The organism is Mycolicibacterium sp. CBM1, assembly GCF_054073305.1.
Genome location: NZ_JBSXPP010000010.1, coordinates 112,955 through 206,380, shown reverse-complemented (window position 1 = coordinate 206,380; position 93,426 = coordinate 112,955). Strand labels below are relative to the sequence as shown.

The window sequence follows — 93,426 nt, the reverse complement described above, 5'->3', positions numbered from 1 at the left end:
GACTGGAAACACGGCGGCAACACCAACATCGACGACCTCACCCTGGCCTGCGGGCCCGACAACCAACTCGTCGACACCGGCGGCTGGACCACCCGCAAACAACCCGACGGCACCACCGCATGGATCCCACCACCAGAACTACCCATGCTGCACGGCGGCACCAACACCTACCACCACCCCGAACGACTACTCGGCGGCGCCTCGCCACCCGACGACGGCGGCGGCGAAGCCGCCTGAGGTTCTCGACGGCGGGTGGGTCAGCGCTTGCCGGGCGGGCGCGCGCCCTTGGCGATTCCGAGTCCCTTCACCGGCGGAGCGTCAGCCTTGGGCTCTTCGGCTTTGGGTTCGGCCGGTGCCGCTGGTGCTGCTTCCGCTTGTGGCGCAGTGGCTTCAGCAGGTGCCTCGGCGGCTGACTCGGTCTTGGGGGCTGACTCGGCCTTGGCGGCGGCGGGTGCGGCGGGAGCCTTCTTGGCACCGGGACGACGGGCGCCGGCCGCAATGCCGAGGCCCTTGACCGGCTGCTGTGCCGGCGTGACCGTCTCGGCCTTGTCCGGATCGACGTTGGCCGGCTGGCTGACCGTCGCGGCTTCGGCCTTGGGCGTCTCTGCGGGAGCGGCGGCAGCCGGGGCGGCTGCCGTCTTCTTGGCGCCGGGGCGCTTGGCGCCGCCCGCGATGCCCAGACCCTTGACCGGAGCCGCGGCCGTCTTCGCTTCGGCGGCAGGTGCTTCGGCGGGTGCTTCGGCGGTGGAAGCCTCAGCTGCCGGGGACCCAGCAGCCGGCGCAGCGGTCTTCTTGGCGCCGGGGCGCTTAGCGCCACCGGCGATGCCAAGGCCCTTGACCGGTGCGGCCTCTTTGGTCTCGGCCGGGGTCTCGACCGGTGCCGCAGCAGGAGCCGCCTGTGCGGCGTGAGCGGGCTCCGGCTCGGCGGTGGGCGCCGGCGGCGCCTCCGCGGGAGCCGCCGCGGCAGCAGCCTCAGCCGCGGCCTCGGCAGCCTTGGCGGCCGCACCCTTCTCCGGCAGCGTCACGCTGCTCAAGTCCAGTGAACCCAGCAGCAGCTGGGCGACGTCGAGCACCTCGACCTCGTCGGCCTTGTCGCGATCGCCGACACCGTCGGTGATCATCACACGGCAGAAGGGGCAGCCGGTGGCGATCTTGGCGGGATCCAGGGCCAGTGCCTCGTCGACGCGCTCGTGGTTCACGCGCTTGCCGATGTGCTCTTCCATCCACATCCGCGCGCCGCCCGCGCCGCAGCAGAGGCCGCGGTCAGCGTGCCGGGGCATTTCGGTCAGCGTCACACCGGACGCCCCGATCAGCTCACGCGGTGCGTCGTAGACCTTGTTGTGTCGGCCCAGGTAGCAGGGGTCGTGGTAGGTGATGTTGGCCCCACCGTCGACCGCCTTGACCGGGACCAGCTTCTTGTCGCGGACGAGTCGGTTCAGCAGCTGGGTGTGGTGCACGACCGTGTAGCTGCCGCCCACCTGTGGGTATTCGCGGCCCAGCGTGTTGAAGCAGTGCGGGCAGGTCACGACGATCTTGCGGTCGACGCGTTCCACTCCCTCGAATAGGTCGTTGAGGGTCTCGACGTTCTGCGCGGCCAGCTGCTGGAACAGGAACTCGTTGCCCGAGCGGCGAGCCGAGTCGCCGTTGCAGGTCTCCCCGTCGCCCAGGACCAGGAACTTGACCCCGGCCGCGGCCAGCAGTTCGGCGACCGCCTTGGTGGTCTTCTTGGCGCGGTCTTCGTAGGCGCCGGCGCAGCCGACCCAGAACAGGTACTCGAAGCCAGCGAAGGAATCGACGTCCTTGCCGTAGACCGGGATGTCGAACTCGACCTCGTCGATCCAGGTGAGACGTTCCTTCGCGTTCTGGCCCCAGGGGTTGCCCTTGGATTCCAGGTTCTTGTAGAGCACGCCGAGCTCACCGGGGAACTCCGACTCCATCATCACCTGGTAGCGGCGCATGTCGACGATGTGGTCGATGTGCTCGATATCCACCGGGCACTGCTCGACGCAGGCACCACAGGTGGTGCATGACCACAGCACGTCGGGGTCGATCACGCCGAGCTGCTCAGCGGTGCCCACCAAGGGTCGGGTCGCCTGCGCCGGGCCGGAGCCCAGCACGCGCTCGAAGCCGGACTCCGGCACGTGGTCGTGGGCGTCGTGCTTGGTCTCGACGAAGCCGCCTTCGGCTGAAGCGAACTGTTCGGCTTCGTTCTCAGCGTTGGGGATCGGCTTGCCGCCGATGATGTAGGGCGCCTTGGCAAACAGGTGGTCGCGCAGGTTCATGATCACGAGCTTGGGAGACAACGGCTTTCCGGTGTTCCACGCCGGACACTGCGACTGGCAGCGACCACACTCAGTGCAGGTCGTGAAGTCGAGGTAGCCCTTCCAAGTGAAGTCCTCGATCTTGCCGCGGCCCAGCACCGCGTCCTCGGCAGGGTCCTCGAAATTGATCGGCTCGCCCTTGTACTCGACCGGCAGGAGCGGGCCGAGGCCGTTCGGCAGCCGCTTGAAGGTGACGTTGATCGGGGCCAGGCCGATGTGTAGGTGCTTGGAGTGCAGCACGATCAGCAGGAAAGCCAGCATGACGCCGATGTGGCCCATCAGCGCGATGGTCTCGATCCACACGTTGGCGGTATATCCCAGCGGCGCCAGCAATGCGGCCATGCCGTGCGAGAAGAACGCGCCCCAGCCGTAGGGGAAGTCTTCGCCGAGCGCGTTGACCGAGGCGCCGCGGAAGAACGCATACGTCAGGATGACCAGGAAGATCATCAGCAGGATCAGCCAGGCGCCCCCGGTGTGCGATCCGTAGAAGCGCGACGAACGGCCGTATTCCTTGGGCTCCGACCGCAGCCGGATGATGCTGAAGACGATGATGCCCAGCACAACCGCCACAGCGAAGAAGTCCTGGAGGAAGCCGAGCGCGTCCCAACGGCCGACCAGCGGAATGTGGAACTCCGGGTTGAACAGCACGCCGTAGGCCTCGAGGTACACGGTGGCCAGAATGAAGAAGCCCCACATGGTGAAGAAGTGGGCGATACCGGGGATCGACCACTTCAGGAGCTTTTTCTGTCCGAAGACTTCGGTGAACTGCGCCTTGATGCGGGCTGGGATGTCGTCTTTGCGACCGGCCTCGTCTCCGACGGGCTGGCCCGACCGGATGAGCTTGGCCAAGAACTGCACACGCCGTGCGGCGAAGAACAACACGACGGCGGTGGCCAGCAGGCCGAGAATCAGCCTGCCCCAGTCAAGAGCGGTCACGGACTGCCTCCCTGTTGTAAGTTACTCTAGGGTAACTTAATGTAAGTTACTGGTCGGTAACTTAACCCCGGTCCAGCTCATAGTTGCATCTCGCGGATAACTGCCGCTACAGAGGCTGCCCTAACTTCGGGGCGGGCGGCTGTTCGTCTCAGCCTTGCGGTGTCAATATCGCCCGCAGCATCGACAGCATTTCCGAGCGCGACTCGGCGCCGAGCCGGCGTCGAATGCGCGCGACGTGATGCTCGACGGTCTTGGCGGAGATGAACAACTGGCTGCCGATGTCGCGGTACGGCATGCCCAGCAACAGCAACTCGGCCACCTCCCGTTCGCGGTCCGACAGCGGTGACGACGGGCGCGTACTGGCAAACGCGGAACCTGCCGGCTCCGGCACGGACTCCGCCCCCTCATCGCCCGAACCGTCACCGGCGGACAGTTTGAGGTCGCGTGCGATCTGCAGCATGACCCCGGAAACCTTGGGGTCGGACGCCTGCAGCGCCGCCTGTCCGGCCAGCCGGGTGGCGTCGGCGGTGAGGCCGAACTGAGCCAGCGCCCGCGAGCCCGCACCGACTTCCTCTGGCTCCACCTGGCCGGCGAGCACCCGCAGCCAGGTCCGCCCAGCAGCGGCCAACGCCCTGGCGAACGGGCTGTGCGCGGCCGCGGTGGCCAGCGCCTGGCCGTGGGGAGCCACCGCTGCGGGATCGTTAGCCAAGATCCCCGCGTGCACGCCCGCCCACCGCAGGGGCACCGACCAGGTCGGAGGATTTCCCAGGGACTCCAGGATTCCGAAGGCCTGCGTCAGCGCAGGCTCGATCCGATCCTGCTGTCCCAGCCGGGCCGCCGCCATCCATAACTCGCCCAACGGCAGCAGCGAGAACAGGTCGACGGAATACTCGGCCAGCACCTCCATGGCGGCATACCAGTGCTTGTTCACCGCGCCGCTGTCTCCGCCTCGGCGGGCGAGGGCGGTCCGCAACGCCGCGGCCCACAACGCGTCCCTGCGATGCAGGCCCGCAGAGTCGACGCCGGCGGTCTCGGCCGTCGCGGCGGTCAGCTGGCCGTCCTGCATCCGGGTCCAGGCCAGCAGCAGCCGGTGCCGCTGTCCGTACAGCGCGTCCGGGTTGTCGTGGTCGGCCCGCACCGCGCGGGCGACGACACTGCGCGCGCGAACCGGGTCACCACCGTGCAGGGCGGCCAGGGTGACCAGCGCCGCGGGACTGTCCGGGAGCACGTGGACCGCCGAGTATTCCGCAGCCATCGCCGCGCCGAGCTTGGGCGCCGCGGTCGCGTAGGGCGCGGTGACGGTCGTGAACAACCCATCGGCCAGGCTGCGGGCGGCCCGCGACGCGGCTGTCGGAGGCCCGGCGCTGTCGGCAGTGAGGGCACGCTCGGCGCCGGGCAGGTCACCCGTCGCGATGAGAACGATCGCACCCGCGGCGCTCACCGCCGCGTCCGGAAAGGGGCCTAGCCAGGTGAACAGTTCGGCGGCCTGTGCCGCGTTGCCGTTGTGCGTCGCCATGCTGGCCGCCACCCGAACCGCTGCGGCGCGCTCAACCGGATCGAGAGAGCCCAACAAGTCGTCCGCCTCGCCAGCGGCGGCGGAACATTCACCGGCGAGGGCGAGCGCGTCGGCCAGTTGCGGCCGCAGTTCGATTGCCCCGGCGTCGACCGCGGCGCGGTAGAGCGCGGCGGCGGAGGCGGGCTCGGACCGGCCGGCGCCGGCCTGCCGGCGCAGAACGTCGGCCAGCTGCTCGTCGCGCACGCCGTGCTCGGCCAGCCGCAGGGCTAGCGCGGGCGACAGCGTCGACATCGCGATCTGGGAGCGCAACAGCGCGGTCTCGACGTCGTGATGGCGGGCGGCGCCGAGGATCTGGCTCACCGCGCGGTGTACCGAACGCAGGAAGTGCGGGCTGTGCGCGGGCTCGACCAGCCCCGTGGCGCGGGCTCGGTCGATCAACACCCTCGCTCGCTCTGCCGAAACGTCCAGCGCGGCAGCGATGTCCGCAGCGCCGAGGTCGCGGCTCAGCGATGCGATCAGCAGTGCGTCGAGCTCCGGTTCGTCGACACGGCGAAGGCGGTCGATGAGCGCGAACAGCGCTGCCTGGGCGATCGTTGCGGCCGAGTAGGGCCGCGCCGACGTCAGCGCCGCCGTGACCAGGAACGGGATGCCCGCGGTGGCAACCAGCATGTTGGTCACGAGCTCGGTGCGCGGCGGATGACCGGACGGATCGGTGAGCAAGCGGGATATCTCACCGGATGTCAACGGCTCCAGGCTGATTCGCGGACGCTCGCGTTCGATGGCGGTGCTCAGGGCGCGCAGGGCGTCGTCGTGCTCACGCGACTGCGTCGCGACCACGATCGTCGAGGACGGTTCACCGGCCATCTGGGCGAGTCGGATCAGATCAGCTTCGTCGAGGAGGTGAGCATCGTCGACGACGATGGCGACCTCGTCGCCGTTGGTCGGTGGGCGGGTGGCGACCGGGATCCCGGCGCCGCGCAGCGCGTCGCGGACAGCGGTCAGGACCGTGCTCTTGCCGGCGCCGACACCCCCGGTCACCAACAACTTGACCGGTGCCGAGCCCAGCGCGCCGACCGCGGCCTGTACTGCTGGCGGCAGGGTCACCGGCGTCGAATCAGCCACTGGCCGGCTAACTTTCCGGTGCCGTCGCGCCGGTGAGGATCGGTTGCGTGGTCGGCGGCGGCGCGACGGTGGTGGTCGGCGGCGGCGCTGCCGTGGTGGTCGGCGGGGCCACGGTGGTGGTGGGCGGCGCGACGGTCGTGGTGGTCGTCGGCGGCGGTGTGGTGGTGGTCGTGCGGGTCGTGGTGGTTGTCGTCGGCGGTGTGGTCGTGGTCGTGGTCGTGGTGGTGGTGCTGGTTGTGGTTGTCGTCGTGGTGGTGGTTGGCGACGTCGTGGTGGTCGTCGTCGGCGACGTGGTCGTCGTTGCGGCAGTCGTCGTGGTCGCCGGCGGAACGGTTGACACCGTTGCGTTTCCGTCCGATCCGGTGATCGTCACCGTCTCTGGCGGGGCGACGTTGGTGGCCGGGGTGTCGCTGGGTTGCTCGCCGGGCTTGGTGACGCGGGTGGTTGTCGTGGTCGGTGTGCTGTCGCTGCTGGTCAAGGTGATTGCCAAGCCGCCGACGGCCACCGCGGCCAGCGCGGCCGCGATGCCGAACAGCAGCGGGGGACGGCGGTACCACGGCACCGGCGCGTCGACCAGCGCGGTCTCGTCGTCGGTCGGTTCAAACTCGACCATCGGCCGGGCGCCGGTGCCGCCCTGGGCCTGCTGGGCATAGTCGAAGGTGTAGTCCTCACCCGAATACGGCACCGGCTCGGAACCGGGAGCGTCGTCCTGCGACCAGGCCAGTGCCCGGAACGTCGCCGACGGTGAGCCGTCGGTGGCCGACTCGGTGGCGGCCGCGCCGGCGGTGCCAGCCGCCCACGCTGCCGGGGCCAGTCCGGTCGGTGCGTCCGCGGCTGCCACTGCCATTCCGGTAGGGGCGTCCGGTGCGCCGCCGCGCGCGGCGATTACCGCCGCGCCGATCGCCGCATTGAGGCCTGGGCGCGCCGTGGTGATCACCGGAACGCGCAACTCTTCGGAAAGACGTTGGGTGAGAATCGGTATCGCCGCTCCGCCGCCAACCGTGGCGACAGCGGCTAAGTTCGCTGCGGGAATCCGATTGCGCTCCAACGCATCGCCGAGCGCATCGAGGAAGCCCGCCAGCGGCTCGGCGAGCAAGCTCTCCAATTCGGCTCGGGTGAGCCGGATGTCGGTCCGTACGCCAGGTAGCTCGGCGGGCACCACGGTGGCGGTCTCCGCTGACAACCGCTCCTTGGCCAGCCGGCATTCTTCGCGCAGTCGCGTCAAAGCGCCGACAGCCACCGTGCTGGCCGGATCGGGGTTGGCGCCGTCGCGCAGGCCTGCGAGGACGTGACCCAGCAGGGCCTGGTCGATCTGTTCGCCGGAGAAGTCGGTGAATCGGACGGTCTCACCGATCTGCTGGAGCCCGGTGCCGGCATCGGCGAGGGTGATGTTGGTGCCGCTGCCGCCGAAGTCGCACAGTGCCACCACACCCGACGTGGGCAGACCCGGGTCGGCCTGCAGGGCGGCCAGCGCGGCGGTGGCGTCGGAGATCAGCATCGGCGGCACGCCGTTGGGGGCGAGGGTGGGTTTGGCTCGCAGTGCGCCGCGCAACGCGCCCACTGTGGCCGGACCCCAGTAGGCCGGCACGGCGATGACGACGGTCGACGGCGGCTGGCCGTCGTCCACGGTGCGTGAGATGGCTTCGAGCGCTTCGGCGGCGAGCTCCTCGCCGCGGTGCGGCGATCCGTCCGCGGCCACCAACGGAACGGGGTCGCCCACCCGCTCGACGAAGCCGCGGAACACCTGACCCGCCTCGGTGAGGTTGGGGCTCGTCAGTTCGGCGTTCTCGGAGGGGACGCCGACCTCGGCGGGCCGGTTTGCCCACAACGTCAGCACCGACCTGCGCGTCACCGGCTGCCGGCCGGGGCGAGCCGCCATCAGGTTGGTCGCGCCGATCGACAAGCCCAGTGACTCGCTCACTTCGCACATCCCTTCACCGTCGCGGCCGGCGGCCGTGTTCACCTTAAGCGCTGCCCACCCCAAACCCTGGCAGCCATCCCCTAATGTCGGAAGAACCCCTAAGGTCATAGCCCCTAATGCTGCTGCGGATCGGGTGGCCTTGACACCGATCCCGGAAGCGACACAGGTCGATAACATTCTGGACAGCAGCTGGGATTCCACTGTGACTATCGGCCGTAGGGGAGAATCTGTGACATGGCAAACTCGCTGCTCGACTTCGTGATGTCGCTGGTGCGGGATCCCGATGCCGCCGCGCGCTATGCCGCCGACCCGAGCGGGGCCATCGCCGACGCGCACCTGACCAATGTGACCAGCGCCGACGTCAACAATCTCATCCCAATGGTGGCCGACTCGCTGTCCGGTCCGATGTCGGGGGTGCTGCCCGGCTTCGACTCGGTCGACGCCGGGAATAGCAACGTGTGGGCGAGCGGCGCAGCGACCGCGGCCTTCGATGCTTTCGACGCCCATCTGCCGGCCGCGTCCCTGTCCGACGCGCACCCCGTCATCACCGACGTCGTCACCCATGCAGCCGCCGATCCGGCGGTGATCACCGATCCGGGGACGGCTCCCTCGGCAACGGAGTCCACGCTGCCGGACTCGTCTGAGCAGCTCATCGACACCCTCGTCGACCACGCGCCGGCACTGGACTCGGCGACAGACTGGGCCGCGCACACCACCTGGGAGCACGCCGACACCGACGACTCCCACGGCGCGAACGATCACCAGGGCTTCGAGCTGTTCTGAGCTGTTCTGAGTTCGTCGGACACTCTCGGCCGACCCCCACGTCGAAGATGACGTGGGGGTTTTGTCGTTTCAGCGGCGTTCCCTAGGGACTCCCTAATCCCCTAATGCGCACCCCGGATCCGCCCTAGCGGCTGGTCGCCGACGAGGGGTTGCAGCCCCGTTTCCGGGGGGTGTCGGCGTCCATAACGTGGTCTCCAGATCGCCGGAGGCACCGGCGCGCACCACCTGAGAAAGGTCCGACCATGCTTCCTCTCATCGACTGGATCCTCGACCTGTTCCGCAACGAGAACGCCGCCCGCGCGTTCGTCGCCGCGCCCGAGCAGGCGATGCGCGACGCGGGACTGGCCGGGGTGTCGGCTGCCCAGGTGTCCGCTGTGGCGGCCACGGCCGTCCCCGGGCTGGTGCTCGGCGGTGGTGACCCGATCGTGGGCCTGCAACGCGCGGTGTCCAACCAGTACGGGTTCGCGCCGGCCTACCAGCCGGTCTATGCGCCGTCGCCGACGTTCGCCCCGCAGACCGACCTGGCCAGCCACAACGACACCGCCCTACTCAGCCCCAACCAGGATGCGGGCGCCAATGCCCAGCAGGGTGCCTTCAACCTCGGTTTCGGCGACATCACCTTCGGCAACAAGACCACGAACACCGCCACCAACGGCGGCGTGGTGGTCGACGGCCCCAACCACGGCGACATCGTCAGCGGCGACGGTGCGGTGCTGGGCAACGGCAACGAGGTCAACAACGGTCACGTGATCGCGGGAACCGGCTCGAACGTCGCTATCGGACATGGTCAGGTCGACGACGACGGCACCACCGCCACCGGCGGCAGCACTGTGATCAAGGACAACGGCGGACCCGTCTTCAACGACGTCGACGCCAGCGGAGGCAACGGCGGCGGGGCCGCCGGTGGCAGCAGCCTGATCGGCATCGGCGGCGGCCACACCTCCGGCGGGAATGGCGGGGGCGGTGGAATCACCGTCATCGACGGTCACACCTCGACCGCCACGTCGACCAACTCCTCGACCGGCAGCGGCAACTCGGTCAGTGCACCCAGCCACACCACGACCACGGTGTCGGATCACTCGGACGACTCGGTGCACCAGACCACGGTCAGCGACAGCTCGACGCACGACTCGTCCAGCCACTCGCTGTTCGACACCAGCCACGACACCACGCTGGTGAACAGCCACCTCGACGCGAGCCACGACACCTCGCTGGCGTCGGGCAACCACCTGCTGGGTATCTAGCGAATCCGGCGACGGCGGGGACCTCCCAGGATGCCTGGAGGTCCCCGCCGGTTCGTGCGCATACCGTGTTAGAGCGAGCACCGGGAGGACATGTGACGCAACCGCAGGACCCGCGCCGGGTCAACGTGATCGTCGAACTGATCGATCACACCAGTGCGATCGCCGGTCTCTACGACCGCGGTGACCTGGTGGCCCGGCTGGCGGTCGCCAAGGAACGCATCACCGACCCCCAGATCCGGGTGGTCATCGCCGGTCAACTCAAACAGGGCAAGAGCCAGCTGCTGAACTCGCTGCTCAACCTGCCAGTCGCCCGCGTCGGGGACGACGAGACCACCGCGGTGGTCACCGTCGTCAGCTACGCCGACGAGCCCACGGCGCACTTGGTGGTCGCCACCGGCGAGGGCAGCGCACCCCAGCTCATCGCGATCCCGATGGCCGACATCGGCAACGACCTGCGCCGCGCACCCCAGGCGCAGGGCCGGGAAGTGCTGCGCGTCGAGGTGGGTGCGCCCAGCCCGCTGCTCAAGGGCGGCTTGGCGTTCATCGACACCCCGGGGGTGGGTGGCCACGGTCAGCCGCATCTGTCGTCGACGCTCGGGCTGCTGCCCGACGCCGACGCGATGCTCATGGTCAGCGACACCAGCCAGGAGTTCACCGAACCCGAGATGCGGTTCATCCGCCAGGCCACCGAGGTCTGCCCGGTCGGAGCGATCGTGGCCACCAAGACCGACCTCTACCCGTTCTGGCGCCAGATCGTCGAGACGAACGGCGCCCACCTGCAGCGCGCCGGCGTGGACCTGCCGGTGATCCCGGCGTCGGCCCTGCTGCGCAGCCACGCGATCAGCCTCAACGACAAAGAACTCAACGAGGAATCGAACTTCCCGGCCATCGTCCAGTTTCTCTCCGAGAAGGTGCTCTCCCGCGAGAACGATCGGGTTCGCGATCATGTGGTCAGCGAGATCCGCGCCGCCGCAGAGCATCTGAGCCTCGCCGTGAACGCCGAACTCGCCGCGCTCGGCGACCCGGACCAGGTCCGCAGGCTCACCGAGGATCTCGAGCGGCGCAAGCAGGAGGCCCAGGACGCCCTACAGCAGACCGCGCTGTGGCAACAGGTACTCAACGACGGCATCGCCGACCTGACCGCCGACGTGGACCACGACCTGCGCGCCCGGTTCCGGGCGATCACCGGGCACATCGAGCAGGTCATCGACACCTGCGACCCGACCCAGCACTGGGCCGAGATCGGCGCCGAGGTCGAAGACGCCGTCGCCAATGCCGTCGGGGACAACTTCGTCTGGGCCTACCAGCGGGCCGAGGCGCTGGCCGCCGAAGTCGCGCGCACCTTCGTCGAAGCCGGGCTGGATGCCATCAAGATGCCCGAGGTCAGCGCCGCGGAGATGGGCGCTGGAGTCGGCCGCCTCAAGTCGCTGGCCCGGCTGGAGTCCAAGCCGATCGGCAAGGGGCACAAGGCGATCACCAGCATGCGTGGTTCCTACGGCGGTGTGCTGATGTTCGGCATGCTCACCTCGGTCGCAGGCCTGGGCATGTTCAATCCGCTCTCGCTGGGCGCGGGCCTTCTGCTGGGACGTAAGGCCTACAAGGAGGACATGGAGAACCGCATGCTGCGGGTGCGCGGCGAGGCGAAGACCAACCTGCGCCGCTTCGTCGACGACGTGATGTTCGTGGTGGCCAAGGAATCCCGCGACCGGCTCAAGAACGTCCAGCGCCAGCTGCGGGACCACTACCGCGACATCGCCAACCAGACCACCCGGTCGCTCAACGAGTCGCTGCAGTCCACCATCGCCGCCGCCCGGCTGGAGGAGTCCGAACGCAACGCGCGGATCACCGAGCTCGAGCGCCAGCTCAACATTTTGACCCAGGTCATCGACAACGCCGAAAAGCTCGTTCCAGCAATCGCTTCCGCTACGGTGACGCCGTCCTCGTCACATTGAGCCGCGGACCCGGCCGCGTGGTGCGTGCCCCGGGCGGGTTGGTCACCCGGGTTGGGAAGCTGCCCGGGAAGGTCGGCGCCACACCGTCGGTCGGCAGCGCGCTCGGGGTGGGGGAGGCGCTGTCGGAGGTGGTGCTGGTCGAACTCTCGCCGGGCAGCCCGATGTCGGTCGTGGACAGCCGCACACTGGGGTAGGACGTGGTGGTCGACGACGACGTGGTGGCCGCGAAGTGCGGCGGTTCGGGCAGATGCGTGCCGGGCGGCAGGACCGTCTCGGTCTCGGGCGAACTCCACTTGCCCGACATGGTGATCACGGTCATAACCAGAATCGCGATCAGCGCCAACCCCAGCACGCCCGCGGCAGATGTGGCCGCGGCCGAGCGGTACCACGGCGTCTTGTCCGGGGCCATGGCGGCTGATCCTAGCCGCCGCGCGGGCGGCGCGCCGAACCGTAGACTCGTCACTCGATGAGCACCAGCGATCAGGTCCGCGCCATCCTGGGTGGCACCCGTCGCGCCTACCAGGGCGAGCCCGCCTATCGCGAGCGGCCCGACGTCTTCAACGAACTCGACCGGATCGCCGGGCGGCTGAACCAGCCGATCCGCATCGCCCTGGCAGGCACTCTCAAGGCGGGCAAGTCGACGCTGGTCAATGCGCTGGTCGGCGACACCATCGCGCCGACCGACGCCACCGAGGCCACGCGGATCGTCACCTGGTTCCGGCACGGGCCCATCCCCAAGGTCACCGCCAACCACGTGGGCGGGCGGCGGTCCAACATCCCGATCTCGCGAGGCTCGTCCGCCGGGGCGGGCCTGAGCTTCGACTTCGGCGCCCTGGACCCAAACGACGTCGTCGACCTCGACGTGGAGTGGCCGGCGGCGGAACTGATCGACGCCACCATCATCGACACACCCGGCACGTCGTCGCTGTCGCGGGACGTCTCCGAGCGCACCCTGCGTCTGTTGGTGCCCGAAGACGGGGTGCCCCGGGTCGACGCCGTCGTCTTCCTGCTGCGCACTCTCAACGCCGCGGACACCGCACTGCTCAAGCAGATCGGAGAACTGGTCGGTGGAGCCTCGGGCGCGTTGGGCGTGATCGGGGTGGCCTCGCGGGCCGACGAGATCGGCGCTGGGCGACTTGACGCGATGCTGTCCGCCAAAGACGTCGCCGCGCGGTTCACCGGTGAACTGGACCGCACCGGCATCTGCCAGGCAGTCGTTCCGGTGTCGGGTCTGCTGGCCTTGACCGCCCGCACGTTGCGCCAGAGCGAGTTCGCGGCGCTGCACAAACTGGCCAGCGTGGACGGCACCGAGTTGAACAAGGCGATGCTGAGCGTGGACCGGTTCGTCCGGGAGGACAGCGCGCTGCCCGTCGATGCCCGTACCCGGGCGCAGCTGCTTGACCGGTTCGGCATGTTCGGGGTCCGGATCTCGATCGCGGTATTACGTTCCGGGGTGACGGATTCGGTCGCATTGGCCGACGAGCTGCTTGAGCGCAGTGGGTTGGTGGCTCTGCGTGACGTCATCGACCAGCAGTTCGCGCAGCGCTCCGAGCTACTGAAGGCCCATACCGCGCTGCTGTCGCTGCGCCGCTTCGTCGAGTTGCACCCGATCACGGCGACGCCCTACATCCTCGCCGACATCGACCCGTTGCTGGCGGACACCCACGCGTTCGAGGAACTTCGGCTCCTCAGTCAATTGCGTTCCCGATCAACCACATTCACCGATGACGAGATGGTGTCGCTGCGGCGCATCATCGGCGGCTCAGGCACCGACCCCGCCAGCCGGCTCGGTCTGACACCCGAGGTTCCCTACGACGGACCCCGCGCGGCGTTCGCGGCGGCTCAGCGCTGGCGCCGCCGCGCCGAACATCCGCTCAACGACCCCTTCACCACCAGGGCATGCCGCGCAGCGGTCCGCAGCGCCGAGGCGCTGGTCGCGATGTACGCCGCCGCCGAGCGCTACTGACCGCCGGGGCGGGGGAACAGGTTCGGCAACGTCGGCAGTACCCGCTGGGTAGTGGTGATGGTTTCGGTGACCGTGCTCGTCGACGTCGCCACCGACGTGCTGGTGCTCGTCGAGGGCGCCTCGGTGGTCGTCGTGGTGGTCGGTGACTCGGTCGTCGTGGTCGGGGTCTCCGACGTGGTGGCCGTCTCGGACGGCGACTGGGTGACCGTCTGCGTCGTACCCCCCGGCTCGGTGACGACCGAGGCCGTCCCGCCGTCGCTGCCCGCCGTCGAGGAGGTCGCCGAGGTCGTCGACGACGTCGAGGTGCCCGCCGGACTGGAGCCGCCGCTGCCGGTGAACTTCACCACCGCGTACACCAGGAACGCCAACACGATCGCGGTGAGTACGCCGAGACCGACCAGCGCCGCGGGTTTGCGGTACCACGGGGTGGGTTCGGGAGGCGGGTACTGGCCGTAACTGGTCGGCTGCCCGTAATCGGGCTGCTGGTAGTCGCTGTATGCCTCGCCGCCGGCGCCACCCAGATTCGCGTACTGAGTGGGGTCGCTATCGGAGTAGTTGCTCGGGTCGGGAGTACCGTCACGCGCCACGGGTTCCGATAGTAACCGTCAACCGCCGCCGGGCTGGTTGGGGAACGCCGGGCGGTGCGTCGGGCGGACGCTGATCTGCGGTGGCCTGGTCTGCGGCGTGGTCACGTTGGGCCGGTCCCCGCCGTTCTGCCGGGGGTATTGCGGGTACTGCGGCACCCAGGTCTGGGTTTGCGCGGACGGCGGAGTCTCCGGCGGCGGGGGCGGAGGTGGCGGCGGCTCGGGCGCCTGCGAGCTGGTCAACGCGGTGGTGCTGGGTGCGGTGGTGCGGGTCGTAGACGGCGTGGTGGCGTCGTCGGAGTCATCGGAGTTCAACGCCACCAGCAGAACCACGGCGATCAGGATGGCCACCACGGCGGCGCCGATGGCGCCCAACGCCAGCGTCGCCTGCTTCTTGCGGTACCACGGCCGTTCGGGGAACCAGAACGCGTCGGGGGCGAAGGGATCGAAGCCCTCCTCGACGGCGACGACCGGCAGGGCGGGGTCGGTGGGCGGCTCGGAATCGTCATTCGGGCCCGCCGTCGAAGCGTTCGCCGCGGACACCGGGGAATCGGCGGACGGCGCCAAACCGGGATAGGGCTGTTGCGGGTACGGGCCGAACGGGTCACCGAATGCAACGGCGTCGCCGACATCCCCGGCGGGGTCGTACTTCGCCACAGCTACTCATGCTAAACGCCGTACCCCCGCTTCCCGAGGTCACCGGCGCGAATCGCGCCGGATGTCGGCCAAATGTGTCGCCGCGCCGTTACGTGGCGAGTTGGCGAACCACCTCGGTGGCGAACAACTCGACGTGGTCGAGGTCGGCCAGATCGAGCACCTGGAGGTACACCCGCTGCACGCCGGCTTCGATGAACGGGCCCAGCCGGTCGACGATCTCGGCGGGCGTCCCGACCAGCGGCGTATTGGCGCGCAACTCGTCGACCTCCCGTGCGATCGCGCCGGCGCGGCGGCTGATCTCAGCGTCGTTGCGCCCGGCGCACACGACGAACGCCGCCGAGTAGACGAGGTCGTCGGGCGAGCGGCCGGCCGCCTCCATTGCGGCGCGGACTCGGCCGTACTGCGGGGTGACGAAGTCGAGCGCCGGGAACGCGAGGTTGAACTCCGCGGCGAACTTGGCGGCCAGGGCGGGGGTCCGCTTGGCGCCGCCGCCGCCGATGATGATCGGCGGGTGCGGACTCTGCACCGGCTTGGGCAGCGCGGGTGAATCCTGCACCGTGTAATAGGTGCCGTCGTAGTCGAAGGTTTCTTCGGTCGGTGTGGTCCACAAGCCGGTGATGATGTCGAGCTGCTCCTCGAGCCGGTCGAACCGCTCACCCAGTGCGGGGAATGGGATGGCGTAGGCCAGGTGCTCGGCCTCGAACCAGCCCGCCCCGATCCCGAAGTCGACACGTCCGGAACTCATGGCGTCGACCTGAGCCACCGATATCGCCAGCGGTCCCGGATAGCGGAACGTGGCCGAGGTCACCAGTGTGCCGAGCCGGATGGTGGTGGTTTCCCGGGCAATGCCGGCGAGTGTCACCCACGAGTCGGTGGGTCCCGGCAGCCCGTCACCGCTCATCGCTACGTAGTGGTCGGACCGGAAAAACGCTGAGTAGCCTAGGGATTCGGCGGCTTTGGCCACGGCGAGCTGGTCGTCATAGCTGGCGCCCTGCTGAGGTTCGACGAACACGCGGAAGTCCATGAGGCCAGCTTAGAAGCCAGTCCCTGGAAGCGACTGTCAGAAGACCTCGACGCCTTGTGTGCTGATGAACATCCCGTGGCCGGAGCCGTCGTTGGTGAACCGGGTGCCGTTCTCGGTGGCGGCGATCGTCCAGCCGACGGCGTGGTAGGTGGCGTAGTCGATCGGGGTGGTGGGGATGGCTCCGAGGTTGCCGGCGATCCAGCGCACGCTGCCGCTGGCGGAGACCTCCACACCGTTGGCCGGCTCGCCGTTGACCACTGGTGGATTCTCGAAGTCCGATTCGCAGCCGACCGTCGCGGCATTGATCTGGCAGCGGGTCTTACCCGATTTGGTCTCGATGTAGACGTAGCCGGTATCGCTGGCCGGCAGCGTCTGGTCGCCCGGCGCGGGCGACGGGGCGGGCGTCGATGGGGCCGGTGAGGGGGTGGGCGGTGAGACCGTGGGTCGGGTGGTGGGGAAGGACGGTTCGCCGCCTGGGCCGCAGCCTGGGCAGATGGCCGCACCGTCGATGGTCGAACTGCAACCGGCCGCGGTGGCACCGGCAGCAACCAGCCACATCGCCACTGCCGCGGCCCTTATGCCCCTGGCTACTCGCACACCACACTCCCGCCGTCGTATGTCAGGGTACGCATGGGGTGACGGATGTGACTGAAGTGACTCGGCGCGTGGCCGGCGACGAAGCATCCCGCGAACCCCGGTCGGCGGCCGGTAGCCGCGCTAGATTCGACTTCATCGACGAAAGGGCACGCCATGGCCGACACCGGCGGGCTGCTGTTCAATCCCAACAGCTACGACCCACGACAGTTCGACCCCGGCACCCGTCGGCAGCTGAAAGCTGTGATCGGCTGGTTCGAGGAGCGGGGCAAGGCGCGACTGCTGCAGGACGACCTAGACGCGGTCTGGGTGTCGGACTTCCTGGAGTTCGTCAGGCGCGAACGCATCTTCGCCACGTTCCTGACCCCGTCGGAATTCGGCCTGGACGACGCCGACAAGCGCTGGGACACCTCGCGAAATGCCGCGCTCAGCGAGATCCTCGGCTTCTACGGACTGGCCTACTGGTACACCGAGCAGGTCACCATCCTCGGGCTCGGGCCGATCTGGCAGAGCGACAACATCAAAGCCAAGCAGCGCGCCGCCGCGCAGCTCGAGGCCGGTGGAGTGATGGCGTTCGCCCTGTCCGAGCGTGAGCACGGCGCCGACATCTACAACACCGACATGGTGCTGACCCCCGCCGGAGCCGACGACGAGGGGGTGGCCTTCCGCGCGACCGGCGAGAAGTACTACATCGGCAACGGGAACGTGGCCGGCATGGTGTCGGTGTTCTCCCGGCGGTCCGACATCGACGGACCCGATGGGTACGTGTGGTTCGTTGCCGACAGCACGCATCCGGCCTACCGGCTGATCGGTAACGTGGTGCGCGGGCAGATGTTCGTCAGCAACTTTGCGCTGCACGACTATCCGGTGCGCGAAGAGGACATCCTGTCCACTGGCCCCGAGGCTTTCTCCGCGGCGCTCAACACCGTCAACGTGGGCAAGTTCAACCTCTGCACCGCGTCGATCGGGATGTGTGAGCACGCGTTCTACGAGGCGATCACCCACGCCGACAACCGGATCCTGTATGGCAATCCGGTCACCGAATTCCCGCACGTGCGGGCCGGTTTCGTCGACGCCTATGCTCGGCTGGTCGCGATGAAGCTGTTCAGTGATCGCGCGGTCGACTATTTCCGCAGCGCCAGTCTCGAGGATCGGCGCTATCTGCTGTTCAACCCGGCAACCAAGGCGAAGGTGACCTCCGAGGGTGAGACGGTGGTGACGTTGCTGTGGGACATCATGGCCGCCAAGGGTTTCGAGCGGGACACCTACTTCGCTCAGGTCACCCGGCTGATCGGCGCGCTGCCGCGGCTGGAAGGTACCGTGCACGTCAACGTCACCCAGATCCTGAAGTTCATGCCCAACTATCTGCTGAACCCCACGAGTTACCCCGAGATCGGCACCAGGGACGACCCAGCCGACGATGTGTTCTTCTGGGCGCAAGGCCCGGCGAGGGGCGCCTCCAAGGTTCAGTTCGCCGACTGGCTGCCGGTCTACGAAAAGGCATCGGCGATACCGAACGTGGCTCGGTTCCTCGAGCAGGTGCGGGCACTGCAGCAGTTGGTACTGGCCGCAGCGCCGGACGCCGAGCAGCAACGAGACCTCGACTTCATGCTCGTGGTAGGGCACCTGTTCACGCTGGTGGTGTACGGCCAGCTGATTCTGGAGCAGGCCGAGTTGCGCGGTATCGACGCCGACCTGGTGGACCAGATATTCGACGTGCAGGTCCGAGATTTCTCCACCTACGCGGTCGCGCTGCACGGCAAGGCTAGCTCGACTGCGGCACAACAGGAGTGGGCGCTGGGTGCGGTGCGCAAACCGGTGAGCGACGCCAGCCGTGCCGACCGGGTGTGGCAGCAGGTCAAGGCCTACGGCGGAGCGTACGCGATGCGCCCCTAGCGGACCGCCGCGGACGTCCACGTCGTGGTCGCCGCCGTCACGAGAGCGATCCGGCCGATCACGGATTCTCGCCGAACGGTTTGAACCTCTTGAACTTCCACAGGTAGGGCAGCAGCCGCCGAGCGGGGAGCGGCCCGGGCCAGTCGTCGGCCCGGAAGTAGGCGTCCGAACCGCCGTCGACGAAAACGACGCTACCGCAGAGGAAGTCAGCTGCGTCGGAGAGCATGAACAGCACCCAGTCGGCGAGCCGGCCGGCGTCGCCGAACCCGCCGATCGGTACCGGAAAGGCGCGGATGGTTTTGGCCTCGGCCGGCGTGGACAGCTGTTTCTCCAGCAGCGGGGTCAAGATCGCGCCGGGAGCGATGGCGTTGAGTCGGATGCCCGCGCCAGCCCAGGGGCGCGTCACCGCGTTGCGGCGTACCCATCGGGTCACCGCAACCTTCGACGCTCCGTAGGCCATCGATGGGGCGGCCTTGCCGAACAGGCGAAGGGCACGCACCGCCTTGTCCCCGTCACCGGACAACATGGCCCCGATCGCCCGGGCGGGTATCGCCGGGATGGTGGTCGTCGAGTTGCTGGAGAACACCACGACCTTCGCCCGCTGCCCGGCGGCCAGGGCCGGGCGCCAGGCCTGCAGCAGCTCGACCACCCCGAAGTAGTTGACCTGCGTGATCAACCGGGGGCTCTCGGGGCCGGGCGTCGGCCCCAGCCCGGCGGCCAGCACCGCACCGTCGAGCCTGCCGCCGCACTCGGCGCGCACGGCGTCGGCGGCCGCGCGCCGCCCGGCCGGAGTGGACAGGTCGGCCACCACCTCGGCCGCTTTGACGTCCACCCCGATCACGGTGTGGCCGGCGGCGCGCAGCTTGGCGACGACGGCCTGCCCCATGCCCGACGCCGAACCGGTGACTGCGTAGGTACCCATGCGCGGAGTATGGCCTACCGGCCGGTCCGATCGGAGCCGGTCAGGCAACCAGAATCGAGGGCTGGGTCGCCGCCGGTGCGGGTTCGATCGGATATCCCTGCGAGAAGATGTCGACCCCGGTCATCCACGCGACCAGCTGCGCGAGGGCGTCGGTAGCGGCGTAGACCACCCCGCCGATGACTCGGACGACGGCCTTGGCGACCTCGGCCAAGGGACTGATCAGGAAGATGTTCTGCTCGACGATGTCCTGCAGCTGCGAGGTGAGCGTGGTGATGGTGCCGTCGACGAAGTAGGGGATGGTGGCGAAGATGGTGCGTGCGCTGAGCGCCACGTTGGTCTGGATGTCGGGCCAGCCCTGAGTGGCGATCGCATCCTTGATCGCCTGCGTCAGGTTCACGGGAGTGATCTGGCTCTGGCCGAGGGTCGTCAGCGACACCCCGTTCGTACCCGCCGGAGCAGGACCGCCGAACAGGTCCATCACCGTGGGCGTGACGTCGACGATCGAGTACGCCAGGTTCAGCTGGCCGGCGCCGAAGTCGTCGCCGTTGGCGATGACCCAGGTGGACGTCTCGTCCGGCGACTGGAATCCGTGTCCGAAGCCGAGTTGCGGCTGATGTCCGTGGTCGGTGACGACGATGACCGTCCAGTCCTCCCCGGCCGCTTCGCGCGCGGCGACCGCGTCCATGATCTCGCCGATGTTGGTGTCGGTGCGGTGAATCGCCTCGGCGTATTGCGGTGAGGCGCCGCCGTGTTGGTGACCGGCCTCGTCGACCTGCACCAGGTAGGAGAACAGGAAATTGGGTGCCTCGGTGCCCTGCAACGCGGCAACGGTCTGGGCCGTCACCTCGGCGTCGGTCTGCGACCAGTTGCCGTCACCGGTCACCTGCGGGACGAAGGTGACCGTGTCGGCGGGAATCACACCAGCCCCGGCGATGTCGGTGATGACGCTCCAGTCGGCGATCGCCATGGTCGAGATCTGCGGGTTGTAGGCCTCGAGCTGAGTGAACACCGTCGGCCACTTGTCGTAGGTGTCGGGCGTGAAGACGTTGTTGATGACGCCGGTCTGGTTGTCCCAGGCGCCGGTCAGGATGGCCGTCCACGACGGGTTGGAGATCGTGGTGTGGCCGACGATGCTGGCGATCCCGGTGGTGCTCTCACCCATCAGGTTGAGGAAGTTGACGTTGGTGGGGTCGGCGAGGATGCGGCGCATATTCGTGCCGTCGACGCCGATGACCAGCACGTGGACGTTGGTGGGGTCGACGGCGTTCTGGGTGGTGACCAGGGCTGCGGCCGTGCTGGCGGTGCGCGACCGATAGGAGTAGCCCGTGCTGGCGGCGCTGGCCGTGCTGGCTGGTGCGAACGGTAGGACGGGAACAGGTAGCGGCACCACCGGCAGCCGCACCGGCTGGGGCAGGGCGGAGAACAGCTGCACCGAGGCGGGCAGTGCGGTGGCGGCCGGGATCGCGGCGGTGCGGGCCACCGTCCGCTGTGTCGTCGTGGCTTCCGATGCCGCCGCGGTACTGGCGGTGTCCGGCTCGGATGATGGCGGTGTGCTTGTGGCTGCCACGGCGGGGCGCTTCGGCCCGGCAGCCGCCTGCTGCGCGCGTTTGGCGGATCGAGCCGGCGAGGCCTTGCCGGTCGCCTTGCCGGGCGCCTTGCCGGTCGCCTTGCCGGGCGAGGCGGCAGCGCCGGTGGAGTCCGACGAGGCCGGCTCCGCGTATGCCACGGCGGTGGCCACTGCCGAACCCGTGCCGGCGACCACTCCGGCCACCGCGATTCCCAGACATACCTGCTTGACCGTCACCGTCAGCCTCCCGATCCCGCGTGCACAGTCGTTGTACAGCTGTCGCACAGACTAGATCGCGGACGCGGTCGCCCCGTGGTGTTTCCCACTCGCCGTTACCATTCGTCCGGTGCACGTCGACGTGATGACCTCCGCCATGCCGCTCGACCGGATCGGGGTCCTTGCCCGGCGCGCGCTGGACGGCGGGTTCTCCGGCATGTTGTTCACCGAGACCGGTCGCACGCCATACCTCAACGCGGCGGTCGCCTCCCAGGCCGCGCCGGGCCTGGAGCTGTCGACGGGCGTCGCCGTCGCCTTCCCCCGCAGCCCGTTCGTCACGGCGGCGACCGCATGGGAGCTGCAGGAGGGCACCGGTGGCCGGTTCCGGCTCGGTCTGGGCACCCAGGTGCGCACCCATGTGGTCCGTCGCTACGGCGTGCCGTTCGAGCGGCCCGGTCCACGGCTGCGCGACTACGTGCTGGCGGTCAAGGCCTGCTTCGCGGCGTTCCGGACCGGCCGGCTCGACCACCACGGCGAGTTCTACGAGCTCGACTTCATCACCCCGCAGTGGAGTGCCGGTCCGATCGACGCGCCCGACCCCAAGGTCGACGTGGCGGCGGTGAATCCGTGGATGCTGCGGATGGCCGGCGAGGTGGCCGATGGTGTGCACGTACACCCGATCGGCGAACCTGGCTACCTGGCCCGCCATGTCATTCCGAAAGTTGCTGAGGGCGCCGCGAACTCCGGCCGTTCGCCATCCGAGATCGACGTGATCGTGCCGGTGATGACCATCGTCGGGGACACCGATGCCGAGCGCGATGCCGAACGTGAGCGGGTGCGGGCAGCGCTGAGTTTCTACGGAAGCACCCCCAACTACGCATTCATCTGGGACGAGGCGGGATTCGAGGGCACCACGGCCCGGATCCGCGAACGGCAGAAAGCCGGCGACGTCGCCGGGATGGCGGCCCAGATCAGTGACGACCACCTCGCCACGTTCGCCACCGAGTCGACGTGGGACGGGCTCGCCGACGCTCTGGCGCAGAAGTACCGCAATGTCGCCACCCGCATCGTGCTCTACAACGCACTCGGTGACGAGGAACGGTTCGAGCGCTACGGTGCGGTGGCGCAGCGCCTCTCGGCGGACGATCTGGCGGAGTAGTCTGCCCGCCATGCGTACCGTGGATGTCTTCGCCGATGTGCTCTGCCCGTTTGCCCATGCCGGACTGCACACCCTGATAGACCGGCGCGCTGAACTCGGTCGTACCGAGCCGCGGCTTCATATCCACGCTTGGCCGCTCGAACTGATCAACGGCAAGCCTCTGGATGCCCACCACATCGGTATGGAGGTTGCCGCACTGCGGGCATCCGTGCGCCCGGACCTGTTCGGCGGTTTCTCCGTCGACACTTTTCCCGCCACCTCTATGACGGCGTTCGCCCTGACGGCCGCGGCGGACCGCACCGGCGACGCCGGGCTGGCCGAGGAGGTCGGGATGGCACTGCGTGACGCGGTGTTCGAACAAGGACTCGACATCGGAGCCACCGATGTCGTCGCCAGGTTGGCGGCTCACTTCGGCGTCGAACCGCTCGATGCTGACGCGACATCGGCTGCGGTGCAGGCCGACTGGGACGAGGGGCGCCGCCGCGGTGTCGTCGGTTCGCCGCATTTCTTCGCCGGCGAGGGACCCGGTATGTTCTGCCCGGTCCTCGACATCAGCCGCGACGACGTCGGCAACTTCGTCATCGCGTGGAAGCAAGGCACCGAGTCGTTTGTCGACAGCCTTCTGGACTGAGCGATGGTCGAGCATCTGACCGTCCTCGCCACGCTGGCGCTGGCGATCCTCTTCAGCCCGGAGACGCTGATCGTGGGCCTGATCATCGCCAGCGACAAGAAGGTGCCCAGGCAGGCGTCGGTGGTGTTCGGCCTCGGTGCCGTCGTCGGTATCGCTTTCGCCACCGCCGTCGGCATGTGGATCGCGGCTCTGACCGGCATGACGGCGGCGCCGCACCACACCTCCTGGCCCGGGTTCATCGTCCGAGTGGTGATCGCGTTGGCACTGTTGGTGATCGGTCTCTACCGAGGGGTGGCGGCGCTGCGTCACCAGCCGATCAACGACCCCACCGAATCCGGCTACACTCCCAGCCGGTTGCGGACCGCGGTGGTCCAGCGCTTCCCGGGGCTGGCGCGCTGCCTGGACCCCGACGTCGATCTGCCGGTACGGCAACGCATCACCCGCGCCGGCCTGATCGGATTCGTCGTCGGTGGGCTGCACCCCAAGGTGTTCCCGATCGCCATCGCAGCCGGTCACCAGCTGTTGCAGATCCCCGACCGGTCCGATCGCGTGCTCGGCGTCATCGTGTTCGCGGCGATCGCCGTGGTCCCCGCGGTAGCCCCCGCCGTCATCGAATTGGTTAGTCCGGGCGCGGCCGGGCGCATCAAGGACGGTTACGAGCGCCTGATGAAAGTGCATGGGCGCTGGCTCATCGCGGTGTTGCTGATCGCGGCCGCAGTGTTCGTCGGCAATAATGCGCTCGACCACATGCCGAGGACCTGAACACGTGAGCCTGTCCAGTTCCGAGACGGATTCGGTACGGCTGGGCGGGCTGATGAGTGGCGTGCTGGTCACCCAGATCGTCAACAGCGCTGTACATCTGGCGCAGCCGCTGTTGGTTGCCGACCTCTCCGGGTCGTTGGGCAGCGCGGCGTTCTTCACCGCCTTCGGCACCGGAGTGCACATGCTGGGCACTTACCTGGCGGGCTGGCCGACCGATCGGTTCGGCGCGCGTCTGGTCCTGGTGGTCTCGACGCTGCTGCGGGGCGTCGTGCTCGCCGGCATTCCTCTCGCGATGGCGTTCGGCGTAGCGAGCCTGCCGTGGGTGATGGGCTGCTATACGCTCGAGGCACTCATCCGTGGATACGTCGACACCTCGGTGCACACCGTTCCGCTGGATCTGGTCGGGCACCGTCGGGATCTGCTGGACCGAATCAACTCTCGCTACGAGGTGGCGTTCGAAGTGGGCGCCGTGGGTGGGCCGCTGATGCTCGGTGGCCTGATGGTGTGGTCGGCCGGAATCGTCCCGCACATCGTCATCCCGATCGGCTTCGTCGCCTCGGCAGTCTGCTACCTGTTCATCCCGAAGACATCGCTGACCGAACGACCGGAGAACCCGTCGCACGGCGGGTCATGGGCGGGTCTGAAGTACATCCTCGCCCACCCCTACCTGTTGATCGTGGTCGTCGGCCTGATGCTGTTCCACCTCTACGAACTCCGCAAGCTGCTCAGCGCGTTCTTCGCCAAGGGGCTGCTGCACCATCCTGCCGCCGTCGGGCACGTCGGGTCGGCGTTCGCGCTGGGCGGTGTGGTTGGGGCGCTGCTGTATGCGGTCACGCGACATCGTGGTTCGGGCATCGGATGGGTGCTCGGCGGGGCGGTCGGGACGCTGGTGCTGGCGGTGGGCTGGATCCCGGTGCGCCTGCCGGTGATGGTGGTCGCGGTGTTCTTGTTCGGGGTCAGCAATGTCTGCGCCCGGCTGGTGCTGACTCGCTGGCGTCAGGAATTGACTCCGCTGGAGTATGCCGGTGGTGTGACGGCGGCCTCCGAGTTCGGCCGCACGGCGGTCTCGGTCGGTATCAACAGCGTTGTGGGAACGGCATTTTCGTCGGGGGGAAGCGTGTACGGCGGGTTCGGCATCGTGGGCGGGATGCTTGCGGTGTTCGCGGTGGCTCAGGCGGTACTGGTGCGATTGCTGAGCCGGCGGCGGAAATAGCGTCAGGAACCGGCGGCCCAGACATGTACGGCCGCCTCAGCGCAGGCGACGTCGTCGGCGGTGCTGGCGCCGCTGACCCCGACCGCGCCCACGATCACGCCGTCGGCCTGCAGCGGGATGCCGCCGCCGAAGATGACGAACCGACCCCCACCGTTGGCCTGCAACCCGAACAGCTCGCCGCCCGGGGCGGCGAGAGCGGCGAGCTCTGCAGTGGCGATGCTGTTGGACACCGCGGTGTAGGCCTTGTCGACGGCGAGGACAGGGCCGGCGATCTCGGCACCGTCCATCCGGCCGAAGGCCACGAGGTTGCCGCCGGCGTCGACGACCGCGGCGGAGATCTTCACCGAGCGACGGGTCGCCTCCGTGTGCGCGGCGGCGATCAGGGCCTGGGCGGTGGCGAGCGTGACTGTGCGCATGGGCGCCAACCTAGTGGGCGGGGCTCGTATGCGGGTGACTGGCCGCTCGCGGGTGCGACGGTTAGCATCCGATTCGGAGGGATCGGTCATGGCTGGGACGTTGAAGGTCGATATAGCAGGCTTGCTCGGCGCGAGTTCGGAGGTCGCCGACCGGGCTGCCGCCCTGGCCAGCGCGCACACGAACTCGTTGAGCAGCCTGGCCTCGGCGGAGACCGGTTGGGTGGGCTCGTCGGCGGATGCGTTGGTGGGCATGGCCGAGAAGTGGCAGACGATCAGCGACCGGCATACGGCCGCCGTCGAGAGCCACGCCACCCATCTCGACACCGCTGCGCGGCTCTTCGACGACATGGAACAACGCAACGCGGCCGAGCTGAAAGGCGTCGCGGGGCCTTCGGATCTCTAGCGGCTACTGGGTTTCGGCCGGCCAGCCGGGGTAGGCCGGCAGGGTGGGGAAGTCCGATCGCGGGTGTTCACCGCTGGTGAGGAACTGTCGGCGCTCTTCTGATTCGGGTGCTTTGGCCGCGCAAGCGGCATGATCTTGGTCGAACTCGGGCCATTGGGGGCCGGCACCGTTGGAATCGGATGCTGAAAGTGCACCCACCACACGCCATTCGCCAAATACGTCGTTAGTGGCGTAGGGGGAGGGGCCAGTCTGTGGACGAATATTGTCGGCTCCAGACCCCGATGGCGAGCGCAAATCAAATCGCTCGACAACCACTCCCGCTCCGTCGGAGTAGCGGTTTACTGACTTGTAGGACCCGTCGGGCTGTTGGCGGGCAGAGCCCCAAAGCCATGCGCATACAACGGCAGTGACATCCAGGTTGCGTTTTTCAATCGAGAGGATGTGGTAGCGAAACGTACCGACCTGCGGACGGCTGAGTGGATATCTGGTCTCGGGCCATAGAGCCAAGGTTGAACGAGGGCTGCCGACAGGCTGATTGGGTGCAACGGCGCGGGTGAAGCCGGGATACAGATAGTCGTCACTCCCACCAAACGATGCCGCGCTGACCGATTCTTGGTACGCGCGCACGATTACTGCGGGGCGCGCTGCCACGTCGATGCCAGGTTCAGCGTTCCAGATGAAGTGAAGTTCTGACAACATCGTCGGCCACCGCTGCGGTTGTTGTGCCGCTACATGAGCTGGTGTCTCAGGGCCGCAGCCGCTGAGTACCAAGACAAGGGAAAGCAGGGTTGCTGCCAGCCGTCTCGCGTTCGGGCTGCTCACTTCTGGGGATCCACATCTTCTGTAACTGCATTGAATCGACTCGTCAGTTGATCGTCGATACCGCTGACGATTGATTCGCCCATGGTCGCGTTCATAGCCGCTTTGATGGCGTCATTGTATTGACTGCTCGACAGCACTCGGTCTCTCTGTAGCGAGTTGTACTCTTCGAACGACAGGATGTGGCGGGGTGTATCTGGATTACTTGGGTCCGGCGCCGACAGGAACTCTTCCGGCAGCCGGTGGATTGGCACACCAGATTGCGCCAATGCATTGAGAACCTGTTGCTCGCCCTGACCGAGGTCGAGGTCTGGCACGGCGTGAGGATCCCATTTTGCGGTTGGTTGTTCGCCGATCAGGGCTTGCTCGAAGGCCTTGGATGCCAGGTCGGTTCCGGGAACGCCGGCGGCGTCCAATCCAGCGAACGCGAAGTCATAAGCCGACTTCTTGGCTGCGTAAGCAGTCGCAGTCTTGGCGTCGTCATTGATGCCGGATGCATCTGTGGCGCTATGGATTCCCGAGTCGACCAGCCCCTGTAGGGTCATCGAATCGCGCAGCCGGCGGTTGTCGCTCGACATGTCGACGCCGTGCTTGAAATCGTTTGCGTAATCCCTTTGCGCATCGACGGCGTCACGTCCAGCCTGGCCGTTGAAATAGTCAGAAGCCTGCCTGTCGGTACTGAGAACAGAGAAGATTCCCTTGGCAATGGGCATACTTCCGCTTTGTGCGTCGCCGGCTGTGTCTGGGGTAGCGAACCCTGCATGACGGCCTTGCGAGAGCTCCGCGATGTCGGGGATATAGGGCGTCAAACCGTGCGAAAGGCCGCGGACCAGTTCGGGATTCATCTGGCCGAGCGTCTGGTTGCCGCCCATGTGCAGTAGTTCCTGCTCGTGGTGGCCAACGTAGGACCCGTAGGCCGATGCGGTTTCGGCGGCTAGCCTCGCGTCTGGACCGTTGACCGCATCCCCGGTCCAGCCGAACATCGCGCCAGCGGCATTCCCGCCGTCACTCCAATCGGTCGACGTCACACCCTTCATGAAGCGGTCGGCGTAGGCCGAATCTCGAACGACATCGTGAATCGCCAGATGATCCTGTCCCGCGGTTGCCAGTACGTCGAGCGCGACGGGCCGGCCGTCGTTGGCAATGGCCGTCGGACCGACTCGGCCGCTGATGGAGGTGCCGTCGAACGTTGGGGCATCCATTATCTCGGTGGCCTTGTTGAGCATGTTGCGGTCCAAGGCGGTGCCCTGTCGCAGTATCGGATTGCCGTCCTTGACGATGTTCGTCAGTTTGGTCATCTCGTTGAGGTTGGACATTCCTTTGGACGACAACACCGACTGCACGCTGGCGGGTAGCTGGCCGAATCCACCAGCGGCCATGTCTTTCGGGTCGTCCACCGCGCCCGGGGTGAGTTGGGTTGTGGGGAAGTGAATGTCGGGGTTGCTCATCAGCTGCCACGAGTCCGCGATGATGCCCTTGCTGTCACCCAGCCGCTGCTCGGCTTCGTTGAGAGCCTCGATCGACATCCCGTGCTGCTGTGCCTGGAGCTGGCTGAGCACTGATGCTTGAACCGGGGTGACCGGAGCTCTCCCCGCGCGCTGGTTGCCGTTGATCGAATCCAGCACCGCCCGTACTTGGGCCGCTGACTCGTGATTGCCGGCCAGCGCCCGCTCGACGGTCTGCTGGGCGTCCTGTGGGGAATCGATGTGATCGGTGCCCAAGGCGTCGGCCATGTCGCTGATCGCGCCGTTCACCGCTGCGCTCAGGTGCTGATCGGTGGAGTCAGCTCGGCGAAGTAGGTCAACGATGGCGTCATGCACGATCTGAGCGTGATGCTCGACCTCGGCTCGTTCATGAGGGTCCGCAGGCGTCGGGTAGTGCAGTGCTCCGTCGGCGACGTCGATGGTGATGCTCCAACGGTCGGCCATGTGCTGAATCCGTGACCACTCCGCTTTGATCGATTCGACCTCCGAGGCCGCCGCACTGACTGCTTTCGCGGCCTGATCGCACTCGTCGGCATGCTTCTCGAGTTCGGTGCTGATGGTCCTGGCCTTGGCCATGGCGGATTCGAAGGATTCGCCCTCCCATACCAAGCGCCCCATGATCCCGCCGATGTCGTGGGCGACGGCGCGGGTCTCGCCAGCCCGTTTTGTGGCTGCTTCAGCAACCGCGCGAACTGAACCTGCGTCCCAGCGCTCCAGGTCGGCCACGCTGAGCGTCACGATGAGCAAACCTACCGAAGATTCGTCGTCTGGCTAGTCACCGCCGGATGCCGGGAACAAATCGCGCACAGCCCTCGTTGACGAAATTGACAACTTGAGTGAAACAGACTCAACTCTCGCTTGACAGCCGGCCTCCGGCAGGAGCAGGCTTGAGCCTGGTTCGCTCAGATCCACAGACGTAACTATTCAGGAGGATTCATCATGGCTCGTGCGGTCGGCATCGACCTCGGGACCACCAACTCCGTCGTCGCGGTACTGGAGGGTGGCGACCCGGTCGTCGTCGCCAACTCCGAAGGATCCCGCACCACGCCGTCGGTGGTCGCTTTTGCGCGCAACGGCGAAGTGCTGGTCGGCCAGCCCGCCAAGAACCAGGCAGTGACCAACGTCGACCGGACCATCCGGTCGGTGAAGCGGCACATGGGCACCGACTGGTCCGTCGAGATCGACGGCAAGGATTACACCTCGCAGGAAATCAGCGCTCGCGTGCTGATGAAGCTCAAGCGTGACGCCGAGAGCTACCTCGGTGAGGACATCACCGACGCGGTCATCACCGTGCCCGCCTACTTCAACGACGCTCAGCGTCAGGCCACCAAGGAGGCCGGCCAGATCGCCGGTCTGAACGTGCTGCGCATCGTCAATGAGCCGACTGCTGCGGCGCTGGCCTATGGCCTGGATAAAGGCAGCAAGGAACAGACCATCCTGGTCTTCGACCTGGGCGGCGGCACCTTCGACGTCTCGCTGCTGGAAATCGGCGACGGCGTCGTCGAGGTCCGCGCGACCTCGGGTGACAACCACCTCGGTGGCGACGACTGGGATGACCGGATCGTCACGTGGCTGGTCGACAAGTTCAAGGGCACCAGCGGCATCGACCTGACCAAGGACAAGATGGCCATGCAGCGGCTTCGTGAAGCCGCCGAAAAGGCCAAGATCGAGCTGAGCTCCAGTGGCAGCACCTCGATCAACCTGCCCTACATCACCGTCGACGCCGACAAGAACCCGCTGTTCCTCGACGAGCAGCTCACCCGCTCGGAGTTCCAGAAGATCACCCAGGATCTGCTCGACCGCACGCGTCAGCCGTTCCAGCAGGTCATCAAGGACGCCGGCATCTCGGTGGCCGACATCGATCACGTGGTCCTGGTGGGTGGTTCCACCCGCATGCCCGCGGTGACCGACCTGGTCAAGGAACTCACCGGCGGCAAGGAGCCCAACAAGGGCGTCAACCCCGACGAGGTTGTGGCCGTTGGTGCCGCCCTGCAGGCCGGCGTGCTCAAGGGCGAGGTCAAGGACGTTCTGCTGCTTGACGTCACCCCCCTGAGCCTCGGCATCGAGACCAAGGGCGGCGTGATGACCAAGCTCATCGAGCGCAACACCACCATCCCGACCAAGCGGTCGGAGACCTTCACCACCGCCGACGACAACCAGCCGTCGGTGCAGATCCAGGTCTATCAGGGTGAGCGCGAGATCGCCGCACACAACAAGCTGCTCGGCAGCTTCGAGCTGACCGGGATCCCGCCGGCTCCGCGTGGCGTGCCTCAGATCGAGGTGACCTTCGACATCGATGCCAACGGCATCGTGCACGTCACCGCGAAGGACAAGGGCACCGGCAAGGAGAACACGATCAAGATCCAGGAAGGCTCCGGCCTGTCCAAGGAGGAGATCGACCGGATGATCAAGGACGCCGAGGCGCACGCCGAGGAGGACCGCAAGCGTCGCGAAGAGGCCGACGTCCGCAACCAGGCCGAGTCGCTGGTCTACCAGACGGAGAAGTTCGTCTCCGAGCAGCGCGGCGCCGAGGGCGGCTCCAAGGTCCCCGAGGACACGCTGACCAAGGTTGACGCCGCGATCAGCGAGGCCAAGACCGCGCTGGCCGGCACCGACATCGGTGCCATCAAGTCGGCGATGGAGAAGCTGGGCCAGGAGTCGCAGGCTTTGGGCCAGGCCATCTACGAGGCCACCCAGGCCGAGCAGGGCGCCGGCGGTGCCCAGGGCGGTTCGGGAGCCGACGACGTGGTGGACGCCGAGGTCGTGGATGACGATGATCAGGAGCGCAAGTGAGCGAAGGTCGCGAGGAAGAACCGGTAACTGTCACCGACAAGCGCCGAGTCGATCCCCAGACCGGAGAAGTTCGCGAAGCCTCCGGAGGGCAGGAGCGAAGCGACCCGGGATATGCCAACGGCCCGGCCCCCAGTGGGCCGGCGCCGGGGGCGGCGGGCGCCGGCGGGGAGCAGGCCGACAAGGTCGCCGAACTGACCGCTGATCTGCAGCGGGTGCAGGCCGACTTCGCCAACTACCGCAAGCGCGCGTTGCGCGACCAGCAGGTGGCCGGCGAGCGAGCCAAGGCCGTCGTGGTGAGCCAGCTGCTCACCGTGCTCGATGACCTGGACCGGGCCCGCACCCACGGTGACCTGGAGAGCGGTCCGCTGCGTTCGGTCGCCGACAAGCTGACGACCGCGCTGGCCGGGCTGGGGCTGACGGCATTCGGTGCCGAGGGCGACGACTTCGACCCGTCGCTGCACGAGGCCGTGCAGCACGAGGGCGAGGGCTCCAAGCCGGTGATCGGAGTAGTGATGCGCCAGGGCTATCGACTCGGCGAGCAGGTGCTCCGGCACGCGCTCGTCGGGGTGGTGGACACCCTGGAGGGTGAGTCGACGGGACCTGACAACGCCGACACGCCCGCCAACGGTGAGCAGACCGGCGCGAAGAACGCAGAATCGAACTAACAATCATGACGAGAGGTGAGAGGAGGTGACGCGGCATGGTTCAACGTGAATGGGTTGAGAAGGATTTCTATAAGGTGCTCGGCGTCTCCTCCGACGCCACCGAAGACGAGATCAAGCGAGTGGCCCGCAAGCTGCTCGCCGAGAATCACCCCGACCGCAACCCCGACGACAAGGCGGCCGACGAGCGCTACAAGGAGGTCGGTGAGGCCAGGGACGTCCTGACCGATCCGGCCAAGCGCAAGGAGTACGACGAGACCCGACGGATGTTCGCCGGCGGTGGCTTCGGTCGCCGGTTCAACGGCGGCGGCGGTGGGGGCGGCGGCTTCGGGGGATTCGGGGAGGCCGACGGTGCCGACTTCAACCTGAACGACCTGTTCGACGCGGCCGGTCAGACCGGCGGCGCGAACATCGGTGACCTGTTCGGTGGACTGTTCGGGCGTGGCGCGGCGCCGCGGCCCAGCAGGCCCCGGCGCGGCAAGGACCTGGAAACCGAGACAGATCTCGACTTCCTGGAGGCGACCAAGGGTGTCGCCATGCCGTTGCGGCTGACCAGTCCCGCGCCGTGCACCAACTGCCACGGCAGCGGTGCGCGGCCGGGCACCAGCCCCAAGGTGTGCCCGTCGTGCAACGGCTCCGGGGTGATCAACCGCAATCAGGGCGCCTTTGGGTTCTCCGAACCCTGCACCGACTGCCGGGGCAGCGGCTCGATCATCGAGCATCCGTGTGACGAATGCCGGGGCACCGGTGTGACCACCAGGACCCGCACCATCAACGTGCGGATCCCACCGGGCGTCGAGGACGGTCAGCGGATTCGACTGGCCGGTCAGGGCGAGGCCGGGTTGCGTGGGGCACCCTCGGGTGACCTGTACGTGACCGTGCACGTCCGACCCGACAAGGTCTTCGGCCGCGACGGCGACGACCTGACGGTGACCGTTCCGGTGAGTTTCACCGAACTAGCTTTGGGCACAACGCTTTCGGTGCCCACCTTGGAGGGCAAGGTCGGTGTGCGGGTGCCCAAGGGCACCGCCGACGGCCGGATCCTGCGGGTGCGTGGACGCGGTGTGCCCAAGCGCAGCGGCGGTCACGGCGATCTGCTGGTCACCGTGAAGGTCGCGGTGCCACCCAACCTGGAGGGTGCCGCCCTGGAAGCCCTGGAGGCCTACGCGGCCGCCGAGCGGGCCAGCGGCTTCGACCCCCGGGCGGGATGGGCGGGTAACCGCTGATGGCTACGTCGGACGAGGCCCGGACGTTCCTGATCTCGGTGGCCGCCGAGCTGGCCGGTATGCATGCGCAGACTCTGCGCACCTACGACCGGCTCGGTCTGGTCAGCCCACGCCGCAGTTCCGGTGGGGGAAGGCGCTATTCGGAGCGCGACGTCGAGCTGCTGCGCGAAGTGCAGCGGCTGTCGCAGGACGAGGGCGTCAACCTCGCCGGGATCAAGCGGATCATCGAGCTGACCAATCAGGTCGAGGCCCTTCAGTCGCGCATCGAAGAGATGGTGCAGGAGCTGGAGTCGTTGCGCGCCAACCAGCGTCGAGACCTGGCGGTGGTCCCCAAGAGCACCGCACTGGTGGTCTGGAAACCCCGCCGGTAGGCCGCCGAGATCGACGAAATGACGCGATCTACTCGCATTTTCGCGCCCGTTTGTCGGTTTGGGCGAGTTAGGCCACGCGGATGGTGAAGACCGCCGTCGCGGGCTGGCCCGGTTCCGCGACGCGGTAGTCACCGTTACGTAAAGCATTGGTTGGTGCTGTCATCGGCTCGATGGCCACCAGGTCCTCGCCGAGGGGCGCGAAGATCTGCGCGGCGGGGTAGCCGTGGTCGAACACGATCTCGATACGACGATCCCCGCCGGACAGGGCGAACACCGCCCCCGGCTCGACTCCGTCGAACCCGTCGTCGAACGTCTTGTCTCCCAGCGGTTCCGAGAGTGCCGCCCAATCCTGCGCCGCCCCCGTCGGGATGCCCCGCTCGTCGACCGGCAGGTGGCGCAAGGCTGGTGCCTGCAGCGTCCATTCGGCACGCGGAACACCGGGAATGCTCAGATAGGGGTGGAACCCGTAGCACAGTGGCACTGCTGCCGCGGTGGTCGGGGTCGCCGTCGTCTGCACGGTCAGGGCCCGGTTGTTCAGTGTGACGTCGAGGGTCAGGACGTGCGGGAACGGGAAGCTGGCCAGCAACCCCGGCTGGCTTCCGAAGTCGAGGTCGGCGGCCAGCCGATCGCCGGACTGTTCGGTGACTAGCCAGCCAGGGTAGGCCGAGAGCGCACCGTGTATCGGCAGGCCGTTGCTGTCGGCGCGCACCCCGCCCACCCCGGGTGTCAGTGTGACCGCGCCCCCGTCGACGTCATAGGTGTTGGCGCTCAACCGGTTTGCCCACGGGTAGAGAATGGGCACGCCCATCGTCTTGCCGTTATCCAGATACGCCTGCAGGCCGCGCCGCTGCCCGAGCAACTCGACACCGTCGTCGGACAGCGAGGTGCAGATCATGCCGGCTTCCGGTACGAAGGTTGCGGTCAGCGGCGAGGACGGGTCGTGCAGGACGACCGAAGGCAATTGCGCCATCGTCGGAGTCTAACGGCGAGTGGCGATATAGCTCGTCAGATCTTCGATGGTCCGTAGCGACTTGTACTCCGACTCCGGGATGTCCACCTCGAATCGCTTGTGCAGCCGCACTAGGAAGTTCAGCCAGTCCATCGAATCCAGGTCGACCTGATCACGCAGGAGTTCGCTGTCGGACAGTTCACCTTCCTCGATCTCCGGTGCGATCGCGAGCAACTCCGCCACCACCTCGTCCCGAATCTCCGCTGAGCTCATCTGGTCCTCCTACCGTGCGTCACAGGTCTAGGGGCTGCTGTAGCAGCCGGTTGATCTCGGCGAGGAACAGCGCACCCCGGGCGCCGTCACTGGCCCGGTGGTCGGCAGCCAGGCTGCTCTGCACCGTGGTGGCCACCCGGATACCGCCGTCGACCACCACCACCCGCTGCGCGGGCTTACCGAATCCGACGATCGCCACCTGGGGTGGGTAGATGACGCCGAAGACGGCGTCCACACCCTTCTCGCCGAGATTCGTCAGGGTGATGGTGGGATCGGACATCTCCGAACTGCGCAGCGATCCGGCCCGGGCCCGGGCGACCAGATCGGTCAGGTTGCGCATCAGCTCGTCGAGCTTCTTTTCGTTGACGTCGTGGATGGCCGGTGCCACCAGGCCGCCGCCGCGCAACGAGATCGCCACGCCGACATGGATCTGCTCGGAAGGCTCGAAACCGTCGTCGTGCCAGAAGCCGTTGAACTCGGTGAACCGTTGGGCGGCCAGGGCGACGGCCTTGAGTTGCAGGACCGCCGGCAGCATTCGTTCGGTGATGGGAACCCCGGCGTTCTGTTCGGTGAGCCAGGCCAGAGCGGTGTCGAGGATGATCTCGTCGGCCAGGTAGTAGTGCGGGATCTCCCGCTTCGAGCGGCTCATCGCCGCGGCGATCGACGCGCGCATCGCCTCGCCGCGTGCGCGGGCCTTCTGAGCGGCCGACATCGGCTCGGCCGACGCCGCCAGCTTGGGGGCTGGTGTCGGCTTGGGTGTCTCGTGATGCGCGGCGGCCGCGGCGTGCTCGACGTCGTGCAGCGTGATCGCGCCCTGCGGGCCGCTGCCCGTCAACGCCGTCAGGTCCACGCCCAGCGAGGCGGCGGTGCGTCGGGCAACCGGTGAGACCCACTGCCGGTGACCCACCGGCGGCGGTGCCGCGGGCTGAGGCACGGCCGTCGGTACCTGCTCGTGGGTGGTGGTTTCAGGGGTCTGGGTGGCGGGTGTGGGTGTGGCCGCACGCGGTTCAGCCTTCTCTCCGGGCTCCAACAGAGTGGCGAGCGGGGTACCCACCGCCACGGTTTGGCCGATGGGCACCAGCAGCTCACTGACCACGCCGTCATGCCAGCACTCGATTTCGACTGCGGCCTTGGTGGTTTCGACGACAGCCACGATCTGGCCGCGCGTCACGGTGTCACCGGGCTTGATCAGCCACTCGTCGAGGGTGCCCTCGTCCATGTCGGCGCCGAGCGCGGGCATCGTGAATTCGATCATGCTGTCTCTATCCCCCGAACAGGCCGCGCACCGCGGCCACGATCTTGTCGGGCTGCGGCAGCGCCGCGTCCTCGAGGTGCTTTGCGTAGGGGATGGGCACCTCGACGGTGCAGACCCTGCCGACTGGAGCATCGAGGTCGTAGAACGCCCCTTCCATGATGCGGGCGCTGATCTCGCCGGCCAGGCTGCCGGTGCGCCAGGCTTCGTCGACGATCACCGCGCGGTGCGTCTTACGCACCGAGGTCAGGATCGTCGCGTCGTCCAGGGGCCGCAGGACCCGCAGATCGACGACCTCACAGTCGATTCCGGCTTGCGCTAACTGCTCGGCGGCGTCGAGTACCTTCGGCAGGTTGCCGCCGTAGGTGATCAACGTGGCGTCAGTGCCGGTGCGCTGCAGCGCCGCCCGGCTGATGTCGGTGGGCACCAGTTCGTCGAGATCGGTCGAGGCGTTGTAGAGACCCACGTGCTCGAAGATGACCACCGGATCGGGATTGCTCAGCGCGGTGCGCAACATCCCGTAGGCGTCGGCAACCGTGGCCGGTGCCAGGACGGTGATACCGGGGATGTGGGCATACCAGTTCTCCAGGCTGTGCGAGTGCTGTGCCGCCAGTTGCCGCCCGGCACCGGTGGCCATCCGCACCACGAGCGGAACCGAGAACTGCCCGTTGGACATGTGCCGCAAGGCCGAGGCGGTGTTGACGATCTGATCCAGTGCCAGCAGGCTGAAGTTCACCGTCATCACCTCGATGATGGGACGCAGCCCGTTGAGGGCGGCCCCGACCCCGATGCCGACGAAGCCCAGCTCCGAGAGCGGGGTGTCGCGGATACGGGCCGGTCCAAACTCCTCGAGCAGGCCCTTTGACACCGCGTACGTTCCGCCGTAGCGGCCGACGTCCTCACCGAGCAGAACTACCCGCTCGTCGGCGCGCATCGCCTCGGCGATCGCGTCGTGCACGGCGCTGCGATAGGTGGCCTTCACGAGACAGCCTCCACCGCAGGGAAGTTCGTGGTGGGCGTCATGACGTCACGGGTGAGGTCGTCCACGCTCTCCAAGGTCCCGGCCTCCGCGTATGCGACGGCGTCGGCCACCTCATCAGCCACTGCCGCCTCGATGGCCGCAACAACCTCGGCGGTCACCAGGCCCTCGGCGAGGCATGTGTCGGTGAACGTCCGGATCGGGTCGTGTTCGCGCCACTTCTCCACCTCGGCCTTCTCGCGGTAGAGCTCGGGATCGAACATCGAATGTGGCCGGAACCGGTAGGTCTGGAACTCGAGGAAGAACGGACCGCCTTCGGTCCGGACATGCTCGACACCCTCTTTCATGGCCTCATGGCAGGCGAGGACGTCCATCCCGTCGGTCCTGGCGGCGGGTACCCGGTAGGACTCGGCGAGCACGACGAGATCGACGTCGGAGAGCTCCCGGTCGATCGAGGTGCCCATCGCGTAACGGTTGTTCTCACAGCAGAACAGCACCGGCAGCTTCCACAACTCGGCCATGTTCATGGTCTCGTGAAAGGCGCCCTCGGCGATAGCACCCTCACCGAAGTAGCAGGCGGTCACCTGATTTCGCTTCAACTGTGCATCGGCGAAGGCGAGTCCCGCGGCGGTCGGCAGGCCGGCGGCGACGATGGCGTTGCCGCCGTAGAACCGCCGGCTGACGTCGAACAGATGCATCGACCCGCCGCGTCCGCCCGAGCATCCTTCCCGTTTGCCGAACATCTCGGCCATGATCTTGGTCATCGGGATGCCGCGCAGCAGGGCGTGGGCGTGTTCGCGGTAGGTGGCGATCACCGCGTCCTGTGGGCCGAGTACCCGTAAGGACCCGGCCGCTACGGCTTCTTCGCCGACATAGAGGTGCAGAAAGCCGCGAATCTTGCCGGCGCTATACATCTCCGCGCATTTCTCCTCCATGCGCCGCACCCGAATCATGTCGGTCAGGAGTGTGCGCTCGAGGCAGGCGTCGGTCATGCCGTCACCCCAGCCGGGTTCTCCACGGTTGAGACATCCCCCTCGGGCAGGCCAAGTTCGCGTGCCTTCAGCAGCCGACGCATGATCTTGCCCGAGCGGGTGTGCGGCAGTGCGTCGAGGAAGTCGATCTCTTTGGGTGCGACCGCGGCTCCCAATCGCTTTCGCGCGTGACCCATGAGGTCGCGACGCAACTCGTCGTCGCCGGTGTAGCCGGACTTGAGTGTGACGAACGCCTTGACCAGCTCGCCGTAGGTCGGGTCCGGCTTGCCGATGACGGCGGCCTCCGCAACGGCGGGATGGTCGGTCAGCACGTTTTCGACTTCGAACGGCCCGATGAGGTGTCCGGATGCCTTGATCACGTCATCGGCGCGCCCGACGAACCAGAAGTAGCCGTCGACGTCACGCTTGACCAGATCACCGGACAGGTACAGGTCCCCTTGTCCATCGGGGTGGAAGCACTTGCGGTAGCGCTCTTCCTGGTTCAGATAGCCGCGGAACATCGAGGGCCAGCCCAGGCGCAGCGCCAGCTCTCCCTCGATATCGGGCTCCTCGATGACCCGTACCGCACCGGTCTCCTGGTCGTGGTCGACCACGCAGGCTTCTACGCCCGGCAGCGGACGGCCCATCGAGCCGGGTTTGATGTCGAATGCCGGCGTGTTGGCGATCATGATGCCGCCGGTCTCGGTCTGCCACCAATTGTCATGAATCGGCAGGCCCAGCACTCGCTTTCCCCACCACACCGCTTCGGCGTTGAGCGGCTCACCGACGCTGGCGATGAACCTCAGATGGGGGAAGTTGTACTTGGCGGGCAGCTCCGGCCCGGCTTTGATCAGCATCCGGATGGCGGTCGGCGCGGTGTACCAGACGCTGACCTGCTCGTCCTGCAAGATCCGGTACCACCGCTCGGCGTCGAACTCGGCCTCGTCGATGATCGAGGTGACACCGTGCAGCAGCGGGGAGATGATCCCGTAGGACGTCCCGGTGACCCATCCGGGATCTGCTGTGCACCAATAGATGTCACCGTCATGCAGGTCCAGCGCGTACCGCCCGGTGATGTAGTGCATCTTGACCGCGCCATGAACGTGCTGGGCGCCCTTGGGCGTTCCGGTGGTGCCGCTGGTGAAGTGCAGCAGCGACGGATCGTCGGCGGTGGTGTGCTCGATCGGCGCGTCCGCGTCTGCGGCGTCCATCAGCCGGCGGAAGTCCAGGGTGTCCGGGATGTGCGCATCGTCGTCGCTGACCACCAGAACGTGTTTGACCGATGTCAGCTCGGCACGGATCTTGGCGATCTTGCGTTTGTAGATCGCGGCGGTGGTCACGATGACGTCGGCCGCGCCGATGGTCACCCGGGTGGCGATCGGCTCGGGTCCGAACGCGGAGAACAGCGGGGAGACCACGCTGCCGTTGCGCAACGCACCGAGCATGCTGATGTAGAGCTCGGGGATGCGGCCCATGATGACGAACACCCGGTCCCCCTTGCCGATGCCGAGGCCGCGCAGCACGTTGGTGAAGGTGCGGGTCAGCCGACCCAACTCGGCGTAGCTGAGATCGTGGGCGACCAACTCGGCGTTGCCGGGGGTGTCGGTGATGAATCGCAGGGCGGTGCGGTTCGCTTCGGGGCCGTGCGCATGCCGGTCCACCGCGGCGTAGGCGATGTTGCAGCCGCCACCCAACCCCGCACACACGTCGGGTACGTCCGACCAGCGGAACGCTGCGCGGGCCTGCTCGTAATCGGTGAGATTCGGTGTAACCGTGAGATCGGCAGCACCTTTGTGAATGATGTCCATGGCTCCCTCAGACGTTCGGCGGGGCCAGCACACCGTCGCGACGGGCACGCCCCATGTTGGCCATCACTTGGTCCAGAACGGTGGCGTATGCGGCGCCGTCGTTGAGGATGTCCTGTCGGTTTCGATGGCGGAGGTAGGCGTCGAGGCGCCGTTCCAGCGGCCAGTCCCAATAGATGCGTTCGGTGTACTGCGAGCACAGGAATTGCCAGGCGATGGTGTCGAGTTCGCGGTCGTCGGTTTCGTCTGCCCGACCGGCAGTCGTCATGGACAGCCCCTCACTACTTTCCCCCTGAAATGTGATGCTCGTCTCAGTTGTGACGGTTCGGGAAGGGGCGAAGGTCACACAAGAAGGGATCGCAGGCCTCAGCTCAGCGGGTCGTGCTGGATGCGTTCGGCAGGTGTGCCCTTGGCGATCAGCGCTTCGCGGGTGGCCTGAACCATGCCGGGACTGCCGCAGATGAGGATCTGGCGATCTCCCCAGGCGCCGTACCGGGTCACCACCTCCGGGAGCCGGCCGGTCTGGCGGACGTGCAACCCGCGCGGGGGCTGGACGTCGGGGTAGTCGCCCGCCCAGGGCGGGTCACCGGAGTACTCCGAGACCGGCGAGACCGACAGCCAGGGATTGGTCGACGCGATCTCCCACAGCGTGCGCAGGTCGTAGTTCTCGCAGGGATACCGGGCGCCGAAGAACAGGTGCACCCGTGGGTTCTCCCCGAAGCGGCACAGGTCCATGATGATCGCCCGCAGCGGCGCCAGGCCCGTGCTGCCGGCCACCATCAACACGTCCCCACCGTCGCGGTCGACCTGCAGCCCGCCGTGTGGGCTGGACAGCCGCCACCGGTCGCCGGCTCTGGTCTCGGCGACTACCGAGTTGCTGACCATGCCGCCGAGCACGGAGCGCACATGGAACTCGATGAACCCCTCCGGATCGGAGGGCATAGCCGGGGACAGGAAGCGCCACCGCCGTGGCCACTGGGGTATCTGGACGTTGACGTACTGGCCGGGGTGATACGGCATTGGCCGGTCTAGGTGCAGCCGGACGACGGCGAGGTCGCGAGAAACCCGGTGATGTTCCAGCACCGTTGCGTCCCACCAGGCCGGGCCGTCATCGGCGTCGGCCGCACCGGACATGATGCCGGTGATCAGGTTGATCGCCTGGGTGGCGGCATCGTCGACGGCCGCGGTCCAGTCGGCGGCCAGCCGGCCACGCATCGCGGCATACCAGGCGCGCCGCATGCTGTCGTAATTCTGTTGTGTCACGCCGTATTTGCGGTGGTCGCGGCCCAGCTGGGCGAGGAAGGCGACCGGGGCCTGCGCGCGCTGGGCCACGAATTCGCCGAACACCCAGTGCATGGCCTGGGCGAACGCCGCGCGTTGCGGGGCGAGCTCCGGCGGAAAGAGGTCACGCACCGCCGGCTCGAGCGCGAACCAGCGGGTGTAGAAGTCGCGAGTGAGGTCATCGGGATCGGCCTGCGAGGTGCCCGATTGTTCGAAGGCAGCCTGCAGTACGCGAAGCGCATCACGATCCTCCAGGCCCACAGCGCGATCTTAGGCGTCCCCGTCGTGGCGATGTCCACGATCACCCGGACTCGCCGCTGTCGGCGTCTAGAGGCCGTGAATCCCCTTGTACAGCACCATGACACCGATGACGACGAAGATCGCCGCGACCAGGGTGGCGTGCTGTTCTTCCATCCAGTTCTTCAGCTTGGTCAGCGGCTCGTCCAGCTTCTCGCCGGCGACCAGATAGGCGAGCACCGGCAACGCCACCGAGGACGCCGCGACCGCGGTGAACACGGCGTCGGCCGTCCAGGCGCCGGTGGTGCCCAGCCCGGCGGTTCCGATCGCCAATCCCGCTGCCGCACACATGAACAGCACCTTGGGGTTGACGACCACCAGGACCAGGGCGGTGACGAAGGCACGCCCGGGGCCGATGCTGGTCATCGATGTCAACCACGCGGGCGTGTGCGCTGACCGCTTGCGGGTGAACCATCGGTAAAGGCCGAACACCACCAGCGCGGCGCCGACGGCCAGGCGGAAGTAGGGTGCCCACGCGGGCTGGTTGTTGATTCCGCCGAGTGCATTGGACGCCAGCACAAACCCGGCGGTCAGCCCGCCGATCCCCAACACCCAGCCGACGAGGAACGCCAGGCTGGTCGGGCGGGGCGTGGGCGTGTGCAGCATCAGGATGCCGGGGATGATCGTCAGCGGAGACAGCGTGATCACCAGCGCCAACGGGATCAACTCGGTGAGTTCCGAGCCCAGACTGGTCGTCACGTGCTTCTCCTGGTGTTCGACGGGCGACGGGTGGCCACGGCTGACCGTACTATCTCTGCCCGTGGGCAAGGATGCCGACGAGGAAACGGGCGATACCGGCCGGGACGACCCGCGCGGCAACACCCTGACCTACGTCTCCGGGGTGGCCGCTGTGCTGTTGCTTGTGATCTTGGTGTTCGCGGTGCTGCACACCGCCCGAAGCTCACGACACCAGGCCCCAGGACCGGCCCCGGAGTCGGTCCGGGTCAGCACGTCGTCGTCGCGGACCTCGACGAGCACCACGACGATGCCCGTGACATCCATTTCGACGACGGACCTCAGCCCGAGCAGTGAGCCTCCGCCGTCGCCGACCGAGAGCGCCGCGGAGTTGGTGCCGCCGGAACCGTCGACCACGACCCCGCAGACCACCGCGACGATCTCCAACCCCTACGCCACCACCTCGTCGCCCAACGCCGGGGCGTATTGACGGTCGTTCGAGTTGCGGTGCGATACCGGTGGGCTACCGTAACCACACCTCCAGTGTGGGACCACGGCAGAGGATTTGGACATGACTCCTGATGAGCTGATGGGCGAGGCGTGCCGACTCGCCCAGGAGTCGGTCGACAACGGTTGGGGCGGTCCGTTCGGGGCAGTGATCGTCCGCGACGGCGAGATCGTCGCACGTGGGCAGAATCGGGTCCTGTTGACCGGCGACGTGACCGCCCACGCCGAGATCGAGACGATCCGCAAGGCCTGCACGGTGCTGAATCCGGAAGCGCCCTCGATATCTGCCGACCGTGCCAACGCGTCGCTACTCGAGCTGGTGCCCCGCCCGCCGGGCTCGGCCGACAAGGTGCCGATGCGCGCGAAAATGCTGATGGGCCATGACATCTACATCAGCGGTGCGCCGTGTCCGATGTGTATGAGCGCGATCTACTGGGCGCGGATCGACGCGGTCTACTTCGCCAACGACCTGGCCGAGACCAGCCGAATCGGATTCGACGACGAGTTCCAGTACGAGGACTTTGCCAAGCCCTACGAACAGCGCAGCATCACGATCCGCCAGTTTCGGCCCGACCTGGCCGGTGCTGCCTACGATTCCTGGGAGAACCGACCGAACAAGCACCCGTACTGAGGTGAGATCCTGACGGTTATGAGCGCAGTGACCGTCGTCACAATCTTTCATCCGACGGCCGACGCCGCGGACTTCGCCGCCTGGGCCGACGAGATGCAGGCAACTGCGACCGGCGCCACGGAGGCACGCGTCTCGATCCTCGGGGAGCCGAATCTCGACTGGGGTGTCGCGGTGAGTTTCGCAAGTGAGCCCGCACTGGACGCCTGGTTGGACAGCGCGGCCCGGCAGCAGCTCCTCGATGCCGGTAAGCGAAGGGGGATCCTTTCTGCCACCGGGGATCTGGTGATCACCGAGGATGCCGTGCCGCCCGGCGCAGGGGTGTTCCGTCATGTCGTGGTGCCGGGGCGTGAGGCCGAGTTCGCGGCTGCCAACGCGGCGTTGGCCGAGGCCAGCGCACGGTTCAGCGGCTTCGAGGGCTGCTGCACGTTCGCCCCCGCGGACAGCGGGGAATCCTTCTCGGTGCTCCGATTCCGCACCGAACGCCAGTTGGACAACTGGCTGAGCTCACCGGAACGGCTCGCCGCACTCGGACCGCTGCGGTCGAGCCTGACTCGGGAGTTCTCCCAAGTGGTCGCGACCACGACGTTCGGTGCCACGGTGCGCACCGAGAACGGGCGCACCGCGGTCACGCCGAAGTGGAAGACCGCGATGCTGATCCTGCTGGTTCTGTATCCCACGGTGATGTTGTTGTCGCGGTTCATGGGACCGGTGGTCGACGGGATGGGAGCGGAGCCGTGGCTTGCGCTGTGGCTGAGTCAGGTGGTCAGTGTCGCCGCGCTGCAGTGGCTGCTCATGCCGTGGGCCGGCCGGCGATTCGGGCGCTGGCTCGACCCGGTCGACGGCGCCGGCGCCGGCATCAGTGCGTTCGGTGCTGCGGTGCTCGTCGTCGGCTACCTGGTGACGCTGACCGTGTTCGCCGCGGTGCGATGGTTGCAGTACTGGGACTACGCGCGAACCTGACGGGCGGTGACTGTGTGATGTCGATCACTTACGGAATCCGGTGAGTGCAGCCAGTGCTCAGGTGACCGTGGACAGTGGTTCGTCGTCTAACTCTTCAGCGGGTGCCCGATGTCCTCGTGCTCGGTTTGAGCGTCCACGCCGGCACCCAGTGAGTCACGGCCCGGTTCTTGGGGCCGTAGGCGATCTCGTAGGTCACCAGCCCCCACCAGTCGCCCTGCTCGCACAGACCCCAGCAGCTCAGCGTCCCCGCGACGACCTTGTGCATCTGCAGGCCGTGGGGGTGATAGCGGCCCGTTCGATGCGGTTCGCGGGGAAATAGCACGGTCAGGTCGACGAGCACTGGCACCGGCGGGTCGACCGGACGGAACGGCGGCCGTACCGGCTGGCCGTTGTACCCGATCGAGGTGAGGCGCCCCACCGATCGATCATATGTTCGAACTGCGGCTCACTCCATAGTCGCTCCGAGAGCGGCCAGCCGGCGGTGCGTCCCGCCGTAGGCCACAGCTGCAGGCAGCAGATCTTTGTCGATCTTGGTCACCGCGCTGTAGTTGACGTCGACCACGTTCGCCAGCGGTGACCGGCACAGTTGGCTGCACAGCTGGTAGGCGTCCATGGGGCCCAGGCCATAGAGCTCCTGGAGCCAGCGCACCATCTCGACCTGACTGCAGCGCCAGGCGTCCTCGAGGGGTCGCGCGGAGCCCACGGTCAGCCAGGCGTCATCGTGCTCGAACCGCGGCCAGGCCGGGGCCCCGCCCTTGATCAGGTCGACGATCAGCGTGACGTTCATCGCGCCTTCCAGTGCCGTCCCGCAGGTCTCGCCCTCGCCCTGGCGGTAGTGACCGTCGCCCACTGAGAACAGTGCACCCTCGACGTTGACGCCGAGGTAGACGGTGGTGCCCGCGCGCAGCTCGGGGGTGTCCATGTTCCCGCCGAAGTAGTCGGGCACCAGGGTGGTCCGGACTTCGCGAAGAGCGGGTGCGACGCCGACCGTGCCCATCATCGGCGCCAGCGGCACATCCAGGGTGAAGTCGCTTTCGTGGGCGGTGAAGCTGGCCGTCCGTCCGGTCCGGTCGACTCGGTAGATCCAGGCCAATTCCGGCAGGGCGGGTTGCAGAGTGGCGGTACGGTCGGTGCCGGTCAGGGCGCCGAACAGCGGGATCGTGGTCGAGGCCGCCCAGTCCCTGGCCGGCTCGATGGACACGAAGTGCAACGCCAGGGCGTCACCGGGCTCGGCGCCGGTGACGTAGAAGGGCCCGGTCTGTGGGTTCAGCTCCTTGGTGTTGAGAACCAGGCTGGGTTTGTCGGAGCTGGACGTGACGCGCCCGGCGAACGCGTCCTCGGTCCACAGTCGCATCGCGGTACCGGGGGAGACCTCCAGTACCGGTTCGGCGCCGCCGAACGTCCAAACGTATTGATCCCGGGTCGGGGTGAACTCAACGACGCGCATCGACCGTCCCCGGGGTGAGGACGCGGGGCAGTGCCGCGGCGAACACCGTGCCCAACACCAGCCACATGATCGCCTGGGTTGCAAGAGAATTCATCCGAAAGTCGGCGAGCAGTGCGGCGGGGAAGTCGTGCGGGACCTCGTCAAATCGGGGCAGTGTCCAAGCGACGGCGGTGACCGCGGCCAGGTAGCCCCACCCGGTGACCGCCAGGGCGGTCCATCCGCCGAGTCGGGAAGTCAGGCGGACGGTCACCACGACGGCGATGATGGCCAGCGCCACTGACGCCACCAGCAGGATCAGGTAGGCGCTGGTGCGCGCACCGATGGTGTCGGCCAAGCCCACCCCCGGCGGATTGGGCGGGAACCACAAGAACGGCACCAGATTCACCGCCACGAAGCCCAGCCCCGCCAGGGCGCTGACCGCCCACCGCAGATCGGTGAGATCTGCCCGCCGGCCCAATCGCATCATCAGGGTTGCGACCGCGACCGAAAACAGGGCGCCGAGCACGATGGCGAACATCACGGTGCCGACGCCAGCGCCGACATTCTCCTGCAGTCCCCGGGTGAAGACCTCGTGTTCCTCGCCGTGTGCGTGAACTTCCTCGTGGCCGATGGCCGCGTCGACCAGCGGGGAGACGCGCAGCCGGGCGAAGCCGAACGAGGCGAGTCCGCTGACCAGACCGGCCGTCAGGCCGAGGCCGATGACTTTGTTCATGGCGGGCCCTTTCAGTGGCAGGGGAAGCCGAGCAGGTGCCGGGCGTCGTGAACGAACTCGTGGACGTGGGTGTCGGCGCCGAACACCGACACCGCGCCCTGGTCGAATCCGATGAAGTAGAAGGCGATCAGCGCGAGCACGGTCGTCACCGTCAGCTGCAGGGCGATGCCGGCAGTGGTGGTGTCCGGTAGGTCGAGCGCTGCGCCGTGCGGCACCGTGGACTGCCTAGTTGTCGAAGACATCGTGTTCCTCTCGGTCGGTGAGTTACTTCCATTGTGGAAATATTGCGCATGATCTGAATACGCCACCGCATCCCGACGGGTCAACCGGTGCGGGTGCGCCTGTCGCAGCCGAAATCCAGCTTTAACAAACGAGCCGACCGAGGTAAATCCTGTGTTACGGCTGGCGGTACGGATTGCGGAGTCGCCGTGGGGCTGCGCATAGTTCCAGATGAAAGTATTACGACCGTGAACTAATGATTGGAGATCGGCATATGCACGGTCCACACGATCTGGGTGGGCGTGACGGCATCGGCCCCGTCGCCGCGGAGTTTCTCGAGCCGGGAATTCCCGACTGGCGCTATCCCTTCGAGGGAAGGATGCACGCGGTGACGGCGATGGCCATCGCCAAGGGTGCCTTCAATCTCGACGAACAGCGCCACGGTATCGAGCTGATGAAGTGGAGCGAGTATCTCGACTCCACCTACTACGCGCACTGGCTGTTCTCCGTTGAGAAGCTGCTCAACGACAAGGGCTACATCTCCCACGAGGAGATCGACCAGCGGATGCGTGAACTCGGGCCGCCGTCCATGACGCCACACCCGCAGAAGCCGGAGAACCTCTCGCCGTTCGCCGAGCAGATGATCGACATCCTCTGGAAGGGCACGCCCCACGACCTGCCCGCTGATGCGCCGCCGCGCTATGGCGTCGGAGAGCACGTCTTGGTGCGCAACCTCAACGAGGTCACCCACAACCGGTTGCCTGGATATCTGAACCGCGCCAGCGGGGTGATCGCCAAGCAGTACGGCGCATTCCACGACCCCGCGGACAGCGCGCACAAGCAGATCGACACTCCGCACCAGCTCTACATGGTCAAGTTCAGTTCTACCGACCTGTGGGGTGACGAGGCTGTCGAGGACTTCAACCTGTACGCCGACCTGTTCGAGAACTACCTCGAACCCGCCTGAGATTAGGAGAGATAAACGAAATGGATTGGCTGTCTTTGTCCGACGTCGAGGCGCGGGTCAACGCGCTCGAGTCGCTGATGGTCGAGAAGGGCCTGGCCGAACACGAGGCCGTCGACGCCGTGGTGGCCTCCTTCGAGAACGACATGGGTCCGGTCAACGGCGCCAAGGTCGTTGTTCGGGCCTGGACCGAACCGCAATACCGGGAATGGCTGCTACGCGACGCCACCGCAGCGATCGCCGATATGGGCTTCACCGGCCTGCAGACTGAACACATGGTGGCGGTGGAGAACACCGATGAACGGCACAATATCGTGGTGTGCACGCTGTGCTCGTGCTATCCGTGGACGTTGCTCGGCATCCCGCCGGCCTGGTTCAAGTACCCGCAATACCGTGCGCGCGTGGTCAAGGATCCACGCAGTGTGCTCGCCGAGTTCGGCGTCACCCTGCCCGACGAAGTCAAGATCGACGTCTGGGACAGCAGCGCCGAGATCCGGTACCTGGTGATCCCGCAACGGCCTAAAGGCACCGACGGGATGAGCGCCGATCAGCTCGTGGCGCTGGTCAACCGGGATTCGATGGTGGGCACCGCGCTGGCCTCCGCACCTGGGAGTGTCTGATGACGGCCACGCTGGACCTGACCGGATTCGACGATCTGGGCGGCGCCGTCGCCCTGCCGCGGTCCAACGGGGAGCTGGTGTTCGACGCGCCCTGGCAGGGACGCCTCTTCGGACTCGTTGTGCACCTCTGCAATTCGGGTGCCTTCGAGTGGGACGAGTTCAAGGCGCACCTGATAGCGGCGATCGGTGACTCCGGCATCGACGAGACCTGTGATCCGGAGGTCTACTACCGGCAGTTCGGCGAGGCCTTCTGCCGCCTCGCGGCGCAGAAGCGATTCTTCGACGGAGACCAGTTGGAGATGCGGACGGTGGCTGAGGCACAGCGACTCGCGCACAGCGACCATGACCATGACCATGACCATGACCATGGTCATCGGCACTGAGCCGGAGAGGAATTCGCGCAATGTCGAAGGTCTCTGCGCTGGCGATCAGCGTGGGTGTGCTGGGTATGCTGTCCACGCTGATGACGGCCACCGTGTGGAAGCTGCCGGTTTGGGTGCTCTTTCTGGCCTGGGCGTCGTTCTTCTTCGTCGGCTCAGGTTTACCCGGGCTGGTGAAATCCGTCGCGTGTAACTGGATCGGCATCGTGATCGCGACGGCGACATTGCTTGCGGTGCAGACCACCTCCAGTGTCGTTCTGGTGGCGATCGCAGTGGGAGTCGGTAGTTTCGCGATGGTCCAGGTGTCTCGGGTGAGCTGGGTGTCGGCCACGCCGGCCATCGTGTTCGGGTTCGCGATGACCGTCGGAACCATTGCGGCGACCGGAAATCCGATCACCACGCCCGGCATCTCCAATCCCGCTCTGATCGCCGCGACCACCGCCCTGGTCGGAGCCGGCTTCGGGGTGGCGTCACAGTGGGGCGCCGTGGCGCTGGAGGCGCTCACCTCCGGCACCGGCCTGCGCCGGGCCGCGTCGTGAGATAGGCTCCATCGCAAAATAGTTGTCAATTGGAAGCGATTCGTTCTCAGGAGCCAGCCACATCGTGCCAACCTCCACGAGCAATCTGGAAAGCGTTGCCGAAGTGTTCTTTCGTGCCGAACGCCGCTGGACCGAAGCGCTGTGCAGCGGGCTGCTGGATACCGATGTCAACAGCATCGAAGGCTGGCGGGTGCTCGGCGCGCTCCGCAATGGAGACGGCTCCACGATGAGCGATATCTCCGCGGCGATGTCGATCCCGCCGCCGACGCTGACCCGCATCGTCGACAAGTTGGTCGACGGCGGGTTGGTGCTGCGGCGGGTCGACGCCACCGACCGCAGGCGGGTGCTGGTGCACCTCTCGGCGCGGGGCAAGACCAAGGTGCGCAAGCTGACCAAGCAGGAGTCGACGCTCAAATCGGCATTGGTCGACGAACTCGGCGAGGACGACGCCGTCCGGTTCCTGCGCACCCTGGCGCGGGTCGGCGACCTCTTTTCCAGCCCGTGAACGGTTGCGCAACGCGGTAGTAACGCGATGGACCGACGATGGTGTCGACGGCTCTGTCGTCAGAGTCGCGAGTCAGTCGGATGGAGGTCGACGGTGCAACCGACACCCGCGATCAACGTCGCCCTGGTCATCCCGCGCTCTGGATCGGCGGGGATCTACGGGCCGTCCTGCGAGGCCTGTGCCGAGTTGGCGATCGCCGACCTCAACGCCACGACCGGACTACTGGGCAGGGTGGTGCGACTCATCCCGGTGGACGGCAGCCGGCCTCCGGCCGCCGTCGCCGCCGAGATCGCCCGCCTCGTCGACCGGGGCGCTATCGACGCCGTCACCGGCTGGCACATCTCACCGGTGCGGCAGGCAATCGCACGGGTTACCGCGGGACGGGTGCCCTACGTGTACGGCCCGCTCTACGAGGGCGGCGAACGCACCCCCGGACTGTTCCTGACCGGCGAGACGCCGTCGCGCCAACTTCTTCCGGCGATGGACTGGATGCAGTCCGAGCACGGCGTCGACCGCTGGATCGTGATCGGCAACGACTACGTCTGGCCCCGGCAGACCGGCGCTGCCGCGGCCGGGCACGCCATCGCACAGGGCAAGCCGCTGGTCGGCGAGATCTATGTGCCGCTGGGTACCGAGGACTTCTCCGCGACCATCCGTGACGTCGAGGTCAGTGGTGCCACCGGGGTGGTGCTGTTGCTCGTCGGTCGCGACGGCGTGATGTTCAACCGCCAGTTCGCCGCGGTCGGGCTTGACGCGGCCGTTCCCCGGCTGAGCCCGCACGTCGAGGAGAACATGCTGATGGCCAGCGGCAGCGAGAGCAACCGAGGGTTGTTCGCGGCGGCCGGCTACTTCGAGGCGCTACACACCACGGCCAGCATGGAATTCGCCGCTCACTACTACGCCACCTACGGACCCGCCGCGCCGGCGCTGAACAGCATCGGCGAGTCTTGCTACGAGGCGATCACCCTGCTCATCGCGCTGGTGTCGCGAGCCGGATCGCTGGCGGTAGCCGATCTGACGGCCGCCGCGTCGGGCCTGACCTACATCAGCCCGCGCGGCGAGGTGACGATGCGGGGCAATCAGATGAGCCAGGATGTCTATGTCGCCGAGGCGGTCGACCTCGACTTCGAGATTCGGGCTCGCATCTCTGCCGCCTGAACCCGCCTGCGGCCGGTGGCGATGAGACGGGGCGGGTGGGTCTCCTCAGGAGACCGGAGAGCGGCTGTACATAGCGGTAAACGTGGGACTGAACCAACCGCCGGAGATCTCGGCGCCAGCGGGCAGCAGCCGGCGGAACTCCCGACGCGACAACAGTCGGGTGAAGTTGTCGCGGTGCTTGCGCGACCAGGCGGGGATCCAGTGAAGGCACAGGACCGAGGTGTGGGATTCGATCGGGAACCACTTGTTCGGTGTGGTGATGACCCAGGAGCGGGCCACTCGGGTCATCTCCTGCACCATCTGGCGTTGCTCAGGCTCCTGGCCGACGTGCTCGATGATGGCGTTGGCGAGCGCGAAATCGACATAGTCGTCGTCGAACGGCATCGCCCGAGCGTCGGCGATCATGAACGGGTAAGCGGTGATGGCCGGCTCGATGTTGATACTCATCTTGATCGCATACTCGGCTGCCAGCCGTTTCTCGATGATGCCTGCGTTGACCATGTCCGGATTGCCGAGGTGTTCGTCTCCCATCGTGCCGACGAGCAACACATCGCGGGCTCGGTGGGCGGCAAGCCAGCTGAGGATCTGATCGGCTTTGTGGTGCCTGTTCCTCACGCTGTACGTGAGGACCGCGGCTCGCATCAGCTTGTGTGGACCGCGAAGTTTCCCCATGTGCCGGGGAGCTTATTGAAGCTCACAGCGATAGATCAGCGATTGCCCAGCAGGCTCTCAGTAAAGTTCCGTCAGCAAAAATAAGACTGTCGTCACACCGCCTCCACCGGCCACAGGCTGGTGGGGGCGCGGCCAACGGCGCGCAATCTGATCGATCCGGTGGACTGCGGCAGCAGTCGGCGGAACTCCCGGCCCAATTTGGTGTCAAAAGCCTCTGGGGGCTGCGCGGAAAATATTCTAAACTTGAGCGGAACAGACTCAAGATTGACCGCGTTATAGATCTCGACAAGCTTTTCTAGATGAAACGGAGGTGTCGTGGACTCTTTCAACCCGACAACCAAGACCCAGGCGGCGCTGACCGCCGCGTTGCAGGCCGCCAGTGCGGCCGGCAACCCGGAGATCAGGCCCGCCCACCTGCTGTTGGCGCTGCTCACGCAGGCCGACGGTATCGCTGCGCCGTTGCTCGAGGCTGTCGGTGTCGATCCGGCCACGATCCGCACCGAGGCGCAACGCCTGGTTGACCGGCTGCCGACGAGCAGCGGTGCGACCTCGCAGCCCCAGCTCTCCCGCGAGTCGCTGGCGGCGATCACCGCCGCTCAGCAGCTGGCTACCGAGATGGACGACGAATACGTCTCCACCGAGCACCTGATGGTCGGCCTGGCCACCGGTGACTCGGACACCGCCAAGCTGCTCACCGGTCACGGAGCGTCACCGCAGGCATTGCGGGAGGCGTTCGTGAAGGTGCGCGGCAGCGCACGGGTCACCAGCCCCGACCCCGAGGCGAGCTACCAGGCGCTGGAGAAGTACTCCACCGACCTGACGGCACGGGCCCGGGAAGGCAAGCTCGACCCGGTCATCGGCCGCGACAACGAGATTCGTCGTGTGATCCAGGTGCTCAGCCGCCGCACCAAGAACAACCCGGTACTCATCGGTGAGCCCGGTGTCGGCAAGACCGCGATAGTGGAGGGCCTGGCCCAGCGGATCGTAGCCGGTGACGTACCGGAGAGTCTGCGCGACAAGACCGTCGTTTCCCTGGACATGGGGTCGATGGTGGCCGGCGCGAAGTACCGCGGTGAATTCGAGGAGCGGCTCAAGGCCGTCCTCGACGACATCAAGAACTCGGCCGGTCAGGTCATCACGTTCATCGACGAGCTGCACACCATCGTGGGCGCCGGTGCCACCGGCGAGGGCGCGATGGACGCCGGCAACATGATCAAGCCGATGCTGGCCCGCGGCGAGCTGCGGATGGTCGGCGCGACCACGCTCGAGGAGTACCGCAAGTACATCGAGAAGGACGCCGCCCTGGAGCGCCGCTTCCAGCAGGTGCTGGTCGGGGAACCGTCGGTGGAAGACACCGTCGGCATCCTGCGCGGTCTCAAGGACCGCTACGAGGTGCACCACGGCGTGCAGATCACCGACTCGGCTCTGGTCGCAGCGGCCACCCTGTCCGATCGCTACATCACCAGCCGGTTCCTGCCGGACAAGGCCATCGACCTGGTCGACGAGGCCGCGTCACGGCTGCGGATGGAGATCGACTCGCGGCCCGTCGAGGTCGATGAGGTCGAGCGGCTGGTGCGTCGGCTCGAGATCGAAGAGATGGCACTGGCCAAGGAGACTGATGACGCGTCGCGTGATCGCCTCGAGAAGCTGCGTGCCGAGCTGGCCGACAAGAAGGAAGAGCTGGCCGAACTGACGACGAGATGGCAGAACGAGAAGAACGCCATCGACATCGTTCGTGAGTTCAAGGAGCAGCTCGAAGTCCTGCGCGGTGAGGCTGATCGGGCTGAACGCGACGGCGACCTGGCCAAGGCGGCCGAGCTGCGCTACGGCCGCATCCCCGAGGCGGAGAAGAAGCTCGACGCGGCGCTGCCCCAGGCGGAGGCCCAAGCGAACGTCATGCTCAAGGAGCAGGTCGGCCCTGACGACATCGCGGACGTGGTGGCGGCGTGGACCGGCATCCCGGCCGGCCGGCTGCTCGAAGGCGAGACCGCCAAGCTGCTGCGCATGGAGGAGGAGCTGGGCAAGCGGGTCGTCGGCCAGAAGAAGGCCGTGCAGGCGGTCAGCGATGCGGTCCGGCGCAGCCGCGCCGGGGTCGCCGACCCCAACCGGCCGACGGGTTCGTTCCTGTTCCTCGGTCCGACCGGTGTCGGTAAGACCGAGCTGGCCAAGGCGCTGGCCGACTTCTTGTTCGACGACGAGCGGGCGATGGTCCGCATCGACATGAGCGAGTACGGCGAAAAGCATTCGGTGGCAAGGCTTGTCGGTGCCCCGCCCGGGTATATCGGCTACGACCAGGGTGGTCAGTTGACCGAGGCGGTACGTCGACGCCCATACACGGTGGTGCTGTTCGACGAGGTTGAGAAGGCCCACCCGGACGTGTTCGACGTGCTTCTGCAGGTTCTCGACGAGGGACGGCTGACCGACGGTCAGGGCCGCACGGTCGACTTCCGCAACACCATCCTCATCCTGACCTCGAACCTGGGGTCGGGCGGCAGCGAGGAGCAGGTGATGGCGGCGGTGCGCGCGGCGTTCAAGCCGGAGTTCATCAACCGTCTCGACGATGTGCTGATCTTCGAGGGTCTCAAGCCCGACGAGCTGGTGCAGATCGTCGACATCCAGCTGGCGCAACTGCAGAAGCGGCTCGCCCAGCGCCGCCTGGAGTTGCAGGTGTCGCTGGAGGCCAAGAGGTGGCTCGGCGATCGCGGGTTCGACCCGGTCTACGGCGCCCGTCCGCTGCGGCGGCTGGTGCAGCAGGCGATCGGTGACCAGCTGGCCAAGCTGCTGCTCGCCGGTGACGTGCACGACGGGGACGTGGTCCCCGTTAACGTCAGCCCGAACGGCGAGTCCCTCGTTCTGGGATGAGCGCTTGCGCGAAGACCGTTGGCTTGGGATGAGCGCTTGCGCGAAGACCGTTGGCTTGGGATGAGCGCTTGCGCGAAGACCGTTGGCTTGGGATGAGCGCTTGCGCGAAGGGTCCCCGCACTTCGGTGCGGGGACTTTTGCGCGTTCAGGGCTCGGGTAAGCCGAGTGCGGCGAGTGCGCCGGTGATCGTCGCCTCACGCAGCAGCGTGGGCTCGGTGTCGGGGAACTGTAGACAGCAGTCCTGCATCCCGCCGAAGGCGATGACCCCGCGGGTGGACTGTTCCAACGACGGGTCTGGGCCAAACACCAACGCGCACAGCCGCTTCTGCCACGCCAGCACCTTGTCCACCAACCCCAGATCGGCCAGCGTGGTGAGTTCGGAGACTGCCAGCAGCAGATCGGTGCGGTGCCGGAAGATGAATTCGAAGTAGCCTTCGAGCAGCTCGCGGGGTCCGGCCGGGTCGGTCGAGGCCCGCGTTTCCTGCTCGACGATGAACTTCTCTCCTTCGTCGATCACCGGCGCAAGAATGCTGCGCACGAGCTCTTCTCGGGACGTGAAGTGGTAGTACAGCGCAGGTTTGGTGATGCCGAGCCGCTCGGCGATGTCTTGCAGGCTGGTCCGCTGCACGCCCTTCTGGACGAACAGCTCCCGGGCGACATCCTGGATCCGTTCGCGGGTTCCTGACGCTGGCTTGCTCACGTAGCCACCCTAACTGACCAATCGTTAAGTAAACTCCTGTACGTCGCTTACCGACCGTTAAGTAAGTAAGGGAGGCCTATCATGCGTGTACTCATCTCAGGCGCCAGCATTGCCGGACCGGTCCTGGCCTACTGGCTGACCCGACGCGGATTCGACGTCACAGTCGTCGAACGTGCTCCCGTGCTGCGTAAGACGGGCGGCCACGCCGTCGACCTGTTCCGCCCGGCCATGAACATCTCCGAGCAGATGGGCGTGGTCGATCAGGTCCAGGAGCGTGCCACCGGCACCACCCGGTTGATCCTGCAACGCACCGCCGGGCGCCCGCCGGTCGACGTCGACTACCTCAAGCTGCTCGGCGTCATGTCCGACCGGCACGTCGAGATCATGCGCGACGACCTGAGCCAGATCTACTACGACGCCGGTCGTGACCACGTGGAGTACCTGTTCGGAGACCAGATCACCGCGATCGCCGACGACGGCATCGTGGACTTCGCCCATGCGTCAAGGCGGCGCTACGACATCGTCGTCGGAGCCGACGGCCTGCATTCGGGGGTGCGCCAACTCGTCTTCGGCCCCGACTCCGGCCACAGCCACTTCCTCGGCAGCTACCTTGCCGTGCTGTCGGTGCCGAAAGAGCTGGCACGCGACGGCGAGTCGACGAATTTCCTGGACGTCAGACGGTGGGCGATGATCTATACCGCAGACCACCTCGACGATGCCCGGGCGGTGTTCCTGTTTCGCCCCGAGCAGCCGTTGGACTACCACCATCGCGACGCCGCCCGGCAGCGCGAACTGCTGCGCGCCGCATATGCCGGCCTGAACCCGACCGTCGATCGATGGCTCGCCGAACTCGACGGCCCGAGCGCGTTCTATTTCGATTCGATCACCCAGCTGGAACTGACCAGCTGGTCGCGGGGCCGCGTCACCTTGGTCGGCGATGCGGGGTACTGCCCGGGTCCCGCTGTCGGCGGCAGCACCAGCTTGGCGGTGCTCGGGGCCTACGTTCTGGCCGGCGAACTCGAGCGGGCCGGCGGCGACCACGCTTCTGCCTTCGCCGCGTACGAGGCAGTGATGGCCGATCCGGTTCGGCACAGCCGCGCGTTCGCCCGCACGGTCGCCAGGACACTCGTGCCGCAATCGGAGTTCGGAGTGCAGGCGCTGGTCACGGCCAGCCGCGCGCTCTCGGTGCTGCCGGCCGGTCTGACCAGGGCAATCGCCCAGCTCAACAACAAGGGCATCCGGTTGTACGACGCCATGGGATACCCGGACTACCCGGTGCCTGCCTCTGCAGTCGATTGATGGTGGCCAGCCCCGACCTCGCCGCGGTGGCCGGCCGTAATGGCCTTGTGACCTGCTGAAGTTCTCGGTTCCGGTAGGGAAGCAGATACGCTACGTCTAATGGTTCCGTTCTGGTTCACGCTGTCCGCGCTCTGCTTCGTGGGTGCGGCGGTTTTGTTGTACGTCGACGTCGGTCGTCGACGTGGTTTGGGCCGCCGCCGCAAGTCCTGGGCGCGGTCGCACGGGTTCGACTACGAGCCCGAGTCCGCAGACATCGTCGACCGTTGGAAGCGCGGCGTGATGTCCACCGTCGGTGATGTCGCAGCCCGCAACGTGGTGCTCGGCCAGATCCGCGGCGAGGCTGTCTACATCTTCGATCTCGAAGAGGTGGCCACGGTGATCGCCTTGCACCGCAAGGTGGGCACCAACGTGGTGATGGATCTGCGGCTCAAGGGCATCGCCGAGCCCCGCGAGAATGACATCTGGCTGCTGGGTGCCATCGGTCCGCGGATGGTCTACTCGACCAACCTCGACGCCGCCCGCCGTGCCTGCGATCGTCGGATGGTCACGTTCGCCCACACCGCTCCGGACTGCGCCGAGATCATGTGGAACGAGCAGAACTGGACTCTGCTGTCCATGCCGATCTCGTCGACGCGCGCCCAGTGGGACGAGGGCTTGCGCACCGTCCGTCAGTTCAACGACCTGCTCCGGGTGCTTCCCCCGATCCCGCAGCAGGCGGCACTCACCCAGTCCGCGGGCAGGCGCAACGCCTCCCCGGGCCGCCCGCTGGCGCCGGCCGGCCGGCGAGAACTGCCCCCCGGCCACGTCGAAGCTCCGCCGCCCCTGCGACCGCAGCAGCCGCGCGGTGCGACGCCGACCGGCACACAGGCGACCAACTACCAGCGCTGAGCCGGTAGGGTCTGCGGCGTGCCCCGACCCTCCGCGCTGCTCACCGGGCCTGCCGTGACGATGTTCACGGCGGACCGCCTGCTGGCGTGCGGTCAACAACGGAAGAGGACTGAGCCGTGGACGCACCTGAACTCGACTCCGCTGCGCGCGACGAACTAGCCGATCTGGTCCGCGAACTGTCGGTGGTGTTCGGCCGGGTCACCCTGTCGTCCGGTAAAGAGGCCGATTACTACGTGGATCTGCGCCGCGCCACATTGCATCACCGTGCCGCTCCGCTCATCGGCCGATTGGTCCGCGAGCTCACTGCCGACTGGGACTACTGTGCCGTCGGCGGCCTGACGATGGGAGCCGACCCGGTGGCGGCCGCGGTCATGCATGCCCCCGGTCGGCCGATCGACGCCTTCGTGGTCCGTAAGTCGGTGAAGAGCCATGGCATGCACCGACTCATCGAGGGCGCGGATGTGGTCGGCAAGCGGGTGCTCGTCGTCGAAGACACCAGTACCACCGGCGGTTCGGCGTTGACGGCAGTGCGTGCGGTGCGTGAGGCCGGTGGCACAGTCGTGGGGGTGGCCACGGTGGTGGACCGCGCGACCGGCGCCGCCGAGGCGATCGAGGCCGAGGGCGTGCCCTACCGAAGCGTGCTGGGGCTGGCCGATCTCGGTCTGTCGAAGCTCTGAGAATCTAGGGATACGTTGGCGGCGATGAGTACCAACGACGATTTCATCGCGCCTTCGGAGCTGGAGTGGGACGACGAAGTCGACATGATCTGCGCCGGTGCCGGTCCGGGTGTGCTGGCCCATGCCGTGTTCTGCAGTGACCTGGACATGACGGTGGAACTTGCCGACACGCCGGTGGAGGTGCCGCCCGCCGATCCCGATACCGCTGCCTATCTGGAATCGATGACCGAGGACTTGGGCCCGCTGGCCCCAACGGCAGGCGATCTGGAGCTCTCGCTGCTGCGCGCGCAGCCGGTGATCCTTGAGACGGGTCGCCGTGCCCGGGTGGAGCCGTTCTTCGGAGCCCACCTGCGTGCATGGTCGGCCCGCTGCGTGGCGTCGCCGTTGGGGGTCCTGCACAGCCATGTTCCCGGTGAGATGGATCCCATGCGGACGGAGTCGGGGGAGCTGATCAGGGTCGCACTGCTGGGTGAGTACCGGCCCCAGGCGGATCGGCCAGGGCCGGAGCTGACCGACTGGTTACGCGAGCAGGCCTACGATCGCCGCATCCTCGGCCAGGGCGAAACCACGCTGGAGCGACTGATCTTCGAGTTCGGCCGCGTCGCGGGTGCTGCCCTTTCTACGTCTGCCGGGACGCGCCTGGTGCGGGCCACGGCAGGGGTGGCGCTGTCGACGGCGGCCATGCCGGACGAGGCGCAGTGGCCGGTACAAGCCGAGTTGCGGGGCGCCGCCACCCAGGCGGTCCTGGTGAGTCGCACCGCCAGTCGTTTCGCCCGCGTCGAGCTGTTGACCGGCTTCTGAATCAGCCCCTCACTTGGGCTGAAAAGTCCACCGGGATGACCTTTTTGGCGAGCAGCCCGGCCACTGCGTCCGGGGGTATCGGGCGGGATAGCAGGAATCCCTGCGCGCGGTGACAGCCGTGCCGGAGCAGGGTCATCGCGGCCTCCGGGGACTCCACGCCCTCGGCCACCAGTTCCAGATTGAACGCCTCGGCCAGCGCGATGATGGCGCGCACGATCGCCAGGTCCTCGGGGTTGGTGCCCAGGTCGATGACAAAGCTCTTGTCGATCTTGAGCGTGTCGACCGGAAGCGACTTCAGGTGGGTGAGCACGCTGTACCCGGTGCCGAAGTCGTCGATGGCGATCTGGACGCCGACCTTCTTGAGGCCGGCAAGCGTGATGCGAGTGGTCTCAATGTCCTGCACCACAACGCTTTCGGTGATCTCTAAGCAGACCGACTTGCCGGCGATGCCGCACTCGGCGATGGTGTCGGCAACCGATTCGACGAAGCCGTCTGCCACCAGTTGTACCGGGGACACGTTCACCCGCATCACGGTGTTGGTGGCGATGCCCTGCGCCTGCCAACGACTTAGTTGCCCGCAGGCCGCACGCATCACCCAGCGACCCAATTCGCCTGCAAGGTTGATGGATTCGGCTACCGGAATGAACGCGTCTGGGTACAGCAACCCCCGGGTGGGGTGCTGCCAGCGCACCAGGGCCTCCACGGCGAGGATCTCACCGGTGCGCATGTCGACCTCGGGTTGATAGTGCAGCAGCAGCGCTCCGGTCTCGATCACCGACTGCAGGTGCAACTCGATGTCATTGCGGAAATCGCTTCGCAGTGACATGTCCTCGGTGAAGACCGCGATCTTGTTGCCGCCGGCGTTCTTGGCGTTCATCACCGCCTGGTCGGCGTGCCGCAGAAGGTCGGAGGTGGTGTCACGGCCTGGAATGCCCAGTGCCACACCAACGCTGACCGTGCGTGTGAGCATCTCGCTGCCGATCGTCACCCGCTCCCGCAGCAGGCACTGCAGCTGATCTGCCAGCTGCTCGGCCGTCTCGGCGTTCATCGGTTTGGCGGGGACGACGACGAACTCGTCACCGCCGAGTCGCGCGATTACGTCGGCGTTGCCGGTTTCTTCCCGAAGTCTCTTGGCGCAGGCCCGGATGAACCAATCACCGGCCTGATGGCCGAGGTAGTCGTTGATTGCCTTGAGGCGGTCGAGGTCCAGGAACAACGCCGCCACCGGTCCGGGCCGACCGATTCTGAGCCGGTCGTCGAGATAGGTGAGCAGTGCACGGCGATTGCACAAGCCGGTCAGGTCGTCGTGCTCGGCCAGGTACCGGAGCTGATCCTCGGCCAGCACGCGCGCCTGCACCTGCGCGAACAGCGAGGCGATTGCCTTGAGCGCGTTGAGTTCTTCGGGCGACCAGTCCTTGATACCAATCTTGATGAACCCCAGCGCGCCGGTAGTGACGTCACCGGACAACAGCGGCACCGACGCCAATGAGGGCAAGGCGACTCCACTGGCCTCCTCGACGCGGCGCTGATAGTCGTCGGCGTCGTCGACCGCGGGCTCCGGGGAGAAGAACACGGGTTCCTTCGCGTGTTCGGCGGCCGCGAAAATGGGATCGGCATTGGCGAAGAACACCACGCCGAGCGGGTCGGGATCCGGAACGTCGGGGCGGGGCGGCCATTCGGCGATCAGCTTGGTGGCGCGGATCGTGTGATCGTTGTAACGCAGGAAGCTGAAATCCACACCGAAGGAGGTGACAAGTTCGGCGAGCACTTCTTGGCTGACCTGTGTCGATGTCGCCGAGGTGGCCGTCATCAGCTTGGTGGCGACCGTGGTGACAAGGGTGTCCAAGCTCATTGCTGGGATCCTTGCGGGCGGCGACGCCTGCTCCGCACGGAGGGCGCCGGCGCATGCGTGAAGCGCAACACCAGTGCCAGGGATTCATCCTCGCCACTGCCGATCAGCCGCCGGAAGCGCCGCTGAAGCTCCTGCAGCGCAGGGACGTGGCCAGGGGCCAACTCGGCCAGGTCCTCGTCGTCGTGGGCGTAGAGGAATACCGGGGACACTGGCTGAATACCGAGGCCGTGCTGTTCGGCGACAATCCACACCGCCTCGGTGGCGGCGCCACCACGGAAGTAGTCCGTCAGGGCACGACCTTTCGCGGTGACGACGCCCAGCGCCGAACTGGACAACACTCGCGCTTTGACGTCCTCACCGAGCGCTTCGCCGGCATCCCACTGCGCCAGCCGAGCCATCACGTCACCACGTCGGAGTACGTCCAGCGTTGCGAGGTCAGCCGGTGCCAGTTCAAGGGTCCGGACGTCCAGTCCGTCGGTGAGATCGTCACCTGGCCAGCGCAATTCCGAGATCATCTCGGCATGCAGTCGAGGTTCGAGGTAGCGGATCCGATCGGTGGCCGCCAGCAGTGCCGCAGCGTGCTCGACATCGGCGCGACTGGTCAGCAGGTGCAGCGAGGCGTTCTCGCGCAGGGCTGCGGCATGGAGGGCGGAGACCGTGGTGGCGGACAGCTCGACCGGCGTGCCGCGGCGGCGGTTCGTGCCGCGGTCCCACATGGCGTCGTAGAGGCCGGCGAGCGCCTCGTCGTGGCCCTGTTCCAGGGCGACGGTCGCCCGCAGCCCACCGCCTTCGGCGTCTTCGGAGACGGTGACCGGTCCCAGCGCACCGCACGCAGAGGCAGCCACCCGCGCGTTGAACAGGGCGGCCCCGACGGCCACCGCGCTGCCCCGGTACGCGACGTCCATCGTCGAGGTGTACCTGGGGTCCAGCTCGACCGTCACCGAGCCATTCTCCGTCAAGACGTGCCACGGTTGCATGTTGCCCCCTGACGGGGCTCGTTGGGCGGCTCTCGTGACCACGAGCGCCGGCGTGGTCTCCAGCGGCGTCACCGGCTGCGGAGACTCTGATGAGGGCGGTGAAACCCGGTCGGTTGTTTGTGTCGGATCCTGCAACTCGTCGAGGCAACCGGACACGTCGATGCGCACCCGCCCGGACTTCAGCGGTTCGCCCAGACCGATCCGGCGCACCGCCTCGGCCACCGTCGCCGCCCCGGCCGCGATGTCACCGGCCAGTTGCGGCCACGTCGACAACGTCCGGTTGACCTCGACCAGAGAGGCGGCACCACGGTCCGACAGGCGCTCGGCGTCGACGATCCGCAGGACGTGCGGCACTTTGTCGGCACTGGTGAGTCCGGCCAGTTCGGTGACGCCAATCCCGCCGAGCAGGCCGTGCAGGATCGGCCGGTCGGGTTCGAGGTCATAACGTTCCACGTCGATCAGCCCACGATCACTGCTGGCCATCAGGACCGGGATTTCTCGTCTTCGGGCGGCTTCCCGCACGGCGGCCTTGATGTCCAACGAATCGCATTCCTCGACCACGACATCGAGTCCGTCGAGGAACTCTTCGATGGACTCCATCGTCAGCCCGGCGGTCATCGGACGCACTGAAATATAGGGGTCGAGCTCGGCGACGCGGCGCGCCGCGACCACGGCCTTGTTGACTCCGAGATCGAACACGGTCGCCGGCACCCGGTTGAGGTTGGACAGCTCGAGTTCGTCGAAGTCGGCCAATCGCAGTTCGCCGCAGAGTCCCTGCGCGGCCAGAGTGTAGGCGATCGCATGGCCGACGGAGAGGCCGACCACGCCGATCTTGAGCCGGGCCAGTCGCTGTTGTTCGACGAGGGTGATCATGTTGCGGTTTCGATCAAGGCGCAGGCGTGCGAAGCCTTTGGGGCCGGGCACCCTGACCACGGCACGACGCCACGGATAGTAAGCCCAGCGCTGCGGCTCGGTGAGGATGTCGACTTCCGGTCGGGGGCGCAGCGCATGCAATGCGGAGCTGAATTCCTCGGAGCGATCGAAGAATTCGATGCAGCCCTCGTCCCTCAATCGAGCAAGAAGAGATTCGTCATCAGGATCGTCGCTGCGCAGGATGTCGGCGATGCACGCGTCCGCGCCGGCTCCGGCGCTGACGTCAGAACTCACATGCCGCTCCCGTACTGCATGCCGAAGTCGCCAAACTCATCGGAAATCGAGGCCAGCATCCGCATCTCCTTGACGATCCTCGCCAGCTGCCCAGGCTCGGCATGGTTGGCGAATGTACGCCGATCCCACCACATCATCTTCGTCCGATAACGGTCGCTCGGGTAAGGCGCGGCCGGGATCTTGGTGGCGACCACGCCACCGGAGGTGCTCCATTTGTCCAGAACGTGCGCCGCGGCCGTGGCCAGGATGAACTGGGCACCGAGCAGGCTCATCGTCGGGAAGGCCGTGCGGGCGAAGGTCCTGGTGAGCGCGCCGGAGCGGGCCGGATCGTCGCTCACCCACGCCGACTTCATCTCGACCACACCGAACGGCAGGCGGTCGGTGATCATCTTGCGCACGGCCTCCTGTCCTGGCTGACCGGCCCACTCGACGATCGCGTGCGACTCGTCGGCCGTGAGGTACGGGCCCTTGGCGCGAAGACCGCCGAGCATCCGCCCGTCATCGTCGAGCGCGGTGTAGAACAAGGTGGTGTCGCGTCCGTCGCGAAACGATTCGAGGTCCAGCGCATCCTCCACGCCGTGTTTGCGGTAGTTGCGCAGCGCTCCTTGCAGGTAGTCTTCCCATAGCTCGGGTTCGCTGTCGGGCTGTGCGAGCACGATGGTGCAACCAGTATCGGCGTCGCGCCAGCTAATGGTCCCGGGCAGCTGGTAGAGCTTTTGGTCAGGAAAGTCCAGCACTAGAGCGTTCATCATTTCCCATCTGTCTGGTGGTCCGCGGACCGGGTTTCCGCGGTGAAAGCCGGGCTTGCGCGAGCGCAATTTAGTCGAACTTGCAAAGATCAGTATCTCGCCAGGAAGTGCATTTACTCCAGACGTTCACAGGAAAAGCCCTGGTTACTGGGGGGTAGCCGTCGTAAATCTTGGCCAACAGCACCTGAGCGGGAGCTTGCCGCGAACGGCGAACTGGACAACATTCCAGGTCAGCGATCAGCTGGCTACCGAGCGAGTTCAAGACCCTAAAATCTTCATCGTCGGGGGGCGGATCGTCATTACCGACCGGCTAGGGTCGCCGATCCTACGTCGACAGTGGGGCTGGGGGGCCGGAAAGGGCTAGGCGTGACCTGTCTCGCACAAGCCCCGCAGTGCGTCGAGCGGAAGGTTCGGCACCGGGCAACCACCAGCCGGGCCGCCGCCGTCCACGCAGCTGCGGGAGTGATCTTGACCTGGCATCGCTCGCGGGGGTCCAGCAAATGTGGCGCTGTCGCTGCTCAGCCCCGATTCGAGCGCTCACCGGCGGCTATCCGGCACACCTGGCCGGTTGCTGATCCGGGGTGCGGCGATCACGCGCCGCGGAAACGACCGTGACCGAGCCAGGTCCGACCGAGTGGAGCACGGGGACCCCCGGGGTGGGGCCTTGGGCCGGCCCACCACCCGCCGACCCGCGCTACGACCCGGAGTTGCTGGCTGACGGGGACACCCGCAATGTGGTCGACGCCTACCGTTACTGGACCCGCGAGGCGATCATCGCCGACATCGACCGGCGACGTCACTCGCTGCACATCGCGATCGAGAACTTCGGTAACGACGCCAACATCGGCACCGTGGTGCGCACCGCGAACGCCTTCGCCGTCGACACGGTGCACATCGTCGGCCGACGGCGCTGGAATCGGCGCGGGGCGATGGTCACCGACCGCTACCAGCGGCTGACCCATCACGACAGCACCGAAGAGTTGCTCGGCTTCGCCGCCGGCGCCGGGCTCACCGTCGTCGCCGTCGACAACATCCCGGGCTCGGTGCCGCTGGAGACGACGACGCTGCCGCGAGACTGTCTGATGGTGTTCGGTCAGGAGGGGCCCGGCATTTCGGCCCAGGCGTGTGCGGGGGCGGTGATGACGGTGTCCATCGCCCAGTTCGGGTCGACCCGCAGCATCAACGCCGCAGTCGCCGCCGGAATTGCCATGCACGCCTGGATCCGGCAGTGGGCCGACCTTTCCCAGGCCTGGTAGGGCAGGATTGCATCGCATGGATCAGCTCTGGGCCAATCGCGCAGCCAGCGCCGAAGCCGCGATCGCGAAACGCCACCTGCGCCGTCTCTGGAGCCTGCCCGGAACTCAACTCGGCGTGGTGAGCTGGCCGGCCGCACGACGTGACCGGGCATTCGGGACATGGCACTACTGGTGGCAGGCGCATCTGCTCGACTGCTTGGTCGACGCGCAGTGCCGCGAGCCCCAACCCGGCCGGCTGGCCATGATCAAACGGCAGATCCGCGGTCATCGGCTGCGCAACAACGGCCGCTGGACCAACAGTTACTACGACGACATGGCCTGGTTGGCGCTGGCGCTGGAACGCGCGGCTCGGTGCGCCGGCATCGAGCGGACGCGCGCACTCACGACACTGGCCGAGCAGTTCCAGCGAGCGTGGGTGCCTGAAGACGGTGGCGGAATCCCGTGGCGCAAGCAGGATCAGTTCTTCAACGCCCCCGCCAACGGGCCGGCCGGCATCTTCCTGACGCGGCACGGTGACCGGCTGCGCCGTGCCCAGCAGATGGCCGACTGGATCGACGAGACGCTGATCGACCCCGACACCCACCTGGTCTTCGACGGCATCAAGGGTGGGTCCCTGGTGCGCGCGCAATACACCTACTGTCAGGGCGTCGTGCTCGGGCTGGAGACCGAGTTGTCCGTGCGAACCCACGATGGCCGCCATGGGGCACGGGTCCGCCGGTTGGTCGCGGCGATCGAGCAGCACATGGCGCCCGGTGGGATCCTCGTCGGGGCCGGCGGCGGGGACGGCGGGCTGTTCTCCGGAATCACCGCCCGGTATCTGGCGTTGACCGCTACCGATCTGCCGGGTGACTCCGAGCAGGACGCCGCCGCCCGGGACACCGCACGCAGGATCGTCCTGGACTCGGCCGAGGCAGCCTGGGAAAACCGCCAAAGTGTCGAGGGCCTACCGTTGTTCGGCCCGTCCTGGGAGCGCACCGCCGAGATCCCGACGGCCGCTGGCGGGCAGGCGCAGTTCGTCGAGGGCGCGGTGAACTCGTCGCAGACACCGGAGCGCGACTTGTCCGTGCAGCTGTCGGGTTGGATGCTGATGGAGGCTGCGCATACGGTGACACAGTGACAGCGAGCCGGCTCGGGCATGACCCGACGGCGAAGCGTTTCGGCGAAAATGCCGCCGCAGGACTTCTGTTGGGCTTCACAGTCATCGCTATTCTCTGGGCGAATTCCCCTTGGGCACACACCTATTCGGATTTTTGGGAGACGCCGGTCGGCTTGAGCTTCGGCAACACCCACGGTGAGTTGACCGTCAAGGAATTGGTCAATGACGGACTGATGGCGTTCTTCTTCTTCATCGTGGGTCTGGAGGTGAAGGCGCAGTTCACCATTGGCGAGTTGACCGAACGATCCCGCGCTCTGGTGCCAGTGGTGGCGGCGGTCGCCGGGCTGACGGTGCCGGCGGTGATCTTCTTGCTGTTCAACCCATCCGGGGATGCTGCCAGCGCCTGGGGTGTGGTGATCTCGACCGACACCGCGTTCCTGGTCGGTGCGCTGGCCATCATCGCTCCCAAGTACCCGGCGCGATTGCGCACCTTCCTGCTGACGCTGGCCGTCGTCGACGATGTCGGTGCGCTGGCCGCCATCGCGGTCTTCTACTCCGAGCACATCCGCGTGGTTCCGCTGCTGGTCGCCGTGGCGCTGCTGGCTGCACTGGCTTGCGTGCGTTACCTGCCGCCCGCGACTCGCGGACTCGCGTATTCGCTCCTGGCAGTTGCGTTGTGGCTGGCGCTGTTCAGTGGCGGTGTGCACCCGACACTGGCCGGTGTCGCGGTCGCTCTGCTCATTCCCGTCTTCACGCCCGAACGGCAGCGGGTCGAGGCCGCCGTCGACGTTATCCGGGCATTTCGCCAGTCCCCGAATTCGGACTATGCCCGCGCCGCCACCCGCAGCCTGCGCGACTCCATCTCGATCAACGAACGGCTGGTAACGGGGTTCGGACCCTATGTGTCCTTCGGGGTGCTGCCACTGTTCGCGTTGGCTAACGCCGGTGTGCGCTTGGACACCGACACCGTGCTCGCCGCGGCACGCTCGCCGCTGACCTGGGGTGTGGTGGCCGGCCTGGTGGTGGGCAAGCTCATCGGTATCACGGGTGCGACCTGGCTGATGCGGCGCACCGGCATGGGTCGGCTCTCGCCCGGGCTCACCCTACGGCGGGTGGCCGGCGGCGCCGCACTATCCGGTATCGGCTTCACCATTTCGCTGTTCATCGTCGACCTGGCGATCGACGACCCGCGGTCGGCTGATCTCGCCCGGGTCGGCGTGCTGGCCGCTTCCGTAATCGCCGTCGTCCTCGGCTGGGTGGTGTTCCGGTTGACCGACAAGCTCAGCCCACCGGTGCCGGTAGGTCTCAAGCTGGTTCGCGATGTCGAGCCCGGCCGTGACCACATCCGCGGGCCGGCCGATGCTCCGCTGACATTGGTGGAGTACGGCGACTTCGAATGTCCCTTCTGTAGCCGTGCCACCGGGTCGATCGACGAGGTGATCGCCCATTTCGGGGATCGGTTGCGCTACGTGTGGCGGCATCTGCCGCTCGAGCGGCCGCACCCGCGGGCGCTGGACGCCGCGCGGGCCAGCGAGGCGGCCGCCTTGCAGGGCAAGTTCTTTGACATGGGCGCGATGATGTTCGAGTTCCAGGACCATCTGGAGTGGCAGCACATCTACCGCTACGCCGACCAAGTCGGTTGCGACATCGCCAAATTCGACGAAGACGTGCACTCTGCACGGGTCCTGCACCGGGTTGATGACGACGCCCAGGACGCCGAGTTGATGGACCTGAACTCGACGCCGACGTTCTTCGTCAACGGGGTTCGCCATCACGGGCCGTGGGACTCGGCGAGCCTGATCCGGGCGTTGGAGGCGGGCGTGCGGAAAACCTAGAGCTGTGAAGTCCTTGTCGGAGCTGGGTTTCACATCGCGGACCATACGTACGTATTACGCCGAGGCGCAGCGCTGATGATGACGGTTGAGACGTGGTTCTGTTTGTGTGGCTAAGCCACGCCTACACTGCACGGACATGGAGTCCGCGTCGTTTTTCCCGCACACCGCCGCCGCGTCGTATCTGGATTCGTCCAGCGAGGCGCGGATCCGGGACGCCGCGCTGACCAAGTTCGCCAGTGGAGGCATCGCGGGAACATCTATGCGCGCGGTGGCCGAAGCCGCCGGTGTCTCGATCGGGCTGGTGCAGCACTATTTCGGCACCAAGGCGGCGTTGGTCAAGGCTGTCGATCAGTTCGTACTCGGGACGCTCAACAATGCGTTGGTGGACACCGCGACGGCGGACGCACCGGACGAGGCCCTCGCCAATGCCGGAAAGCGCTTGATCGAACTGATGGCCGAGGCCCCTGTCGTGATCGACTATCTGGTGCGGGCGCTGACCGAGGGCGGGGAGATGGGGACGATCGTCTTCGATGGCCTGGTGCGCATCAGCCAAGCTCAAGGTGACCTGTTCCAGGCGCAGGGTTCGATACGGGACGGCCTCGACCCGTTGTGGGTCGTGCTGAACCCGCTGATCCTTCGGATGGGTGCGCTGCTGCTGAGGCCGCACGTCGAGCGTTACCTCGGGGAGTCGCTTTTCACCAAGGCGCAGTTACAGCGCTGGGACGATGCCGTTACGCGGTTGATCCGTGAGGGCCAGTTCGAATGAAGCCGATCAGACCGGAATTGTTGTGCCGGTCTCGTTTTCGGCGAACAGCACGACTCGGGCCGCATCGTCGTAGTCACATGCCCGCGGTGAGCGGCCGACCAGGGCGGGCTGGCCGCGCAGTCCCAGCCGGGCGCTGACTCCGACGTAGCTGCCCGGCGGGATCGGCTCGCTGATGCAATACAGCGTCGGTGCCGCACCTTCGTCGATGTCGTTGGCGAGCCGGTCGGCGATGCCCTTGACCACCTTGTGGGCCAGCGACATCAGCGCTGAATCACCGGTGTGGCTCAAATTGGAGGCTACCCAGCCGGGATGGACCAGCTGGGTGACGACGGGCGAGTTGGCGGCGCGCAGGCGCCGGTCAAGCTCGAGACCCCAGAGCATCATGGCAAGTTTGGAGTGCATGTAGGCACCCATCGCGGTCCATTTGCCCCGGCGCAGATGCATGTCGTCGAGATGCAGCGTTGCGTGGCGGTGCCCGTCGGAGGCGACGTTGATGATCTGTGAGCTCACCCGCTCGAAGATCAGGTTGGTCAGGGCGAACGGGCCGAGCAGGTTGGTGCCGAGCGTCGTCTCGAAGCCGTCGACGGTGTCTCGCCGCCGGTCGGTCAGCGCTCCGGCGTTGTTGATCAGGATGTCGACGTCGCCGTCGAGCCGGTCGCCGAAACTGCGCACCGAACGGAGGTCGGCAAGATCGAGTTCGACCACCTCGGTGGACCCGCTGATCTCGGCTGCGCGCTGCGCCCCCAGCGTGGTGTTGCGGACGGCCATCACGACGTGTGCACCGGCATGTGCGAGGGCCCGCGTCGTGCCCAGACCGACACCGTTGGTCGCGCCTGTCACGATGATCCGTTTACCGGTCAGATTGCCGAGCCGAGTCGGCGACCACTGCGTCACGCGGGGAGCTTAGCGGGACTTCTGGACAAACAAGACCACCTAAGCAATTGCTCTGTCATCATGCCCTTTGACATGAGTGACAGTGCGCGGGCGATCACGAATCTCATCTACACCTATGCCGACTTGATCGACGCCGGCGACCTCGACGGGGTCGCCGACCTGTTCACGCACGGCCGGATCTACGGGGTGGAGAACGGGCCCCCCGAGACGGTGTTCGACGGCCGCGACCGGGTCAGGTCGATGTATGAGATGGCCACGCGCATCTACTCCGACGGCACGCCCAAGACCAAGCACAACACCACCAATGTGCAGCTCTACATCGACGATGCGGCCGGCGCCGCGCGCAGCAGGTCCTACTACTGCATCACCCAGGCCACCGACGAACTGCCGCTGCAGGTCATCGTCACCGGCCACTATCACGACACCTTCCATCGGGTGGACGGACAGTGGTGGTTCGAGTCGCGCACCATGTTCGTCGACCAGCTCGGCGACGTGAGCAAGCATCTGAAGCTCTGAACTGATGGCCGGCACAGGCGCCTTCGCGTTGGCCGGTGTCCTTGCCGACGCGCACGCCAAGGAAGGCCTGCGGAATGGGGCCCCGGGGACTTTCAGGGCCCGCTTGCTGTGCTGCTCGATGACTACCCGGGTGCCGGCCTCACCATGATCGGCGAGCACATCCTGCGGACGCAGGGGTGGATCCGGCGCTACCCGGAGATCCTCGACGAGCAGATCGACGCGCCAATCGTCGTCGTCGGCATGATGCGCAGCGGCACGACCCCGATGCAGCGTCTGCTCACGGCCGAGCAGTTCGCCATTGATCCGATGCACGCCCGACCTGCCGCATTGCCGATCCTGGCTCAACAGACAGGATTTCGCTCTGGCGTACACATGCACCGCAATCCGCGCGGGTCACCGCGATGACCGACTGGCTGGCCAATCGGCCCCGCGAAGTCGCCCGCGGCCGCCCTACGACTCGAGTGTCTACGGTTTGGCCGATGCTGAAGTCGACGAACGTTTCGCGCTGTACAACAAGCGTTTTGGAAAGGAGACCCCATGACCGCCGACGATGCCTTCGGTGGCGTCGGCGTGCTGGTCAACAACGCCGGACACGGCTACCAGTCGGCCGTGGAGGAGGGCGAGGACGCCGAGGTTCGAAAGCTGTTCGACGTCAACTGCTTCGGTTCGGTCGACATGATGAAGGCCGTCCTTCCCAGGATGCGGTCCCGCGGGTCGGGGCACATCGTCAACATCTCCTCGATGACCGGCCTGGTGGCCAATCCGCCCAACGCGTACTACTCGTCCACCGAGTTCGCACTCGAGGCCGTCAGTGAAGCGCTGGCCACTGAGGTCAGACCGCTGGGGATCAAGGTGGCACTCATCGAGCCGGGTGCCTTTCGCACCGACTGGGCGTCACGGTCGATGAAGGAATTGAGCGCGCCGATCACCGAGTACGCCGACGTCGCCGCGCGCAAGGATCTGATCAAACAGTTCGCCGATCACCTACCCGGTGATCCGCGCAAGGTGGCCGAGGCCGTCCTGATTGTCACCAAACTCGACGAGCCACCGCTGCGGTTGCTGTTGGGCCGAGACGTGCTCAAGGCGATGCGCGACAAGATCGCGAACCTCTCAGCCTCGATCGACGAGTGGGAAGCCGTAACCAGGGACGTCAACTTTCCTGGCTAGCGGCCCGGCACGCCGTCAGCTCCACAGCGTCACATGGACTTTCGGTCGGAACCGGGTCACGCCGACGCCCGTCCCGCGGATCATCGCCTGGGTGCAGCGCGGCGTGGTGATGAAGTTGAGCAACTCGGTCACCGCCGGCTGGCGCGCCGCGGCGGGCAGGGTCGAGGCGCACCACTCGCCGGATAGCGCAAGGGCGTTGCCCTTGACGTGGACCAGTCGTCCCGTGGAGAGGTCCTTACCGACGGCGAATCCGACCGCGAGTGACACTCCGCCGACCCGCTGGACTTCTTCCAGTGCGGCCGCGTCGCTCTGGAATATCCGCTGATTGGCCTCCGGGATCGCCAATGTTCGCAACAGAGTGCCGATTTCGCCGTCGACGCTGCCCGCCGAAGGCCCCATCATCCATTGCTGCTCGCGGAGCAGGGCGGGCCCGGGAGTGCCGGTGAGCAGCGGACTGCCGGGCGAGGCCACGGTGATGATCTGGTACTTCAGGAACGGCCGCACGGTGATCACGGTCCCCGGATCGGCGGCGGCCGGGCCCAGCGCGATGTCGACGGCCCGCGATTCGATCAGGTCGCGGAAGCGGCTCGTCGGGTGCACGCTCAACTCCACCGACAGATCGTCGGCTCGCGAGGAGAACAACTCGATCAGACCGGGTGCGGCGTGCTCGGCGAACGCGCTCGACGCGGCGATTCGCAGCAACCGCCGGCCGTGCGCCGCCTCGGTCACCTCGATCGCAGTCTGCTGCTGCAGGCCCAGGATCTCGATGGCCCGGCTGGCCAGCCGCAGCCCGCCCGGCGTGAACGCCAGCCCGGCCGCGGTGCGGCTGAACAACGGATCGTCGAGTTCCTTGCGCAGCTGGGCTACGTGCATCGAGATCCCGGCGTCGGAGACGCCGAGTTCCTCGGCGGCGGCCCGTACCGAACCCAGCCGGACCACCGCCGAGAAGGCCCGAAGTTGCGCCGGAGTCACGAAATCAGCCTACGTTGGAAGGCGTGCAGGACGTCCTGGCCGAACTGGCCGCGATCTGGCGGGCCGGCGGAACAGCCGCAGTGGGCACCGTCGTGCGTACCTTCGCCTCGGCCCCGCGGCAACCCGGCGCGGCCATGGTGGTCGCGCCCGACGGGGCGGTCAGCGGATCGGTTTCGGGCGGATGCGTCGAGGGCGCCGTGTACGAGTCTGCCGTCGAGGTGATCCAGACCGGTGTGCCGAGGCTGGAACGCTACGGGGTGAGCGATGACGACGCCTTCGCAGTCGGGCTCACCTGCGGCGGCGTCCTGGACATCTTCGTCGAATCGGTGTCGCCGCAGACCTTTCCGCACCTGGATCGGGTCGTCGACGCCGTCATCGGCCACCGTCCGGTGGCCGTCGCCACTGTCATCAGCCATCCCGACCCGTCCTGGGTCGGCCGCCGGCTCGTCATCGGGCCCGACCTGGTGGAGGGCTCGTTGGGATCGCAGCGCGCCGATGCCGCCGTGACCGACGACGCGCGCGGGCTGCTCGCTGCGGGTCGCAGTGAGGTGCTCACCCTCGGCCCCGACGGGCAGCGGCGCGGTGCTGGTATGGAGGTGTTCGTCAACAGTTACGCACCTCGGCCGCGGATGCTGGTGTTCGGCGCCATCGACTTCGCGGCAGCAGTGGCCCAACAGGGGAGTTTCCTGGGGTACCGCGTCACGGTGTGCGACGCCCGCGGCGTGTTCGCAACGCCGGCCCGCTTCCCCACCGCCGACGAGGTGGTGGTCGACTGGCCGCACCGATACCTGGCAGCGCAGGCCGAGGCCGGTGCGGTCGACGCCCGCACGGTGATCTGCGTGCTCACCCACGACGCCAAGTTCGACGTCCCGCTGCTCGAAGTGGCGCTGCGCCTCGACGTCGGATACGTCGGGGCGATGGGCTCTCGGCGCACCCACGACGACCGGCTGGCCCGGCTGCGCGAGGCGGGACTGGCCGAGGCCGAACTCAGCCGCTTGGCCAGCCCGATCGGGCTGGACCTCGGTGCGCGCACGCCGGAGGAGACCGCGGTGTCCATCGCCGCGGAGATCATCGCCCGCCGTTGGGGCGGCCGGGGCCGCCCACTGTCGGACGTCGAAGGTCCGATCCACCACGACCACGACGCTAACCCGGCTGTGCCAGGGGAGTTAAGCGATCGCTTAACTCGCCATTGACGACTCGGAAGCGACGGGCGGAGACTGACCTCCCCGCTACCGATGTGAGGTCTGTCACATGCAAGTACCCGGCCCCTTCGAATACGAACGCGCCACCAGTGTGGACCACGCCGTGGGCCTGCTGGACAGACTGGGTGAAGGGGCCTTCATTGTCGCCGGCGGCCACAGTCTGCTGCCGATGATGAAGCTGCGCATCGCCAACCCCGAGTACCTCATCGACATCAACGACTTGGCCGGTGAACTCGGCTACGTGGTGCGGGAGCCGGCGCAGATCCGGCTCGGCGCGATGACCCGACACCGGGAGGTCTTGGCCAACTCCGACCTGGCCGCGGTGTGCCCGATCTTCGCCGACGCCGAGCGGGTGATCGCCGATCCCGTGGTGCGCAATCGCGGCACGGTCGGCGGGTCGCTGTGCCAGGCCGATCCCGCCGAGGACCTCTCGACGGTGTGCGAGATCCTGGGTGCGGTTGTGGTGGCCCGCGGGCCCGCGGGTCAGCGGGAGATCGCCATCGACGAATTCATCCTCGGGCCGTACGAGACTGCACTGGCGCACAACGAGATGCTCATCGAGGTTCGAATCCCGTTGCGGCCCAACAGTTCAAGTGCTTACCTCAAGGTGGAGCGCAGAGTCGGGGATTGGGCGGTGACCGCAGCGGGTGCCGCGGTGGCCCTCGACGGTGACCGGATCGCCGCCGGCCGAGTCGGTCTGACCGCGGTCAATGCCGACCGCGACGGTCTCGCGGCCGTCAGTGCGGTGCTGGCCGGCGCACCGGCCACCGAAGACACCTTCGCCGAGGCCGGCCGGTTGGCCGCCCGGGCCTGCGAACCGGTCACCGATCAACGCGGCACGGCCGACTACAAGCGGCACCTGGCCGGCGAACTCACCATCCGGACCCTGCGCACCGCCGTCGAGCGGGTGAGGAGCAACTGATGCACGTCACCATGACCGTCAACGGCGAACAGGTCAGCGCCGAAGTCGAGCCCCGCACGCTGCTGGTGCACTTCCTGCGCGATCAGCTCCGTCTCACCGGAACCCATTGGGGCTGTGACACATCCAACTGCGGGACATGTGTGGTCGCGGTGGACGGCGCCCCGGTCAAGTCATGCACCATGCTCGCGGCGATGGCCGCGGGCCACGACGTCCGCACCGTGGAGGGACTGGCCGACGGTGCGCGGCTGGACCCGGTGCAGGAGGGGTTCATGCAATGCCACGGACTTCAGTGCGGGTTCTGCACCCCGGGCATGATGATCACCGCGCGGGCACTTCTCGACGAGAATCCCGACCCCACCGAGGACGAGATTCGTGAGGCCATCTCCGGGCAGATCTGCCGCTGTACCGGCTACACCACGATCGTGCGCTCCATCCAGTGGGCCGCCGCTCATGCCAACCAGGAGGTCCAGGCGTGACTACCGTCGAATCCCGGCCGCTGTCACCGGAGGACACCGCGGATAACGACCAGAAGCCCTGCGGCTACGGCCGGATGCTCCGCAAGGAGGACCCGCGATTCATCCGCGGCCGCGGCAACTACGTCGACGACGTGCAACTGCCCGGCATGCTGCACCTGGCGATCCTGCGCTCGCCGTACGCCCACGCGACGATCAAGGGGATCGACACCACCGCCGCCCAAGCCCACCCCAAGGTCAAGGCCGTCGTCACCGGTGCGGACCTCGCCGAGAAGGGGCTGGCGTGGATGCCCACCCTCTCCAACGATGTGCAGGCCGTCCTGGCCACCGACAAGGTGCGGTTCCAGGGCCAGGAGGTGGCGTTCGTCGTCGCCGAAGACCGGTATTCGGCGCGGGATGCGTTGGAGCTCATCGACGTCGACTACGAACCGTTGGATCCGGTGATCGATGTCCGCACCGCACTCGACCCGTCGGCCCCGGTGATCCGTACCGACCTGGACGGCAAGACCGACAATCACTGCTTCGACTGGGAGACCGGTGACGCCGCCGCCACCGAGGCGGTGTTCGCCCGCGCCGACGTCGTCGTCAAACAGGAAATGGTCTATCCGCGCGTGCATCCGGCGCCGATGGAGACCTGTGGCGCCGTCGCCGACCTGGACCCTGTGACGGGGAAGCTCACGCTGTGGTCGACCACCCAGGCACCGCACGCCCACCGCACCCTGTACGCCCTGGTGGCGGGCCTGCCCGAACACAAGATCCGCATCATCGCGCCCGACATCGGCGGCGGGTTCGGCAACAAGGTGCCGATCTACCCCGGTTACGTCTGCGCCATCGTCGGTTCGCTGCTACTGGGCAAGCCGGTGAAGTGGATGGAGGACCGCAGCGAGAACCTGACCTCCACCGGGTTCGCCCGCGACTACATCATGGTCGGCGAGATCGCCGCCACCAACGAGGGCAAGATCCTGGCGATCCGCTCCACGGTGCTCGCCGACCACGGCGCCTTCAATGGTGTTGCCGCGCCGGTGAAGTACCCGGCCGGCTTCTTCGGTGTGTTCACCGGAAGCTATGACATCGAGGCCGCCTACTGCCACATGACGGCGGTCTACACCAACAAGGCACCCGGTGGGGTGGCCTACGCCTGCTCGTTCCGGATCACCGAGGCGGTGTATTTCGTCGAGCGGCTGGTCGACTGCCTCGCCCACGAGCTCGAGCGGGACCCCGCCGCGCTGCGGTTGCAGAATCTGCTGCGCGCCGACCAGTTCCCGTACAAGAGCAAGACCGGCTGGGTGTACGACTCTGGCGACTACGAGGCCACGATGCGGCTGGCCATGGAGATAATCGGCTACCAGCAACTGCGCGAAGAACAGGCCGAGAAGCGCAAGCGCGGTGAACTGATGGGCATCGGCATGTCGTTCTTCACCGAGGCCGTCGGCGCGGGCCCGCGCAAGGACATGGACATCCTCGGTCTGGGCATGGCTGACGGTTGTGAACTGCGCATCCACCCGACCGGCAAAGCGGTTCTTCGGCTTTCGGTGCAAACTCAGGGGCAGGGTCACGAGACGACGTTCGCCCAGATCGTCGCCGAGGAGCTCGGTATCCCGCCCGACGACATCGACGTGGTCCACGGTGATACCGACCAGACGCCGTTCGGGCTCGGCACCTACGGCAGCCGGTCGACCCCGGTGTCGGGAGCGGCCGCGGCGTTGGTGTCGCGCAAGATTCGCGACAAGGCGAAGATCATCGCCTCCGGCATGTTGGAGGCTTCGGTGGCCGACCTGGAGTGGGAGAAGGGTTCGTTCCACATCAAGGGCGACCCGTCGGCGTCGGTCACGATCTCCGATATCGCGATGCGGGCACACGGCGCCGGAGACCTGCCCGACGGCATCGAAGGCGGCCTGGACGCCGAAGTCTGCTACAACCCGGAGAACCTCACCTACCCCTATGGCGCCTACTTCTGCGTCGTCGACATCGACCCCGGAACCGCGGTGGTCAAGGTGCGCCGGTTCCTCGCGGTCGACGACTGCGGCACTCGGATCAACCCGATGATCATCGAGGGACAGGTGCACGGCGGCATCGTCGACGGCATCGGTATGGCGTTGATGGAGATGATCGCCTTCGATGAGGAGGGCAACTGTCTGGGCGGATCGCTGATGGACTACCTCATCCCCACCGCGGTAGAGGTGCCACATCTGGAGACCGGACATACGGTGACACCGTCGCCGCACCATCCGATCGGTGCCAAGGGCGTGGGGGAGTCTGCGACGGTGGGCTCGCCACCGGCGGTCGTCAATGCCGTGGTCGACGCGCTGGCACCATTCGGTGTCCGGCACGCCGACATGCCGTTGACTCCTTCGCGGGTGTGGGAGGCCATGCAGGGAAACCCCACCCCGCCGATCTGAGCCGACATGACGATCGCCGAGCGGGCCAAACAACTTCTGTACGAACGAAGATCGTTCGTCCACGCGACCGTGGTGCGTGCCCAGCCGCCCACGTCGGCGCGCGCCGGGGATGAGGCGCTGCTGCTCGCCGACGGCACGATCGAAGGTTTCGTCGGCGGGCAGTGTGCCCAGAACTCGGTGCGCAAGGCCGCTCTCGGCGCGCTGCAGGCCGGGGAGAGCGTGCTGTTGCGGGTGCTGCCCGACGGCGACGTCCACTTTCCCGACGCCGCGGGTGCCAGCGTGGTCGTAAACCCGTGCCTGTCCGGAGGTGCGCTGGAAATCTTTCTGGCCCCGCAGTTTCCGGCTCCACTGGTCTGTATCTGCGGCGGTACGCCCATCGCCCATGAACTGGCTCGGGTGTGCGACGTGTTGGGCTACGACGTCCGCGGCGACGCATCGTCGGATTTCGGCGGCGCGACCGCCGTTGTGATCGCCACCCACGGCGGCGAGGAAGCCGAGAGGATCCGTGCCGCGCTGGACGCCGGCGTCGGCTACGTCGGGCTGGTGGCCAGTCGGACGCGCGGTGGCGCGGTGCTCGACGCTGTCGGCCTCACCGATGGTGAACGCGCGCGGGTGCACAGCCCGGTCGGACTGTCGATCGGGGCCAAGACTCCCGGCGAGATCGCGGTGTCGATCGCAGCGGAGCTGATCTCCGGAATCCGCTGCGGTGCAGTTCCCGTGGGCTCGCGGATGGACCTTCCTGCGCCGGCCGGGACGGCGGTGGACCCGGTCTGCGGCATGACGGTCACCATCGGCCCCGACACCCCGCACCTGCGCACCGGTGGTCGCGACTACTGGTTCTGCTGCCCCGGGTGCCGCAGTGGCTTTGCGGCGGCGACGTGACGTTCGCCGACGTCGACGACGTGGTACGCCGGTTCGACGACCACGGGCACCTGCTCGACACCGGGACGGCCTCGGCGTTCTATCTGGCCGCGACGCTGCGGCGCCCGTTGCTGCTCGAGGGCGAACCCGGAGTGGGCAAAACCTCTGCCGCCAAGACCCTGGCCGCCGTGACGGGTACATCGTTGATCCGGCTGCAGTGCTACGAGGGTCTGACCGCCGCCGAGGCCCTCTACGACTGGAACTATCAGCGGCAGCTGCTGGCCATCCGGCTTGCCGAGAGCCGCGGCGCGGCGATCGACGAATCGGATCTCTACGGCGAGGCCTATCTGGTCGACCGGCCGATCCTGGCCTGCGTACGCCATCGCGGTCCGAACCCCCCGGTGCTGCTGATCGATGAGATCGACCGCGCCGACGACGAATTCGAGGCCCTGCTGCTGGAATTTCTCGGCGAATCCTCGGTGACCGTCCCGGAACTGGGTACGTTCACCGCGCAACAGCCGCCGGTGACAGTGCTGACCTCGAACCGCAGCCGCGACCTGCATGACGCGCTGCGGCGACGCTGCCTCTACCACTGGATCGACTACCCCCAGCCGGCCCGCGCTGCCGCGATCGTGCGGCGAACAGTACCGGGTGCCACCGCCGCGTTGATCGAGCACGCCACCCAGTTCGTCGGTCGGGCGCGGGAACTTGACCTCGACAAGCCGCCCGGTGTGGCCGAGACCATCGACTGGGTAGCCGCTTTGGTCACTCTCGGAGTCGGGGACCTCGTCGACCCGGCGGCCCTGGCAAGCTTGAGTGCACTGGCCAAGACCCCTGACGACAGCACAGGGTTGCGCGACGCGTTCACTGATTTCTGTACGGAACTGGCCACCACCTAGGAGAGCCCATGAAGATCGCCAACGAGTTCACCGTCAGCGTCCCGATCGACACGGCATGGGCCGTGCTGACCGACATGGAGCAGGTGGTCCCGTTGATGCCGGGTGCCCAGCTCACCGGTCGCGACGGCGACGACTACGTCGGCAAGGTCAAGGTGAAGGTCGGGCCGGTCACCAGTGAGTTCAACGGTAAGGCGCACTTCCTCGAGCGCGACGATCAGCAGCACCGGGCCCTCATCGACGGCCGGGGCAAGGAAGCGCGCGGGACCGGCAACGCCGCCGCCGTGGTGAGCCTGCAGCTGCACGAGGACGGCGAACGGACTCGGGTCAGCGTCGACACCGACCTGAAGATCGTCGGGAAGCTCGCGCAGTTCGGTAGCAGCATGCTTCAGCAGGTGTCGGAGAAGCTGCTCGGGCAGTTCGTCGACGCGCTGGAGGCCAAACTGGCCGCGGGCAAGGAACCGCTCGCGGAGGCTGTCGCGGCGCCCCCCGCGACGCCAGGCGCCGATGCGCTCGGTGCGCCTGCGACCACCGCTGCTACCCCGCCAATCGCGCCGGCTGCCGAGCCCGAACCGATCGACCTGCTGCAGTTGGCCGGCGGCACGTCGGTGACCAAGTACGCCGGGGTGGCTGCCGCGGCCCTGGTGTTGCTGATCCTGATCCTGGTCTTCCGCCGCCGGCACACCGAGTGACCGCCGCGGCGCTGCTGCGCGGAGTCGACCTCGCCGCCTTCGCGGCGGCGCTGGTCGCCCGCCTGCGCGCCGGCGGTGTCGCCGCGGCCGCCAGCGGCCCGTCGAGCTTCGTGGCCGCCATGCGCAGCCTGGTGCCGACGTCGCGGACCCAGCTGTATTGGGCGGCCCGACTCACTCTGGTCAACCGCGTGGAGGATCTGCCGGCGTTCGACGCCGTCTTCGAGGCGGTGTTCGCCGACGCCGTGCTGCCGGTCGATCCGGTGGCCGTGCGGGCTCAGCGTGGTAAGGCCGCCAGTCCGGTCGCGGCGAGCGGCCGGCGGGCCGAGAGTGGCCCGCAGGCCGAGGGACTGCCCTGGTCCACGCGGCCACCGTCCCTGCGGGCAGCCGACACCACATCGGATGCCCCCGCGCTCCCGGACCTGCTGCCCAGCCGGATCGTCGCCCGCGCTCAGGAGCCGTTCGAGACGTTCGAAGACAGTGATTTGCGCCAGATCGGCACCTGGCTGGAGCAGACCGTCGCGCTGTGGCCGACGCGGCGCAGTATGCGCGCCCAGGCCGACCGACACGGCAAGCGAGTCGACCTGCGCGCCACCATGCGTGCCTCCCGCACGACCGGGTGGGAACCGGTGGAACTGGTCAGGACCAGACCCCGTCGCCGGCCGCGGCCGCTGGTCCTGGTGTGCGACGTCAGCCGCTCGATGCAGCCCTACGCGGCCGTCTATCTGCATCTGATGAGGGCAACGGCGTTGCGCCGGGCCGGTTTTAACCCCGAGGTGTTCGCCTTCGCCACCACGCTGACCCGACTGACGGCTGTGCTGGCACACCGTTGTCCGCACACCGCGCTGGCTCGGGCCAACGCCAAGGTGAGCGACCGCTTCGGGGGTACCCACGTGGGTCGCTCGCTGACCGCGCTGCTGGGGCCACCGCACGGCAGCACACTGCGCGGTGCAGTGGTGATCATCGCCTCCGACGGCTGGGACAGTGACCCGCCCGAGCTCGTCGATCATGCGCTCGCACGGCTACGACGCCGGGCTGCATCGCTGATCTGGCTCAACCCACGGGCCGCGGCGCCGGGATTCGAGCCACTCGCCGGGGCTATGACCGCCGCACTTCCGTACTGTGACGCGGTGCTGCCTGCGCATTCGGTGGCGGGACTGCGCGACCTGTTCGCCGTGCTGGCGGGACTGTAGGGGGTAGCGAGGCACCCGTTGACGAGATACATACCTGAAGGTATGTTAATGCGGCACAGGTCACATCATCCCATTGACGTGACCCAAGCCATACCCGGCGGAGGGATTCCGCCCGTCACGATTGGATGCACCGCAATGGCCAACCCCTTTTCTCCCGGACGCCACGCCGCCCCTGCGGCAAGCGACTCGACCACGGGCTCGCGGGGCACGAACCAGGCGACGAACATGGCGTCGATCGGCGCGCGGGCGGCGCAGGTGGGCGGACTCGCAGTCGCCGCCTACGTCATCACGGCCGTCGCCACCGGACACGCAGTCGCGTCCGCCGAGGTGGGTGACGCGGACGCGGGAAAGTCCGTTGCTGCGTCGAATCACCATGAAGCAAAGGCGCCTCGGCCGTCTGCGCGTGCCGGCATTGCGGGCAGCCGCCGCCCCTCGGTGGCGGGTACTGACCACCGTGTGCCGGCCGCGTCGGCGACTGGCCAATCGGGCAGCTCGTCCTCGGCGGCGCGCCGGACGGGGGTGCAAAGGCTGCGGGCCCCCATCGCTGTGCCGCAGTCTCAGGCGATCGCTCCATCGGATGTATCGGCGCCGGTGGTGAACGCAGCGGCACCCGTCGCGGCGGCGGCCGACGCCGTTGCTCGCACACCGGTCCGCGCAGCGGTGCCGTTGCAGCCCACGCGGCTGGCGCTGGATTGGACTCCGTTCACCTGGATCCGGCGCACGTTCTTCAACCGCCCGCCCGCCGTTCGTTACAACGCCAGCCTGAACTCCGAAGACATGAGCAACGGCGTCATCACCGGCAACATCGGGGCGGTCGATCCCGACCGTGACCGCCTGACCTACACCCTCGTCACCAACCCGAAGTACGGATCCGTGGAAATCGACCAAGCCACAGGCGATTTCACATTCACGCCCACCGAGCTCTTCGCACAGTTCGGCGGGACTGACATGTTCACCGTGCGGGTCAGCGACGGCCGGTTCCACCTGCTGTCCTACCTGTTCTCACCGGATCGGGGCACTCCGAGGGCCCGGATCGCCCTGGGTGTCACGCCCCTGCCGGACGCATCACCGTCGTCCCCTTTGGAGACGTTCAAGGTGGAGAAGGTGATCGAGTTCGACGTTCCCGACGGTGTGGTCGTCACCGGTGCGGACCTCACGCCGGACGGCGACCACATACTGCTGGAGGTGAACATCGGCGGGAAGACACAGATCGCGGTGAGCAACCTCGATGGTGGTGACTACCAGTGTATTTCGTGTGGTCTGGTTACCAATGCCGCCAAAGCGATTGCCCTCGAGGACAATCGGAGGATCTGGTTCGCCAGTACCTCCGGGCAGCAATCCGCCGATGACCCACTGGGGGGAGCCGGTTTGATCGGCTACTCGATTCTGGAGTGCGAAGGGTCGATCTCCTCGTGTGCGAACCCCACCGTCAAGAGTGTCGAGTTCCCTTCGGACCGAGGCCCGATGGCCGCAACCACCCAGAACCGAGAGGCCAAACCCGATCCGTTCGGCGAGTACGTGACGTGGACCGAGAACACGCCGGTGACCGGCCCACGGATGAGCATCGCCACGCTGGTTGCCACCGATAGCGGATACCAGCTCCTCGACCAGCGGATCTTCAGCCCACAGTGGGACGAAGACGCCGAGTACGCCCAGGACTTCGTCAACGCCACCCGCTTCTACGAGGGCGCGAGTTGGCATGCCGGTGGCCGGTATCTGAAATACCAGACCACCACCACCGGGCTGAACTACGACTTCTACCTGTTGGACACCGCTACCGGTGAGCGGCGCCAGATCACCACCGACCTCGACTACAACGAATCCGGCGACGTCTCACCGGACGGCCGATCGGTCTACTTCAGCTCGGCGCGCGGAGCCGACCGGATGGACGTCTTTACTGCGCTTCAGCGGCCGTCACTCCTCGATGTCGCTGCGTTCCCTCAGATGGGGCGTGTGAGCCTGTGGAACAACCGGCGCGCGATGAACGAGCCGTGGGTGATGAACCTCGATGACGGCCAGCAGCTGGGTGGCTACTCGGGTCAGCCGATCATCATCGACCCCGATTGGACCATCCGCGGCTGGAGTTGGTTCCCGGATTCCACCCGCGCTCTGATCAACGAGCAGCAGCGTCCGGACACGGTGACCCCGGGCGCGCCCGACACCCCCTGGCGATTCAGCATCATCAGCTTTCCGACCCGGGAAGCGACGACCCCGCTGGCGCCGGTGCACCAAGACCCCGAGGCGATCGCAACGTGGTCGGTGCCGGTCGAGGAGTACAACCCGATGATGGGTCGCCAGGTTTCGTCGCGAGTGCTCAAAGGACAGTATTCGGGAACGGCCACCCTGCATTACAGCGGAGCTTTCGCCGGCGGTTCGTATTCGGTGACCTACGAGAATTACTCCGACGACGGCAAGACCTTCATCAACGGCACCGAGGCGGTGACGGTCGTCAACCCGATCGGGAATGCGACCTGGAGCGCCGACCTCACCAGCACGGGCGAACGTACCGGCTATCTGAAGGGCAGCATCAAGGCCGGCAAGGCGAATGCGTTCACCGGCTCGGTTACCTCCGAGATCAACGGGGTCGTGTACAGCGGCGTTCCTACCCAGACCGATTTCCCGGTCATCGAGCCGCCCCAACTTGCGATCTCGTCGTTCGACAACAGGGTGCGAGTGACCGCAACTGTGGCCGAGGACGGCTATCCCAGGCCCGTCCGCGGCGCAACCGTGACCGTGGGTTCGGTGACCACCACGACCGACGAGCACGGCTACGCCCAGATCGCGTTCACCCCCGGTGACACCATCACCGCTGTCGCCGGCGGCTTCCGCCCGGTCAGCCAGCAGGCGGCTTCGGCTTGACCGCGACGCCCGTGATCAGCGGCGTCCGCCGGGGGCCGACCGGTCAGCTCAGGGAACGGCCTTGTCCTGCGGGGTCGCGACCAAGATCGGACCCGCCTCGCTGCCGTCCATGGCCGATTTGAAGCTGCCCTGGGTGCCGTCGGAGTCGATGGCCGCGCCGTCGTAGCCGCTGTCGCCGTCCTGGACGGCGAAGGTCGTCGTCGGGCTGGTGGTGGCAGAGGCAACGGCGACACCGCCGAACAGTCCTGCCACCCCGATGGCCGCCGAAGCTGCGACTGTGCTGAGGAGAATCTTCATCAACGCTGTGCCCTTTCCCGTGGTCAGCGCAAGCTATCGGGCGCGGCTGTGAGAAACGCTGGGCGTCGCCTGGGAGTCGGCTTGGGGTCGCAGCTGGGAGGGAATTATTCGGTCGGCTCCGGTGTCGCCCGGGGCGCCGTCGTGTCGACCGCGGTGTCACTGCCGGCGCGGGCGTTCTTGCGGCGCTTGTACCACTCGATGAGCATCGGGCTGATCGAGGCGACCGCGATGAGGATGAAGATCGGCTCCAGCAGCTTCTGGATGATCTCGAACTGACCCAGCCCGTAGCCGAGCAGTGGCAGGCCCATTCCCCAGGCAACGGCACCGATGACGTTGAACAGCGTGAAAGTCGGGTAGCTCATCCGGGCCGCGCCCGCCGCGATCGGGGCCAGCGTTCGCACGATCGGGACGAACCGCGCCAGCACGATTGCGAACGGCCCGCGCTGTTCGAAGAAGACGTGCGCCTCGTCCAGATAGCGCTGCTTGAGGAAGCGCGCGTTCGGTTTGAACATCGAGGTGCCGATGAACCGGCCGACGACATAGCCCACTTGGCTACCGAGGACGGCGGCGATCGGGATGAAGACCAGCAGCTGCCACAGCGTGAAGTTCGCCGTGCCGTCCTTGGCGGTGGCGGTTCCCGCCGCGAGCATGCCCGCGACGAACAGCAGGGTGTCGCCGGGCAGGACGGGGAAGAGCACACCGGATTCGATGAACACCACCAGAAGCAGTCCGAGCAGGGCCCAGGTGCCAAAATGCCCGATGAGCGTCACCGGATCCAGGAAATCCGGCATGAGCGCAAGGGTCGTGCTCGTCATGAGGCCCGACCATACCTGTCCCGGTCTTGCCCCCGTTGGCGGCGCCGCGGCCGCCGCTCTTTGAGATACTTCTGCAGACAACCGGAGATCAGCCGAGAGGAACTGCTATGCCCATCGCCACGCCGGAGGTCTATGCCGAGATGCTCGGCCGGGCCAAGGAGCATTCCTTCGCCTTCCCGGCGATCAACTGCGTCGGCTCGGAGAGCATCAACGCCGCGATCAAGGGCTTCGCCGACGCCGGCAGTGACGGCATCATCCAGTTCTCCACCGGAGGGGCGGAGTTCGGCTCCGGCCTGGGGGTCAAGGACATGGTCACCGGTGCGGTGGCGCTGGCCGAGTTCGCCCACGTGGTGGCCGCGAAGTATCCGATCACCGTCGCCCTGCACACCGACCACTGCCCTAAAGACAAGCTCGACACCTACGTCCGTCCGCTGCTGGCCATCTCCGCCGACCGGGTAGCCAAGGGGCAGAACCCGCTGTTCCAGTCGCATATGTGGGACGGCTCGGCCGTGCCGATCGACGAGAACCTCTCGATTGCTCAGGAGCTGCTCAAGCAGGCCGCGGCCGCCAAGATCATCCTGGAGATCGAGATTGGCGTCGTCGGCGGTGAAGAGGACGGTGTCGAGGCCGAGATCAACGAGAAGCTCTACACCAGCCCCGAGGACTTCGAGAAGACGATCGAAGCCCTGGGTGCCGGCGAGCACGGCAAGTATCTGCTGGCCGCGACGTTCGGCAACGTGCACGGCGTCTACAAGCCGGGCAATGTCGTGCTCAAGCCCGAGGTGCTGGCCGAGGGCCAGAAGGTCGCGGCGGTCAAGCTCGGCCTGCCCGCCGGCTCGAAGCCCTTCGACTTCGTGTTCCACGGCGGTTCGGGTTCGCTGAAGTCCGAGATCGAGGACTCGCTGAAGTACGGCGTGGTGAAGATGAACGTCGACACCGATACGCAGTACGCGTTCACCCGGCCCATCGTCGGGCACATGTTCTCCAACTACGACGGCGTGCTGAAGGTGGATGGCGAGGTCGGCAACAAGAAGGTCTACGACCCGCGCAGCTACTTCAAGAAGGCCGAGGCCGGCATGGCCGAGCGCGTCGTCGAGGCGTGCAACGACCTGCACAGCGCGGGCCGCAGCGTCTCAGCCGGCTAGGGAATTCGGCGCGCTGTCGCTCGCCCAGCGGCGGTCAGCGCGCCGAATCGCTCAGGTGGCCTGGCAGATCTTCCACTGGTTGTCGCGGAACTGCAGATCGAAGCTGCGGGTGGAGCGGGTGGCCGGGTCGAACGCCATGAACGAGGTGACGTTGGCCTCGGCGTGGTCGCCGTTGACGACGACCTCGTCGATGCTGGCGACCACCGGGTACTGCCCGGCGGCGGCCACCCGGGCGTGCGTCTGCGACCAGGCCTGATCGTCGTAGGTGACATAGCTGTCCCGGGTTTGTCCGCAGGTGATACCGCGCAGGGTGGCCAGATCGCCACTCTGCACCGCGGTGTCGAAGCTCTGGATCGTCGAGCGCACCATGTCCTCCTGCGAGGCTTTGGTGCTGTCGCCGCGGGTCAACAGGATGGTGATCAGGATGGCAACGGCGGCCACCGCGGCGATGACCGCGATGACTGCGATGACCAGCGCCCAGCTGCGCCGTCGGGTCGCGGGTGCGCGGGGTGGGATGGCTTGCGGCCCGGTGCGTGGTGCCGAAGCCGGGAAGACCTCCGTCGGAGTCGAGATGATCTCGGTCTGCGGCTCCGGTGTGCGGTCGATGATCTGGGTCGACCCCGCATCGAAACCCGGTGCGGTATAGCGACGTTCGGGCTGTGCGTCGCCGGTCCCGATCACCTCGGTGGTCTCACCGGCCTCGTGGGTCGGCGGCTCGTCACCGTCGGGGGCGACAGGGTCGGTCGCGTCGGGAACGACGGCGTCGGTCGCGCCGTCGTGGTCGGGCCCGGATGGGTTCGACATGGGGTGCTGCGGTCCTCTCACGCGCTGGTGTTATTGACCCTAACTGCTGGGTCCGACCAATGGCTGTCGGCGCCACGGCACAATAGGACACATGACGTCGTTTGGTGATCTCCTCGGGCCGCCGCCCGTGCTCCTGCCCGGTGACCCTGAGGCGGAAGCCGAATTGGAGGCCGGGGAGAAGTCGGCGATCGTGGCCGCCGCCCACCCGTCGGCCTCGGTGGCGTGGGCGTGCCTGGCCGAGGAGGCGCTCGACGACGACAAGGCGATCACCGCCTACGCCTACGCCCGGACCGGCTACCACCGCGGCCTGGACCAGCTGCGGCGCAACGGCTGGAAGGGCTTCGGTCCGGTGCCCTACCACCACGAGCCGAACCGCGGATTCCTGCGCTGCGTCGCGGCGCTGGCGCGCGCTGCCGACACCATCGGCGAGACCGAGGAGTTCGCCCGCTGCCTGGACCTGCTCGACGACTGTGACCCGGCGGCCCGGGCCCAGCTGGGTCTGGCCTGACCGCGGCGTCGGTGCCTCAGCGCTCGAGCGGCGGCCCCAGTGCCAGTGCTTGTCTCAACTCGCTGATCTGATCGGCGAGGAACGGCGGCCCGTCATCACCATCCGGCGGCGCCGACCCGGAGCGCACCGCGGCGGCCAGTGCCTCGAGCTGCGTGACGTCGGCGTCGGCGGGTCGGCCGCCGAACAGCGACTGCACGAACTCGGCGCCGTCGGCGCGATGCTCGATGGTCCAGCATGCCGCGATCGTGCGGTAGGCGAGCTGCTCGGTGGCTGCGACCGCCGGCAGCAAGCGCTGAGCGACCGCGCGGTGGCGAGGCGATCCGGCCTGCGCCGCTTCGTCGGATTCGGTCAGGGCGATTGCCGCGATCTGTAGGTCTCGGCGGGCGGCGCGGGCCGATAGCGCGGTGGTGTCGCCGGCGGCCACGTGCGGCAGCACCCGCGCCGCGGCCTCGAGGGTGCGTCCGATCGCGTCGGTGAGCCGAGCCGACTCCTGGAAACGCACCGCGAGGAGATAGACCGCCACACCGACCGCACAGCCGATCAGCGTGTCGGCGCCGCGGGCCAGCAGCAGCGCGCCGATGTCTACGGCGTGGGTGCCCTGCGCGATGGTCAGCGCTGCGGCAGTGATGAAAACCGTTGCCAGCGCATAGTTTCGGACCACCAACAGCTCGATGACGAACTGCAGGGCGGCCAGCAGCGGTGCCAGCCACAAGCCGTGCGGGTGCAGCAGCAGGATGGCCCCGGCCAGTCCGAGGCCCACCCACGTGCCCAGCAGCCGCTCGCCGCCGCGGCGCAGGGTGCGGGCGCGATCGGTGCCCTGGTGCAGCACCAGCACGGCGGCCGCCATCGCCCAGTAGGCATGGTCGACGCCCAACCACATCGCGACCGCGCCGGCCAGCGGAACCCCGACGGCCACCCGAGCCATGACGTGGCGGACGTGCGATCCCGGGCTCACGGCTCGGCGCAGCACACTGACCAGCGGCGGGCTGCCCAACGGGATCCGGTCGACGGGTCTGGTCGCGATGGACTCCGGCGCCACATCCAGGCGGCCGAGCCCGCGCGCCTGGTCGGCGGCCCCCGCCGCGGGGGAGCCGCCGCCTGCCGCCGCCTCGACGGCCTGGGTGAACAGGATGTGCAGGGCGTGGTTGGCGCCACGCAGCCGGTGCAGGACGCTGGTGGGTGGTGCGGCCAGCGGCTGGTAGTTGACCAGGACTCGCCAGGAGCGGTGCAGGGCGGTGGCGGCACCGTGGCGAGCCGCGCGCTCCTGCGGTGAGTTCGCCGTCGCCAGCGCCGTCTCCACATAGGCGGCCACCGCCTCGGCCGCGGCGGCGACCGCGGCCCGTTCGGGCCCCCGGAAGTCGATCAGCGCGCCGGACATCTGCACCAGCCACGCCACCACGCCGCCGCCGAGCACCAGCAGGCCGACTGTCCACGGCGCAAGGTGGGCGCCGGACACCCCGACGCCCGCGGCGCACGCCACCACGAATACGTACGCGCCGGGCGGGCCCACGGTCAGCGCGTTGCACAGCCACACCGCCGCAACCGCTATCACCGACACCATCGCGATGCCGGCCCACGGCAGCTGCGCCGACCAGTCACCAAGGGCCACCGCCGCGGCGAGTGACACCGCCACCGTCGCCAGTTCGATGCCGCGGTTGGCATACGGCCGGTCCCCGCCGAAGCGGGAGGTGAACGCGCCCAGGCTGGCGATCAGCCCCGCGCCCACCGCGCCGGCGGCCCAACCCGCAGAGACGGGGATGGCGGTGCTGATCGCCGCGCGCAACCCCAGCGGCCAGCGCGCCCCGGTGGCCAATCAGCTCACCAATCGGTGTGGTCGGCGCAACCGTCCGCGCAACCGGGCGGCTCGACCTGCACGGTTGCGTGGTCGAGACCGCGAGCCGACAGCAGCGCACGCGCCTCGTCGAGCACGCGGGCAGCGTCCCCGCTACTGGTTAAGTGTGCCGTGACCATGTCCTTGCCCGGCACGAGCGTCCACACATGCAGGTCGTGCACTTCGGTGACGCCGTCGACAGCGGCCAGTGCCGTACGCAGTTCGTCCACATCGATGTGCTGCGGCGAGGACTCCGACAGGATCCGCAGCGCGGCCCGGGCCAGCGCGAACGCCCTGGGCAGCACCCACAGGGCCACGAACACCGCGACCACCACGTCGGCGTACGGCCAGCGCGTCGTGACCGTCACGATGCCGGCGATCAGTACGCCGATGCTGCCGACGGTGTCGGCCACCACCTCCATGTAGGCGCCCTTGACGGCCAGGCTCTGTTCGGACTGTGAGCGCAGCAGCAGCACCACCGCCGCGTTGGCGACCAGGCCGGCGATGGCGACGACGATCAGTGGGACGCCGGGGATCTCCGGGGCATCGCCGAGCCGTTCCATCGCCTCGTAAAGGACGAACGCCGCGACGCCGATCAGTAGCACGGCGTTGGCCACCGCGGTGAAGACCTCGGCGCGATGCCAGCCGTAGGTGCGCGACGCCGACGCCGGTCCGTGGCGGGCCAGCAGCACCGCGGTGAGGCCCATGAACATCGCGACGAGGTCGGTGAGCATATGGCCGGCGTCGGCCAGCAGCGCGATCGATCCGATCATCAGCGCGGTGGTCAGCTCGACGATGAAGAAGACGGTCAGGATCGCCGCCGCGATGAGCATCCGGCTCACCCGTGCGTCGCCACCATGACTGTGGTCGTGTCCAGAACCCATGCCGGAAATATATGCATAAAGGTGCATATGTCGCAAGCGGCTGCCGCTGCGGCGTGGCCTGGCGTTCAACGCAACGCATCGTCTCGTTCCGGGTCCAAGGGGTGCTCACATGCATTCACGGTTGTTGGTTTTTCCAGAGGAGGCTCCCGCCTATCCGGCTATCAAGGGCGGCGTCGCCTCCGGTTGTGGGGCGGCGCCATTGAAGCGGCGCACCGGGCCAGCTCGGGGCTGGGGGGAGTGTCTGGCCAGGTGGCGTGATCCGCCGGGCAATCCGGCGGTGGATCGCTGCCGGCAAGCGATGTGACCCGCTGAGGCCTTGACCATCACCGTGACCTACATTACTTTCAAACAAACATGCACGATGGTTTGTAAATGTGGTAAGTGGGAGGAATAGCGATGCATCCAGTGGAGAACAGCCCGTCCTCGAGGAACCGAGCAGCAGGGTCCCGCGGCGATCGGCGGACTCCGCCCCCAGCGACCTCGCCTGAATCTGCTGGCGCGAAGGGCGGTCGACGGGGCCGCATCCGACCGTACGGATGGTTGGGGCTTGGCGCGTTGACGCTGGGGATGGGTGCGGCACTGGCCTGTGGAGGCGGAATCGCGCACGCGGATTCGACGGGCTCGGCCGCTGCCGGGGGAGCAGCCGCCGGCAACGGGGTCAAACACTCGACGGCGTCGACCAAGCGCCGCCCTCCCGGCGGTGATGTCACCGCGGGCAAGCCCGCGACTCCGACCTCGCGAGTCGGCGCCTCCAACTCGAATCATGTTGAGGCACCGGCAGTTTTGCGGTCAGCAGCCGCGACGATCGTCCATGCCAAGCCGGCTCCGCGGGTTGCCGCCGTCTTGGGGAGGGGCCTACCGGCACCCGCCTTGCCGGCCGGATCGGCCGACGTGCTGACCGTTACTGCTCGCGACGTCGAGAGGGTCGCAAGATCCCCGCGGCTTTCGGCTGCGGCCCTCCCCACGCCGGTCGCCGGCGTCCTTTCGTCACCGCAGCCCGGGGCGGCCATGGCGGTCACAACCAGCGGGTCGCTTGCTCCCGTTGTGCCGGCGCTGCAGGCCCTCATCAGGCAGATTGAAGAGGCAGTGGCCGCCTCGGTGCGGTTTGTCGGCACCGTCGTTCGGTCGACGGTGCACGCCGCCGCGGTGTTGGTGCGAACGGTGGTCGACACCGTCGTCAATGTCATCGAGATCGCGTTCCATCCCGCGCCCCATGCGGACGGCCCGACGATAGGAATGCCCGATGTTCGTACCGGTGCGGTGAGCGGTGATCTCGGCTTCAGGGCACCGGGCGATCTGCCGCTGACGTACACGGTGATCTCCGGTCCGACGCAGGGTTCAGTGGTGGTGAGCAACTCGGGAACTTTCGTCTACACCCCCACGCAGGACGCCCGGCTGGCTGCCGATGGCGAGACGCCGCTCACCGATAACTTCGTCGTGATGGCCAACGACGGGTTCGGCACCACGACGCAGGCCGTCACCGTCCCGGTCACCCCGGCGCGTTATGTCGTTGCGCTACCGAGTGACGTCGAGAATCCGCGGATGCCCGACTTCACTCCGGACGGTCAGTCGCTGGTGTTCAGCGCAACGCCGCAGGGCGGTGCGCGGTCGGAGATCTACCGGGTCAATGTCGACGGTTCTGATCTCCAGTGCCTCACGTGTGGGCTCGCACCCGAGGTGACCGGCAACCTGGCGAAACCGTTCGCCATGGAGAACGGGACGGATTACCTGCTCAGCGGCGGCACCCAATCCTCGACCGGAGGCTCGTCTGCCGACCACTACATCCTGCACTGCGCCGATGGTGGCGACGGGTGCGGCGATGGCTCCACGTTGTCGCTGATCAACGTGCCGACACAGTTCGCACCGGGGGTGTCCGCGGTGCAGACCCGGGAGATGCGCATTGCGCCCGACGGTACCCACATCGCCTACACGCAGTTGCTGGCCTCCGGCACCCAGACGGTCTTGGTGACGATGGTCGGCACGCTGCAGAAGAACGACGGCAGTTACGACATCGTCGATTCCCGGGTGGTCTACGACGGCGGTGAGATCAAAAGCTTCACACCCGATGGCAAGGCTGTGATCGTCACCGATTTCTACGGTCGCTACAACCAGGGCAACGCCGACGATGTCATGGTCGATCTGCAGGACGGAACGGTCACCCGGCTGACCGCCAATCTCGACTACGACGAGAGCGCCAATCTGTCCCCGAACGGGCAGTGGTTGGTCCTCGGCAGCTCGCGGACGCTCAATCTGCTCACGCCGATGAGCCAGATCGTGCGGCCGACGTTCGTGCCGGCCTACGTCATCTTCCCGACCTTCCTGACGAACCAGGGCACCACCAACCAGGCGTGGTTGGTTTCTCCGGCCGACGAGCTGGCCGGCGAGGACGGGACGTTCCTGGGTGATCCGAGCGGTGCCTATGTCTCCCGTCCGGTCGCGAGTTGGAGTCCCAGTGGTGACGCCGTGACGTTCTGGGAGGCGTCGGCGACCGACCCGACTGAGAGTCGTTTGGTGGTGACCTATTTGAACGACACCGGCGGCGGTACCACGCCCACCGACACCTCGACCCCGGACTTGTCGGGCTGGGCCACTGGCCTGTCCTCATTCGTGCCGAAACTGCCGTCATTGGAACCGGGCCGTGCCGGACTCGTCGGTGGTGACGCACAGGTCGCGACAACCAAGAACGGCAAACTCACCACGACGACGGTCACGTACAACAACTTCGAGGACAGCTCTGGATACATTCTCAACGGGACGGAATCGACCACTGCGAACGCCACCCTGACATCGATCACGTACAACGCCAACATCACCGTGACCGACGCGAGCGGCAACACGATCGGCTGGTTGACTGCCGACAACGTCGTGATCACCAATCAGCAGACCATCAAGGGCACGATTGAGTCGTCGATGAACGGCAACGATTCGGTCATGGGCACGCCGACGGCGTGATCGCCCAACCGCCGTCGCGGGGCCGAATACGTTCACAACGGCACGCCATGGCGCCGTGGCCGCCGTCCATCGCTACTATGTCCGGCAAGCAACGATTCTGATGTAGTCGTAGTAGTAGTGTCGTAAGGCGGCAATGGCTGTGGTGAGCGTGGGTGCGCGTCGGACGCAGGCCGAACGCACCGCCGCGATGCGTACCCGGTTGCTCAACGCCACGATCGAATGCCTGGTCACCTACGGCTATGCGGGTACGACCACGCCGAGAATCGCAGAAATCGCGGGTGTGACGCGTGGGGCCCAGGTGCACCACTTCCGCTCGAAGGAAGATCTTGTCGTCGCGGCGGTCGAATACTTGGCGCAGCAGCGAATCCAGGCCGCGATCCGGCAGAACAGCGGTGTGTGGAACGACCGCGATCCGGTGGCCGCTGTCCTGGAATTCCTGTGGGACTCCCACCAGGGGGACATGTTCGTCGCCACGATCGAACTGTGGGTCGCGGCCCGCACCGACGACGTCTTGGCCACCGAGGTGGCGCGGGTCGAGCCCATGGTCAACAGCACCCTGATCACGGCGCTGGCCCAGCTTCTGCCGGATCACGCTGCGCGCAAACAGGTTCGCAACGCGTTGTTCACGGCGATGGACGCGCTTCGCGGGATCCTGGTTGTGGGATTCGTCGACCGGGACGTCACGCAGGCGCGCCGGCGCTGGGATCGTGCAGCGGTGCATCTGGCCAAGATGCTGTCAGAAGCCTTGGCTTCCAACGGTTCTGACTGATTACAGGTTCATTCGAGGTTAATTCCCAGGATTCTTACATACAGGTTGGAATGCAGGTACCCTCCTGCGGATGGAGCCGGGGCGCAGAACTCAGTCCGAGCGCACCGCCCTGACGCGTGGCCGATTGCTCGACGCCACCATCGAGTGCCTGGTCGCCTACGGCTATGCGGGCACCACCACGCACCGGATCGCGGAGTTGGCCGGAGTGACGCGCGGGGGACAGGTGCATCACTTCCGGTCGAAAGTCGATCTCGTCGCGGCCGCTGTCGAGCATCTCGCCGAGCAGCGCATCAAGGCGGCGCTGCTGACCTGTCGCCGATTCGGTGGCAGCGGCGACGTATGTGTGGATGTTCTTGGCTTCCTTTGGGATACCCACCAAGGCGAAATGTTCGTCGCCACCATGGAGCTGTGGGGCGCGGCGCTAACGGATGACGTGCTGGCCGGCCACGTCGCGCGGGTGGAACGGCTGGTCAACCAGGCGGTGGTAGCCGCGGTAG

86 protein-coding genes and 2 pseudogenes (1 of these 88 running past the window's edge) are annotated in these 93,426 nt (G+C 67.2%); 50 read left to right on the top strand and 38 right to left on the bottom strand.

The genetic code is table 11. The annotated features are described in order from the left end of the window. Window positions 1-237 (top strand): annotated as a pseudogene (locus ACXDF8_RS15525) (HNH endonuclease signature motif containing protein); the annotation flags it as partial. A gap of 20 nt (window positions 238-257) precedes the next feature. On the opposite strand, the gene ACXDF8_RS15520 reads toward ACXDF8_RS15525, so the two are convergent. The 3 genes from ACXDF8_RS15520 to ACXDF8_RS15510 form a co-directional block, all read right to left on the bottom strand. Next, window positions 258-3,257 carry a 4Fe-4S dicluster domain-containing protein gene (locus tag ACXDF8_RS15520; RefSeq protein ID WP_457224158.1) on the bottom strand — a complete coding sequence of 1,000 codons (3,000 nt, stop codon included), beginning with the start codon at window positions 3,255-3,257 and terminating at the stop codon, window positions 258-260. A gap of 148 nt (window positions 3,258-3,405) precedes the next feature. Continuing rightward, a complete protein-coding gene (iniR, locus tag ACXDF8_RS15515; protein WP_457224157.1) occupies window positions 3,406-5,895 on the bottom strand; it encodes an isoniazid response ATPase/transcriptional regulator IniR in 2,490 nt (829 codons plus the stop codon). 7 nt (window positions 5,896-5,902) lie between these two features. Then, window positions 5,903-7,816 carry an Hsp70 family protein gene (locus ACXDF8_RS15510; protein WP_457224156.1) on the bottom strand — a complete coding sequence of 638 codons (1,914 nt, stop codon included), beginning with the start codon at window positions 7,814-7,816 and terminating at the stop codon, window positions 5,903-5,905. A 234-nt stretch (window positions 7,817-8,050) separates the two neighbouring features. On the opposite strand from ACXDF8_RS15510, the gene ACXDF8_RS15505 reads away from it, so the two are divergent. The 3 genes from ACXDF8_RS15505 (at window position 8,051) to ACXDF8_RS15495 (ending at window position 11,795) form a co-directional block, all read left to right on the top strand. Continuing rightward, window positions 8,051-8,599, top strand: a complete 549-nt coding sequence (locus tag ACXDF8_RS15505) for an Rv0340 family IniB-related protein (protein ID WP_457224155.1) — start codon at window positions 8,051-8,053, stop codon at window positions 8,597-8,599. 242 nt (window positions 8,600-8,841) lie between these two features. Further along, complete coding sequence (locus ACXDF8_RS15500) at window positions 8,842-9,843, top strand: IniB N-terminal domain-containing protein (protein ID WP_457224154.1); 1,002 nt, start codon at window positions 8,842-8,844, stop codon at window positions 9,841-9,843. 92 nt (window positions 9,844-9,935) lie between these two features. Further along, a complete protein-coding gene (locus ACXDF8_RS15495) occupies window positions 9,936-11,795 on the top strand; it encodes a dynamin family protein (protein ID WP_457224153.1) in 1,860 nt (619 codons plus the stop codon). Here ACXDF8_RS15495 and ACXDF8_RS15490 read toward each other — a convergent pair. Continuing rightward, a complete protein-coding gene (locus tag ACXDF8_RS15490; RefSeq protein ID WP_457224152.1) occupies window positions 11,767-12,204 on the bottom strand; it encodes a hypothetical protein in 438 nt (145 codons plus the stop codon). The two genes, ACXDF8_RS15495 and ACXDF8_RS15490, sit on opposite strands and share 29 nt — an antisense overlap. A gap of 57 nt (window positions 12,205-12,261) precedes the next feature. On the opposite strand from ACXDF8_RS15490, the gene ACXDF8_RS15485 reads away from it, so the two are divergent. Then, window positions 12,262-13,761, top strand: coding sequence for a dynamin family protein (locus tag ACXDF8_RS15485; protein WP_457224151.1), 1,500 nt, complete (start codon window positions 12,262-12,264; stop codon window positions 13,759-13,761). On the opposite strand, the gene ACXDF8_RS15480 is transcribed toward ACXDF8_RS15485, so the two are convergent. The 4 genes from ACXDF8_RS15480 to ACXDF8_RS15465 form a co-directional block, all read right to left on the bottom strand. Further along, window positions 13,755-14,348, bottom strand: coding sequence for a hypothetical protein (locus ACXDF8_RS15480; protein WP_457224150.1), 594 nt, complete (start codon window positions 14,346-14,348; stop codon window positions 13,755-13,757). The two genes, ACXDF8_RS15485 and ACXDF8_RS15480, sit on opposite strands and share 7 nt — an antisense overlap. Window positions 14,349-14,366: 18 nt before the next feature. Next, entirely contained in the window at window positions 14,367-15,002 is a 636-nt protein-coding gene (locus ACXDF8_RS15475) for a hypothetical protein (RefSeq protein WP_457224149.1), read from the bottom strand. Window positions 15,003-15,090: 88 nt separating this feature from the next. Continuing rightward, the gene (locus ACXDF8_RS15470) at window positions 15,091-16,026 is read right to left on the bottom strand and encodes an LLM class F420-dependent oxidoreductase (protein WP_457224148.1); all 936 of its coding nucleotides are present in this window, start codon (window positions 16,024-16,026) and stop codon (window positions 15,091-15,093) included. A 36-nt stretch (window positions 16,027-16,062) separates the two neighbouring features. Beyond that, entirely contained in the window at window positions 16,063-16,584 is a 522-nt protein-coding gene (locus ACXDF8_RS15465) for a hypothetical protein (protein ID WP_457224168.1), read from the bottom strand. Between the two features lie 192 nt (window positions 16,585-16,776). Here ACXDF8_RS15465 and ACXDF8_RS15460 point away from each other — a divergent pair, with 192 nt between their 5' ends. Next, window positions 16,777-18,516 carry an acyl-CoA dehydrogenase family protein gene (locus ACXDF8_RS15460; RefSeq protein WP_457224147.1) on the top strand — a complete coding sequence of 580 codons (1,740 nt, stop codon included), beginning with the start codon at window positions 16,777-16,779 and terminating at the stop codon, window positions 18,514-18,516. A gap of 58 nt (window positions 18,517-18,574) precedes the next feature. Here the strand turns inward: ACXDF8_RS15460 and ACXDF8_RS15455 are convergent, their stop codons facing one another. Next, entirely contained in the window at window positions 18,575-19,438 is an 864-nt protein-coding gene (locus ACXDF8_RS15455) for an SDR family oxidoreductase (RefSeq protein WP_457224146.1), read from the bottom strand. A 40-nt stretch (window positions 19,439-19,478) separates the two neighbouring features. Continuing rightward, window positions 19,479-21,242, bottom strand: a complete 1,764-nt coding sequence (locus ACXDF8_RS15450; protein ID WP_457224145.1) for an alkaline phosphatase family protein — start codon at window positions 21,240-21,242, stop codon at window positions 19,479-19,481. Between the two features lie 109 nt (window positions 21,243-21,351). Between ACXDF8_RS15450 and ACXDF8_RS15445 the strand changes: the two genes are divergently transcribed. From ACXDF8_RS15445 to ACXDF8_RS15430, 4 genes are read left to right on the top strand one after another with little or no spacing between them, the layout of a single operon-like run. After that, window positions 21,352-22,380 (top strand): TIGR03617 family F420-dependent LLM class oxidoreductase, encoded by a 1,029-nt coding sequence (locus ACXDF8_RS15445; RefSeq protein WP_457224144.1) that lies wholly within the window; start codon window positions 21,352-21,354, stop codon window positions 22,378-22,380. 10 nt (window positions 22,381-22,390) lie between these two features. Beyond that, window positions 22,391-23,011 carry a DsbA family oxidoreductase gene (locus ACXDF8_RS15440; protein WP_457224143.1) on the top strand — a complete coding sequence of 207 codons (621 nt, stop codon included), beginning with the start codon at window positions 22,391-22,393 and terminating at the stop codon, window positions 23,009-23,011. A 3-nt stretch (window positions 23,012-23,014) separates the two neighbouring features. Next, a complete protein-coding gene (locus ACXDF8_RS15435; protein ID WP_457224142.1) occupies window positions 23,015-23,773 on the top strand; it encodes a GAP family protein in 759 nt (252 codons plus the stop codon). A 4-nt stretch (window positions 23,774-23,777) separates the two neighbouring features. After that, the gene (locus tag ACXDF8_RS15430) at window positions 23,778-24,986 is read left to right on the top strand and encodes an MFS transporter (RefSeq protein WP_457224141.1); all 1,209 of its coding nucleotides are present in this window, start codon (window positions 23,778-23,780) and stop codon (window positions 24,984-24,986) included. 2 nt (window positions 24,987-24,988) lie between these two features. Here ACXDF8_RS15430 and ACXDF8_RS15425 read toward each other — a convergent pair whose 3' ends face one another. Continuing rightward, complete coding sequence (locus ACXDF8_RS15425) at window positions 24,989-25,402, bottom strand: GlcG/HbpS family heme-binding protein (protein ID WP_457224140.1); 414 nt, start codon at window positions 25,400-25,402, stop codon at window positions 24,989-24,991. Between the two features lie 88 nt (window positions 25,403-25,490). Between ACXDF8_RS15425 and ACXDF8_RS15420 the strand changes: the two genes are divergently transcribed. Further along, window positions 25,491-25,805 (top strand): WXG100 family type VII secretion target, encoded by a 315-nt coding sequence (locus ACXDF8_RS15420; protein ID WP_457224139.1) that lies wholly within the window; start codon window positions 25,491-25,493, stop codon window positions 25,803-25,805. 3 nt (window positions 25,806-25,808) lie between these two features. Here ACXDF8_RS15420 and ACXDF8_RS15415 read toward each other — a convergent pair whose 3' ends face one another. Both ACXDF8_RS15415 and ACXDF8_RS15410 read right to left on the bottom strand, forming a co-directional pair. After that, window positions 25,809-26,627: a hypothetical protein gene (locus ACXDF8_RS15415; protein ID WP_457224138.1), complete on the bottom strand. Its 819-nt coding sequence runs from the start codon at window positions 26,625-26,627 to the stop codon at window positions 25,809-25,811. Next, a complete protein-coding gene (locus ACXDF8_RS15410; RefSeq protein WP_457224137.1) occupies window positions 26,624-28,846 on the bottom strand; it encodes a TPR repeat domain-containing protein in 2,223 nt (740 codons plus the stop codon). The genes ACXDF8_RS15415 and ACXDF8_RS15410 overlap by 4 nt, the downstream gene beginning before the upstream one ends. A gap of 201 nt (window positions 28,847-29,047) precedes the next feature. On the opposite strand from ACXDF8_RS15410, the gene dnaK reads away from it, so the two are divergent. Genes dnaK through ACXDF8_RS15390 form a run of 4 tightly spaced genes read left to right on the top strand, consistent with a single transcriptional unit; the run spans window position 29,048 to window position 33,160 of the window. Continuing rightward, window positions 29,048-30,901, top strand: a complete 1,854-nt coding sequence (dnaK, locus tag ACXDF8_RS15405; RefSeq protein ID WP_457224136.1) for a molecular chaperone DnaK — start codon at window positions 29,048-29,050, stop codon at window positions 30,899-30,901. Next, on the top strand, window positions 30,898-31,566 hold the full coding sequence (gene grpE, locus ACXDF8_RS15400) for a nucleotide exchange factor GrpE (protein ID WP_457224135.1): 669 nt from the start codon (window positions 30,898-30,900) through the stop codon (window positions 31,564-31,566). Before dnaK ends, grpE begins: the two co-directional genes overlap by 4 nt. A 35-nt stretch (window positions 31,567-31,601) precedes the next feature. Then, a complete protein-coding gene (gene dnaJ, locus ACXDF8_RS15395) occupies window positions 31,602-32,789 on the top strand; it encodes a molecular chaperone DnaJ (protein ID WP_457224134.1) in 1,188 nt (395 codons plus the stop codon). Beyond that, complete coding sequence (locus tag ACXDF8_RS15390; RefSeq protein ID WP_457224133.1) at window positions 32,789-33,160, top strand: heat shock protein transcriptional repressor HspR; 372 nt, start codon at window positions 32,789-32,791, stop codon at window positions 33,158-33,160. Before dnaJ ends, ACXDF8_RS15390 begins: the two co-directional genes overlap by 1 nt. A gap of 67 nt (window positions 33,161-33,227) precedes the next feature. On the opposite strand, the gene ACXDF8_RS15385 is transcribed toward ACXDF8_RS15390, so the two are convergent. The 9 genes from ACXDF8_RS15385 to ACXDF8_RS15345 all read right to left on the bottom strand — a co-directional run bounded on the left by ACXDF8_RS15385 (window position 33,228) and on the right by ACXDF8_RS15345 (window position 41,666). After that, window positions 33,228-34,130, bottom strand: coding sequence for an aldose 1-epimerase (locus tag ACXDF8_RS15385; protein WP_457224132.1), 903 nt, complete (start codon window positions 34,128-34,130; stop codon window positions 33,228-33,230). Window positions 34,131-34,139: 9 nt separating this feature from the next. After that, window positions 34,140-34,382 (bottom strand): acyl carrier protein, encoded by a 243-nt coding sequence (locus tag ACXDF8_RS15380; protein ID WP_457224131.1) that lies wholly within the window; start codon window positions 34,380-34,382, stop codon window positions 34,140-34,142. 19 nt (window positions 34,383-34,401) lie between these two features. Then, window positions 34,402-35,637 (bottom strand): dihydrolipoamide acetyltransferase family protein, encoded by a 1,236-nt coding sequence (locus tag ACXDF8_RS15375; RefSeq protein ID WP_457224130.1) that lies wholly within the window; start codon window positions 35,635-35,637, stop codon window positions 34,402-34,404. Between the two features lie 7 nt (window positions 35,638-35,644). Continuing rightward, a complete protein-coding gene (locus ACXDF8_RS15370) occupies window positions 35,645-36,616 on the bottom strand; it encodes an alpha-ketoacid dehydrogenase subunit beta (RefSeq protein ID WP_457224129.1) in 972 nt (323 codons plus the stop codon). Further along, entirely contained in the window at window positions 36,613-37,605 is a 993-nt protein-coding gene (pdhA, locus tag ACXDF8_RS15365; protein WP_457224128.1) for a pyruvate dehydrogenase (acetyl-transferring) E1 component subunit alpha, read from the bottom strand. The genes ACXDF8_RS15370 and pdhA overlap by 4 nt, the downstream gene beginning before the upstream one ends. Then, window positions 37,602-39,392 carry an acetate--CoA ligase gene (gene acsA / locus ACXDF8_RS15360; protein ID WP_457224127.1) on the bottom strand — a complete coding sequence of 597 codons (1,791 nt, stop codon included), beginning with the start codon at window positions 39,390-39,392 and terminating at the stop codon, window positions 37,602-37,604. The genes pdhA and acsA overlap by 4 nt, the downstream gene beginning before the upstream one ends. A gap of 7 nt (window positions 39,393-39,399) precedes the next feature. Next, entirely contained in the window at window positions 39,400-39,657 is a 258-nt protein-coding gene (locus tag ACXDF8_RS15355) for a hypothetical protein (protein WP_457224126.1), read from the bottom strand. 98 nt (window positions 39,658-39,755) lie between these two features. Then, complete coding sequence (locus ACXDF8_RS15350; RefSeq protein WP_457224125.1) at window positions 39,756-40,931, bottom strand: FAD-binding oxidoreductase; 1,176 nt, start codon at window positions 40,929-40,931, stop codon at window positions 39,756-39,758. 66 nt (window positions 40,932-40,997) lie between these two features. Beyond that, window positions 40,998-41,666 carry a GAP family protein gene (locus ACXDF8_RS15345; RefSeq protein WP_457224124.1) on the bottom strand — a complete coding sequence of 223 codons (669 nt, stop codon included), beginning with the start codon at window positions 41,664-41,666 and terminating at the stop codon, window positions 40,998-41,000. A gap of 61 nt (window positions 41,667-41,727) precedes the next feature. Between ACXDF8_RS15345 and ACXDF8_RS15340 the strand changes: the two genes are divergently transcribed. The 3 genes from ACXDF8_RS15340 to ACXDF8_RS15330 all read left to right on the top strand — a co-directional run bounded on the left by ACXDF8_RS15340 (window position 41,728) and on the right by ACXDF8_RS15330 (window position 43,740). Further along, complete coding sequence (locus ACXDF8_RS15340; RefSeq protein ID WP_457224123.1) at window positions 41,728-42,132, top strand: hypothetical protein; 405 nt, start codon at window positions 41,728-41,730, stop codon at window positions 42,130-42,132. Window positions 42,133-42,213: 81 nt separating this feature from the next. Next, a complete protein-coding gene (locus ACXDF8_RS15335) occupies window positions 42,214-42,780 on the top strand; it encodes a nucleoside deaminase (RefSeq protein WP_457224122.1) in 567 nt (188 codons plus the stop codon). An 18-nt stretch (window positions 42,781-42,798) separates the two neighbouring features. Next, the gene (locus ACXDF8_RS15330) at window positions 42,799-43,740 is read left to right on the top strand and encodes an antibiotic biosynthesis monooxygenase (protein WP_457224121.1); all 942 of its coding nucleotides are present in this window, start codon (window positions 42,799-42,801) and stop codon (window positions 43,738-43,740) included. Window positions 43,741-43,834: 94 nt separating this feature from the next. Here the strand turns inward: ACXDF8_RS15330 and ACXDF8_RS15325 are convergent, their stop codons facing one another. Genes ACXDF8_RS15325 through ACXDF8_RS15310 form a run of 4 tightly spaced genes read right to left on the bottom strand, consistent with a single transcriptional unit; the run spans window position 43,835 to window position 46,141 of the window. Continuing rightward, the gene (locus ACXDF8_RS15325; protein ID WP_457224120.1) at window positions 43,835-44,158 is read right to left on the bottom strand and encodes a hypothetical protein; all 324 of its coding nucleotides are present in this window, start codon (window positions 44,156-44,158) and stop codon (window positions 43,835-43,837) included. 27 nt (window positions 44,159-44,185) lie between these two features. Further along, window positions 44,186-45,187, bottom strand: a complete 1,002-nt coding sequence (locus ACXDF8_RS15320) for an acetamidase/formamidase family protein (protein ID WP_457224119.1) — start codon at window positions 45,185-45,187, stop codon at window positions 44,186-44,188. Next, the gene (locus tag ACXDF8_RS15315; RefSeq protein ID WP_457224118.1) at window positions 45,174-45,899 is read right to left on the bottom strand and encodes a CbtA family protein; all 726 of its coding nucleotides are present in this window, start codon (window positions 45,897-45,899) and stop codon (window positions 45,174-45,176) included. Before ACXDF8_RS15315 ends, ACXDF8_RS15320 begins: the two co-directional genes overlap by 14 nt. An 11-nt stretch (window positions 45,900-45,910) precedes the next feature. Further along, complete coding sequence (locus tag ACXDF8_RS15310) at window positions 45,911-46,141, bottom strand: CbtB domain-containing protein (RefSeq protein WP_457224117.1); 231 nt, start codon at window positions 46,139-46,141, stop codon at window positions 45,911-45,913. 251 nt (window positions 46,142-46,392) lie between these two features. Between ACXDF8_RS15310 and nthB the strand changes: the two genes are divergently transcribed. From nthB to ACXDF8_RS15280, 6 genes are all read left to right on the top strand, one after another. Beyond that, window positions 46,393-47,085, top strand: a complete 693-nt coding sequence (gene nthB / locus ACXDF8_RS15305; protein WP_457224116.1) for a nitrile hydratase subunit beta — start codon at window positions 46,393-46,395, stop codon at window positions 47,083-47,085. A gap of 20 nt (window positions 47,086-47,105) precedes the next feature. Then, a complete protein-coding gene (gene nthA, locus ACXDF8_RS15300) occupies window positions 47,106-47,702 on the top strand; it encodes a nitrile hydratase subunit alpha (RefSeq protein ID WP_457224115.1) in 597 nt (198 codons plus the stop codon). After that, on the top strand, window positions 47,702-48,085 hold the full coding sequence (locus ACXDF8_RS15295) for a nitrile hydratase accessory protein (protein WP_457224114.1): 384 nt from the start codon (window positions 47,702-47,704) through the stop codon (window positions 48,083-48,085). The genes nthA and ACXDF8_RS15295 overlap by 1 nt, the downstream gene beginning before the upstream one ends. Before the next feature lie 20 nt (window positions 48,086-48,105). Next, window positions 48,106-48,621 carry a DUF1097 domain-containing protein gene (locus ACXDF8_RS15290; protein ID WP_457224113.1) on the top strand — a complete coding sequence of 172 codons (516 nt, stop codon included), beginning with the start codon at window positions 48,106-48,108 and terminating at the stop codon, window positions 48,619-48,621. Window positions 48,622-48,685: 64 nt separating this feature from the next. After that, complete coding sequence (locus tag ACXDF8_RS15285) at window positions 48,686-49,126, top strand: MarR family winged helix-turn-helix transcriptional regulator (protein ID WP_457224112.1); 441 nt, start codon at window positions 48,686-48,688, stop codon at window positions 49,124-49,126. 93 nt (window positions 49,127-49,219) lie between these two features. Beyond that, entirely contained in the window at window positions 49,220-50,284 is a 1,065-nt protein-coding gene (locus ACXDF8_RS15280; protein ID WP_457224111.1) for a substrate-binding domain-containing protein, read from the top strand. Between the two features lie 45 nt (window positions 50,285-50,329). Here the strand turns inward: ACXDF8_RS15280 and ACXDF8_RS15275 are convergent, their stop codons facing one another. Next, the gene (locus tag ACXDF8_RS15275; protein WP_457224110.1) at window positions 50,330-50,899 is read right to left on the bottom strand and encodes a class I SAM-dependent methyltransferase; all 570 of its coding nucleotides are present in this window, start codon (window positions 50,897-50,899) and stop codon (window positions 50,330-50,332) included. Window positions 50,900-51,271: 372 nt separating this feature from the next. On the opposite strand from ACXDF8_RS15275, the gene clpB reads away from it, so the two are divergent. Beyond that, a complete protein-coding gene (gene clpB, locus ACXDF8_RS15270) occupies window positions 51,272-53,818 on the top strand; it encodes an ATP-dependent chaperone ClpB (RefSeq protein ID WP_457224109.1) in 2,547 nt (848 codons plus the stop codon). A gap of 145 nt (window positions 53,819-53,963) precedes the next feature. Here the strand turns inward: clpB and ACXDF8_RS15265 are convergent, their stop codons facing one another. Beyond that, complete coding sequence (locus ACXDF8_RS15265) at window positions 53,964-54,518, bottom strand: TetR/AcrR family transcriptional regulator (RefSeq protein WP_457224108.1); 555 nt, start codon at window positions 54,516-54,518, stop codon at window positions 53,964-53,966. 81 nt (window positions 54,519-54,599) lie between these two features. Between ACXDF8_RS15265 and ACXDF8_RS15260 the strand changes: the two genes are divergently transcribed. The 4 genes from ACXDF8_RS15260 to ACXDF8_RS15245 all read left to right on the top strand — a co-directional run bounded on the left by ACXDF8_RS15260 (window position 54,600) and on the right by ACXDF8_RS15245 (window position 58,183). Further along, a complete protein-coding gene (locus ACXDF8_RS15260) occupies window positions 54,600-55,817 on the top strand; it encodes an FAD-dependent monooxygenase (protein WP_457224107.1) in 1,218 nt (405 codons plus the stop codon). A gap of 99 nt (window positions 55,818-55,916) precedes the next feature. Further along, the gene (ttfA, locus tag ACXDF8_RS15255) at window positions 55,917-56,705 is read left to right on the top strand and encodes a trehalose monomycolate transport factor TtfA (protein WP_457224106.1); all 789 of its coding nucleotides are present in this window, start codon (window positions 55,917-55,919) and stop codon (window positions 56,703-56,705) included. Between the two features lie 116 nt (window positions 56,706-56,821). After that, window positions 56,822-57,382, top strand: a complete 561-nt coding sequence (gene pyrE / locus ACXDF8_RS15250; RefSeq protein ID WP_457224105.1) for an orotate phosphoribosyltransferase — start codon at window positions 56,822-56,824, stop codon at window positions 57,380-57,382. A gap of 24 nt (window positions 57,383-57,406) precedes the next feature. Beyond that, on the top strand, window positions 57,407-58,183 hold the full coding sequence (locus tag ACXDF8_RS15245; protein WP_457224104.1) for an FAD-dependent oxidoreductase: 777 nt from the start codon (window positions 57,407-57,409) through the stop codon (window positions 58,181-58,183). Between the two features lies 1 nt (window position 58,184). Here the strand turns inward: ACXDF8_RS15245 and ACXDF8_RS15240 are convergent, their stop codons facing one another. Genes ACXDF8_RS15240 through ACXDF8_RS15230 form a run of 3 tightly spaced genes read right to left on the bottom strand, consistent with a single transcriptional unit; the run spans window position 58,185 to window position 62,931 of the window. Beyond that, window positions 58,185-60,035 (bottom strand): putative bifunctional diguanylate cyclase/phosphodiesterase, encoded by a 1,851-nt coding sequence (locus ACXDF8_RS15240; protein ID WP_457224103.1) that lies wholly within the window; start codon window positions 60,033-60,035, stop codon window positions 58,185-58,187. Beyond that, complete coding sequence (locus tag ACXDF8_RS15235; protein ID WP_457224102.1) at window positions 60,032-62,179, bottom strand: Rv1355c family protein; 2,148 nt, start codon at window positions 62,177-62,179, stop codon at window positions 60,032-60,034. Before ACXDF8_RS15235 ends, ACXDF8_RS15240 begins: the two co-directional genes overlap by 4 nt. Continuing rightward, window positions 62,176-62,931 (bottom strand): hypothetical protein, encoded by a 756-nt coding sequence (locus ACXDF8_RS15230; protein WP_457224101.1) that lies wholly within the window; start codon window positions 62,929-62,931, stop codon window positions 62,176-62,178. The genes ACXDF8_RS15235 and ACXDF8_RS15230 overlap by 4 nt, the downstream gene beginning before the upstream one ends. A 608-nt stretch (window positions 62,932-63,539) precedes the next feature. Between ACXDF8_RS15230 and ACXDF8_RS15225 the strand changes: the two genes are divergently transcribed. The 4 genes from ACXDF8_RS15225 to ACXDF8_RS15210 all read left to right on the top strand — a co-directional run bounded on the left by ACXDF8_RS15225 (window position 63,540) and on the right by ACXDF8_RS15210 (window position 67,881). Then, on the top strand, window positions 63,540-64,184 hold the full coding sequence (locus tag ACXDF8_RS15225; protein WP_457224100.1) for a TrmH family RNA methyltransferase: 645 nt from the start codon (window positions 63,540-63,542) through the stop codon (window positions 64,182-64,184). Between the two features lie 16 nt (window positions 64,185-64,200). After that, window positions 64,201-65,301 (top strand): glycoside hydrolase family 76 protein, encoded by a 1,101-nt coding sequence (locus tag ACXDF8_RS15220; RefSeq protein ID WP_457224099.1) that lies wholly within the window; start codon window positions 64,201-64,203, stop codon window positions 65,299-65,301. Beyond that, the gene (gene nhaA / locus ACXDF8_RS15215; protein ID WP_457224098.1) at window positions 65,298-67,115 is read left to right on the top strand and encodes a Na+/H+ antiporter NhaA; all 1,818 of its coding nucleotides are present in this window, start codon (window positions 65,298-65,300) and stop codon (window positions 67,113-67,115) included. Before ACXDF8_RS15220 ends, nhaA begins: the two co-directional genes overlap by 4 nt. 136 nt (window positions 67,116-67,251) lie before the next feature. Continuing rightward, window positions 67,252-67,881: a TetR/AcrR family transcriptional regulator gene (locus tag ACXDF8_RS15210; RefSeq protein WP_457224097.1), complete on the top strand. Its 630-nt coding sequence runs from the start codon at window positions 67,252-67,254 to the stop codon at window positions 67,879-67,881. A gap of 6 nt (window positions 67,882-67,887) precedes the next feature. Here ACXDF8_RS15210 and ACXDF8_RS15205 read toward each other — a convergent pair whose 3' ends face one another. Next, window positions 67,888-68,775, bottom strand: coding sequence for an SDR family NAD(P)-dependent oxidoreductase (locus tag ACXDF8_RS15205; protein ID WP_457224096.1), 888 nt, complete (start codon window positions 68,773-68,775; stop codon window positions 67,888-67,890). 72 nt (window positions 68,776-68,847) lie between these two features. Between ACXDF8_RS15205 and ACXDF8_RS15200 the strand changes: the two genes are divergently transcribed. The 3 genes and pseudogenes from ACXDF8_RS15200 to ACXDF8_RS15190 all read left to right on the top strand — a co-directional run. Further along, entirely contained in the window at window positions 68,848-69,291 is a 444-nt protein-coding gene (locus ACXDF8_RS15200) for a nuclear transport factor 2 family protein (RefSeq protein WP_457224095.1), read from the top strand. Window positions 69,292-69,399: 108 nt separating this feature from the next. Next, a complete protein-coding gene (locus ACXDF8_RS15195; RefSeq protein ID WP_457224094.1) occupies window positions 69,400-69,696 on the top strand; it encodes a sulfotransferase family protein in 297 nt (98 codons plus the stop codon). 138 nt (window positions 69,697-69,834) lie between these two features. Then, window positions 69,835-70,458 (top strand): annotated as a pseudogene (locus ACXDF8_RS15190) (SDR family NAD(P)-dependent oxidoreductase); the annotation flags it as partial. A 15-nt stretch (window positions 70,459-70,473) separates the two neighbouring features. Here ACXDF8_RS15190 and ACXDF8_RS15185 read toward each other — a convergent pair. Beyond that, window positions 70,474-71,430: a LysR family transcriptional regulator gene (locus ACXDF8_RS15185; RefSeq protein ID WP_457224093.1), complete on the bottom strand. Its 957-nt coding sequence runs from the start codon at window positions 71,428-71,430 to the stop codon at window positions 70,474-70,476. 23 nt (window positions 71,431-71,453) lie between these two features. Between ACXDF8_RS15185 and ACXDF8_RS15180 the strand changes: the two genes are divergently transcribed. The 9 genes from ACXDF8_RS15180 (at window position 71,454) to ACXDF8_RS15140 (ending at window position 82,924) form a co-directional block, all read left to right on the top strand. Then, window positions 71,454-72,623, top strand: coding sequence for an XdhC family protein (locus tag ACXDF8_RS15180; protein ID WP_457224092.1), 1,170 nt, complete (start codon window positions 71,454-71,456; stop codon window positions 72,621-72,623). Window positions 72,624-72,681: 58 nt separating this feature from the next. After that, the gene (locus ACXDF8_RS15175) at window positions 72,682-73,554 is read left to right on the top strand and encodes an FAD binding domain-containing protein (protein WP_457224091.1); all 873 of its coding nucleotides are present in this window, start codon (window positions 72,682-72,684) and stop codon (window positions 73,552-73,554) included. Further along, a complete protein-coding gene (locus ACXDF8_RS15170; protein ID WP_457224090.1) occupies window positions 73,554-74,030 on the top strand; it encodes a (2Fe-2S)-binding protein in 477 nt (158 codons plus the stop codon). Before ACXDF8_RS15175 ends, ACXDF8_RS15170 begins: the two co-directional genes overlap by 1 nt. Continuing rightward, entirely contained in the window at window positions 74,027-76,426 is a 2,400-nt protein-coding gene (locus ACXDF8_RS15165) for an aerobic carbon-monoxide dehydrogenase large subunit (RefSeq protein WP_457224089.1), read from the top strand. The genes ACXDF8_RS15170 and ACXDF8_RS15165 overlap by 4 nt, the downstream gene beginning before the upstream one ends. 6 nt (window positions 76,427-76,432) lie before the next feature. After that, on the top strand, window positions 76,433-77,308 hold the full coding sequence (locus ACXDF8_RS15160) for an XdhC family protein (RefSeq protein WP_457224088.1): 876 nt from the start codon (window positions 76,433-76,435) through the stop codon (window positions 77,306-77,308). Continuing rightward, a complete protein-coding gene (locus ACXDF8_RS15155; protein ID WP_457224167.1) occupies window positions 77,305-78,186 on the top strand; it encodes an AAA family ATPase in 882 nt (293 codons plus the stop codon). Before ACXDF8_RS15160 ends, ACXDF8_RS15155 begins: the two co-directional genes overlap by 4 nt. An 8-nt stretch (window positions 78,187-78,194) precedes the next feature. Continuing rightward, complete coding sequence (locus ACXDF8_RS15150; protein ID WP_457224087.1) at window positions 78,195-78,875, top strand: SRPBCC family protein; 681 nt, start codon at window positions 78,195-78,197, stop codon at window positions 78,873-78,875. Further along, on the top strand, window positions 78,872-80,065 hold the full coding sequence (locus ACXDF8_RS15145; protein WP_457224086.1) for a vWA domain-containing protein: 1,194 nt from the start codon (window positions 78,872-78,874) through the stop codon (window positions 80,063-80,065). Before ACXDF8_RS15150 ends, ACXDF8_RS15145 begins: the two co-directional genes overlap by 4 nt. A gap of 225 nt (window positions 80,066-80,290) precedes the next feature. Next, window positions 80,291-82,924, top strand: coding sequence for an Ig-like domain-containing protein (locus tag ACXDF8_RS15140; protein ID WP_457224085.1), 2,634 nt, complete (start codon window positions 80,291-80,293; stop codon window positions 82,922-82,924). A 48-nt stretch (window positions 82,925-82,972) separates the two neighbouring features. Here the strand turns inward: ACXDF8_RS15140 and ACXDF8_RS15135 are convergent, their stop codons facing one another. Continuing rightward, window positions 82,973-83,221 (bottom strand): hypothetical protein, encoded by a 249-nt coding sequence (locus ACXDF8_RS15135; RefSeq protein ID WP_457224084.1) that lies wholly within the window; start codon window positions 83,219-83,221, stop codon window positions 82,973-82,975. 104 nt (window positions 83,222-83,325) lie between these two features. Then, entirely contained in the window at window positions 83,326-84,036 is a 711-nt protein-coding gene (locus tag ACXDF8_RS15130) for a DedA family protein (protein ID WP_457224083.1), read from the bottom strand. 107 nt (window positions 84,037-84,143) lie between these two features. On the opposite strand from ACXDF8_RS15130, the gene fbaA reads away from it, so the two are divergent. Continuing rightward, complete coding sequence (gene fbaA, locus ACXDF8_RS15125) at window positions 84,144-85,181, top strand: class II fructose-bisphosphate aldolase (protein WP_457224082.1); 1,038 nt, start codon at window positions 84,144-84,146, stop codon at window positions 85,179-85,181. A 51-nt stretch (window positions 85,182-85,232) separates the two neighbouring features. Here the strand turns inward: fbaA and ACXDF8_RS15120 are convergent, their stop codons facing one another. Continuing rightward, the gene (locus tag ACXDF8_RS15120; RefSeq protein WP_457224081.1) at window positions 85,233-85,985 is read right to left on the bottom strand and encodes an Rv0361 family membrane protein; all 753 of its coding nucleotides are present in this window, start codon (window positions 85,983-85,985) and stop codon (window positions 85,233-85,235) included. 91 nt (window positions 85,986-86,076) lie between these two features. Between ACXDF8_RS15120 and ACXDF8_RS15115 the strand changes: the two genes are divergently transcribed. Next, window positions 86,077-86,493, top strand: coding sequence for a DUF3151 domain-containing protein (locus ACXDF8_RS15115; protein WP_457224080.1), 417 nt, complete (start codon window positions 86,077-86,079; stop codon window positions 86,491-86,493). Window positions 86,494-86,509: 16 nt separating this feature from the next. On the opposite strand, the gene ACXDF8_RS15110 is transcribed toward ACXDF8_RS15115, so the two are convergent. Together ACXDF8_RS15110 and ACXDF8_RS15105 are read right to left on the bottom strand one after the other, a co-directional pair. Then, window positions 86,510-88,306, bottom strand: a complete 1,797-nt coding sequence (locus tag ACXDF8_RS15110; RefSeq protein ID WP_457224079.1) for an FUSC family protein — start codon at window positions 88,304-88,306, stop codon at window positions 86,510-86,512. A gap of 5 nt (window positions 88,307-88,311) precedes the next feature. Continuing rightward, window positions 88,312-89,208, bottom strand: a complete 897-nt coding sequence (locus ACXDF8_RS15105) for a cation diffusion facilitator family transporter (RefSeq protein WP_457224078.1) — start codon at window positions 89,206-89,208, stop codon at window positions 88,312-88,314. A 1,008-nt stretch (window positions 89,209-90,216) separates the two neighbouring features. On the opposite strand from ACXDF8_RS15105, the gene ACXDF8_RS15100 reads away from it, so the two are divergent. From ACXDF8_RS15100 to ACXDF8_RS15090, 3 genes are all read left to right on the top strand, one after another. Then, a complete protein-coding gene (locus ACXDF8_RS15100; protein ID WP_457224077.1) occupies window positions 90,217-92,160 on the top strand; it encodes an Ig-like domain-containing protein in 1,944 nt (647 codons plus the stop codon). Window positions 92,161-92,293: 133 nt separating this feature from the next. Then, a complete protein-coding gene (locus tag ACXDF8_RS15095) occupies window positions 92,294-92,929 on the top strand; it encodes a TetR/AcrR family transcriptional regulator (RefSeq protein WP_457224076.1) in 636 nt (211 codons plus the stop codon). Window positions 92,930-92,999: 70 nt separating this feature from the next. Next, a protein-coding gene (locus ACXDF8_RS15090) for a TetR/AcrR family transcriptional regulator (RefSeq protein ID WP_457224075.1) crosses the window boundary here: on the top strand, window positions 93,000-93,426 show its 5' portion. 191 nt of this gene lie beyond the right edge of the window; only the first 427 of its 618 coding nucleotides appear in the window; its start codon is at window positions 93,000-93,002; the stop codon falls past the right edge of the window.

Bases quoted from the DNA above. Each gene is read 5' to 3' on its own strand.
- ACXDF8_RS15455 (WP_457224146.1), bottom strand. From the start codon at position 19,438: ATGGGTACCTACGCAGTCACCGGTTCGGCGTCGGGCATGGGGCAGGCC.
- acsA (WP_457224127.1), bottom strand. From the start codon at position 39,392: ATGGACATCATTCACAAAGGTGCTGCCGATCTCACGGTTACACCGAAT.
- ACXDF8_RS15170 (WP_457224090.1), top strand. From the start codon at position 73,554: ATGCACGTCACCATGACCGTCAACGGCGAACAGGTCAGCGCCGAAGTC.
- ACXDF8_RS15435 (WP_457224142.1), top strand. From the start codon at position 23,015: ATGGTCGAGCATCTGACCGTCCTCGCCACGCTGGCGCTGGCGATCCTC.
- ACXDF8_RS15465 (WP_457224168.1), bottom strand. From the start codon at position 16,584: ATGTGGCTGGTTGCTGCCGGTGCCACCGCGGCCGGTTGCAGTTCGACC.
- pdhA (WP_457224128.1), bottom strand. From the start codon at position 37,605: ATGACCGACGCCTGCCTCGAGCGCACACTCCTGACCGACATGATTCGG.
- ACXDF8_RS15135 (WP_457224084.1), bottom strand. From the start codon at position 83,221: ATGAAGATTCTCCTCAGCACAGTCGCAGCTTCGGCGGCCATCGGGGTG.
- ACXDF8_RS15490 (WP_457224152.1), bottom strand. From the start codon at position 12,204: ATGGCCCCGGACAAGACGCCGTGGTACCGCTCGGCCGCGGCCACATCT.
- ACXDF8_RS15500 (WP_457224154.1), top strand. From the start codon at position 8,842: ATGCTTCCTCTCATCGACTGGATCCTCGACCTGTTCCGCAACGAGAAC.
- ACXDF8_RS15425 (WP_457224140.1), bottom strand. From the start codon at position 25,402: ATGCGCACAGTCACGCTCGCCACCGCCCAGGCCCTGATCGCCGCCGCG.
- ACXDF8_RS15240 (WP_457224103.1), bottom strand. From the start codon at position 60,035: ATGAGCTTGGACACCCTTGTCACCACGGTCGCCACCAAGCTGATGACG.
- ACXDF8_RS15245 (WP_457224104.1), top strand. From the start codon at position 57,407: ATGAGTACCAACGACGATTTCATCGCGCCTTCGGAGCTGGAGTGGGAC.
- ACXDF8_RS15505 (WP_457224155.1), top strand. From the start codon at position 8,051: ATGGCAAACTCGCTGCTCGACTTCGTGATGTCGCTGGTGCGGGATCCC.
- fbaA (WP_457224082.1), top strand. From the start codon at position 84,144: ATGCCCATCGCCACGCCGGAGGTCTATGCCGAGATGCTCGGCCGGGCC.
- ACXDF8_RS15440 (WP_457224143.1), top strand. From the start codon at position 22,391: ATGCGTACCGTGGATGTCTTCGCCGATGTGCTCTGCCCGTTTGCCCAT.
- nthA (WP_457224115.1), top strand. From the start codon at position 47,106: ATGGATTGGCTGTCTTTGTCCGACGTCGAGGCGCGGGTCAACGCGCTC.
- ACXDF8_RS15175 (WP_457224091.1), top strand. From the start codon at position 72,682: ATGCAAGTACCCGGCCCCTTCGAATACGAACGCGCCACCAGTGTGGAC.
- ACXDF8_RS15230 (WP_457224101.1), bottom strand. From the start codon at position 62,931: ATGATGAACGCTCTAGTGCTGGACTTTCCTGACCAAAAGCTCTACCAG.
- ttfA (WP_457224106.1), top strand. From the start codon at position 55,917: ATGGTTCCGTTCTGGTTCACGCTGTCCGCGCTCTGCTTCGTGGGTGCG.
- dnaJ (WP_457224134.1), top strand. From the start codon at position 31,602: ATGGTTCAACGTGAATGGGTTGAGAAGGATTTCTATAAGGTGCTCGGC.
- ACXDF8_RS15335 (WP_457224122.1), top strand. From the start codon at position 42,214: ATGACTCCTGATGAGCTGATGGGCGAGGCGTGCCGACTCGCCCAGGAG.
- ACXDF8_RS15200 (WP_457224095.1), top strand. From the start codon at position 68,848: ATGAGTGACAGTGCGCGGGCGATCACGAATCTCATCTACACCTATGCC.
- ACXDF8_RS15320 (WP_457224119.1), bottom strand. From the start codon at position 45,187: ATGCGCGTCGTTGAGTTCACCCCGACCCGGGATCAATACGTTTGGACG.
- ACXDF8_RS15160 (WP_457224088.1), top strand. From the start codon at position 76,433: ATGACGATCGCCGAGCGGGCCAAACAACTTCTGTACGAACGAAGATCG.
- ACXDF8_RS15130 (WP_457224083.1), bottom strand. From the start codon at position 84,036: ATGACGAGCACGACCCTTGCGCTCATGCCGGATTTCCTGGATCCGGTG.
- ACXDF8_RS15315 (WP_457224118.1), bottom strand. From the start codon at position 45,899: ATGAACAAAGTCATCGGCCTCGGCCTGACGGCCGGTCTGGTCAGCGGA.
- ACXDF8_RS15295 (WP_457224114.1), top strand. From the start codon at position 47,702: ATGACGGCCACGCTGGACCTGACCGGATTCGACGATCTGGGCGGCGCC.
- ACXDF8_RS15290 (WP_457224113.1), top strand. From the start codon at position 48,106: ATGTCGAAGGTCTCTGCGCTGGCGATCAGCGTGGGTGTGCTGGGTATG.
- ACXDF8_RS15375 (WP_457224130.1), bottom strand. From the start codon at position 35,637: ATGATCGAATTCACGATGCCCGCGCTCGGCGCCGACATGGACGAGGGC.
- ACXDF8_RS15390 (WP_457224133.1), top strand. From the start codon at position 32,789: ATGGCTACGTCGGACGAGGCCCGGACGTTCCTGATCTCGGTGGCCGCC.
- ACXDF8_RS15385 (WP_457224132.1), bottom strand. From the start codon at position 34,130: ATGGCGCAATTGCCTTCGGTCGTCCTGCACGACCCGTCCTCGCCGCTG.
- ACXDF8_RS15095 (WP_457224076.1), top strand. From the start codon at position 92,294: ATGGCTGTGGTGAGCGTGGGTGCGCGTCGGACGCAGGCCGAACGCACC.
- ACXDF8_RS15380 (WP_457224131.1), bottom strand. From the start codon at position 34,382: ATGAGCTCAGCGGAGATTCGGGACGAGGTGGTGGCGGAGTTGCTCGCG.
- ACXDF8_RS15220 (WP_457224099.1), top strand. From the start codon at position 64,201: ATGGATCAGCTCTGGGCCAATCGCGCAGCCAGCGCCGAAGCCGCGATC.
- ACXDF8_RS15260 (WP_457224107.1), top strand. From the start codon at position 54,600: ATGCGTGTACTCATCTCAGGCGCCAGCATTGCCGGACCGGTCCTGGCC.
- ACXDF8_RS15460 (WP_457224147.1), top strand. From the start codon at position 16,777: ATGGCCGACACCGGCGGGCTGCTGTTCAATCCCAACAGCTACGACCCA.
- ACXDF8_RS15485 (WP_457224151.1), top strand. From the start codon at position 12,262: ATGAGCACCAGCGATCAGGTCCGCGCCATCCTGGGTGGCACCCGTCGC.
- dnaK (WP_457224136.1), top strand. From the start codon at position 29,048: ATGGCTCGTGCGGTCGGCATCGACCTCGGGACCACCAACTCCGTCGTC.
- ACXDF8_RS15120 (WP_457224081.1), bottom strand. From the start codon at position 85,985: ATGTCGAACCCATCCGGGCCCGACCACGACGGCGCGACCGACGCCGTC.
- ACXDF8_RS15100 (WP_457224077.1), top strand. From the start codon at position 90,217: ATGGCGGTCACAACCAGCGGGTCGCTTGCTCCCGTTGTGCCGGCGCTG.
- ACXDF8_RS15210 (WP_457224097.1), top strand. From the start codon at position 67,252: ATGGAGTCCGCGTCGTTTTTCCCGCACACCGCCGCCGCGTCGTATCTG.
- ACXDF8_RS15140 (WP_457224085.1), top strand. From the start codon at position 80,291: ATGGCGTCGATCGGCGCGCGGGCGGCGCAGGTGGGCGGACTCGCAGTC.
- ACXDF8_RS15470 (WP_457224148.1), bottom strand. From the start codon at position 16,026: ATGGACTTCCGCGTGTTCGTCGAACCTCAGCAGGGCGCCAGCTATGAC.
- ACXDF8_RS15115 (WP_457224080.1), top strand. From the start codon at position 86,077: ATGACGTCGTTTGGTGATCTCCTCGGGCCGCCGCCCGTGCTCCTGCCC.
- ACXDF8_RS15310 (WP_457224117.1), bottom strand. From the start codon at position 46,141: ATGTCTTCGACAACTAGGCAGTCCACGGTGCCGCACGGCGCAGCGCTC.
- ACXDF8_RS15355 (WP_457224126.1), bottom strand. From the start codon at position 39,657: ATGACGACTGCCGGTCGGGCAGACGAAACCGACGACCGCGAACTCGAC.
- nthB (WP_457224116.1), top strand. From the start codon at position 46,393: ATGCACGGTCCACACGATCTGGGTGGGCGTGACGGCATCGGCCCCGTC.
- ACXDF8_RS15105 (WP_457224078.1), bottom strand. From the start codon at position 89,208: ATGGGTTCTGGACACGACCACAGTCATGGTGGCGACGCACGGGTGAGC.
- ACXDF8_RS15420 (WP_457224139.1), top strand. From the start codon at position 25,491: ATGGCTGGGACGTTGAAGGTCGATATAGCAGGCTTGCTCGGCGCGAGT.
- ACXDF8_RS15330 (WP_457224121.1), top strand. From the start codon at position 42,799: ATGAGCGCAGTGACCGTCGTCACAATCTTTCATCCGACGGCCGACGCC.
- ACXDF8_RS15150 (WP_457224087.1), top strand. From the start codon at position 78,195: ATGAAGATCGCCAACGAGTTCACCGTCAGCGTCCCGATCGACACGGCA.